A 112,037-nucleotide genomic window follows, 5' to 3' on the forward strand; every position below is an offset into this window, starting at 1 on the left:
CAGCGCGCTCGCCCTGTCCGGTTGCGCGCAATCCCAGCGCGACGCAGGCAGCGGCGGCAAGGAAGGCGGGACGCTGACCTTCGGCGCCGCCGGCGCGCCGAAGCTCTTCGACCCGTTCTACGCGACTGACGGCGAGACCTTCCGGGTCTCCCGCCAGATCTTCGAGGGCCTGGTCGGCTTCAAGCCGGGTACCGCCGAGGTGGAGCCCGCGCTCGCCACGAAGTACGAGCCCTCCGCGGACGGCAAGACGTGGACCTTCACCCTCAAGGAGGGCGTGAAGTTCCACGACGACACCGACTTCAACGCCGAGGCCGTCTGCTTCAACTTCAACCGCTGGTACAACCAGAAGGGCGCCGGCCAGTCCGACGCCGTCTCCCAGTACTGGCTGGACAACTTCGGCGGGTTCGCGACCACGCCGGACAAGCCCTCGCTGTACAAGTCCTGCACGGCCAAGGACGCCAAGACCGCGGTCATCGAGCTGAACGAGGTCACCTCGCAGTTCCCGTCGGTCCTCGGCTTCACGTCGTTCTCGATCTCCAGCCCCGACGCGCTGAAGAAGTACGACGCGGACAACGTCCAGGCCGCCGGTGACGCGTTCACCTACCCGGCCTACGCGAACGAGCACCCGACCGGCACGGGCCCGTTCAAGTTCGGCAAGTACGACAAGGCCAACAACACCGTGGAGCTCGTGAAGAACGACGCCTACCACGGCACCAAGGCCAAGCTGGACAAGATCGTCTTCAAGATCATCCCGGACGAGACCGCCCGCAAGCAGGCGCTCAAGGCCGGCGACATCGACGGCTACGACCTGCCGAACGCGGCGGACTGGGCCGGTCTGAAGACCGACGGCTTCAACGTCGCGATCCGTCCCGCCTTCAACGTGTTCTACCTGGGCATCAACCAGAAGAACAACCCGAAGCTCGCCGACCTCAAGGTCCGCCAGGCGATCCAGTACGCGATCAACCGCGAGCAGCTGGTCAAGTCGCAGCTGCCCGAGGGCGCCAAGGTCGCGACGCAGTTCATGCCGGACACCGTCAACGGCTACAACAAGGACGTCAAGGCCGTCGGCTACGACGTCGCCAAGGCGAAGTCCCTGCTGGCCGAGGCCGGTGCCACCGACCTGACGCTGAAGTTCTACTGGCCGTCCGAGGTCACGCGTCCGTACATGCCGTCCCCGAAGGACCTGTTCGGCGCGATCTCCGGTGACCTGCAGGCCGCCGGCATCAAGCTCGAGGTCGTCACGAAGCCGTGGAACGGCGGCTACCTGACCGACGTCGACAACGGCATCTCGGACCTGTTCCTGCTCGGCTGGACCGGTGACAACGGCACGGCGCACAACTGGGTCGGCACGTTCTTCGGCCGCACCGACAACCGCTTCAACACCGGTGCGTCGGCGTGGGGCGCCACCCTTGCGGCGGACCTGGCCAAGGCCAACTCCGAGCCGAACGAGGCCAACCGCACCAAGCTGTACGAAGAGATCAACAAGAAGATCATGGACGAGTACCTGCCCGCGATCCCGATCTCGCACTCCCCGCCCGCTCTGGTGTTGAAGTCGGACATCAAGGGTGTTGTCCCGAGCCCGTTGACCGACGAGAAGTTCGGCCCGGCCTCGAAGGGCTGAGCGAACTAGCTCCCACCACAAGAGAACAACGGGGTAGCTCAAGTGCTCCGCTACACCATTCGACGGCTGGTTCAGCTGGTCGGCGTGGTGCTGGTGCTCTCGATGTTGCTCTTCGCGTGGTTGCGACTTCTCCCAGGAGGGCCGGTTTCGGCCCTCCTGGGAGAACGCGCTACGCCGGAGTCGCGCGAAGCCCTCACCAAGCAGCTCGGCCTCGACCAGCCGATCTTCGTCCAGTACTTCAAGTTCCTCGGTCGCGCGGCGACCGGTGACTTCGGCGTCTCCACCGGTGTCCAGCCCGGTGACTCGGCGCTCGAGATCTTCCTCCAGCGGTTCCCCGCGACGATCGAGCTCAGCTTCTTCGCGATCCTGATCGCGATCGCGGTCGGCGTCCCGCTCGGGTACCTCGCCGCGAAGCGTCGCGGCGGCTGGTTCGACAACCTCAGCGTCATCGGTTCGCTGATCGGTGTCGCCGTGCCGGTGTTCTTCCTGGCCTACCTGCTCAAGGACGTGGCGTCGTCGGCGCTCGGCCTGCCCTCGCAGGGCCGTCAGGACGCCATCGACGCCACGCGCGTCACCGGCTTCTTCACCCTCGACGGCCTGATCACCGGTGAGATCGACGCGACGCTGAACGCGTTGGAACACCTGATCCTGCCGGCGATCGCGCTCGCGACGATCCCGTTCGCGGTGATCTTCCGGATCACCCGCGCGGCCGTGCTCGACGTGCTCGACGAGGACTTCGTGCGCACCGCCGAGTCCAAGGGCCTCACCGCACCGGTGATCCGCCGCCGGCACGTGCTGCGCAACGCGATGCTCCCGGTCGTCACGACGATCGGTCTGCAGACCGGCGCCCTGCTGTCCGGAGCCGTGCTGACCGAGAAGGTGTTCTCGTTCGCCGGTGTCGGTCAGGCACTCGCCATCGGGTTCGAACGGCGTGACTACCCGGTGCTGCTGCTGTTGATCATCATGGCCACGATCGTCTACGTCGTGGTCAACCTGCTGGTCGACCTCTCGTACGCGCTCATCGACCCGCGCATCAGGACGAGGTGAGCGCAGTGGCACTCGGAGTCTCCAAGAAGGAAAAGATCGACGGCCTCGCCGAGACCGCGGGCGTCTCGCTCGCGGCGAGCGCGTGGAAGCGGCTGAAGCGCAGCCCGGTGTTCCTCATCGGCGCGACGATCATCGGCATCTTCGTGGTGCTGTCGATCCTGTCGCCGTGGCTCGCGCCGCAGGACCCGTCCGTCCCCATGCTGATCGACCAGGTCGTCAAGGCGCGCAACGAGATCCCGCCGCCCCAGCCCGGTCACCTGCTCGGTGGCGACCTGCAGGGCCGCGACTTCTTCTCGCGCCTGCTCGTCGGGTCGCAGCAGACGCTGATCGTCGGTGTCGGCGCCACGATCATCGGCCTCACCGGCGGACTGATCCTCGGCACGCTCGCGGGCGCGCTCGGCGGATGGGTCGACTCGGTCGTCATGCGCATCGTCGACGTCATGCTCTCGCTGCCGTCGCTGCTGCTGGCGTTCTCGATCGCCGCGATGTTCGCGCGTCCCAGCCAGTTCACGGTGATCCTCGCGGTCTCGATCGTGCAGATCCCCGTGTTCGCCCGGTTGTTGCGGGGCTCGATGCTCGCGCAACGGCACAGCGACCACGTGCTGGCGGCGACGGCGCTCGGCGTGAAGAAGGGCGCGATCGTGTTCCGGCACATGCTGCCGAACTCGCTCAGCCCGGTGATCGTGCAGTCGACGCTCGTGCTGGCCACCGCGATCATCGAGGCGGCCGCGCTGTCGTTCCTCGGCCTCGGCAACCCGGACGACCGGCTGCCGGAGTGGGGGCAGATGCTCGGCGACGTGCAGAACGTCTTCGACACGCACCCGCACCTCGCCGCGTGGCCCGCGATCTGCATCATCATCGTCGCGCTCGGCTTCACCCTCATGGGCGAGACGCTGCGCGAAGCCCTCGACCCGAAGAACAGGCGGTGAGTCGTCGTGGCACTGCTCGAAGTACGTGACCTCTCCGTCGTGTTCCAGCGCAAGGGCGAGGCGCCGTTCCACGCGGTCGACGGCGTCAGCTTCGACGTCGAACCCGGCCAGACGGTCGGGCTCGTCGGCGAGTCGGGCTGCGGCAAGTCCGTGACGTCGCTCGCGATCATGGGCCTGTTGCCCAAGCGCGGCGCCAAGGTCACCGGCAGCGTGACCTACGACGGCACGGACCTGCTGAAGCTGTCCGACAAGCAGATGCGCGACAAGCGCGGCAGCGAGCTCGGCATGGTCTTCCAGGACCCGCTGTCCTCGCTCAACCCCGTCGTCCCGATCGGCCTGCAGGTCACCGAGGTGCTCGAACGGCACCGCGGCCTGGCCCGCAAGGAAGCCATGATCGAGGCGAAGGACCTGCTCGACAAGGTCGGCATCCCGGACCCGAACCGCCGGCTCAAGGAGTACCCGCACCAGCTCTCCGGCGGCATGCGGCAGCGCGCGCTCATCGCGATCGCGCTGGCGTGCCGGCCGAAGCTGCTGATCGCGGACGAGCCGACGACGGCGCTGGACGTCACCATCCAGGCCCAGATCCTGTCGCTGATGAAGGAACTGGTGCAGGACCTCGGCACCGCGCTCGTGATGATCACCCACGACCTGGGTGTCGTCGCCGGCCTGTGCGACGAGGTCAACGTGCTGTACGGCGGCAAGGTGGTCGAGAAGGCCATGCGGCACAGGCTCTTCGCCGAGCCGCGCCACCCGTACACGCACGGCCTGCTCGCGTCCATCCCGCGGCTCGACGCCCCGCGCGGCGAGAAGCTCACGCCCATCAAGGGTTCCGTTGCGGACAACATCCCGTGGACGAGCGCTTGCGCGTTCGCCCCGAGGTGCCCGAACGCCCTGGACGTGTGCCGCAGCGTGACGCCCGCCGAAGAAGACCAGCTGGGTCGCCTGCTCCGCTGCCACAACCCGGTCGTGCCGGGAACTCCCGCCGCCGAGGAGGTGCCGGTATGAGCGAGACCCTGGTCTCCGTGCAGGACATGAAGGTGCACTTCCCGATCAAGCGGGGCGTGTTCTTCGACCGGACCGTCGGTCACGTGTACGCGGTCGACGGCGTCGACCTCGAGATCAAGCGCGGCGAGACGTACGGCCTCGTCGGCGAGTCGGGTTGCGGCAAGTCCACCCTCGGGCGGGCGATGCTGCGGCTCAACGAGCCGACCGACGGCAAGATGATCTTCGACGGGCAGGACTTCTCGACCCTGAAGGGCGAGGAGCTGCGCAAGATGCGGCGCCGGATCCAGATGGTGTTCCAGGACCCGCTGTCCTCGCTCGACCCGCGTCAGTCCGTGGAGTCGATCCTGGTCGAGGGCCTGCGGGCGCACGACCTGGACGAGGGCAAGGAGTCCACGGCGAAGCGGCTCCGCGAGCTGCTCACGGCCGTGGGCCTGCCGACGTCCGCGCTGCGCAAGTACCCGCACGAGTTCTCGGGTGGTCAGCGGCAGCGCATCGGCATCGCGCGGGCACTGGCGCTCAACCCGGACCTGATCGTCGCCGACGAGCCGGTGTCCGCGCTGGACGTGTCGGTGCAGGCCCAGGTCGTGAACCTGCTGGAGGAGCTCCAGGAGAAGTTCGGCCTGACCTACCTGGTGATCGCGCACGACCTCGCGGTCGTGAAGCACATCTCCGACCGCGTCGGCGTGATGTACCTCGGCGGCCTGGTCGAGGAGGCCACCTCCGAGGACCTCTACGAGGAGCCGCTGCACCCGTACACGCGGGCGCTGCTGTCGGCGATCCCGGTGCCCGACCCCGAGGTCGAGGACCGGCGCGAACGGATCCTGCTCGCGGGTGACCTCCCGTCGCCGGCGAATCCGCCGACCGGCTGCCGGTTCCACACCCGGTGCCCGTGGCGGCAGGCGACGAAGTGCGACACCGAACGTCCGGCGCTGCGCGAGCTCAAGCCGGGTCACAAGGTGGCGTGCCACTACGCCGAGCAGATCCGCTCCGGCGAGATCCAGCCGCACGAGGTGAAGCCGATCCTGGTGGAGGAGGGCGACGGCCTGTCGCCCGACGTGCCGCTCGTGGGACCGGCGTCCGTCACCGAGGCGCTGAACCCGTAACAGACTGCTCTTCCGGGCGGGGCCACCTCGATCTTCGAGGTGGCCCCGTTCGTTTCTCCAGGGGCGTGCGCTGTCCTCGGTGGATGGACAGTCGTGGCTCGATCCTGTTGAGGGCCGCCGAGATCGCCTCGGTCGACGGCCTGGAGGGCGTCACCATCGGGCGGCTCGCGATCGAGCTCGGCATGAGCAAGAGCGGGGTGTTCTCGCACTTCGGCGCCAAGGAAGAACTGCAGATCTCGACCGTGCACACGGCCGCGGAGATCTTCGCCCACGAGGTGGTGATGGCGGGAGGCTCGGTGCTGGACGTGGCCGAGCGCTGGCTCGACTACTCGAAGCGCCGCGTGTTCCCGGGCGGCTGCTTCTTCGTGGTGACGCGAAGCGAGTTCGCGGCTCGCCCCGGCCGCGTGCGCGACGCGTTGATGCTCTTCAACCTGCGCTGGATCTCACTGCTGGAACGGCTGTGCGGCAACGCCCAGATGGCGTTCGAGGTGGACGCCCTGCTGACGGCCGCGGACCGGTTCGCGGTGCTCTACGACGACGCCTCGGCGTACGAGAGAGTGCGGTTGGCGTTACGCGCACGGATGGCCATGCCGACCGGGATGGAGAGGAGCGTCGCCACGCCGAACGACAACAGCATGGCGAGCCACGCCTCGTCGACCAGCTGGCCACCGATGTAGCCCACGGTGGCGGGGTAGAGGCTCCACAGCGCCGACCCGATCGCCGCAACGGGCACGAACCGCCGGAACGGCCACTTCAACGCCCCCGTCAGCAGCGCGCCGACGATGCCCCCGGCGGGCAGGAACCGCGCCGCGATGAGGATCGTCTCGCCCTTGGTCGCGAGCTGGTCGGCCGTCCACACGACCATCGCCCGCGCCTTCGCGTTCTTGTTGACCTTGTCGAGGGCCCGCATCCCCATCCGCCGCCCCGCGGTAAAGTTGATCATGTCGCTGAGCAGGCACCCGGCCGCGGCGACGAGCACCACCAGGTAGAGCGGGACCTCACCGGACGCGGCCAGGACGCCGGCGCCGATCAGCACTGCCTCCGTGGGCGCCAACGGCACCACGGCGACCAGGAACAGCACTACGAGGCTGGCTGCGGTGCTCATGATCGGTGAACGTACGTGACCTAGGTGAACAATCCCGGTCAGGGTGTTTCTTCAGCGCGTCCACAGGTACCCCGCGCGACTCGGCCGAACGGACGTGGTCGCTGTCCGAAAGGGCATGGCCGCGCGTGACGTTCAGCGCTCGTGCGCGCCACCTGTCACGTCACCTGCCAGGTGTGATCCAGGCCATTCGTGTCGCGACACCCGCGACCTGGGTTCTGCGCTGCGCTCTCGGCGTTGACCTGCCTGTTCGGCCGTAGTTAACGTCCGAACTCAATTGGAAAGCTTGTTAACCAATCCTTCGAACCGCCGCCCTTTGCCCAGGAGGAACGAAGTGATCACAAAGCACACCAGAGCTGGTGTCGCCATAGCCCTGTTCGCGCTGGTGGTCCCCCAGATCGCGGCGTCGGGCACGGCCAACGCGGCTGATTCCCTGCTGTCCGCCAACAAGCCCACCACCACCTCGTCCGTCGAGGCCGAGACCTTCGGGGGCGCCAACGCCGTCGACGGCGACCCGGCCACGCGGTGGGCGAGCCTCGAGGGCGTTGATCCGCAGTGGATCGCCGTCGACCTCGGGGCCACGGCCACGATCACCAAGGTCAGGATCAACTGGGAGGCGGCTCACGCCTCCGAGTACAAGATCCAGACGTCGGCCGACGGGTCGTCGTGGAGCACCAAGAAGACCCTCACCGGTCAGAACGGTGGCATCGACGAGACGAGCCTGAGCGCGTCCGGCCGTTTCGTGCGGATCTACGGCACCAAGCGCGGCACGGCCTACGGCTACTCGCTCTTCGACCTCGAGGTCTGGGGCAGCAACCCCGGCGGCGGTGACACCTCGGCGCCGACCGCGCCCGCCGGTCTCACCTCGACCGGCACCACGTCGAACTCGGTCAGCCTGCAGTGGACGGCCGCGAGCGACGACGTCGGCGTGACCGGCTACGACGTCCTGCGCAACGGCAGCGTCGTCGGCACCCCGGCCGGCACGACGTTCACCGACACGGGCCTCGCGTCGGGCACGCAGTTCACCTACACCGTCAAGGCGCGTGACGCGGCCGGCAACCTCGGTCCCGCCAGCAACTCGGTGCAGGCGACCACCAAGCCGGCGGCGCCCGGCGACACCATCACGGTCGTCGCGGCGGGCGACATCGCGTCGCTGACGAACAGCGAGCACTACGAGACGGCGAAGCTGATCGACCAGATCAAGCCGAACCACATCCTCACCGTCGGCGACAACCAGTACGACAGCGGCACGCTCGCGGAGTTCAAGGCCCACTACGACAAGTCGTGGGGCAAGTACAAGAGCATCACCCACCCCGCGACGGGCAACCACGAGTGGGAGGACGGCCTCAACGGCTACAAGTCGTACTTCGGGGCTCAGGCCTTCCCGAACGGCAAGCCGTACTACAGCTGGGACGCCGGTGAGTTCCACTTCGTGTCGTTCGACTCGCAGAAGCTCTACGACACCTCCAGCGACTCGACGCAGCTCAACTGGCTGAAGGCCGACCTGGCCGCGAACACCAAGGCGTGCGTCGTCGGTTACTGGCACCACCCGCGGTTCAACTCGGGCGAGTACGGCGACAAGTCCGTCATGGCCCCGCTGTGGAACGCGTTCGCGGACGCCAAGGCCGACCTGGTGCTCAGCGGTCACGACCACCACTACGAGCGGTTGAAGCCGCTGAACAAGAGCGGTGCGGTCGACGAGGCCAACGGCCTGCGCGCCGCGATCATCGGCATCGGCGGCGACTACCTCTACTCCAACGTCAAACCTCGTGCGGGCGTGGAGAAGTGGTTCGCGGACTCGCACGGCGTCGTGAAGTTCACCCTGTCCGGCCGCTCCTACTCGTGGGAGGTCATCGACACGGCGGGCAAGGTGCGCGACAAGGCCGGTCCTTACAACTGCCGCTAGCCGGTTCTGGCTGTTGATCGGAGGCCGTCGTGTACATCGCAACCGCCAGACAAGCCCCGGCTTCGGGCGGCACCGGCAGGATCGCGGGGAACGTCCTCGCGCTGGGCGCGGTGTCCCTGCTCACGGACGTCTCGTCCGAGATGGTCACCGCCGTCCTGCCGCTCTACCTCGTGCTGGGGCTGGGGTTCTCCCCGCTGCAGTTCGGTGTGCTCGACGGCATCTACACCGGTGTGACGGCGCTGGTCCGCGTCGTCGGCGGGCACGCGGCGGACCGCTGGCAGCGGCGCAAGTTCGTGGCAGGTCTCGGGTACGGGATCTCGGCGCTGGGCAAGCTCGGCCTGCTCGCCGCCGGGACCTCGGCCACCGCGATGGGCCTCGTGCTCGCCGGGGACCGGACCGGCAAGGGCCTGCGCACCGCGCCGAGGGACGCGCTGATCACGTTGAGCAGCGAGCCCTCGGCGCTCGGACGGGCCTTCGGCGTCCACCGCGCCATGGACACCGTGGGCGCGTTCCTCGGGCCACTGCTGGCGTTCTGTCTGTTGTGGACGCTGCCGGCGCGCTACGACGTGGTGTTCGTGGTGAGCTTCTGCTTCGCCGCTCTCGGGTTCCTCGTGCTCGTGCTCTTCGTCCGCGACCACCGCGACGTGCTGCCACGCGTGGCGGTGTCGCTGAAGGCGGCCTTCGGGCTGTTGCGCTCCAGGCCGTTCCGGCGGGTCTGCCTGGTCGCGTGCGGGCTCGGGTTCCTGACGCTGGGCGACGGGTTCATCTACCTGTTGCTGCAGAAGCAGCTCGACATCGAGCTCGCCTACATCGCACTGCTGCCCCTCGGCACGGCCGGCGTGTACCTGCTCGCCGCCGTGCCGCTGGGGTCGCTGGCCGATCGCGTGGGGCGGTGGAGGATCTTCCTCGTCGGCCACCTGGCGTTGCTCGGCGCGTACGTGCTCCTGGCCGGTGTCAGCGGAATCTCGTTGCTGGTCGGCGTTCTGGTGCTGCACGGGCTGTTCTACGCGTGCACGGACGGCGTGCTGATGGCCGTGGCCGGGCCGATGGTCCCCGACGAGCTGCGCACGTCCGGTCTGGCCTTGCTCCAGACCGGGCAGGTGCTCGCCCGCGCCACCTCCTCCGTTCTCTTCGGTGCTCTTTGGACGTGGTTCGCTTGGTGAGGGTCCTGATCGTCATCGCTGCCGTGATCGCGCTGGGGGCGGGCGCCACCGCGTACGCCCTGCGCGCTCCGGACGAGCCGTCGGTCGCCGTCGAGGCCGGGCCGGTCGAGCTGTCGTCCGGGCGGCTGCTGTTCGTGGACGACGTGAGCGGCAAGGTGGCCTCGGTGCCGCTGGCCGACCCCTCCGGCCCGCGCAGGGTGAGTTCGTTGTCCTGCAAGCGCTTCTACACCGCAGCGGGGCAGGGCCTGTGCCTCGCGGACGCCTCCGGCCCGCTGCCCGGTGCCACGGCGGTGTGGGTCGACAGGGGACTGGCCGAACGCCGTCGCGTGGAGGTCGACGGCGTGCCGAACCGCGCCAAGCTGTCGGCCGACGGGCGGATGGCGTCGTGGACGACGTTCGTCACCGGCGACTCGTACGCGCAGGCGGGCACGTTCTCCACCCGCACGGCGATCTTCGACCAGCAGACCGAGGTCTACTCCAGCAACGTCGAGGGCACGCGGGTCGCCGGCGTGAAGACGACCAACGACATGAACTGGTGGGGCGTCACGTTCGCCCCGGACGACCGCACGTACTACGCGACGATGAGCACCGCCGGGAAGACGTACCTGGTCCGGGGCGACGCGGCGGACGAGTCGGCGACACCGTTGCGGGAGAACGCCGAATGCCCGTCGCTCTCACCGGACGGCAAGCGCGTGGCGTTCAAGAAGCGCGTGCCCGGCGACGGCGCGCGACCGTGGCGGCAGCACGTGCTGGACCTGACCACGATGGTGGAGACACCCCTGGCCGAGACGCGTGGGATCGACGACCAGGTCGTGTGGCTCGACGACGACACCATCGCCTACGGCCTGCCGGGTGAGGGCATCTGGGCCGTGCAGGCGGACGGGGAGGGCGCGCCGCGGCAACTGGTGCCGCACGCGTCCTCCCCGTCCGTCGTCCTCGGCTAGTTCGCGATCAACGCTGCGCGCGGTTGATCGCCGACACGATCGCGCGGAACGAGGCCGCGACCGTCGAGGAGTCGATGCCGACGCCCCACAGCACGCGGTCGCCCACGGCGCACTCGACGTAGGCGGCCGCGCGGGCGTCGTCACCGGCGGACAGCGCGTGCTCGGCGTAGTCCAGCACCCGCACGTCGTAGCCCACCGACGCGAGCGCGTCGACGAACGCCGCGATCGGGCCGTTGCCCGAGCCCGTGATCTCCTGCTGGTCGCCGTCGATCAGCAGGGTCGCGGTGATCTCCTCGCGCCCGCTGCCGTCCGACGAGGCCTTGTGCTTGAGCAGGTACAGCGGCACCCGGCCGTGCAGGTACTCCTCGGCGAAGGCGTCCCACATCTCCTTCGGGCCGATCTCGCCGCCCTGCGTGTCGGTGACCTCCTGGATCACCTTCGAGAACTCGATCTGCAGGCGCCGCGGCAGGTCCAGGTGGTGCTCCTGCTTCATCAGGTACGCCACGCCGCCCTTGCCGGACTGCGAGTTGACCCGGATGACGGCCTCGTAGTTGCGGCCGACGTCCTTCGGGTCGATCGGCAGGTACGGGACCTCCCACTGGAAGTCGTCGACGTGCTGACCGGCGTCCTTGGCGTCGGCCTCCAGGGCCTCGAAGCCCTTCTTGATCGCGTCCTGGTGCGAGCCGGAGAACGCGGTGAAGACCAGGTCGCCGCCGTACGGGTGGCGCTCGGGCACCGGCAGCTGGTTGCAGTACTCGACCGTGCGCCGCACCTCGTCGATGTCGCTGAAGTCGATCTGCGGGTCGATGCCCTGGCTGAACATGTTCATCGCCAGCGTGACCAGGCAGACGTTGCCGGTGCGCTCGCCGTTGCCGAACAGGCAGCCCTCGATGCGGTCCGCGCCGGCCAGGTAACCGAGTTCCGCCGCCGCCACGCCGGTGCCGCGGTCGTTGTGCGGGTGCAGGCTCAGGATGATCGCCTCGCGGTTGGCGAGGTTGCGGCTCATCCACTCGATGGAGTCGGCGTAGACGTTCGGCGTCGCCATCTCGACCGTGGCCGGCAGGTTGATGATCAGCGGCTTCTCGGGCGTCGGCTGGATGACGTCCTGGACGGCGTTGCAGACCTCGAGGGCGTAGGACAGCTCGGTGCCCGTGTAGGACTCGGGGGAGTACTCGTAGCGGAAGTCGGTCTCCGGGTAGTGCTGTTCTTGCTGCTTGGCGAACTTCGCCGCCTCGACCGCGATCTTCTTGATGCCGTCCCTGTCGCTGCGGAACACCACGCGGCGCTGCAGGATCGACGTCGAGTTGTAGAAGTGGACGATCGCCTTGCCGGCGCCCCTGAGCGACTCGAAGGTGCGCGCGATCAGCTCCTCGCGGCACTGCGTCAGGACCTGGATCGTGACGTCGTCCGGGACCGCGCCGTCCTCGATGATCTCGCGGACGAAGTCGAAGTCCGTCTGGGACGCGGCCGGGAAGCCGACCTCGATCTCCTTGAAGCCCATGCGGACCAGCAGGTCGAACATCTTGCGCTTGCGCGCAGGCGACATCGGGTCGATCAGGGCCTGGTTGCCGTCGCGCAGGTCGACCGCGCACCACAGGGGGGCCGTTTCGATCTTCTTGGTCGGCCAGGTGCGGTCCGGTACGTCCACTGCCTCCACCAGCTCGTGGAACGGGCGGTAGCGGTGGAACGGCATGCTGCTGCCCAGTTGGCGGTTCCAGGACTGCTGGGTGTCCGGCGCGGGGCGGCTCGGCTTGCGGATGCGGCTGGTGCCCGACGAGTAGGCGTCTGCCGAGTTGGTGGTGGTGAAGGCCTCGTTGGAGGTCATGGTCCCTGTGCTCCTGCGGGTCGTCTCGAACGAACGACCGGCGGCAACGCTGAGTCCCGCGACGGGGGGCCGGTCTGATCAGACCCCGTCACGGCAGCGAAGCAGGAGGGAACGCCACACGCTGGACAGAGTAGTCACAGATCTGGTGGGGATGGAAATGTTCGACCGGATCGTGGGATGCGGTGGGGGTGCGTGGGCTTGTGAGTGCGGGTGCGGGTGCGCCTGTGCCGCGGTGGTTGGGTTGCGTGCGGCGTGTTGCGCTGCGTGCTTCCCCTGGGGCTCTGCCCCAGACCCCGGCAATCTGAGATGGGGGCCAGCGCCGCTCGTGGGTTGATGGCACGCCTGTTGCGTTGGGCGGCTGCCTGTTGCGTTGTTTGTTGCGTTGGCGGTGGGGTCCCATCACAAGTCACACCAAGAGCGGGCCACATGTGAGTAGGGGTGTCAAGCGGGCGAAGAGCGTGCCCGCTTGACACCCCTACTCACATGCAGCAAGTGCTGTGGTGCGACTCGTGATGGGACCCCACCGCCCAAGCCGTTTGCTAAGGACGGCTCGCCTTCGGCATCGCGTGGGAGGGTGGCGGCTTGCCTACGGTGTTGCGTGAGCTGGGGGTTGTTCGTGCTTTTGGGCTAATCGAATCCGACGTTCTGGTGCATGGAAAATAACGACTCGGGATGCTGGTCACGTTGCAAGTTTTGCCGCGCGCGTACCCGGGAATCGTTCATGTATGTCCAGATTACGTACCTCCAGTGGCCGCGGCACGGCTTCCCGCGTGATCAGCGGCATCGGCGCCCTCTTCGCTTTCATCGAGGTCCTCTACATCCTGATGATCGTGCTTGGCGCTAACACCGCCAACGCGTTCTTCCGGTTCATCCAGTCCCTCGCCGAGCCTCTCGCGTTGTTCTTCCCGGGTCTGTTCAACACCGGGAACTACAACCTCGACATTTTCCTGAATTACGGTCTCGCAGCCGTGTTCTGGCTGGTCGTGACCGGTCTCATCGCACGTGCGGTGTCGCGCTACTGAGGAGTAGATTCCTGACCTATGCGAACGCGCGCGGTCGGGATCGCCACAGGAGTCGTCAGCTGGGTCGGACTCGCGCTGGCGGTGGTGCTCGTCGTTCACGTCGTGCTCACCGTCGGCGGGGCCAACCCCGGCAACCCCATCACCAGCACTGTGAAGGACGTCGCCGAGCCGGTGGCTCTGGCGTTCAAGGACCTGTTCAGCCCCGACGACGCGAAGCTGCGGACGATCGTCAACTTCGGTTTGGCCGCTTTGTTCTGGCTGGCCGTTCGAGCGATCGTCCTCAAGCTCGTCAGGCGCTTGAACTAGGTTCTTGCTATGGCGCGCGACGACTTCTGCAACAACTGCGGCACTCAGTACGCAGACACGTCCACGTATCCCCGCAAGTGCGGCAACTGCTCCGTCATGGTGTGGGCGAACCCGTCCCCGGTCGTGGTGGTGCTCGTGCCGGTGAAGGACGGGGCGCGCACCGGGTTGCTCACGGTTCGCAGGGCCATTCCTCCCGTGGGGGAGCTGGCGTTCGTCAGCGGGTTCATGGAACGCGGAGAGTCCTGGCAGGAAAGTGCTGTGCGGGAGCTCGAAGAAGAAGCGAACGTGCGCATCGCGCCTGAAGACCTGCGGCCGTTGCACTTCGTGTCGACGCCGGACGGCGGGACGGTGCTGATGTTCGCCGCCGCGTCCCCGATCAACGCCGAGGACCTGCCGCCCTTCGTGCCCAACGACGAGGCTTCGGAGCGCAAGGTCATCTTCGAGCGCGTGCCCCTGGCGTTCCCGTTGCACGACGAGGTCGCGGAGAAGTACTTCTCAGCCGAGCAGTGACCGGCCCCAGGTGCCGGTGAACACGGTCTCGCTCAACGGCAGGCGCTTGCGTTCGCGCTGTTCGCGGGCCTGCAGGTCCTCGGGGAGGTCCGACAGCGAGCCTTCGCGGCCCAGTGCCATGGCCACCAGCGGGCGGACGTGGTCCGGCATCGCGAAGGCGGAGTGGGCGGCCTCCTTGTCGAAGCCGCCCATCATGTGCGAGATCAGGCCCAGGTCGGTGGCCTGCAGCGCCATGTTCTCCATCGCGAGGCCCAGGCCGAACTCGACGTTCGGGATGTCGCCGCGGTCGTCCGAGGTGATCACGCAGCCGATGAGCAGGACCGAGGCGCGCACCGCCCAGGTCTTGTTGCCGCGGCTCAGGACCTCGAAGATCGCGTCGAACGCCGGGGTGCCGCGCACTCCCACCAGGAAGCGGGCCGGCTGGCTGTTGCCGTGGGACGGGGCCCAGCGGCCGGCCTCCAGCACGGTGCGCAGTTCGGGGTCGGAGATCGTTGCGTCAGCGGAGAAGGCGCGAGGGCTCCAGCGCTTCGAGATCAGCTCGTTCATCAGATCGCATACTGCCAAACGGCGAGGGAGTAGGCGCCGAACCACGCGCTGAACAGCGTCGCCATGCCCAGGACGGTCAGGACAGTGGACGGGCGGCGGCGGGCCAGCACGAGCGCCAGCGGGAGCAGCAGTGTGAAGGCCGGGACCAGCAGGCGTGCCTTGGAGTTCATCAGGCCGTTCGAGCCGAGGTCCATGACGAGGACGCCGATGCCGTAGGTGATCAACGGCCACTCCAGGCGGCGCTGGAAGGCGTAGAAGACCAGGACGACGGCGAGCGCCAGGAGCCAGACGGTGCCGGTCTCGAGGAGCGACCGCGGGTTGCCGAGGTGCTCCCAGGCGAACTCCACCGTGGCCGCGCCACCGTCGAACTTCGAGCCCCAGCCGCGTTGCTGCACGCCGAACCACCCCATGAGGTCGCCGGTGCGCACGGCCACCCAGCCCAGGTAGCCGAGCAGGCCGAGCGGGGCGAGGAGGCCACCGGCCCAGGCCCGCCAGTCCTGCCGGTCGGCGATCACCGCGATCAGCGCGGCCGCGCCGACGGCCACGATCAGTGCCGCCGCGGTCGGGCGGACCAGTCCCGCCGCCGCGCAGCAGACACCGGCGAGGATCCAGCGCTTCTTGACCACGCCGACCAGCGCCCAGACGGCGAACGCGCAGAACGTGGCCTCGGAGTAGGTCATCGACAGCACGACGGCCATCGGGGACGCGGCGAAGAGCGTCACGAAGATCAGGCCGGCGCGGTTCGAGCCGTCGCGGACCACGCGGCCGAGGACGAACAGGCCGTAGGCGCAGAAGATGCCGCTGATCAGGCTCACCGCGAACGCCGCGCCGACCACGTCCACACCCGGCAGGCCGTCGACCCACCGGATGAGCGCGGGGTAGCCGGGGAAGAACGCGAGCGGGGTCTCGCCGGTGCGGCGGCCGAACGCGTCGTACGGCGGTGACGGGACCCCGTCGTAACCGCCGGCGGCGATGCCGAGGAACCAGTCGCCGTCCCACGACCGCAGGTTGTCGACCGACGTGTCGGCCTTGCCGGTGAGCGTGTTCTGGTACCCGACGACGAGCTGCAGCACGAACAGACCGACCTGGCGGACGATCAGGTAGATGAGCGCGGGAGCGGTCCAGAGGGCGGCCGGATGTCTGAGCGCCTCGGCCATCCGCGAGCGCGCACTGCTCTCATGCACGGCTGCTGGGGCCTCCACGACATCGGCGCTAGACGACACCCGGACAGAGTAGTCACGCGCATCACGGCTCCAATGTCTCACCAGGTGGTCCGGGTAGGCTGCCTTCGACGTGGGGTTTTGGTCGCGCGAAGGAGGTCAGGTCGGTGGCGCTCGTCGTCCAGAAGTACGGCGGTTCATCGGTGGGAAGCGCCGAGCGGATCAAACGCGTGGCCGAGCGCATCGTCGCGACCAAGAAAGCGGGCAACGACGTAGCGGTCGTCGTGTCCGCCATGGGCGACACGACCGATGAGCTGCTCGACCTCGCCCGCCAGGTCTCGCCGGTGCCGCCCGCCCGCGAGCTCGACATGCTCCTCACCTCCGGTGAGCGCATCTCGATGTCGCTGCTCGCGATGGCGATCAACTCGCTCGGGGCCGAGGCGCGCTCCTACACGGGCTCGCAGGCCGGCGTGATCACGACTTCCGCGCACGGCAAGGCGCGGATCATCGACGTGACGCCGAGCCGGATCCAGGACGCGATGGCCGAGGGGGCCATCGTGATCGTCGCGGGCTTCCAGGGCGTCTCCCAGGACTCGAAGGAGATCACCACGCTCGGCCGCGGCGGCAGCGACACCACCGCGGTGGCGCTCGCGGCGGCGACGAAGGCCGACGTGTGCGAGATCTACACCGACGTGGACGGCGTCTACACCGCCGACCCGCGCATCGTGCCGAACGCGAAGAAGCTCGACACGATCACCTACGAGGAAATGCTCGAGATGGCGGCCTGTGGCGCCAAGGTGCTGATGCTCCGCTGCGTGGAGTACGCCCGGCGCTACAACGTCCCCGTGCACGTCCGCTCTTCGTTCAGCAACAAGACCGGGACCATCGTGTCCGGTTCAGTGGAGGACCTTCCCGTGGAACAGGCGATGATCACCGGCGTCGCGCACGACCGGTCCGAGGCCAAAATCACCGTGACGGCAGTTCCCGACCACCCCGGCATCGCGGCCAAGATCTTCCGCGTCGTCGCGCAGGCGGAGCTCGACATCGACATGGTCGTGCAGAACGTGTCCCAGGCGGCGTCCGGCCGCACGGACATCACGTTCACGCTGTCCAAGGACGACGGCCCGCGCGCGGTGGCCGCCCTGGAGAAGGCCCGCGGCGAGATCGGGTTCGACCAGGTCCTCTACGACGAGCACGTCGGCAAGGTGTCGCTGATCGGCGCGGGCATGCGCTCGCACCCCGGCGTCACGGCGACGTTCTGCGAGGCGCTGGCCACGGCCGGCGTCAACATCGACATCATCTCCACCTCGGAGATCCGCATCTCGGTCATCTGCCGCGACACCCAGCTCGACGACGCCGTCCGTGCCCTGCACGACGCGTTCGACCTGGGCACCGACGAAGAGGCCGTCGTTTACGCAGGGACTGGACGATGACTGGGCCTGTACTCGCGCTGGTGGGCGCGACCGGTGCCGTGGGCACCGTGATGATCGACATCATGAACACCCGCTCCTCCGTGCCGTGGGGCGAGATCCGGCTGATCGCGTCGGCGCGGTCGGCGGGCAAGAAGATCAACGTGCGGGGCCAGGACCTCACGGTCGTCGCGCTGTCGCCCGAGGCGTTCGACGGCGTGGACATCGCGATGTTCGACGTGCCGGACGAGGTCTCGGCCGAGTGGGCGCCGATCGCCGTCGAGCGCGGCGCGGTCGCGATCGACAACTCCGGCGCGTTCCGGATGGACGCCGACGTGCCGCTGGTCGTGCCCGAGGTGAACGCGGACCAGATCAACGAGCGCCCGCGCGGGATCATCTCGAACCCGAACTGCACGACGCTGTCGATGATGGCGTCGCTCGGCGCGCTGCACCGCGAGTTCGAGCTCAAGGAACTCGTCGTGGCCTCGTACCAGGCCGCTTCCGGTGCAGGCCAGTCCGGCATCGACCGCCTCTACGCCGAGATCGCGGCGCTGGCGGGCAAGGAGGCCGGTGTGTCGGCCGGCGACGTGGCCGAGGCGCTGGCAGCGGCCGGTCTGTCCGCCGAGGACTCGCCGTTCCCGGCCCCTCTGGTGCTGAACGTGGTGCCGTGGGCCGGTTCGCTCAAGGACGGCGGCTGGTCGTCCGAGGAGCTGAAGGTCCGCAACGAGGCCCGCAAGATCCTCGGCATCCCGGACCTGAAGGTCTCCGCGACCTGCGTCCGCGTCCCGGTCGTCACGACCCACTCGCTGTCCGTCCACGCGACGTTCGCCCGCGAGATCACGGTCGAGGCCGCGCACAAGATCTTCGAGTCGCAGCCGACGATCGTGCTGGTCGACGACCCGGCCGCGCAGAAGTTCCCGACGCCCGCGGACACCGTGGGCGAGGACCCGACGTACGTCGGCCGCGTGCGCCAGGCGCTCGACTTCCCGAACACGCTGGACTTCTTCGTGTGCGGTGACAACCTGCGCAAGGGTGCGGCGCTGAACACCTACGAGGTCGCGGAAGAGCTCGCGAAGCGCCTCTGACCGAGTTGTGCTCGAAGGCCCCTGCCGCACGCGGCAGGGGCCTTTTGCCTCGCCCGGTAGGGTCTGGCGGCGATGGGGGACGTTGAGTGGATCAGGCCGCCCCGGCTCGACGAGGTCGTGGCCGCCTACCAGGGTTTCGCTTTCGGCGCGGGTGTCCGGACAGGACTCGTCGGCCAGCTGGTCGCGTGTTCGGCGGAGGACCCGGCCGCGGCTTTGGCCGAGTGGGCCGCGGATCCGGGCGTCCAGCCCGACCTGGTGTCCCGGCAGAGCGCTCGTGACCGGGGCGTCGCTGTCCGCTCGCAGGGGCCCGGCGCCTTGATCTGGGCGTTGCCCGGGGCCGTCCAGCGGCTCGACGAGGACCGGATCCGCGAACTGGTCGCGCTCACCCACGGGCAGGACTCCCCGGCCGCCGACGCCGTGATCGCGCTGGCCTCGCACCTCTTCACGTCCTCGGAGCTCGTCCCGCCGGACGCCGACCCGTTCACCGCCGCGGGCGCGCTGGCGCAGGCCGTTCGCGGTGAGGGCCGCGGTGTCGCGCGGGCCGTCGCGGGTGCGTTGGAGGGCGGTCCCGAGCACGAGGTCCGGCACGTCGCCGAAGAGCTGTACCGGAGGACGTGGTGATCGCGCTGACGCCGGTGGAGCAGCTGCTGCACGAGCACGAGGACGACGTGATCGGCTTCGGGCAGAACGCCGCGCACGGTGAGCTGCTCCTGCCGGGCGAGGCGCTGATGGGCGAGCGCGAGGTCCTCGAGGTCTACACGGACGAGTCGCGGCTGCCGGCCGGCGTCGAGCAGTGGATCCGGCTGCCGCTGCACACCATCCTCAGCAGGCTCGTGGCCAGCAAACCGAAGCTGCACGTGAACGCCGGGCAGCCGTTCGAGGCCGGGTTCGACTTCGTGGAACTGGCCGGCGCCGCCGCGGAGCACATGCGGACCTGCGGCTGCGGCGAACGACCGACCGCCACCCATGAGGCCGCCCGGTGGCTCGACGGCGACGGCCGCCGGTTCTTCCCGGTGTCGCACAAGGACAACTCGCGCCTGCGCGGATGCCTGCTCGGTGGCGCGATCGGGGACGCGCTGGGGGCGGACACCGAGAACCTGCCGATGGAGGTCGTCCGCGAACGCCACGGGCCGGACGGCATCACCGACCTGCCCGAGAAGCCGGACGTCACCGACGACACGCAGATGACGCTGTTCACCTTCGAGGCGGTCATCAGGGCGCACGTGCGGGAGCGGCTCACCGGCGAACGCGACATCACCGCCGTCACCCAGAACGCCTACCAGCGTTGGCTGCACACGCAGAAAACGCCGTGGGAGAAGGCACGTGGCGTTCACTCCACTGTGGACGAACCGGACGGCTGGCTGATCTCCCACCGCGACCTCTTCCGGATGCGGGCGCCCGGCCTCACGTGCACGAGCGCGTTGCAGGAGTACGCCCGCACCGGCGAGCAGGCCACGATCTCCCAGCCCGTCAACAACTCCAAGGGCTGCGGCGGCGTCATGCGGGTCGCCCCAATCGCTCTCGCCGACGAGGACCCGGCCGTCGTGTTCGCGCTGGCGGCGGCCAACGCGGTGCTGACGCACGGCCACCCGAGCGGGTACCTGTCCGCGGGCGTGTTCGCCGTGCTGGTGCACCAGTTGTTGCGCGGCAAGGGCTTGCTGGAGGCGCTGGACGTCGCCGTCGGCGAGCTGGTCCGCCGCGAGGGCCACGAGGAGGTCGTGGCGGGCGTCGAGCACGCCGTCGAGCTCGCCGCGCTGGGCAACCCGAGCGTGGAGCGCGTCGAGGAACTGGGCCGCGGCGGCGTCGGTGACACGGCGCTCGCGATCGCGTTGTACTCGACGCTCGTCACCGACGACCCGAACGAGGCGTTGCTGGTCTCGGTCAACCACGGCGGCGACAACGACTCGACGGCGTCGATGTGCGGCAACCTCGCGGGCGCGCTGCACGGCGTCGGCAAGATCCGCCCGGACTGGGTGCGGCGAGTCCAGTTCCGCGACGTCGCCGACCGGATGGTGGCGGACTGGGAACTGGAGACCAGCCGGGCCGCTCCGGTGGGACAGGAGTGGTTCGTCCGGTATCCGCCGTCGTAGGGTGACGTTCATGGTCGTTCTCGCGGTGGACCTCGGCACGACGGCGACCAAGGTCGTCGCGGTGGACGCGCAGGCTCGTGTCGTCGCCTCGACGGAACGCGCCTATCCGATGCGCACCAGTGGTCTCGAAGCCACGCACGACCCGAAGCAGGTGCTCGCCGCGGTGTTCGACGCACTGCGCGAGCTGGCTTCCGAGGACGTCCGGGCGATCTCGCTGACGGGTGCCATGCACACGATCATGGGCCTGGACGCGTCGCTGCAGCCCGTCACGGACGCCCTGAGCTGGGCCGACAACCGCGCGGTCGTGCAGACCGAACGCCTGCGGGGCACGGCTGAGGGCAGCGCGCTGCACCAGGCGACCGGCACGCCGATCCACTCGTTCACACCGCTGATGAAGCTCGCCTGGTTCCACGAGAACGGCGTCCGCGCCGCGAAGTGGTGCGAGATCAAGGACTACGTGCACCTGCACCTCACCGGCGAACTGCTCAACGAGCACTCGTCCGGCTCCGGCACGGGCCTGATGAACATCCACACCCTGCAGTGGCACGAGCCGTCGCTGGAGTTCGCCGGCGTCACCGCGGACCAGCTCCCGCCGCTCGTCGAGCCCACCCACTCGACGCCGCTCACAGCCGCGATCCCCGGCCTGCGGCCCGGCATCCCCGTGGTCATCGGCGGTGGCGACGGACCGCTCGGCAACCTCGGCGTCGGCGCGGCCACCCCCGGAGCGGGCGCGGTGTCGCTCGGCACCTCGGGCGCGCTGCGCGTGGCGCAGCAGGGGCCCGGCGTCGACGAGGAGGGCCGCACGTTCAGCTACGCGATCGGCGAGGGCCTCTGGGTCCGCGGCGGCGCGATCAGCAACGGTGGTGTGGTCGCGCAGTGGGCCGCGGAGACGTTCGGCATCCCGGTCGGTGAGCTGCTCACCCAGGCCGCCGGCGTCGACTCCGACGGGCTCGTCGCGCTGCCGTACCTGCTGGGCGAGCGGGCGCCGTGGTGGGACTCGACCGCGCACGCGGCGTTGCTCGGCCTCAGGCGCGAACACACCCCTCAGCAGATCACCAAGGCACTGGTCGAGGGTGTGTGTCAGCAGCTGGCGCTCGTGCTGGACGCAGTGCCGAACGTCGAGTCGCTGCGGATCACCGGCGGTGCGTTCCGCGCCCCGATCTGGGCCCAGACGCTGGCGAACACGCTCGGCATGCCGTTGCACCTCACCGAGGACACCGGCGGTTCGGCCGTGGGCGCGGCGCTGCTGGCGTACCGGGCGTTGGGCGAGATCGAGTCGCTGACGGTCGACCTCGTGACGCCCATCCAGACGATCACACCGGACGAGAAGCTCGTCGAGAGGTATGCCGGCGCACGGCCGTTCGTCGTCAAGGCCTACCGGGCGCTCGAAGACCTGTACGGCGAATCACATCTTTAGCAAAGAAAACCTTTTGCCATCCGCGTGAGGATGGCTGTGTGGACCTCGCCCCCTTCAAACACGTCCTGATGCTGCCCGGAGTCCGTCCGTACGCGCTGTTGATGTTCTTCGCGAGGATGCCCCCGGCGGCGACCGGCGTGATCCTGACCCTGCACGTCGCGGTCACGCTGGACCGGGGTTACGGCGCCGCGGGCCTGGTGGGGGCGGCGGGCACGATCGGCATGGGGATCGGCGCCCCGCTGATGGGCAAGCTGATCGACGCGCGCGGTCTGCGGTCGATGCTGGCCGTGAGCGTCACGGCCTCGGCGGCGTTCTGGCTCACCGCGCCGCTGATGGACTACTGGACGCTGCTGGTCACGGCCTTCCTGGTCGGGCTGCTCGGCGTGCCGATGATGTCGGTCGGACGGCAGGTCATCACCGCGCTCGTGCCGGAGAGCCGGCGGCGGGTCGCGTTGTCGGTCGACTCGATCTCCGTCGAGCTGTCGTTCATGGGCGGGCCCGCGCTGGGCGTGCTGGTCGCGACGAAGTTCTCCACGAACACCGCGTTGCTGTTCATCGGCGCCTCGATCCTGGTCGCCGGAGTGCTCCTGTACTGGGCGAACCCGCCGATGGTGCACGAGGACGAGGTCGTCGGCGGGCCGCAGCCGAAGGTGTTCGAATGGATGCGCGGGCGGATCTTCGGCGTGCTGGTCGTGTGCGTCGGTGCGACCGTGTGCCTGGGCGGCATGGAGGTCTCCGCGATCGCGTCGCTGGAGCACATCGGCAAGCAGAGCTGGCTCGGTGCGGTGTTCTTCGCGATGTGCGCCGCGTCGATCGTGGGTGGCTTGGTCTACGGCGGTGTGAAACGGGTGCCCAGCGTGCTGGTGCTGCTGGTCCTCATGGCCGCGCTGGAGATTCCGGTGGGTCTGGGCGATGGCAACGTGCTGCTGCTGTGCCTGCTCCTCGTGCCGATGAACCTCATGTGCGCACCGTTGATCGCGGCGTCCGGCGAGACCATCAGCAAGCTCGCGCCGCCCACCGCCCGCGGGCTGGCGCTCGGGTTGCAGGGGTCGGCGTTCACCGTGGGCAACGCGATCGGTCAGCCGTTGGCGGGCGTCGCGGTCGACCGCGGGGGAGCACCGGCCGGGTTCGCGATCGTCGGCGTGATCGGACTGGTGGTCGCGGGAGTCGCGTGGCTGCTCGCCCGGCAGAGCAAACCTGTTGCCAGTCGGGTGACGATGTCCTCGTGAACCTCGCCCCGTTCAGATCGGTCCTGGCGCTGCCGGGGGTCCGTCCCCTGATGCTGCTGATGCTGTTCGCCAGGATCCCTCCGACGGCGGCGGGCGTCACCGTGACGCTGCACGTCGTGACCACGCTCGACAAGGGTTACGCGGCGGCCGGCACGGTCGGGTTCGCGACGATGGTCGGCCTCGGGCTCGGGTCGCCGTTGATGGGCAAGCTCGTCGACAGCAAAGGTCTGCGGTTCGTGCTGGCGCTGAGCCTGCTCGAAGGCGCGTTCTGGGTGACGGCACCGCTGATGGACTACTACGTCCTGCTCGTGCTGGCGTTCGCGAACGGGCTCGTGGCGGTGCCGGTGATGTCGATCGGACGGCAGGCGCTCACCGCCATCGTGCCGGAACCGCAGCGCAGGCCCGCGTTCTCGCTGGACTCGATCTCCGTCGAGCTGTCGTTCATGGTCGGGCCCGCGGCGGGCGTGCTGATCGCGACGAAGTTCTCGACCGGCACGGCCCTGGTCGTGATCGGCCTGGCGATCCTGACCGCGAGCGCCGTGCTGTTCGCCGTGAACCCCGTGCTGCTGCACGAGGACGACGTCGTCGAAGGCCCGCCGCCGCCGTTGCGGCAGTGGCTGCGCGGGCCGATGATCGCCGCGCTGATCATCCCGTTCGGCGCCACGATGACGTTGTCGGGCATGGAGATCTCGGCGATCGCCTCGCTCGAGCGCTCGGGGCAGCAGAGCTGGCTCGGGCTGATCTTCTTCGTGATGTGCGCGGCGTCGGCGGTCGGCGGGCTCTTCTACGGCAGCCTGCGCCGTGTGCCGAGCGGGGTGTTCCTGCTGGCCTGCATGGCGTTGCTGGAGATACCGGTCGGCCTCGGTGACGGCCACGTGTGGCTGCTGGCGCTCGCGTTGATCCCGATGAACCTCGCGTGCGCGCCGACGATCACGGCCTCGTCCGAGCTGATCGCGAAGAGCGCGCCGCCGACGGCCCGGGGACTGGCGCTCGGGCTGCAGGGCTCCGCGTTCACGTTCGGCGTCGCCGCCGGCCAGCCGCTCGCGGGGGTCGCCGTGGACCACAGCGGACCCCCGCTCGGCTTCGTCGTCGCGGGCGTCGCCGGACTGCTGGTCGCCGGTGTCGGCTGGGTGCTGTCGCGGCAGCGTCAGGCGGTCTCCGCCACGTCCTGATCGGAGTTGGCCAGCGCGAAGCCGGTCCGCAGCGCGCCCACGGCCTCGGACACGGCCTCGCGGAAGATCCCGCCGATGCCCAGGACGTTCGCGAAGCCGTGGAACAGGCCCTCGTGGCGGCGCAGCACCACCGGCACGCCCTCGGCGGCCAGCCGCTGCGCGAAGGCCTCGCCCTCGTCGCGCAACGGGTCGTAGCCCGCCGTCGCGATGTAGGTCGGGGGCATCTTCGAGAGGTCCTCGGCCAGCATGATCGACAAGCGCGGGTCGTGGCGGTCCTCGCCGCCGGACGCGTACTGGTCGAGGAACCAGTCCATCTTCTCGTCGGTGAGGAAGAAGCCGTTGCCGAAGATCTCGCGCGAGCGGCGGCGCACCGACGCGTCCACGCCGGGGTAGAAGAGCAGCAGGAACGCCAGGTCGATCTCGGCGGCGTGCGCCGTGACCGCGGCCAGGTTGCCGCCCGCGCTGTCCCCGCCGAGCGCGATCCGCTTCGGGTCGACGCCCAGGTCCTCCGCCTTCGCGACGGCGTAGCGCAGCACCTCGGCGGCGTCGTCGGCCGCGGCGGGGAACGGGGCCTCCGGGGCGAGCCGGTAGTCGGCCGCGAGCACCCGGACACCGGCCTCCTTCGCGAGGAACCGGCAGAGCTGGTCGTGGCTGTCGAGGCTTCCGGTCACCCAGCCGCCACCGTGGTAGAAGATCAGCAATGGGGAGCCGGTGGCGAGGCCCAGCGGTGTGTAGAGACGGCCCGCGAACTCCCCGATCGTGAGGTCGCGCGCACCCACCCCGGTGATCTTCGGACCGGAGACGAGCCTCGAACTCAACTCCAGGTCCAGCCGGCTCTCGGAAGCTGACCTCGTGCGCCACTCCGTCCCGGACAGCTGCTGGAGCTTCAGCAACAGCTGCGCCTCGGGGTGCAGGTCCTGACCGTCCAGGCGGATGGGCCTGCCGGCGATGAGCCGGCGCACGGGGCCGGGAAGACCGAACGCGAAGCGCAGAGCACCGGCCAGCACGGCCGCCTGGAAGTTCGACATGTGGTGCAGGTTACTCGCGAGTAGCGCTGGATCTCCAGTTATCTGGAGGTGGAAGGATCGTGGTCATGACGGTGACGGTGGTGGGCATCGGCGGCTCGATCAGGCCCGACTCGCAGTCCGAGCGGGCGCTGCGGGTGGCCCTCGAGGGTGCTCGCGAGCTCGGTGCGGAGACGATCCAGTACAGCGGCCCCGACCTGGTGCTCCCGTTCTACGACCCGTCGGTGCCCGAACGCACGGACGTGGCCCGCAGGATGGTCGAGGACCTGCGCAGGTGCGACGGCGTGATCGTCGTCTCGCCCGGCTACCACGGCACGGTGTCCGGCCTGGTCAAGAACGCCCTCGACTACATCGAGGACCTGCGCGCCGACGAGCGCCCGTACCTCGACGGCCGCGCCGTGGGCACCATCACCGCCGCGTACGGCTGGCAGGCCGCGGTCAACACGCTGGCGGCCGTCCGCTCGATCGTGCACGCGCTGCGCGGCTGGCCCACGCCGTTGGGTGCCGCGATCAACTCCGCGCAGGTCAAGTTCGACGGCGACGGCGCCTGCTCGGACTCCGACGTCGACCGGAACCTGCGGGTCATCGGCCGTCAGGTCGCCGAGTTCGCGCTGCGCCGCCCGATGTCGGACGTGAACTGAGTCACCATTGGGCATTTAAGTCGTGCACGATGCGTTCTCCCTGAGTGAAAGGCTTTAGTCACTGACTCAAGGGAGAGCGGAATGGAAGCGCTGTACACGGCTGAGGCGACTGCTTACGGCGAAGGCCGCAACGGCGAGGTTCGTTCATCCGATGGTGTGATCGACGAGGTGCTGTCGGTCCCCAAGGAGATGGGCGGCCCCGGCGGCGAGGCCACCAACCCGGAGCAGCTCTTCGCGGCCGGGTACTCGGCGTGCTTCAACTCCGCCATCGCAGCCGTCGCTCGCGCGGGGAAGATTCAAGTTGCGTCTTCCGAGGTAACCGCCAAGGTGGGCATCGGATCCAACGGCGCGGGCGGCTTCCAGCTGGCCGTCGAACTCGCGGTGAAGATCCCCGGACTCGACCAGGCGGTCGCGGAGAAGCTCGTCGAGCAGGCCCACCAGGTCTGCCCGTACTCCAACGCGACGCGCGGCAACATCGAGGTGGCGCTCACCGTCACCGTCTGAGGAGGCGCGTTTCACCATGGCCAAGAACCCGATCACCAGCCCTCTCGCTGACGCCGACCGCGATGCCGTCGGCGCCATCCTGCAGGCGACGCTGGTCGACCTGGTCGACCTCTCCCTGATCGGGAAGCAGGCGCACTGGAACGTGATCGGCAAGAACTTCCGCAGCGTCCACCTTCAGCTCGACGAACTGGTCGTCATCGCGCGCAACGCCGCGGACCAGGTCGCCGAGCGAGCGGCCGCTCTCGGTGTCACGCCGAACGGCACGGCGAAGACCATCGCCGCGTCGTCCGGCGTGGCGGAGATCGAGACCGGCTGGCTGAAGGAGGAGCAGGTCGTCACGTCGATCACGACTTCACTGGGGTCGTTGATCGCTCGCATGCGCACGCGCATCGAGGAGTCCGACAAGCACGACCTCGTCAGCCAGGACCTGCTGATCGGCATCACGCAGGATCTGGAGCAGGCGCACTGGATGTGGCAGGCCCAGTCGGCCTGACGCTCTCGAAAGACGGATGGCCCGCTCCTCACAGGAGCGGGCCTCGTCCTTTTCCGGACCTACTTCGCCAGGTGCCGCAGGGCGAAGTCCACCTCGGCCGCCGTCTGCCGGATCGTCTCCGCGACCACCAGCGAGCCGTGGCCCGCGTCGTAGCGGTACATCTCGTAGGCGTGGCCGCGAGCCGCGAGGGCGTCGAGGTAGTTGTCGATCTGCCGGATCGGGCAGCGCGGGTCGTTCTCGCCCGCGAGGATCAGCACCGGCGCGGTGACCCGGTCGACGTACGTGAGCGGCGAGCACTCCTGGTAGAGCTCCGGCAGCTCCTCCGGGGAGCCCCCGAAGAGCGCGCGGTCGAAGGCGCGCAGCGGTTCCATCTCGTCCTCGTACGCGGCGAGGTAATCGGCGACCGGCACGCCCGCGACGCCGACGGCCCAGCGCTCGGGCTGCGTGCCGAGGCCCAGCAGGGTCAGGTAGCCGCCCCACGAGGCGCCGTTCAGCACCGAGCGCGCGGGGTCGGTGAGACCCGACTCGACCGCCCAGTCGTGCACGGCGGCGATGTCCTCGAGTTCGGTGATGCCCGGCCTGCCCTCGATGGCGTCGCGCCACTTCGAGCCGTAGCCGCTGGAGCCGCGGTAGTTCACGTGCACCGTGGCGAACCCGGCGTCGAGCCAGACCGCGCGGTAGGCGGAGAAGCGGTCCTCGTCGGACGAGTGCGGGCCGCCGTGGATCAGGAAGGCGGTCGGGAACGGGCCCTCGCCGTCGGGCTTCGAGACCAGCGCGTGCACGTCGCCGACGAACACGTCCTCGAGCTTGAACGACGTGGCGGGCTTGGCACCGGCGGGCTCGACCAGCACGCTCTCGGTGCCGTCGGTGGCCAGCGCGCGGATGACCGTGGACCTCTCGGCGGAGGACCACGAGTACTCGATCGTGCCGTCCGGGCGCACACCTGCGGACCCGACGACGCCGGGCGCGGTGTCCAGAGTGGACAGCTCGCCGGTCGTGAGGTCGTAGCGGTGCACGGTGTTGCGGGCGTGGTGGGTGTGCACGATCAGCAGCGCGGAGGCATCCGGGTACCAGTCGGCGGAGACCTCGCCCGGCAGGTCGACGACGATCTCCCGCTCGGTGCCGGCGGCGACGTCCCAGATCAGCAGCTCCTCGCGGCCGCGGCGCTCGTGCAGCACGAGCAGGCGCTGGTCGCCGCGGACGGGGCTGAACGAGATGGCGTCGAGGCCCTTGCCCTTGCCGTCCCACTTCTCGCCGACCGTCTCGCCGGTCTCGGCGTTGAGCGCGCGCAGGGCCATGTGCCGGTTGTCGCCGTGCTCGGAGTGCGCGATCACGACGAGCGACTCGTCCTTGGACAGCGCGGTGACACCGGCGTCGTTGACGTGCTGGTAGATCACCTCGCTCTTGCCGCCCCGCGTCAGCCAGACCGTGGTGCCGTCGTCGGTCGACGCGGCCACCGCGGTGACGGTGCGGCCGATCTCCAGACCGGCCGGGTAGCCGGGCGTCACGTCCGCGACGGCCGGTTCCGCCTTGCTGCCGTCGGCCTTGAACGGCTCGCGCACCCAGACGCCGAACTCGTCGCCGTCGTGGTCGTCGAACCACCAGATCTCGGTGCCGTCGGGGTTCAGCGTGGCGTGCGACGTGCCGTTCGGGCGGTCGGTGACCTTGCGGTGCTCGTCCGTCGCGCGGTCCCAGGAGTAGATCTCCCACACGCCGCTCGCGTTGGAGACGTACAGGGTGCGGTCCGGAGCGTCGTCGGCCCAGCCGGGCAGGCTCATCCGGGGAGCGGTGAACCGCTCGCGCCACCGGGTCTCGGCGGCCGGGTCGGAGAAGAGCTGGTCCGGAATGGCGGGAGAAGGGTGCGTGGTCACGCTTCAACACTAGAGTCCGCGCCGGGTTCCGGGGGCTCCCGGACGACACGACCACGCCGTCGGCGATTTTTCTCGAAGCACCGGCGATTCCTGTTGCGCGGTCACGCGTATTCCACGCCAATTAGTTGATCGAATCAGAAATCTAGGTGCGCGGCCCGCCGCGAGTTAACGTGGACACATGTCCGAAACGATGGAGCGCCTTGCCGGGGCCGACACGTTGGAGGAAGTGCAACGGATCGTGCGCACCACGGCCAGGTCCTCGCTGGCCGCACACGGTGCGACGTTGGTGCTGCTCGACGGCGACCTCTGCTACTACGCGGACGAGGATTCGATGAGTCCGCTGTGGAAGGGCCAGCGCTTCCCGGCCGTGAACTGCATCAGCGGCTGGGCGATGATAAATCGTCAGACCGTCGCCATCAGGGACATCCGCTTCGATTCGAGGATTCCCCAGGAAGCCTATCGGCCGACCTTCGTGCGCAGCCTCGTGATGGCCCCGATCCTGCGCCCGGAACCGCTCGGCGCCATCGGCTGCTACTGGGCGGTCCCGCACACCGCGACCCCGGCCGAGACCGAGACGCTGCAGTCGCTCGCCCACGCCGCCGGCGAGGCCCTGGAACGCTTCCCGGAGGGCCTGCCCGCACGGGGCTTCCTCAGCTGACGTGGCGGAAGTGCCGCAGGGTCAACGGCCGCTGCAGGTACTCGTCCTCGTCGGGGAAGGTCACCGGATCGGTGCGCCACCCGGCGCCCGCGTAGTTCTCGAGCGCCCGCTCGTCACGCCACCGGCTCACGTACCGCACGCGCAGCGGGTCGTCGAGGTCGACGAGCACCTCGTGCCCCACGAGCCCGTCGTAGGTCTCGGGGAACGTGCTCACCAGCTCCCGCACCCTCGCGACGAACTCCTGCTCCCGGCCCGGCTTCACCAGAGCCTCGGACACCCGCGTCAGCACGACGCGACCCTACCGCCGGTCGAGCTCTTCCTCGAAGATCCGGTCGACCTGCCGCGAAGCACGCGACAACGTCCTGACCGCGAAGTAGACCACCGCGAATCCGGCGGCGGCCGCGACCGTCACCCAGGCCGACGTGAGCATGTAAACGATCCCCAGGGACTGCAACACCACAATTGTCTTGGCCGCTATGACGATCCACGACCTGTGAGACGGATTGGCGGCGGAGGCGGAGTCCATCACGAAAGTCTCCCGAAATATTCAACGAGGGCTGAACCACTGCCTACGTCGTTTGGATCTAGTTGGCCGTTACGCAACGTGAGTTGAACCGTCAACCTTCACTCTTAAGGGTTAACGCTACGTGTTCGTTCCGCATAGTTTGGCGCAGAACGATGTCCCTCTGTCCTGCAAATACGGTGGCCTCTGCGGCTGCTCGTGTCGAGACGCGTCACTCGATCGGGTGGTCTGTCGGGATCGTTGATGTCCTTTTCGGCGACCAGAAGGGACCTTCGACTCTGTGTGCCGAAGAGCCTTCCGATCGACATGTCGACGGACAAAAGATGAGACAAATTCATAAGCGATTCGATTCTTCGCCTCGTGGGAGATGATCTGACGCATGAGCTGGTCCCGAGCCGACACGTGGCTCCGATCCCACACGCCCGAGCTGCACGCCAAGTTCCTGCCTCCCGCCACGCCCGCCGACCTGGCCGCGGCGGAGGAGGTGGTCGGCGCCCCGCTGCCGGCCGGCCTGACGGCGTGGTGGGCCGAGTGCGGCGGCCTGGCGAACGTGAACTACACCCCGATCATCCCGGAGTTCTACAGCCCGCTCGGCGTCGGCCAGGCGCTGGAGGTCCGCAAGATGATGATGGAGATCCGCCGCGACGTCGCGGTCGCCCCGGAGATCGCGGACGTCGACGCCCACGAGGCGAGCAAGCTCGCCGAACCCGCCGGGTCGCCCATCGGGGACCTGTGGCTGCCGCTGTTCGTCCCGGTCGCGGTGGACGCGTCCGGCACCTACCTGTTCGCCGACCTCCGCGAGGGACCGCTGCGCGGGTGCGTGACGCAGTTCGACGAGGTCGAGGGCGCGGACGAGGAACCCCTGTGGGAGAGCGTCGACGCGATGCTCCAGGCGGTGGTGGAGTGGCTGGAGGGCGATTTCCGCACGGAATGGCCGATTGCTCGCTGAGACGGCAAAACAAATCAGGCCCTGCCGCATTTCTGCGAGCAGGACCTGATTTGTTTTATTCAGTCGGGGTGACAGGATTTGAACCTGCGACCTCTTCGTCCCGAACGAAGCGCGCTACCAAGCTGCGCCACACCCCGGCTGGGAACATGTAGAACTCTACATCATGTCCGCGCCAGCTCCGAATCGGACCCCCTCATTTCGCCCCTGACCAGGCGTAACGGGTCGCGGAACCAGAGTCAGCAGGGAAGCCTCGGGAGGGCAGCAGAAGCGCACCGGAGCGTAGGGCGAAGTGCCCATGCCGGCGGACACGTTCATCCACATGTGCGAGCCCCAACGGGAAACGCCGCGGGCGCGGCCGCGGTCCAGTTCGCAGTTCGTCACCACTGCGCCGTAGAACGGGATGCGCAGTTGGCCGCCGTGGGTGTGGCCGGCCATCACGAAGTCGTAGCCGTCGGCGGCGAACGGGTCGAGCACGCGCGGTTCGGGGGAGTGCGTGACGCCCAGGCGCAGGGCGGCCGACGGGTCGGGGGTGCCCGCGATGTCGGCGTAGCGGTCGCGCTTGAGGTGCGGGTCGTCGAGGCCCGCGCAGAAGATCTCCTGGTCGCCGACCTTGATGGTCTTGCGGAGGTGGGTGAGGTCCTCCCAGCCGCGTTCGATCATGCCGGCGCGGAGGTCTCGCCACGGGAGCGTGACGCCGTGGATGCGCTTGGTCTTCGAGGACGGCAGGAGGTAGCGCACCGGGTTCTTGAGCCTCGGGGCGTAGTAGTCGTTGCTGCCGAAGACGAACACGCCCGGCTTGTCGAGCAACGGGCCGAGCGCGCGCAGGGTGCCGGGGACGGCGTCCTTGTGCGCGAGGTTGTCGCCCGTGTTCACCACGAAGTCCGGGTTCAGGTCGGCCAGGGCGGCGACCCAGCGCTGCTTCGACACCTGGTTCGGCGTCATGTGCAGGTCCGAGATGTGCAGCACGCGGATCGGCTTGGCGCCGGGGGACAGCACCGGCACCGTCGCTGTGCGCAGCGTCCAGTGCCTCCTCTCGATTCCCGCCGCGTACGCGATGGTCGCGGCGCCGACTGCGGTCGTGGCGAGGAGGGCTCGGCCGAGCTTGTTCACGCGTCAAGGGTACGGAAGGCCGGTAACTCGATCGGCGCGGCATCCGGCGGGCGGTACCGTTCTGCCTCATGGCGGAGTTGAAGACGCGGCTGAAGAACGACCTGACCGTGGCGATGAAGGCCCGAGAGACGGTCACGGCCGGTGCGCTGCGGATGGCGCTCACGGCTGTCACGAACGAAGAGGTTTCCGGCAAGCAGGCCCGTGAGCTGTCCGACGACGAGGTCGTGAAGGTGCTCGCGCGCGAAGCCAAGAAGCGCAAGGAGGCCGCGGAGGCCTTCGACGGCGCCGGCCGGGCTGAGAAGGCCGAGCTGGAGCGCCAGGAGCTCGCCGTGCTGGAGATCTACCTGCCCAAGCAGCTCGACGACGCCGAGCTGGCGTCCATTGTGGACAAGGCGTACGACGCCGTCGCCGCGCAGCTCGGCGAGGCGCCGGGGCCCAAGCAGATGGGCCAGGTCATGAAGGCGGTCAACGCCGAGGTCGCCGGGCGCGCAGACGGTGGCCGGGTGGCCGCCGCGGTGAAGTCCAAGCTCACCAGCTGAGAGAAGTGGCGCAGCGGCGAAATCCGCTGCGGCACCCCGATTTCCTAGAACGCCTTGTCGACGGCGTCCGCGAACTCGCCCATCGACCCGAACTCCAGGTCGTAGCTGAAGTCGCCGGACGGCTCGGGCGTCGCGCCCCAGCCCGGCCTGTCGTGCCGCCGGTTGATCCACGCCGACCGCAGCCCCTCGCGCTTGGCCGGAACGTGGTCGTGGAACAGGCTCTGCGCCACGTGCAGCAGTTCCGAACGCTCCACCCCCACCGTGTCGAGCGTGGTGTCCAGCGCCCGGAAGTGGTTCTCCGCGGGCTTGTACGCGCCGACGTCCTCCGCGGTGATGATCGCCGCGAAGTCCCCGTGCAGCCGCCGGTTGCTGCCGGCGAACCCGTCGCGGTGCACATTGGACACGATGATCAATTTGTAGTGGGAAGCCAAACGCGCCAACGCGTCCGCGGAGTCGGGGAACGCGGGCCAGTCCGGAACGGACGACCCCAGTCGCCGGGCCTGCTCGTCGCTCACCCCGCGGCCCAGGGCGGCGCCGGTGCGGCGGAACGCCTCGGCCAGCACCTCCGGGTACAGCCTGAACGGCTTTTCCGCCGCCACGACCGCTTCCTCCCGGCCGTACGCGAGCAGCAGTTGCTCGTCCGGCAGCGAGAGCCCTTCGGAACGGGCCCACGGCGACAGCACGGCGGCGATGCCGGTCTCCCAGTCGATGAGCGTGCCGTAGCAGTCGAAGCTGAGCGCCTTGAACTGAGTCAGGTCCATGACGACAAACTGTAGTACAGTTCAACTGTAGGGCAACTGGTTAAACTGGCCGCATGTCAGCCCTCGACGGCCTCGAAGTGCGGCGCACCACCACGGCCCAGCAGCTGGCCGATGGCCTCTCCGAACGGATCATGGCCGGCGCCTTCGGCCCTGGTGACAGGCTCAGGGAGAGCGCGATCGCGGCTGAGCTGGGCGTCGCGCGCAACACCATCCGCGAGGCCGTCCGGATCCTCGAGCTGACCGGGCTGGTGCGCTACGAGGTCAACCGCGGCGCCGTCGTCATCGCGCCGACGCCGGAGAAGATCGACGCCCTCTACACCGCCCGCGAACGCCTCGAAACGGCGGCGGCGAGCCGCACCCCGCGCCCGGAGCAGCTGGAAGCGATCACGCGAGCGTTCGACGACCTCGTAGACGCCACCAAGTCGGGGGACGTCCAGGACGTCGTCGACCGCGACCTAGCGTTCCACCAGGCCATCGTGGCGGTGCTCGACAGCACGAGGCTCGACGAGTTCTTCGCCTCGCTCACCAAGGAGTTGCGCTTCTACCTCACCGTGCTCTCCCGGCAGGAGACGCCGGACGAGGTCGTGGCGCAGCACCGGGTCATCTTCGACGCCATCCGGCTCGGCGACCGCGAGAGGGCGGTCGCCGAGCTCCGGGCGCACGTCGACGTGAGCGTGGAGCAGCTCAAGCAGCTGCTCCACTAGCGACTACCGGGGTTCCGGTTCGGTCGGCAGCGTGATCGGTGGTGGCTCGTTCGGGTTGCCGGGATTGGGCGGCGGCTGCGCGGGAGGTTCGGTGGCGACCGGCGGCGGCACGTAGCCCGAGCTGACCGACAGGTTGATCACCGTGCCGCGCAACGCGTTGCCGCGCGGCGACTGGCTGACGACCGTGCCCTTCGACCTCTCGGAGTTCACCGACTGCTGGCTCACCTTGTAGCCGGCCTGCTCGAGGGTCCGGGTGGCGTCGTTGATCTGCTTGCCCACCACGTCGGGCACCTGGATCTCGCGGCCGCCCTTGAGGTACCGCGGCTCCACCTGGGGCAACGGCGACACGGCGGCGGTGCCGTGCACCTTCGTCATGGTCTCGAACCACGTCTTGGCCGGGATCGTGCCGCCGAAGATGTTGCCGCTGCCGCACAACCGGGGTTGCGCGCCGAGGCAGATCGGGCGGGGCGAGGTGCCGTCGTTGAACGTCTGCACGGCGCCCGCGAAGTCCGGGGTCGCGCCGATGAACGCCGCCGACTTGTACTCCTCGGTGGTGCCCGTCTTCGCGATCATCGGGCGGGTCCACTTGGCGTTGCGGGCCGCCTGGGCCGCGGTGCCGTTGCCGACGTCGTCCTTGCTCATGCCGACCGCGAGGCCGTTCGCAAGGCCCTCGGAGACGACCTGCTCGCACTGCGCCTCGTTCACCTGGACGGCCTTGCCGTTGCGGTCCAGCACCTTCGCGATCGGCGTGGGCGGGCACCACTTGCCGCCGCTCACGATGGTCGCGGCGACGTTCGCGAGCTCCAGGGTGGACACCGGCGCCGGGGAGAGCGTGAACGACGCGTTGCCGCCGTTCTGCTTGTAGAACTCCGTCTGCGAGATGCGGTTCTGCTTGTCCTTGGCCTTCGGGTCCGGCCGCGTGCCCTGCAGGTTCGTCGCCATCGTCTCGCGCATGCCCAGTCGCGAGGCCATGTCGACGACCGCGTCCATGCCGGTCTGCTCCTCGAGAATCACGAAGCCGGTGTTCGGCGACGTGGCGAGGGCCTGCTGCAGCGTCATCGACGACGGGTAGCTCGAGTCGAAGTTCGACAGGCAGTACCAGCGGGTGCCGGGCTCACCGGTGCTCGGGCAGCGCTGGGCGCCACCCTTGAAGACCCGCGAGGTGTGCGAGGTCGGAGTCGGGATGACGTTCTCGATGCCGAGGCCCTTCTCCAGCGCCGCCGCCGCCGTGAAGACCTTGTAGATGGAGCCGGCGCCGAACTTGTTCTCGACACCGCTCGGCAGGTCGTACGTCGTCTGGCGCAGGTCGGACTTCAGGCCGTAGTCGCGGTTCGCGACCAGCGCCAGCACCTCGTGGCGCTCCTTGCCGGGCTTGACGATCGCCATCGTGTTCGCGATGCCGTCGGTGGTCTTGGCGACCCCCGCCTCGGCCGCAGCCTTCGCCTGCGAGGTGGCCGCGCGGTCCAAAGTGGTCTGGATGGTGTAGCCGCCGGTGCGCAGCTGCTCGTCGCTGAAGCCCGCGCGCTGCAGGTAGTTCACGACGTACGAGCAGAAGAAGCCGTTCTCCGGGCCGGCGCCGACACAGCCGTTCGGCGGAGTGCGGACCGGGGTCGCGAGACCGAGGCCTTCCTTCTTCGCCGCCTCACCCGCGTCGCGCGACAGCTTGTCGTTCTCGACCATCCTGTCGATCACTTTGTTGCGCCGGTCCAAGGCTTTGTCCGGATACGCTTCGGGGTCGAGTGCTGACGGACTGTTCACCATTCCCGCGAGCACCGCGGCCTGGGGAACCGTCAACTTGTCCGGAGTCGTGTTGAAGTAAGCCTGCGCGGCCGCCGCGATGCCGTAAATGGTCGAACCGAATGGAACGACGTTGAGGTACCGGGCGAGGATCTCCTCCTTGCCGAGCTTGCGCTCGAGCTGCAGCGAGATCCGGGCCTCGCGCATCTTGCGCGCGATGGTCTGCTCCTGCGCCTTGGCCTGCTCCACCTTGTTGTTCCGCGCCACGACGTGGACCAGGTAGTTCTTCACGTACTGCTGGGTCAGCGTCGAGGCGCCCTGCGACACCGAGCCGCTGACCTGGTTCGTCAGACCGGCGCGGATCGTGCCCTTCCAGTCGACGCCCTGGTGCTCGTAGAAGCGCCGGTCCTCGACGGAGATCAGCGCCGCCTTCATGGTCGGCGAGATCTTCTCGGGCGGTGTCAGCACTCTGTACTGGTCGAACAGGTACGCGATGGGCGCCCCGTCCTTGTCGGTGACCGTCGTGATCAACGGAGGATCCGTCGTCACGAGGTCGGCGGAGATGCTGTCCACGGTGTCGCTGGCCCTGTTCGAGACGAGACCTGTCGCGCCCACGACTGGGAACAGCATGCCGGCGAGGAGAACCCCAGCCAGCAGGCACAGGCCGAGCATCTTGAGCACGCCATTCCTGACTCGCACGCGGGCCAGCGTACGCCGTACACGAACGGGTGAAGGTGATCAGTAAGTGCCGTTACTCAGCATGAGTAGACATACGCAAGACAGGTAACAGTCGGGTGACCCAGGCTTGGACAGGGAACCGAACGGCACTACAGTCCGTCAACGTCCAAGGAATGCAGCCGTAGCTCGAACGCTACGGCATCCGTGGCAGGGGTGTGGCGGATTTCCACATTTGGACAGCACTGAGGAGTGGGGGATATGAACCAGGGGGATTGGCGTATCAACGCTTCGTGCCGTGACGAAGAGCCGGATCAGCTCTTCGTCCGAGGTGCGGAGCAGCGCAAGGCGAAGCTGGTGTGCCTGGGATGCCCGGTGCGCATGGAATGCCTGGCCGAAGCGCTCGACAACAAGATCGAGTTCGGGGTCTGGGGAGGCATGACCGAGCGCGAACGCCGTGCTCTGCTGCGCCGCCGTCCGGACGTCGAGTCGTGGTTCGAGCTTCTCGACAACGCACGTCAGGACCACGTCGAGGACACCCGAGTCGGCTGATCACTCCCCGGCGAGCCGGCGGCCCATCTCTCGAAGGCCGTCGAGGTCGTGCACGTCAGCAGGCAATGCGGGCACGCCGACCATCGCGACGCCGGGGTGAGCACGCGTGAACCGGGCCAGCAGCCGCTTCTCACGATCGGCCACTGCCACCCGGTCCGCGTGCAGCCGGAGCACTGCCGCGGCGAGCGGCGCGTCACCGGAGCGGTCGAGGTCGTCCGCTGCGGCCAGCGCCTTCGCCGCGGGCAGTTCCGCCGCGAGCACGGGATGCGTCCTGTTCGCGACGAGCCCGCACAACGGCATGTTCTCGGCGCTGAGCCGCTCCACGAAATAGCTCGCTTCGCGCAACGCGTCGGGTTCCGCGGCCGCCACCACCACGAAACCGGTTCCGGGTGAGCGGAGAAGTTCGTACGTGCGCTGCGCGCGCTCGCGGAATCCTCCGAACATGCTGTCGAAAGCCTGAACAAAAGTTGAAGCGTCCTGCAACAGCTGGCCACCGACGATCGTCGACACGGCGCGCGTGAAAAGGCTGAAACCGGTTCCAACGATCTTGAGCAACCCTCGGCCGGAAGCACGCGCGGGTGCCGACAGCATCCTGATGAACCGGCCGTCGAGCACCGTCGAGAGCCGCTGCGGCGCGTCCAGGAAGTCGAGCGCCGACCGCGACGGCGGGGTGTCGACGATGATCAGGTCCCACTCGTCCTGCGCCACCAGCTGGCCCAGCTTCTCCATCGCCATGTACTCCTGCGTGCCGGAGAACGACGAGGAAATGGTCTGGTAGAAGGGGTTCGACAGGATCTGGTCGGCCCTGTCGCGGCCCGCGTGGGTCAGCACCATGTCGTCGAACGTGCGACGCATGTCGAGCATCATCGCGAACAGCTCGCCCTTGGGCTCGAAGCCGTCCACGACGACCTCGCGCGGGTGGTTGTCCAGCTCCCGCAGGCCGAGCGACTGCGCCAGCCTGCGCGCCGGGTCGATCGTCAGCACCACGACGCGCCTGCCGCGTTCGGCCGCGCGCAACGCCAGCGCCGCCGCCGTCGTCGTCTTGCCGACACCGCCGGACCCGCAGCACACCAGCACGCGGGTGTTCAGGTCGTCGAGCAGGGGGTCGAACTCGAGCTTGTTCATCGAACCCCCGCCGCCACCAGCACCTCGGCCAGCTCGTACAACGCGGCCACGTCCACCCCGTCCGTCAGGTCGGGCAGCTCCAGCGTCGGCAGGTCCGACTCGCCGAGCAGCTCCTTGGCCTCCTGCTGCGACTGCACCCGGATGGCGTGCTCCACCGTCTCGTCCACCAGGCCCTCGAGCGTGAACTCGTCGAGGTCGAGCCCGGCGGTCGCGAGCCCCGCGCGCACCCGCGACTCGTCGAGCCTGCCCTCCGCGGCGACCGGCAGCGACCGGGCGGGCAGCCGCGTGGGCTGGACCCGGTTGACCAGCACCGCGCCCGGACGTAGATCGGCGCCGTCCAGTTCGGTGACCGCGTCCAGGGTCTCGCGCACCGGCATCTCCTCCAGCAGCGCGACCAGGTGCACCGCCGTGTCACCGGAGTGCAGCAGCCGCACGACGCCCTCGCTCTGCCCCTTGATCGGCCCGACCTTGGCGAGGTCGGCCATGGCCTTGGTGACGTCGAGGAACTTGACCACGCGCCCGGTGGGCGGCGCGTCCAGCACGACCGCGTCGTAGAGGTGGCGGCCGTCCGGCCCGGTGCGGTTCACGCACTCCTTGACCTTGCCGGTCAGCAGGACGTCGCGCAGGCCGGGCGCGAGCGTGGTCGCGAACTCGATCGCGCCCATCTTGCGCAGCGTGCGGCCCGCGAAGCCGAGGTTGTAGAACATCGCCAGGTACTCGAGGAGCGCGGCTTCGGCGTCGACCGCCAGTGCGTGCACCTCACCGCCGCCCGGCGCGGACGCGATCCGTTCCTCGGAGTAGGGCAGCGGGGCCCGGTCGAAGAGCTGGGCGATGCCCTGCCGGCCCTCGACCTCCACCAGCAGCACGCGGCGGCCACCGGTGGCGAGCGCGAGCGCCAGGGCGGCCGCGACCGTCGTCTTGCCCGTGCCGCCTTTGCCGGAGACCACGTGCAGACGGGCTCGGGTCAGCTCCTCGGTCCACGACGTCACACGTCCAGACTATGTGTGAAATCGGTCGAACGTGGGCTGGCCGGTCAATCCACCATGGTGAGGAAGAGAACGGCCATGGCGGTGGCGGCGACCAAGGCCCAGGCCACGACCGACGGCAGCCACAGCGCGATGCTCGCCGTGAGAACGACCACCACGACGAGTCCGATCAACCCGGCCTGCACGACCTGCACCCGCTGGCTGTGCTTGCGGTCGCGCACCTGCGCCATGGCGACCAGCACCATCACCAGCCCACCCACCGCGAACAGGGCGGTGGCGATGATCCGCCAGGTCTCCATGTGATCAAGGTAGCCGTCCGTGCGAGAACCACGCAGGCATCGATCGGGTGGCAAGTTAGGCTCCGCGCATGACGAAGTGGGAGTACGCGACCGTGCCGTTGTTGATCCACGCAACGAAGCAGATCCTCGACCAGTGGGGCGAGGACGGCTGGGAACTGGTCACCGTGCTGACCAACCCGACCGGCGAGCAGCACGTCGCGTACCTGAAGAGGGTGAAGGCGTGAGCACCTGGACGAATCGCCTGAAGGAGCTCGGCATCGAGCTTCCCGGCGTCGCCGCGCCGCTCGCCGCGTACGTGCCCGCCACGCAGAGCGGTCCGTGGGTGTTCACGTCCGGCCAGCTGCCGTTCGTGGACGGCAAGCTCCCCGCCACCGGCAAGGTCGGCGCCGAGGTCTCCCCGGAGGAGGCCAAGCAGTACGCCGCGACGTGCATCCTCAACGCTCTCGCGGCCGTGCACGCGCTCGTGGGGATTGACTCGATCAAGCGAGTCGTGAAAGTTGTCGGGTTCGTGGCCTCCGCTGAGGGCTTCACGGGCCAGCCCGGCGTCATCAACGGCGCCTCGGAGCTGCTCGGTGAGATCTTCGGCGACGAGGGCAAGCACGCCCGGTCCGCCGTGGGCGTGGCCGAGCTGCCGATCGGCGCTCCGGTGGAGATCGAACTGATCGTCGAGGTGTGACATGTCGGACACGTGCCACGAACTGCTGCTGAGGCTGGCCGGGCGCATCCCGGACGACCTGCTGTGGCGGTACCGGGACTGGGCGGCTTCGGACGCGTACGCGGTGCTCGCGCGGTCGTTGCCGCGCACCCTGCTGCACGGACGCATCCCTCTGACGGATCACGAGCTGCGCCTTTTGCAGGACGCGCTGGTGCCCTACGGGGCGGATCCCGGTTCGCTCAGTTCGGTCAAAGGACTGGACGAACTGCCTGCCACCGACTACACCTTTTCCCCAGAATCACCCGATCGGGTGCCGATGGGGGATTCCGCGACCGTCGTTCTCGGTGCCACGCTGCGTGGCCGGATCGGGGTCGGTGAGGTTCGCTCCTGCTGGCGCATCGGTCCCGAAGGGATCAACCGCGTCTTACTGGTGGCGGCCAGCACCGGCCACGCCCGGCTGACCGGTGAGTTGCAGCGCGTTCTTCGGGCGTTGGGCGAGCACGACCCGTGCGTCGAGGTCATGTCGTCCGGCATGGACCTGCCGCCCTACCACCGGGCGGCTCTGGCGGCATCGGAGCTGGTGTGCGCCGGCGCCGAGTCCGATCAGCACCTCGTGCTGAGCTAAGGAGAGTTGACGTGACGAACGACGGTGTCGGCCTGCCGGTCCGTCTCCACGATCTCCTGTTGTCGATGGCCGGGCGCGTGGACGACGCCGCTCTGTCGCAGGCCCGCGAGTTCCTCGCGGTCGGAGAACTGGACCGCTCGATCGAACTGCTCGTGGGCACGCTCCTCGCGGGCACCATCCCGGTGCTGCCCGACGAGCGGGCGGCCATCACGTGGATCCTCCACGAGGTCCGCTCGGACGCGTCGCTGACCGACCGCCTGCCGGTGGTCGAGATGCTGCCGTTCGTCCGGCACCGCTTCACCTCCGAGACCGACCCGGCCTCGGACATCGCCGCGGACCTGAGCCGCGCCGTGTCGGTGCTGCCGGACATCCGCTCGGTGCGGTGCGTCTGGCGGTCCTCGCCGACGGGCTCCACGCCGGGGCCGCTGCCCCAGCGCGTGGTGCTGGTCGACATCGGTCCGCAGGGCTTCGCGCCCGCGACGGCCTACCGGGTCGACTCGGTGCTGCGCAAGGCGGGCGTCCGCGCCGCCGTCGAGGTCCTGACGACCGGTGTGCAGATCAGCGAGTACCACGCCGCCGCGGTGACGTCGTCGCGCACGGTGCCGATCTCGGGAGCCCCGGCTCCGCTGATCGAGCACGTCTCCCAGCAGCAGCAGGCCTGGTTCGACCAGCCAGCAGAGGAGCTTCCCGCTCCGGCGCCGGTGGCCGAGCCGACACCGGCGCCGGAGCAACAGGAAGAGACCGGCTCACGACGCACGCGTTCCACACCGGCGCTGGAGGGCTCGCAGCCGTTCCCGCCCAAGCCCGTGAAGCGCATCCCGATGGCCGCGGCGGAGCCCGAGGTCGAGGTGCTGCCCGAACCCGTCCCGATCAACAGGGCCGAGGTGACCACCGAGCTGAAGGCCGACGAGCTGGCGGCTTTGCAGGCGGCGTTGGCCGAGCCCGCGGAGCCGTCCTCGGTGGACGCCAACCTCAGCGAGCGCGAACGGGCCCTGCTGCAGCAGCTGCACGAGGAGCTGGCGCAGCGGGAGCAGACCGGGGCGCCGGCGACCGACAGCGGCCGCTGGCAGATCGACCGGTCGTCGTCGCGTCAGTCGGCCTTCGGGACCTCGAACAACGGCCACCAGCCTCAGTAACCGGTCCGCAGGTACTCCAGCTGGGCCCGCACCGACCACTCGGCGGCGGGCCACAGCACCCTGTCCACGTCCGCGTAGACGATCTCGACGACCTGGCGCGGGGTCGGTGAGCCGCCCAGCGCCTCGACCGCCCCGCGGACCTGCTCCAGCCGCTGCGTTCGGTGGGCCAGGTACGCGCGAGCGGCCTCACCCGCGTCGTGCAGCTCAGGACCGTGGCCGGGCAGCACCGCGGTGTTCTCCGGCAGCTCCGCCAGCAGCTTGAGCGACTCGAAGTAGTCGCCCAGCCTGCCGTCCGGGTGCGCCACGATCGTCGTGCCGCGACCCAGGACCGTGTCGCCGGTCAGCACGGCCTCGCCCTCGATCACGAAGCACAGCGAGTCGCTGGTGTGGCCGGGCGTGCCCAGGACGCGCAGCTCCAGTCCGGCGCTGGTGATCACGTCTCCGTCGGCGAGGCCTTCGGCGCCGTGGGTGAACGTCGGGTCGAGCGCGCGCACCGGAGCGTTGACCAGCTCGCCGAACGCACGGGCGCCGTCGGAGTGGTCGGGGTGGCCGTGCGTCAGCAGCACCTCGGCGATCGGGCCGACCTCCGCGATGCGCTTGAGGTGGTCCTCGTCGAGCGGACCGGGGTCGACGACGACGTACGACGTCGCGTCCGGGGCCTTGAGCAGCCACGTGTTGGTGCCGTCGAGCGTCATCGGGGACGGGTTGGCGGCCAGCAGCACGGCGGCGTGCGGGGTGATCTGGCGGAGCTCACCGTAGAGGGGGTGCGCGGCGCGGGCGCCGATCAGCGGGGAGCCGCTCACTGGAACACCACCCGGATGACGTCGCCGTCGCGGATCAGCTTGGGGATGATCTTCTCGACGCTGCGCTGCTCGGCCATGACCTTCTCGACGCTGCCGAGAGCGCCCACCTCGTCGAGGGTGCGCCAGGTGGGCGGCATGAGCATGCGACGGCCCTCCTGGGCGTCGAGGACCGCCTCGGCCGGGGTCTGCCAGGCCGCGTCGGACGCCTCGGTCGTCTCGCCGTCCGCCTTCTGGCCCGACGGCAGCGCGGCGACGAAGAAGCGGGTGTCGTAGCGGCGGGGCTCCTCGAGCGGGGTCACCCAGTTCGCCCACGGCCGCAGGAGGTCCGCGCGCAGCACCAGGCCCTCGGAGGCGAGGAACTGGGCGAGGGAGATCTCGCGGTCGACGAGCTGCTGGCGGGCCTTCGCGTACTGCGCCGTGTCGGCCACGACCGACGTGGCGTCGGGACCCGCGAGCAGGACGCCGGACTCCTCGAACATCTCGCGCACGGCGGCGCACACGAACGCGCGGGCCGTTCCCTCGTCGACGTTGAAGACCTCGGCCCACCACCGCGGCTGCGGGCCCGTCCACGCGACGGACGTGTCGGCGTCCCGCCGGTCGACGCCGCCACCGGGGAAAACGGTCATGCCGCCCGCGAACGCCATGCCCTTCACGCGGCGCAGGAGGAAGGCCTCGAGGCCCTCGGCGCCGTCGCGGAGCAGGACCACGGTGACGGCGTCCCGCGCCTGCGCCGGTTGGGAAACGGGCTTCGCGGGTACCAGGTTCCCCGGCAAGGTCATGTCGTCGGGCATCCTCCGAGCGTACGACCGCGCTTACCCGAGGATGGTGTGATGGCGACGAACGTCTCCGGTTGTCTGGTGAAGGTCCTGCTGTTCGTGCTGGGGGCGGTGATGGGCACAGGTCTGACCGCCGTCGCGGGCGTGGTGATGTTCGTGCCCGACAGCACGACCGTCAGCAGCGTCGAACCGACAGCCGAGTCACCCGGCGTGTACGTGAAGAAGGTCGAACGGGTCGTCGGCGGCTCGCACTACGAGATCTGGCTCGGCCCCTCGCCGGACCGCGGCCACGTGGTGACGGTGCCGACCGGCTGGAGCCACGAACCGCAGCGGGAGTCCTCCAGCGACGGCCTGCGCCTGAAGTTCGACAACGGGGGAGAGATCTTCGTCCCCAAGGCCAGTTACTCCTGAGGCAGGATGGGCGAGTGGACGAACAGCTGCGCGTAGGACTTGTCGGCGCCGGACCGTGGGCCGAGATGATCCACGCCCCCGGTATCGCGAACCACCCCGGAACCACGCTCACCGGCGTGTGGGCCCGCCGCCCGGAGGCGGCCCGGGAGCTCGCCGGCTCCTTCGGCGCGGAACCGTTCGAGGACTACGCGGCCATGCTGTCCACTGTGGACGCCGTCGCGTTCTGCGTGCCGCCGGGCGTGCAGGGCCCGATGGCGATCGAGGCCGCCCGAGCCGGCAAGCACGTGGTGCTGGAGAAGCCGATCGCGGAGACCGCCGAGATCGCCGCCGAGCTGGCCTCCGCCGTGCAGGAGGCCGGCGTGGCGTCCCTGGTCGTCCTGACCCGCCGCTACGCCCCGGAGACCAAGGAGATGCTGGCCCAGCTGCACCGCACCGGTGGCTGGACCGGAGCCGACAGCCGCTGGATCTCCGGCGCCCTGCTCGACGGCCCGTTCTCGAACTCCCCGTGGCGCCACGACAAGGGCGCCCTGGACGACGTGGGCCCGCACGCGTTCGACCTCCTGGACGCGGCCCTGGGCGAGATCACCGACGTGCTGGCGGCGAACGTCACCGACACGGGCCTGTGGCAGCTGATCCTGCAGCACGCGAGCGGTGCCACCAGCACCGTCTCGCTGTGCCTCTCGCTGCCGGTGCAACCGGCGTTCGCCGACTTCACCGTATTCGGCGAACACGGCCACCGCACGCTGACCAACCGGGACACGCCCGCTCCGGAGTGCTTCACGAACCTGCTCGACGACTTCGTGGCGATGGTGCACAGCGGCACCACCACGCACGAGTGCGACGTGCGGCGCGGGCTGCACCTGCAGCGGATCATCGATCTGGCGCGCAGCAAGGCCGGTGCCTGAGGCCTCACGGGAAGTAGGTGCGGAGCTTCGCGCACAGGTCGGCGGCGTCGCCTCTCGGCGCTCCGGCCCACTCCACCTCCGTCCACGCCAGTTCGTCCGGCGTTCCCCGATGCCGGACGAACACGTGCTGGTGGAAGTGCGGGACGGACCGTCCCGCGATCGCCGAGAACACGAACTCGGGGTCCAGTTCCGCACGCAACCCCACCGCCGCCAGCCGAGCCGCCCTGGCCGCTGCCTCGGCTTCGGGCTCGGTGAGCGCGTCCAGGGCGGCGACGTGCCGGCGAGTTTCCACGAACAGGTACCCCAGCACCTCGCCCGGCCGGTGTGACACGACGACCAGGTCGTCGGCGAAGACGAAGGGTCCGGTCAAGGGCCCCTCGCCGCGGTGTTTGGCGCAGATCAGGCACTCGTCCACGTAGGAGTTCCGTTCAGCCGGTCCGGAGCGTCCCGGAATTGTCAGGGGTGCCCGCTAGCGTCGGGAACCATGGACCTCACCGCCACGACAGCCGAGCTCGCCGGTGCCGCCGCCGAGGTGGCGCGGCTGCTGCCGACCAGGGTGCTCGACCCGGTGCTGGCCGGGCTGCGGCTCCGGGCGGGCACCGACGTCGAGATCGCGGGCAGCGACCAGGAGCACGGCGTGCGCCTGAGCATCGGCGCGACGGTCCACACCGAGGGCGAGGTGCTCGTGCCGGCGAAGCCGCTGGCGGCGACCCTCCAGGCCCTCGACGACCCGCAGGTGCGCCTCAAGGTCGAAGGGCAGCGCCTCGCCGTCCGCACGCCCACGTCGAGGTTCGCGCTGCCGCTCCTCGACCTCGCCCACCACCCCGGCATCCCGGCGTTGCCGCCGCTGCAGGGCCGCATCGACGCGGCGAGGCTCAGCGCCATCGCGGCGGTGGCGGGCGCGGCGAGCAAGGACGACGCGCTGCCGATCTTCACCGGCATCCGCATCCAGTCGGACGAGCACAGGCTGCACGTCATGGCGACGGATCGCTACCGCATGGCGCACGCCACGTTTCCGTGGGAACAACTAGGTCAACTAGACCTGTTGGTACCTGCGAAGGCCCTCGTCGAGGCAGCCCGGCAGGCCCACGGCCAAGTCGCCCTGCACGCGAACGAGGACCGCATCGGTCTCGCCTGGGGCAACAACTCGATCTCCACCGCACTCCTCGCCGCTCCGTTCCCGGACGACAGGGCGCGCCGACTCCTGGAGGCAGTCATCGACAGCACGGTGCTCGTGGACGCGGACGCGCTGGCCCGCGCCGTCCGCAGAGCCACGCCCTACGGCGGCCCGCACCAGGCCGTGACCATCCAGGTCGAGGACTCGGAGATCCGGGTCAAGGGCAGCGACCCGCAGCAGGGCGAGTCGGAGGAGTTCGTGAAGGCCACGGTCGACGGCGACCGCCTGACCAAGACGTTCCAGGCCCGCTACCTCGCGGACGCGCTGAAGGCGTTCGCGGGCCGCCGCATCGAGCTGAAGATCCAGGACGGCCTGCGCTCCACGGTGCTGACCTCCACACCGGGTGAGGACGGCGTCGAGCTCACCTACCTCGTGGTGCCGATGCGCTCGGTGGCCTGAGCCGGGACAACCCAGAGGGCCGGCCCTCGAGCAGGGCCGGGCTTCTGTCGTCAGCGCAAGGCGAGTTCCCTTTCCGATCGCGCCGGCATCCCGGAACCCGGACAACGCAAAAGGCCGGCCCAATCAGGGTCGGACTTTTGTTGTCAGCGCGGCGGCGAGTTCCGTTCCGGAACGCGCGGGCACCTCAGCAAGCGCATCGCGGCGCCGAACTCACCTACCTCGTCGTGCCGATGCGCTCGGTGGCCTGACCCCGGACAACGCAAAAGGCCGGCCCTCAAGCAGGGCCGGCCTTCCGCAGTCCATCAACGCGAAGCGAGTTCCATCTCCGAACGCGCCGGCACCTCGGCAGGCACCCCGCGCTCCACCGTCCCGTGCAGCAGCCACACGGCCAGCGCGATCAACAGCCCGGCCACACCGGCCGCGACGAACGCCGGCCGCGTGCCGAAGTGCTCGATCAGCTGGCCGGACAGGCCCTGGCCGATGGCGAGGCCGACGGTCACCGAGGTGATCACCCAGCCGAACGCCTCCGCGGCCATGCCGTTCGGCGTGACCTGCTCGATCGCCGCGGAGTGCGCGGTCGACTGCGGTGTGATCAGCGTGCCTACCAGGAACAGCGCGACGCCCAGGCCGACCAGCGTGGCCGGGACGGCCAGCAGGAACGACAGCAGTGCGAAGCCGCCCAGCAGCACCGGCAGGCGCAGGTGCATCGGGCGCGGCCACGGGCGCATGCCGTAGAGGACGCCGAAGATCACCGAGCTGATCGACCACAGCGAGAGCATCAGGCCGCCCATCGAGGCGTGGCCCGCGGCCTTCGCGAACGCCGGCACGGCCACCTCGACGAAGCCGATCGTCACACCGAAGCCCAGTGCGGCCAGCGCCACCGTGCGCATGCCGGGGTAGGCGAACGCGCCGAGCAGCGGGCGCGGGGCCTGTTCGACCGGGCCCCAGGCGCGCACGACGGGGTTGAACGCGAACCAGAGCGCGCCGACGACCATCAGCACGGCGCCGACGACGACACCGGTGCCCGCCCACGGCGCGGCCAGCAGCAGGCCGGCGAGGCCCGGTCCGAGGATGAAGAAGACCTCCATGCTGATCGCCTCGTAGGCGTAGCCCGCCATCCGCGTCGGGCCGGCCGGCACCATCCGCTCCCACAGCGCACGCGAGGCCGAGCCCACCATCGGCTCGGTCGCGCCGACGCCGAGGGCCAGCGGGACGAGGGCGAACACCGGGGCGCCCGCCTCGACGGCGATCACGGAGGCGGTGACGAAGAGGGCGAACAGCCCGGTCACGAAGAGCAGGGGCCGGGTGGGGCCGAAGCGGTCCATGAGTCGGCCCTGGACCACCGAGCCGAGTGCCACGCCCACCAGTGCCGCCGCCGAGACCATGCCGGCCACCGCGAACGATCCCGTCTCGCGCTCCACGTAGAGCAGCAACGAGAGCCCGACCATCGCGATGGGCAGGCGGGCGAGCAGAGACGCGACCACGGGGCCGCGCATGCCGGGGGTCGTCAGGGCAGCACGGTAGTCGGACAGACGAGCGGAGTGGGACATGTGTACCAGTATGCCAAAGTTGGTACGGAGGTACCAGATCGGGTGCGCGGAGTCACGATGGTTGCGATCGGGTCACGAGAATGCGATGACCGGGTGAAACATGCAACGAATCGGCAACACCCGAGGTCCTTGAGGGTGAAAGGGCTTGAGCGGTCGGGGTGCCGACGTGCGAAAGTTGACTCGTCGATCGAGACCAACCTCTGGCCTGAGGGTCGGGGCCTGCGCGCCGGAGGGATGGGAAGCACGGTTCGTCGGGGGATGGGCCGTGCAGCACAAAGGACCGGTGCGCCACGTCGGGGGTGGCGCCCGGTCCTTTGTGTTCGAAGTGCTTAGCGGGCGCGGCGCGCGAGGCGCTCCGGGTCCAGGATCAGCACGCTCTTGCCTTCCAGCCGCAGCCAGCCGCGGTGCGCGAAGTCGGCGAGAGCCTTGTTCACGGTCTCGCGGGACGCGCCGACGAACTGGGCGATCTCCTCCTGCGTCAGGTCGTGCGTGACGCGGAGCAGGCCGGCCTCCTGCGAGCCGAAGCGCTGTGCGAGCTGCAGCAACGCCTTGGCGACGCGGCCGGGCACGTCCGTGAAGATCAGGTCGGCCAGCATCGAGTTCGTCCGGCGCAGCCTGCGGGCCAGGGCCCTCAGCAGCTGCTCGGCGATCTCGGGCCGGTTGGTGATCCACTGCCGGAGCGCGGGGCGGTCCATGGACACCGCGCGCACCTCGGTCACCGTCGTCGCGGTCGACGTACGGGGGCCGGGATCGAAAATGGACAGTTCGCCGAACATGTCGGAGGGCCCGAAGATCCCCAACAGGTTCTCGCGGCCGTCCGGCGACTTGCGGCCGATCTTCACCTTGCCGGACTGGATGATGTACAGGCGATCGCCCGGCTCACCCTCCGCGAAGATCACGTGGCCACGCGGGAACTCCACCGTCTCCAGGGTCGTCGCCAGCGCCTCTGCGGCCGCCGGGTCCACCCCCTGGAAGATGCCCGCTCGCGCCAGGGTCTCGTCCACCTCGTCCCTCCTAATCGACGCGACGGCACGCCTACCACCATCTTTGGTGGAGTCAGCGCCGTGCCGCCGATCACTGCGTTGCAGTCTAAGGGCTCTCTTGTGGATCGCCGCTCGGCTCGCCGTCTTACTAGGCAGAACAAGACTGACTCGATCCAGAGCCCAACGAACCAGTCTACGCCATTCGGGTGTCTGTCAGCGCGGGGCCATCACCGGACGCGCTTGCGCGCACCACCGCGGCCACGACGACGGAGGCGGAACATGTCGAGTGCGCGACCGATGCCGTGTCCGTAGAGCGCCTTGACCTCTTCAGGCCTGGCGGACTCCAGGAACTCCTCGACCTCGTTCTCCTGCACGGCAACGTGCCGGAGCTTCGCTTCGACGCGCTCCATGAAGAGCGCGAAGAACATGATCACGATCGGAACGACGATCACAAGCCAGGCAGTCATGATGCTCCGAAGTGTGGCGCATGAGGGATTCGAGTGCGGATCTAGGGGTCGGTTCCGGCGTGTTGACTACTCTGGATCAGTGCCCGCAACCAAGAAACCGGAAACCAAGCTCGGCCTGACCCGAAGGGCCCGCCGGATGGTCCGCGTGCTGGCCGAGGGATACCCCGACGCGCACTGCGAGCTGGACTTCACCACGCCGCTCGAGCTCGTCGTGGCGGTGGTGCTGTCCGCGCAGTGCACCGACAAGAAGGTCAACGAGGTCACCCCCGCCCTCTTCGCCAAGTACCCGACGGCCGCCGACTACGCCGGTGCCGACAGGACCGAGCTCGAGGAGATGATCCGCCCGACCGGCTTCTACCGGAACAAGGCGACCTCCCTGCTGGGACTCGGCGCTGCCCTTGTGGAGCAGTACGACGGTGTCGTCCCCGGCACTCTCGAAGAGCTGGTCAAGCTCCCCGGTGTAGGACGCAAGACGGCCAACGTGGTTCTCGGCAACGCGTTCGATGTGCCCGGCATCACAGTCGACACCCACTTCGGCCGGCTCGTCCGCCGCTGGGGGTGGACCGAGCTGGAGGACGCGGTCAAGGTCGAGCACGCCATCGGCGAGCTGATCGAGAAGCGCGACTGGACCATGGCCTCGCACTGGATCATCTTCCACGGCCGGCGCGTCTGCCACGCCAAAACCCCTGCGTGCGGTGCCTGCCTGCTGATGAACGACTGCCCGTCGTACGGCCTGGGCCCCGAGGACCCGGTCAAGGCGGCCAAGCTCGTCAAGGGCGAGGAGAAGCCCCACCTGATCGAGCTCGCCGAGCGAGTGCGGGCCGGTGAGAAGCTAGGAGCGTGAACAACCGCACGCGCTGGCTCGTCGTGGTGCTCGTCCTCGGCGTGGCGGGTGTCGTGGCGCTGTGGCCCCGTGACGAAGCACCGGCGCCACCGCCCACGCCGTCCCGCCCGACGCAGGACGTGGCCGCGTTGCGCGCGCAGGCCCAGCTCCGGCCGTGCGTGCAGGGAGCGCAAGACGGCGTTGGTGTGACGTGCCTCGGTGACGGCACCCGGACGGCCCTCGCGCTGAAGGGACCGCTCCTGATCAACTTCTGGGCGACCTGGTGCCAGCCGTGCCAGGAGGAGCTGCCCGTGCTGGATTCCTACGCGAAGCAACCAGGCGCCGTGCCGGTCGTCCCAGTTCTTGTGGAGAGCAGGGAGGCGGACGGCCTGGAGCTGCTCGCCCGGCTCGGGGTGCGGCTGCCGTCCGTCCACGACGGGGCCGACGAACTCCGCAAGCGGGTGAAGGCGCCGATGACGCTCCCCGCCACGTATTACGTATCAGCGGACGGTCAGGTCCGGCAGATCACCGATCCGCCGTACTTCACCACTCCGGAACAGGTGGAGAAGGCGGTTCGATGACGGAGGCGGCAGAGCCACCCGACTGGATGCTGCGCCTGGCGAAGGCCACCGAGGAGATCGACGGGCGAACGTTCATGCGGGACCCGCGCACTCCGACGAGGGCCTACCGCAAGGCCGCCGTGCTCATGCTCTTCGGCGAGTCCGAGGAGCACGGGCCGGACGTCCTGTTGCTGCGCCGTTCGGACACGCTCGGCTCGCATCCGGGGCAGGTCGCGTTTCCCGGCGGCGCACAGGACGAAACGGACGACGGGCCGGTGGGGACCGCATTACGCGAGGCTTACGAGGAGACCGGTGTACTTGAGGCAGGAGTGAGACCACTTGCGACGCTGCCGGAGCTCTACGTGCCGGTGTCGGGGTTCGTGGTCACGCCCGTGCTCGCCTACTGGGAACAGCCGAGCCCCGTCGCACCTGTCGACCCGGCGGAGACCGCCGCCGTCGCGCGGGTGCCCGTGGCGCACCTCGCGGATCCGGCGAACAGGTTCCGCGTGCGTCACCCCGCGGGCTACGTCGGAGCGGCCTTCTCCGCGCCGGGCATGCTGGTGTGGGGCTTCACCGCGGGGTTGATCAACGGCCTGATCGCACTCGGCGGCTGGGAACAGCCGTGGGATGCGACCGATGTGCGTGACCTTGAACTAGCGTTGCGCGCTACACAGTGAGGCGGAGGTTTTCGGGTTGAACTGGGTTGACCTGCTCGTGCTGGGCCTTGCCGCGATCGCCGCGGTCTCCGGGGCCAGGCAAGGCATGGTCGTCGCGCTGCCCGCTTTCGTCGGTGTGCTCGTCGGCCTGGTCCTGGGCACGCAGATCGCACCGCTGCTGGTGTCCCAGTTCGAGAACGTCGTCACCAAGGTCGTGTTCGCGGTCGGCATCGTCGTGCTGCTCGTGGCGCTCGGCGAGACCATCGGCGTCTACATCGGCCGCACGATCAAGGCGAGGGTCAACGCGTCGCCGTTGCGGGGCGCGGACAACGCACTCGGCGCGATCGTGCAGGGCTTCGTCGTCTTCATCGTGGCGTGGATGATCGCGCTGCCGCTGACCTCGGTCGTCGGCCTGCCCGACCTCACCTCGTCGCTCAAGCAGTCGGTGATCCTCGGCAAGGTCGACCAGACCATGCCGCAGGCCGCCCGCGTGCTGTCCGGCGACCTGCAGAAGCTCTTCGACGTCTCGGGCTTCCCGCAGGCGATGGACCCGTTCAACCGCACCCCGCTCAAGGACGTCGAGCCGCCGAACACCCAGCTCGCGGACTCCCCGGTCGCGAAACGGCTCCAGGCGAGCGTGCTCAAGGTCCGCGGCCGCGCGCCGTCGTGCTCGCGTGCGCTGGAGGGCACCGGGTTCGTCATCGCGCCCGAGCGGGTCATGACCAACGCGCACGTCGTCGCCGGCACGAACGAGGTGACGGTCGAGGTCGGCCGCGGCCAGTTCGACGCGACGGTCGTCTCCTACGACCCGCGCACGGACATCGCCGTGCTCGCGGTGCCGGACCTGGAGGCCACGCCGCTGCAGTTCCGCAGCGACGAGGTGCAGCCAGGTGAGGACGGCATCGTCCTGGGCTACCCGCTCGACGGTCCGTACAAGTCCTCGCCGGCCCGTGTGCGCGAGCGGATCCCGCTCCTGCGCGGCCCGGACATCTACGACGCCCAGACGGTCACGCGCGACGTCTACACCGTCCGCGCCGAGGTCCGCTCCGGCAACTCCGGCGGCCCGCTGGTCGACCCGAACGGCCGGGTGATGGGCGTGGTCTTCGGCGCCGCGGTCGACGACCCGGAGACGGGCTTCGTGCTCACGGCCCAGCAGGTGCAGTCGATGGTGCAGAAGGCGCCGACGCTGACCCGCCGGGCGTCCACGCAGGGTTGTGCCTCGTAGCGATCCCGTTGAGGACGTAGGTCAGGCCGGTGTCGAACCACGCCGCGGCGTTCGTGTGCTCGGCGTCGAACATGACCCTCGCGAGCCTCGGGAACCGCCCGGTGGCGAGCATCCGCCGCATGTACGGCCCGGACGCGGCCTGCCACTGCTCCTCGGTCAGGCCGCTGGCCTGCTCCTCGCGAGCCTCGGCGACCTCGTTGCGCACCGCGCCGTGGACGAACGCCATCACCGTGCTGACCGCGCCGAGCACGTCGTCGATGGTCGGGAACTCCTGCCTGCCGTCGAGCGTGGCCAAGGTCGCCTCGATGTGCGTCAGCGAGTTCGGGCCCCGGTGCGGCCTGCCGCCGAGCAGGTCGACGAACCACGGGTGCCGCTTGGCCGCCGCGCGCATGCCGTGGGCGATCCGCGTCAGGGCCTCCCGCCAGTCGGCGCCGGGCTCGGGCAGCGTGATCTCGCCGTAGACCTCGTCGACCATCAGGTCGAGCAGCTCGTCCTTGGTCTCGACGTAGCCGTAGAGGCGCATCGGACCGGCCCCCAGTGCGGCGGCGACCTTGCGGAACGACACCTCGTCGAGCCCGCCCCCGTCGGCGAGCCTGATCGCGGCCCCGACGATCAGGTCCCTGTTCAGCGGGGTCGGTGACGGCTTGCTGGGCGGCTCTGGGCGGTCCCACACGGTTTCGTTCGACATCGGTCTGGACAGTACAGCGTCCAACTGCGATACAGTGTATTGAACGATACGGTGTATTGGGAGGTTGGGATGAAGACTTCGGTGCTGGTGGTCGGAGGAGGGCTGGCGGGGACGTCGGCGGCGTTGTTCCTCGCGTGGCGCGGGGTGGACGTGACGTTGGTGGAGAAGCATCCGGGCAGCTCACCGCACCCGCGGGCGATCGGCTTCACGGCGCGGACCGGCGAGATGCTGCGGGCGGTGGGGCTCGAGGCCGGGTTGCCGGCGAGCCGGATGGCGAAGGGCTTCGGCATCCGGCGGGTGCGCTGCGCGAGCCTGGTCGGGGAGCGGTTCGAGGAGACCTTCTGGTCGCCGCCGGGTGAGGTGTCCGAGATCGAGTACTCGCCGTCCACGGGCGTCGGGGTGGCCCAGGACCGGATGGAGCCGCTGCTGCGGGACAAGGCCCGTGAGCTCGGCGCGGACATCCGCATGAGCACCCGGATGCTGGAGTTCGCGCAGGACGACGACGGCGTCACGGCGATCGTCCAGGGCGACGGCGAGCCGTACGAGATCCGCGCCGGCTACCTGGTCGCGGCCGACGGTCACCGCAGCCCGGTCCGCGAACACCTCGGCATCACCCGCAGCGGCCGCGGGTACATGCACACCTCCCGCAGCGTGCTGTTCCGCGCGCCGCTGGACGAGTACCTCAAGGACGGCATCGGTCAGTTCATCGTGGACGGTGTCGGGTTCCTGACGACCTACGGCGACGGCCGCTGGGTCCTCATGCTCGACGACCGCGAGTACGACGAGCCCGAACTGCGGCAGAAGATCCTCCAGGCCATCGGCCGCGACGACCTCCCCGTCGAGATCGTCACGACGGGCCGCTGGACGATCAGCGCCGCGGTGGCCGACCGGTTCTCGCAGGGCCGGGTCTTCCTCGCGGGCGACGCCGCGCACACGTTGCCGCCGAGCCGCGGCGGGTTCGGGGCGAACGTCGGCATCGAGGACGCGCACAACCTCGCCTGGAAGCTCGCCGCCGTGCTGAACGGCGAGTCACGACCGTCCTTGCTGGACACCTACGACGCGGAGCGGCGTCCGGTCGCGACCCTCTGCCACCAGCAGATCTTCGCGCGCAACGACGGCCACAACCGCGACGGCGAGCCGGAGGACGTGCCGCTGATCGACAACAACGCGATGCACTACGGCGTGCTCTACCGCTCGGACGCGGTGCTGGGAGCAGGCCCCGAACTGCCGCCGGCGCAGCTCCCCGAGCAGTGGAACGGCCAGCCGGGCACGCGGGCGCCGCACGTGTGGATCGAGCCCGGCAAGTCCACCTTGGACCTGTTCCAACGCGGCTGGGTGCTCGTTGCCGACCACCCGCAGTGGGAGGAGGCGGCGCAGCAGGCGGGTGTCCGGTACGAACGGATCGAGCGGCTCGACGTCTTCGGGCTGTCCGCCAAGGGCGCGTCGCTGGTGCGGCCCGACGGGTACGTCGCGTGGCGCTCGGCCGACCTGCCGGACGACCCGGCGGCGGCGCTGGAGACCGCCTTCAGCTCGTCTTCTGCAGGAACTCGGTGATCAGCCTGCTCGTGGTGTGGGACGCCTCCTGGTTCGGGAAGTGCCCCACCTCGGGCAGGTAGCGGAACTCCGACTCGGGCCCGAGCCACGGCAGCGAGTCGCGCGCCGCCGACTCCAGCACGATCGGGTCCAGCGAGCCGTGGATCTGCAGCACCGGCACCTGCATCGGCTTGTCGACGGCCTCGGCGAACCGGCGGCCGTCGCTGCGGATCTGCGAGCGCACCGCCCAGCGGTAGTACTCGAGCGAGCTGTGGGCGACGCCCGGCACGGTCATCGCCTGCCGGCAGCGGCGGATGACCTCGTCGAACTCCGGCGCCGACCGCCACTTCGGGCCCGACCACGCGGACAGCAGCTTGGCGACCTGCAGGCCGTTCTCGCCGGTCAGCCAGCGTTCGGGGTGGATCGGCAGCTGGAAGCGCAGCACGTGCGAGTTCGTCCGCGGGTGCCTTCGGAACGCCCGGCGCGTCATCAGGGGGTGCGGTGCGGACAGCACCGAGATCGACGAGACCACGCGAGGGTGCAGGGCGCCGACCGTCCACGCGATGGAGCCGCCCCACGCATGACCCACCAGGTGCGCGCGCTGGGCGCCGAGCGCCTTGACCAGTCCGGCGATGTCACCCGCGAGGGTGAAGCCGTCGTAGCCGCGCGGGGGTTTGTCCGAGTCGCCGTAGCCGCGCAGGTCGACCGCCACCGCGCGGTAGCCGGCCTCGGCCAGCGCGGTCAGCTGGTGCCGCCACGACCACCAGAACTCGGGGAACCCGTGCAGGAGCAGCACGAGAGGGCCCTCGCCGAGCTCGGCGACGTGCAGGCGGATGCCGTTGGCCGAGACGTCGCGGTGAGTCCAGGGACCCGCGACCCGCACCACCGACGGGTCGGGTTTGCGGCTCAGTTGTCGTCGCCCCTGCGCTGGGAGTCGCGGTGGGTGAGGGCCGCGACCGTGTCCTTCGCGGCCGCGATCGACTTCTCGGGCGCCCTGATCTTCTTGACCTTGCGGTAGCCGAGGAAGGCGAACGCGACGGCGGTCAGCAGCATCACGGCGAAGACGAGCCCGAAGCCCGCCCAGTAGCCCCAGCCGAACCACTCGGCGAAGCCGAACCCGAGGGCCATGAACAGGAAGAACAGGCTGAAGCACAGCACGGTCAGCGCGACGATGAAGAAGACGCTGCCCTTGACGCCCTTCTTGATCTCCTTGGTGATCTCGCCCTTGGCGAGCTCGACCTCTGCTCTGACGAGGGTCGACACGTGCGCGGTCGCGTCGCGGACGAGGCCGCCGATCGAGGCCTCGGCGGTGGGGTCGTCTGCGGTCAGCGGAATCGACGCGATGTGCTCCCTGGTGGTCACCCGGACATCGTGCCATGCGCCCGGCCGCGACGAATGAGCAACACCGCGGCGAGCAGCGACGCGATCATCGAGGCGAACAACACAGCGGCCTTCGCGGTCTCCGGGGTTTCGAGTGACAGGTCGGCGATCAGCAGGCTGACGGTGAACCCGACCCCGCCCAGCGTCGCCACCGCCACGATGTCGCGCGGTCCCGCCCCGGAGGGCCACACGGCGGCCTTCATCCACACGGCGAGTGCCGAGGCGCCCACGATCCCGATCACCTTGCCGACGACCAGACCCACCATCACGCCGATCGCGATCTTGTCCGAGAAGAGCTTCCCGAACGCCTCCGCGCCCACCGGCACACCCGCCGCGAACAGCGCGAACATCGGCACCGCCACCCCGGCCGACCACGGCTGCAACCGGTGTTCCAGCCGCACCGCCGGGGCGTCGGCCTCGTACGGGTCGCGCTTCACCCGCGTCAGCAACGCCAGCGCGACGCCCGCGATCGTGGCGTGGACACCCGATTCGTGCATGAACCACCAGGTGGCGAGCGCGATCGGCACGTAGATCCACGGACTGGTGACGCGCTTGTGCTGCAGGAACCAGTACAACGCCAGCAACAACACAACCGCACCCGCCGCGAGCAGGTTGAACTTCGCCGTGAACAGGACCGCGATCACGACGATCGCCCCCAGGTCGTCCACGACGGCCAGCGACAGCAGGAACACCCGCAGGCTCGACGGCAGTCCGGACGCCGTCAGCGCCAGCACCCCCAGCGCGAACGCGATGTCCGTCGCGACGGGGATCGCCCAAGCCTTCTCGATGCCGGGCTGGCCCCAGCCGATCCCGAGCGCGATCAGCGCGGGAACGATCATCCCGCCGATCGCAGCGACGATCGGCAGCACCGCGGCCTTGAAGTTCGACAGCTCACCGACGACGAGTTCGCGCTTGAGCTCGAGGCCGGCGACGAAGAAGAAGACCGCGAGGAGGCCGTCCTTGGCCCAGTCGCCGACGCTCAACGGTCCGAGGTGCAGGTCCCGCAGCCCGAAGTAGGCGGGGGAGAGCGGGGAGTTGGCCCACAGCAACGCGACGGCCGTGGCGCCGAGCAGCACTGTGCCGCCCACGGTTTCCGTGCGCAGATAACGGGCGAAGTCGGCGATCTTGCGAGGCAAAGCGGCTCCGGGGCGGTCGTCGGGTACACGAATACTCGTGCCGACCAGACTTCCCGGCTCACCTGGATGGAATCTTAACGCGAACGGGCGCCCTCAGGTGAGGACGCCCGTCACGTTCGAAGCCAGATCAGTCCTCGGACTTGCCCGACTGCAGACCCGCCGAGATCAGGTCCATGACCGACGAGTCGGCCAGCGTCGTCACGTCGCCGACCGTGCGGTTCTCGGCGACGTCGCGCAGCAGGCGGCGCATGATCTTGCCCGAGCGCGTCTTCGGCAGCTCCGGCACGACCATGATCTGCCGCGGCTTCGCGATCGGGCCGATCTCCTTGGCCACGTGGTCGCGCAGCGCCTTGATCGCCTCCGCGCCACCGGCGTCGGCACCCGCGCCACCGCGCAGGATCACGAACGCCACGATGCCCTGGCCGGTCGTCTCGTCGGACGCGCCGACGACGGCGGCCTCGGCCACGGTCGGGTGCGACACGAGCGCCGACTCGACCTCGGTGGTCGAGATGCGGTGACCGGACACGTTCATCACGTCGTCGACGCGGCCGAGCAGCCAGATGTCGCCGTCGTTGTCGTACTTCGCACCGTCACCGGCGAAGTAGAAGCCCTGGTCCTTGAAGCGCGACCAGTACGTGTCGCGGTAGCGCTCCTCGTCGCCCCAGATGCCGCGCAGCATCGACGGCCACGGCTCGTCGAGCACCAGGTAGCCACCGCCGCCGTGCGGGACCTCGACGCCCTCGTCGTTGACGACCTTCGCGCCGATGCCGGGCAGCGGCCGCTGCGCCGAACCGGGCTTGGTCGAGACGACGCCGGGCAGCGGGGAGATCATGATCGCGCCGGTCTCGGTCTGCCACCACGTGTCGACGATCGGGGCCTTGCCGCCGCCGATGTTCTCGCGGTACCAGATCCACGCCTCGGGGTTGATCGGCTCGCCGACCGAACCCAGCACGCGCAGCGACGACAGGTCGTGCTTGGCCGGGATGTCCGCGCCCCACTTCATGAAGGTGCGGATCAGCGTGGGCGCCGTGTAGTAGATCGAGACGCCGTACTTCTCGACGATGTCCCAGTGCCGGCCCTCGTTCGGGGTGTTCGGCGTGCCTTCGTAGACGACCTGCGTCACGCGGTTCGACAGCGGGCCGTAGACGATGTAGCTGTGGCCGGTGACCCAGCCGATGTCCGCGGTGCACCAGTACACGTCGGTGTCCGGCTTGAGGTCGAACACGTAGTTGTGCGTGTACGACGCCTGCGTGAGGTAGCCGCCGGACGTGTGCAGGATGCCCTTCGGCTTCCCCGTGGTGCCCGAGGTGTAGAGGATGAAGAGCGGGTGCTCCGAGTCGAACGCCTCGGGGGTGTGCTGGTCGGACTGCGAGTCCACCAGCTCGTGCCACCACACGTCCTTGTCGGTCCACGCGACCTCTGTGTCGGTGCGCTTGACGACGATGACCTTCTCCACCGACGGCGCGCCGGCGACGGCCTCGTCGACGGCGGGCTTGAGCGGCGCCGGGTTGCCGCGGCGGTACTGGCCGTCGGTCGTGATCACGAGCCGGGCCTCGGAGTCCTGGATGCGCGTGCGCAGCGCCTCGGCGGAGAAGCCGCCGAACACGACGTTGTGCAACGCGCCGACGCGGGCGCAGGCCAGCATCGCGAAGATCGCCTCGGGGACCATCGGCATGTAGATCGCGACGCGGTCCTCCGCGCCGATCCCCAGCGACGTCAACGCGTTCGCGGCCTTGGAGACCTCGCGCTGCAGCTCGGCGTAGGTGATGGCGCGGCTGTCGCCGGGCTCGCCCTCCCAGTGGATGGCGACCTGCTCGCCGTGGCCCGACTCGACGTGGCGGTCCACGCAGTTGTAGGCCACGTTGAGCTTGCCGCCGACGAACCACTTGGCGAACGGCGCGCCGGACCAGTCGAGCACCTGGTCCCACTTGGTTTCCCAGTGCAGCCGTTCCGCCTGCTTCGCCCAGAACGCCTCGCGGTCGGCCTTCGCCTCCTCGTACAGCGCGGGCTGTGCGTTCGCCTGTGCCGCGAACTCGTCGGAAGGCGGGAACGTCCTGCTCTCCGTGAGCAGGTTGTCCAGAGCGTTGCCCTGGCCTGGCGACTGCGTCATGGTGCGAGACCTCCTGGAAAGTCCAGACCTGTCGTGGATGCGGGTACTGACCGTAGTGCGAGCCAGTTCACTTCCAACAGGTTCCTCCCCAAAAAGGTTCAGACCAATTTGGGGCGGGCGGTTACACGGCTGTCACTGTGTAACCCGTTTTGTCTGGTCCAGGCACGTGTGGCGCGTTGAACGGGCACGGTTGCGCGCTCAACGGTCCGGCCAGTGAGCTGGGTCACGGGTTTCACCTGGTCAGGTACTCTGCGCGACCGTGACCGATCCTCTCGCTCCGCTGCTTTCCTTGCCCGGCGTGGCAGACGCCGCGAACGCCGCCAAGGACGCCGTCTTCCAGGTGCACCGCCATCGGGTGAACCTGCGCGGGTGGGCCACGACGGCGGCGGAAGCGTCCGTGCGCGCGGCCCGCGCGTCGGCCGCTCTGGAGGGCGGTCCGACCGACATCCCGGAGTCCGGCGAGGTCTCGGATCCCGTGCTGGCGGGGTCTTTGCGGATCGCGGAGGCGCTGGGCGGACTCGTCGCCACGTGGCAGCGCGCGCCGTTGCAGGCCCTCGCGCGGTTGCACGTTCTCGCCGCCGCGGACCTGACTTCCGACGTCGGACGGCCGCGCGTCTCTGAGGACGTGTCGCAGCGGCTCGACATGCTCGGCTCGCTGGTGACCGGCGGGACGTCCGTGCCGGCGCCGATCGTCGTCGCGGTGGTGCACGGCGAACTGCTCGGGCTGGCGCCGTTCGACGTCGCCAACGGTGTGGTCGCGCGGGCGGCCGCGCGGATGACGTCGATCTCCACCGGGCTCGACCCGAAGGGCCTCGGTGTGCCGGAAGTGGCGTGCCTGCGCCGTTCGGCGGAGTACGAGGCCGCGTCGGTGGCGTTCGCGTCGGGGACGCTGGAAGGCCTGGCCCAGTGGATCCTGTTCGTGTGCTCGTCGCTGGAGGCGGGCGCCCGCGAGGCCAAGAGCATCGCGGACGCCGCATCCGCTAGTTGACGATCTCCGCCAGCACTTCGGCGGCCTTGATCGCGTCCTGGTCGGTGACGTAGAGCGGGGCGAACCCGAACCGCAGGACGTCCGGCGGCCGGTGGTCGCCGATGACCCCGCGCGCGATCAGCTCGTCCATGACGGCCCTGGCATCGGGGCAGCGCACCGAGATCTGGTTGCCGCGGTTCTCCGGGGTGATCACTTCCAGGCTCGTGAGCTTCTCGACGTGCTCGCGGAACAACGCGGTCAGCGCGAGGCCGCGCTCGCGCAGTTCGGCGAGGTCGACCTCGTCCCAGACGTCCAGCGCCGCGTCGAGTGCCAGCATCGACAGGATGTCCGGCGTGCCGACCCGTGCGCGCGCGATGCCGGGATCCGGTTCGTAGGACGACTTCATGCCGAACGGCTCGCGGTGCCCGTTCCAGCCCGAGAGCGGGTTCTCGAAGCTCGCCTGCCTGTGCTTCGGCACGTAGATGAACGCCGGCGAGCCCGGTCCGCCGTTGAGGAACTTGTAGGTGCAGCCGATCGCGAAGTCGACCTGGAGCGCGTCCAGCTCGATGGGCAGCACGCCCGCGCTGTGGCAGAGGTCCCAGACCACCTGCGCGCCAACGGCATGCGCCTGCTCGGTGAGCGCCTTCATGTCGTGCAGCTGCCCGGTCCGGTAGTCGACCTGGTTGAGCAGCACGACCGCGGTGTCCCCGGTCAGGTCCAAAGAGGACGGATGCGCGGCGCGGATCTTCATGCCCGTCAACGAGGCCACGGACTGCGCGATGTAACCGTCGGTCGGGAACGTCGACTCGTCGCACACGATCTCGGTGCGGTCGGTGCCCTTCACGGCGCCCATCAACGCCTTGAAGACGTTGACCGACGTCGAGTCACCGACGACGACCTGACCTTCCGCGGCGCCGATCAGCCGGCCGACGCGGTCGCCGACCCGTTGCGGCGCCTCCCACCAGCCCTCGGACCACGACCGGATCAGCCGCGTTCCCCACTGGTGCGCAACGACTTCCTGCATGCGGGCGGCGACGTGCCTCGGTGGTGCGCCGAGGGAGTTGCCGTCGAGGTAGATGACACCTTCGGGAATGTCGAACAGCTCACGCCTCACACGTAGCTCCTCGCGGTCCACAGCTCGGGGAACACCGCTCGTTGGGTGCGCTTCTCCAGCCATGCAACACCAGCGGAGCCGCCCGTGCCGACCTTCGAGCCCATCGACCGCCGGGTCGCGAGCAGGTGGTCGTAGCGCCAGCGCGCGAACTCCTCGGCGATGTCGGTCAGCGCCTCGCCCAGCTCCAGCAGGTCGCGGTCGTCGCCGCGGTAGATCGCCGCCCACACCTGCTCGACCTCGGCCGACGGCTCGTAGGCCTGGGTCAGGTCGCGGTCGAGCACGGTCTGGGGGATGTCGAAACCCCTGCGCCGCAACGCGGCCAGCACGTCGTCGTAGAGCGACGGCTCACCGAGCGACTTCTCCAGCTGGTCGTGCATCGCCGGCACGGCCCGGTGCGGCACGAGCATCGACCGGGACTTCTCGCCGAGCAGGAACTCCATCTCGCGGTACATGCCGCTCTGGAACCCGGAGCCCTCGCCGAGCGCGTCGCGGAACGAGTTGAACTCGGTCGGCGTCATCCGCGCGATCGGCCGCCACGCCGCGGACAGCGCCTGGAGGTGCAGGTCGGAACGGCGGAGGGTGCGGACGGCGGCGCGGAGGTCGTCGGCGCGCAGCTCGGTCTGCGCCTGGCGCCACTCGAAGCAGAGCAGGCCGAAGTACAGCTCCATCACCTGCGTGATGACCAGGAACGACATCTCGCGCGGATCTTTGGACCACTGCTGTTGAAGGGTGTGCAGCACCGACGCGTGCACGTAGTCCTCGTACGGCGTGGTGCCGCCGAAATCCAGCTTGGGGGACACGGGGCAGCTCATGGGTAAATCGTCGCTCGAACGGCCCGTCACCTGAATGGGCGACGAAAGGCGTTCGCGCCGAACTTCTTGCGAACGCAAAACGAATCGCCGAGTAGCTTTGCGTTCATGTTGGACGAGGTGGACAAGGCCCTGTTGGAGGCGCTCCAAGAGGATGCGCGGCTGTCGTACAACGAGCTGGCGCGCCGGGTCCACGTCTCGCCGCCGACGGTCGCCCAGCGGGTCCGCCGGCTGGAGAACATGGGCGCGATCACCGGCTATCGCGCCGTGGTCGACCCCACCGTCGTCGGACGGCCGGTCGTCGCGTTGGTGCGCATGAAGTGCTACGGCCCTCGTTGCATCACGGTGCATCCCGAGCTGCTCGACGACCTCCCCGAGGTGGTCGAGGTCGTGCGGCTGACGGGGGACATCTGCTCGGTTGTGAAGGTCGTCACGACGTCCATCATCGAGTTGGAACGGCTGCTGGTCCGGCTGGCGGCGCACGGGGAGACGTCCAGCGCAATGGTGCTGTCGACGCCGATCCCGTGGCGCCCGGTGTTGCCCGGATAACATGCATCTGAGATTCCAATTAAGCTAACCTCGATCTTGTGAGGCTGACCAAGAGCACCGACATCGCACTTCGGATCGTGATGCGCCTGGCCGTCGCCGGCTCGGCGAACCCGACCACGCGCGAGGTCGCCGCGGTCATGGACGTGCAGTACACCCACGCGGCCAAGGTCGTCGCCCAGCTCCAGCACCTCGGAGTGGTCGAGGCCCGGCGCGGCCGGGGCGGTGGGCTCACGCTCACCGACGCGGGCCGGGCGGGATCGATCGGCCACCTGGTGCGCCGGTTGGAAGGTGTCGGCGACGTCGTGGACTGCGAAGGCGACGTGCCGTGCCCGTTGGCCGGTGCCTGCCGGCTGCGGCGCGCGCTGCGCCAGGCCCAGGAAGCTTTCTACGCCTCGCTCGATCCACTGAGCGTCGAGGACCTCGTCGCTGATCCCACCGGTCCCGTTCTGCTCTCCCTGGGGCAGAAGTGAGGAGCACGTCGATGTTGTCCCCGAAGTCGGCCGAACTGGTCGAAGCCACCCTGCCCGCGGTCGGCGCCGCGATCGGCGAGATCAGCGCGTTGTTCTACGAGCGCATGTTCGAAGAGCACCCGATGTTGCTGCGCGACATGTTCAACCGCGGCAACCAGGCCAACGGCACGCAGTCCCAGGCGCTGGCGCGCTCGATCGCCGCCTTCGCGGCCGGTCTCATCGCCGGTCAGACGCCTGACGACATGATGCGCCGCATCTCCCACAAGCACGTCTCGGTCGGCGTCACGCCCGGTCAGTACGCGGTCGTGCACAAGCACCTGCTCGGCGCCGTCGCCGAGGTCCTCGACGTGAACGCCGAGGTGGCCGCGGCCTGGAGCGAGGTCTACTGGCTGATGGCCGACGCGCTGATCGGCCTGGAGCGGTTCCTGCCGCAGGGGCAGCAGGAGCACCGCGTCATCGCCCGGTTCCAGGAGACCGAGGACGTGGTGACGTTCGTGGTCAGGCCGCTCGACGGCCAGGTGCACGCGGGCGAGCCGGGGCAGTACGTGTCGGTGCAGGTCCCGCTCGCGGACGGCGCCCGGCAGATCCGCCAGTACAGCCTGTCCGGACGGTCCGACGACGCCCTGCAGTTCTCGGTCAAGCGCGACGGCGAGGTGTCGAACCACCTGCACGACAACGTGCCCGTGGGCAGCACCGTGCTGGTCAGCCAGCCGGCCGGGGACCTGACGCTGCAGCCGGGCGACGGCCCGGTGCTGCTCGCGTCGGCGGGCATCGGCTGCACGCCGATGATCTCCATGCTCGCCGAGCTGGCCTTCACCGACTCGCCCCGCCGGGTGGTCGCGGTGCACGGCGACCGCGACCAGCTCACGCACCCGTTCCGCGCCGAGCTCGCCCAGCTCGTCGCCAAGCTGGAGGACGCGCGGGCGCACGTCTTCTACGAGCGGCCCATCGGCGACTGGCCGGCGGAGCGGAGCGGGTACGTCGACCTCAGCGGCGTCGAGGTCCCGGAGAACACCACCGCCTACCTGTGCGGACCGGTGCCGTTCCTGCGCGCGATGCGGGCCCAGTTGCTCGAAGCGGGTGTCACCGACATCCACTACGAGGTCTTCGGCCCGGACCTGGTCTCAGCCGGCTAGCCGGTCCAGCGCGTTGCGGACGTGGCCCTTCGTGTCCTCCAGGGCAGCGGCCGCACGTTCGGTCGGCGCACCCGACAGCAGGTGCACCAGCGCCACCTTGAGGTCGCCGGACGCGTCCGCCAGCGCCTGCTCGCAGGCAGCCTCGGGCTCACCGGTGGCCTCGTGCAGGATCCGGATCGTCCGGCCGCGCAGCTTCGCGTTCGTCGCGCGCATGCTGACCATCAGGTTCGAGTAGGTGCGGCCGAGCCTGACCATCACCGCCGTGGAGAACGAGGTCAGGACCAGCTTCTGGGCCGATCCCGCCTTCATCCGCGTGGAGCCCGCGATGGCCTCGGGGCCGGTGTTCAGCGCGACGAGGACGTCCGGTGCGAACGGCACCGAGGCGTTGTTCGAGACCAGCACGGTGTGGGCGCCAAGCGCTTGCGCCTCCTGCAGCGCACCGATCACGAACGGCGTGCGCCCGGATGCCGTCACGCCCACGACCAGGTCCTTCGCGGTCGCGTGGCGGCGGATCTGGGCGGCGCCGGAGTGGTCCTCGACCTCTTCGACGGCGCGGACGAGGGCCTCCGGTCCGCCGGCGTGGTGGGCCACGAACCAGTCGGCCGGGACGTTGAACGTCGGCACGAGCTCAGCGGCGTCCAGCGTCGCGAGGCGGCCGGAGGTGCCCGCACCGACGTAGTGCACGCGGCCGCCGGACATGATCGCCTCGACGCCGAGGTCGACCGCGCGGGCCAGCTCGGGCAGCGCTTCCGCCACCGCGGCCGGGACCGTGCGGTCCTCCTCGTTGATCATGCGGAGCACGTCGGTCGTGGAGACCCGGTCGATGTCCGCGGTGCGGGGGTTCCGCCCCTCGGTCGGAGATTCCACGTGCACCACCACACCGTCCCGGGGCGAGGTCATTTAGACGTCTCCCGCGGCCGCCTCCGGCCGTCTGGTCTCGCGCCGAGCCGGTGGCCCGACACGGCCTCGTACGTCGCCTCCAGCGCCGTCTTCGCCGTGTCGACGTGGTGCTGGGCGACTCCGATGAACAAGCAGTCGATCACCGTGAGCTGGGCGATGCGGCTCGCCATCGCGCCGGAGCGGAACGTCGTCTCGCGCGCGGCCGTGGTCAGCACGTGGTCGGAGACCTCGGTGATCGGCGAGCGCGGGAAGTTCGTCAGCGCGACGGTGGTGGCGCCGGTCTCGCGGGCGACGCGCAGGGCCTCGACGGTCTCCGCGGTCGAGCCGGTGTGCGAGATGCCGACGGCGACGTCCGCGCCGGTCAGCACGGCGGCGGACGTCAGCGCGATGTGCGTGTCGTTCCACGCGAAGCAGGTGAGCCCTATGCGGTGCAGCTTCTGCTGCAGGTCGAACGCGACGAACGCGGAAGCGCCGAAGCCGTAGACGTCGACCCGGCGGGCGCCCGCGACCGCCTGGACGACCTTGTCGAGCGACTCGACGTCGAGCTGCTCCGCGGTCTCCTCGACGGCGCGGGCGTCGGCGAACGCGACCTTGCCGACGACCTGACGCAGGTCGTCGCCCGGTCCGATGTCGCCGCCCATGTCGTGGTTGGCCCTGGCCTGGCTGCGGGCCGTGTCGGCCGCGAGCGCGATGCGCAGCTCCGGGTACCCGCCGACGCCGATGGCCTTGCAGAACCGCGTCACCGTCGTCTCGCTCGTGCCCGCCTGCTCGGCGACCTCGGTGATGCTGCGGTGCGCGACAGTTCCCGGGTTCTCCAGCACCACCTTCGCGACGCGCTGCTCGGCGCGCGCGAGACCCGGCAGCAACGACCGGATCTTCACCAGCGGACTGGACTCGGCACTGCTCTCAGAGGACACGTGGGAAACTTACTAACCGCCACTCCAACGGTCAACGGAGTGTGTCCGAAAGTCACCCTGTCGGCAGGAGAGGTCAGCGGACGTCGGGCTTCTTCCGCGTCGAGACCGCGATCCGGTTCCACGAGTTGATGGTGAAGATCAACGCGATGAGCTGCGCGAGCTCCTCCTCGCCAAAATGCTTCGCGGCCTGCTCGTAGACGTCGTCGCTGACGTACTCGTGGCTGCTCAGGACGGTGATGGCCTCGGTCAGCCGCAGCGCCGCCCGCTCCTTCTCGGTGTAGACGTCGCCGGCCTCCTCCCACGCGTTGAGCAGGTAGATGCGGGCCTCGGACTCGCCGCCCTTGCGGGCGTCGACCGTGTGCATGTTGAGGCAGTAGGCGCAGTGGTTGAGCTGCGACGCGCGGATGCGGACGAGCTCGGCGAGCTGCTCGTCGAGCCCCTCGCGGGCGGCGGCGTCGAGGGCGATCATGGCGCGGTAGACCTTCGGGGCCTTCTTGGCGAGGTCGATGCGGTTCGTCATGTCTGCAAAGTTAGGCCGCTGATTGGCCCTGGGCATGGTGCAATCTGGTCGTGGAATCGTGGGCCAATCTCGACTTCCACCTGGACCTGTCCGGTCCGGGTGGTCTGCGGCAGCGGTTGACGGCGTCCCTGCGCGACGCGGTCCGGTCGGCGCGGCTGCCGCCCGGCACCCGGCTGCCAGCCTCGCGCTCGCTCGCGCTCGACCTCGGGATCGCGCGGAACACCGTGGCCGAGGCGTACGCGGAGCTCGTCGCGGAGGGGTGGCTGACCGCGCGTCAGGGTTCGGGAACCGTTGTGGCGCAACGGGTCTCGCCACCTCCCCCGGTGACGCGCCGGGCCGCCGGTCCGGACGTCCGGTTCGACCTGACCGTGTCGACGCCGGACGTCACCGAGTTCCCGCGCGCGGAGTGGGTCCGGTCGACGCGGCGGGCGCTGATGGCGGCGCCCTCGGAGGCGTTCGGGCCAGGGGATCCGCAGGGGCGGATCGAGCTGCGGACGGCGTTGGCCGAGTACCTGGCGCGGGCACGGGGCGTGCGCGCCGATCCCGAGCGGATCGTGCTGTGCTCGGGGTTCGGGGGCGCCGTGCAGATGTTCGACAGGCTGCTGGACGGGCCGGTCGTCGTCGAGGAGTACGGGCTGGGGTTCCACCGGTCGTTGTGGACCTCGACGGTGCCGTTGGCGGTGGACGACCACGGGGCGAACACCGAGCAGTTACCCGACGACCGGCGTGCGTGCGTGTTGACGCCGGCGCACCAGTTCCCGTTGGGCGGTCCGTTGCACCCACGGCGACGCGCTGCTGCTGTGGAGTGGGCACGGCGCGTGGGCGGCGTTGTGCTGGAGGACGACTACGACGGGGAGTTCCGCTACGACCGGCAACCCGTCGGGGCGGTGCAGGGGCTGGATCCCGAGCACGTCGTGTACCTGGGGACGTCGAGCAAGGCGTTGTCGCCCGCGTTGCGGATCGCGTGGATGGTGCTGCCCGACCGGTACGTGGACCCGGTCCTCGAGTTGAAGACCGATCGTGAGCAGCACATCAGCATGCTCGACCAACTGACGTTGGCCGACTTCCTGTCGTGCGGTGCCTACGACAGCCATGTGCGACGGATGCGGCTCAAGTACCAACGCCGTCGCGATCGTCTCGTGGAGGCTGTCTCGCCGTACGTGTCGGTGTCCGGCATCGCGGCCGGGATGCACGCCGTGCTGGAGACGCCCCATGAAGCAGAGGTCGTGCAGGCCGCGTGGGAACGGGGGATCGAGGTCAGCCCTCTCTCGTGGTTCCGGCACGAGCTGAGCGACGACGACCGGACCGGTGTGGTGGTGAGCTTCGGAGCGCCCGCGTTCCCACGGGCGCTCCAAGGCTTCGCCGAAGCGCTAGCGGCGTGCTGCTGACCAGCCCTCGGCCGTGACATCACCGCGTGCGTGGACGTACACACCGCGGCCGTTGTACAGGCCTGCCTTGGTGTAGACGAACCTGGTCCTCACGGGTTCCGTCGGCACCCAACGACGTTCGGTCGTGGTGATGGTGTGGGCGTCCTGCCAGGCGGTGCCGTCCCAGTGCTGGATCGTGAGTTCGTCGCCCTTGTCGACGTCGACGAAGAACTCGACCGGGCGGTCCACGGTGAGGGTGCCGCCGGACGTCGTTGCGCGCCACTGCTTTCCGCCGGCCTTGACGGCGAGCGCGTTGGCGAGTCCGTCGGCCACCACGCGGCGGGCGGGGTTGACGCTGCCCCAGTCGCGGCTCGGGTGCACGCGGTTGCTCAGCAGGATCGCGATCGAGCGCGAGGCCTTGTCGATCACGAACGACGTGCCCGTGTACCCCGTGTGGCCCGCGGTTCCCGGGCCGCTCAACGCACCCATGTACCAGCGCTGGTCGAGCTCGAAGCCGAGGCCGTGGGCGTTGTCGGGGAACTGCTGGTTGAAGTTCGTGAGCATCAGCTCGACGGAGTGCTCGGACAGGATCCTGCGGCCGTTGTACGTGCCGCCGTTGAGGATCGTCTGGCCGAGGACGGCGAGATCTTTGGCCGTGCCGAACACACCGGCGTGCCCGGCCACTCCTCCGAGGGACCACGCGTTCTCGTCGTGCACCTCGCCGCGGACGATGCCGCGTGGTGGTGCCACCTGGAACTCCGTTGCGGCCGTGCGGTCCTTGGCCTTCGGGTTGTAGCCGGTGTCCCTCATGTCGAGCGGCCTGGTGATGCCGTCCTTCACCGCCTGGTCGAGGCGTTTCCCGCTCACCTTGAAGACCAGTTCGCCGAGCGTGATCAGGTTCAGGTCCGAGTAGACGTACGTGGTGCCGGGTGTGGACTTCGGCTTCACGTCCATCACGGCTTTGATGCGTGACGGGATGTCCGGATACTTCTGCCACAACGGGATGAACGGTTCGAGGCCGCTCGTGTGTGTGAGGAGCTGCTTGACGGTGATGTTCTCTTTGCCGTTCACGCCGAACTCGGGCAGGTAGGCGGCGACGCGTTCGTCGATGCTGACGCGTCCCTGCTCGACCTGCTGGATGACCGCGATCGACGTGAACAGCTTGGAGATGGAGGCGAAGTCGAAGATCGTGTCCTTGCGCATGGGGACGCGTTCTTCTTCTGGTAGCTGGGTTTGCTGGTCCTTGTAGAGCACCGCGTAGCCCGTGCGGTCGTGCGTGACGATCTTGCCGTTGTGCACGTACATCGTGACGGCGCCGGCGAACATCGGTTTGCCGTTGGCCTGGGGCTTCTGGAACTCGCGGAGCTGGCCCAGGGCCGCGTTGATCGGCTCGGGGTCGAGGCCGGCCGACTGCGGGCTCGCTTCGCGCAGCGTCGTCCAGCGGTTCGCGAAGCCGTCCTGGGGCTGGTCGAAGTGGCCGGGGACCGCCGTCGTCACGAGTGCGACGGCGAGTGCGGGGATGAGCATGGCGTCCTCACCGGTAGCGCAGGTAGGGCTGGCGGGTGCGGCGGAACTGCTGGAGCTCCTGCTGCCACGCGCCGACGACCTCGTCCGGGGGAGCCTGGGCGTCGATCATCAGGCGCAGCCGGTCGGAGCCGCTGAGCTTGTCGATCCAGTTGTCGGGCCGCCACGCGAACACGTTCGGGTACAACGACTTCGCGGTGATCAGCATGGCGATCGCGGCCTTGACGGCTTCGAACTCGTGCGGGTCGGTGACGTGCAGGGTGACACCGCCGCAGGTCTTGCCCTGGAACTTGTTGAACGTCGGCGAGAAGTAGGTCTCGCGGAACCGGATCCCCTTGAGCCCCGAAGCGTTCAGCGCCTCGGCCCAGCGCCAGTCGATGCCGGGCGCGCCGACCGTTTCGAACGGGCGGGTGGTGCCGCGGCCCTCCGACAGCACCGTGCCCTCGAACAGGCACGTGCCGGGGTAGACCAGCGCGGTGTCCTGGGTGGGCATGTTCGGGCTCGGGGGAACCCACGGCAGACCGGTGTCGAGCTGGTCGCGGCGCCAGTTCCGGACGTTGACCACTTCGAGATCGGTCTTCAGGCCGAACTCGCCCTTGAAGTAGCGGGCGAGCTCACCGACCGTCATGCCGTGCTGCTGGACGATCGGCTTCAGCCCGACGAACGTGGCGTAGGCCGGGTCGAGCTGCGGGCCGTACGCCTTGCCGCCGATCGGGTTCGGGCGGTCGAGGACGATGAAGTCCAGGTCCGCCGCGGCCTCCATCGCCTGGTACAGCGACCAGATGTAGGTGTAGAAGCGCGCGCCCACGTCCGCGATGTCGAACACCACCGTGTCGATGCCGGCCTTGGTGAACATCGCCTGGATCTTCGCGGGCGTGGCCTGGTACGTGTCGTACACCGGGATGCCGGTGCGCGGGTCGGCGTAGTCGCCTTCGGAACCGCCCGCCTGCGCCGTGCCGCGGAAGCCGTGTTCGGGGCCGAACACGGCGGTCGGCTTGGCGCCGTGGGCGACCATCGAGTCGACGACGTGCGTCTGGTCCTTGAGGATGCCCGTGGGGTTCGTGAGCACGCCGACCTTGCGGCCCTTGAGCTTGCGCCAGCCGTCCTGCGCCAGTTGCTCGGAGGCCGTGGCGAGCTTCGGGGTGGCGTTCGCCGTGCTCGCGCCGACGAGGGGAACGGACAGGGCGCCCGCCGCGAGGAAGCTCCGCCGCCTCACCACGTCACCCCGTGCCCGAACGGGTAGGGCGTCGGGCCGGGGACGTCGACCGGGAGCTTGCCCTGCGGCTTCGCCTCACCGAGCAGGACCCTGGCCAGCGCCTCGATGGAGACCGTCGTGGTCGAGTAGGTGGCGAGCCACGTCTTGGCGTTGCTGTGGGCGACGTCGTACGGGTTGGCGGTGGCGGCCGCGACGACCGGCTTGCCGGTGGCGACGAGCTGGTTGACCAGGTCGACCTGGGCGGGCCTGGTGCTCGCGTTGTTGGTCAGCACGACGATCTTGTCCGCCTTGGCCGCCGCGGCCACCGCCTGCTGGATCTGGGCGGCCGTCGGGCTCGTCGCCGTGACGACCTTGGTGCCCTTGAGCCTGGTGGCGAGGGCGCTGACCTGGGCGTCGCTGGTGCCGACGACCAGGGGAGCGGTGGCGTTGAGAGGGAGCGCCTGGCCGTCGTTGCGCACGACCGTGATGGTGCGGTCGGCGATGGCCTGGGCCTTCTCGGTGTTGGACCCGACGATCTGCTCGGCCTTGTTCACGTCGACCTCGGCGGTGAGCATGACGCCGCGCAGCAGCTTCATCTTGAGGATCCGCAGCACGCTCTGGTCGATGCGCTGCTCGGTGATCTCACCGCTGCGGACGGCCTTGAGGACGCTGTCGATCGCGACGCCGAGGTTCGGCGGCATCAGCAGCTGGTCGACACCCGCCTTGACGGCCAGCACCGGGATCTCGGCGTCGGAGTGGAGCTTGCGGACACCCGCCATCTCCAGCGAGTCGGTGACCACGACGCCGTCGTACTTCAGCTCGTCGCGCAGCAGGCCGGTGATGATCTTCGGGCTGAGCGTGGCCGGGTTGCCCGACGGGTCGATCTGCGGCACCTGGATGTGCGCGGTCATGATCGAGTCGATCTTGGCGGCGATGGCGGCCTTGAACGGCGGCGCGTCGATCTGACGCCACTGCTCCAGGCTGCGGTTCGAGACCGGCAGGGCGGTGTGGCTGTCCTCGGACGTGTCTCCGTGGCCGGGGAAGTGCTTGGCCGTCGAGGTCACCGAGCTCATGTCGAACCAGCGGCGGGCCTCGTAGCCCTGGACCTGGGCGGCCACCATGTCGGCGGCGAGCTTCGGGTCGCTCGAGAAGCTGCGCACGCCGATGATCGGGTTCGCCGGGTTCGAGTTGACGTCGGCGTCCGGCGCGAAGTTCTGGTTGATGCCCATCGCGCGGAGCTCCTGGCCGGTGATGCGCGCGGCCTCCTCGGCGTCCTTGACGTTGCGGCCCGCGCCGAGGGCCATGTTGCCCGGCAGCTGCGTGGCCGGCGGGCCGATGCGCGTGACGACACCCATCTCCTGGTCGGTCGAGATGAGCAGCGGGATGCGGCTGGCCTGCTGCAGACCGTTGGAGAGCTGCGCGATCTGCTTGGGAGTGTCGATGTTGTCGCGGCTGGTGTTGTTGAAGTAGATGACGCCGCCGGGCTGGTACTTGCGCACCATCTCCGAGGCCGTCGCCACTCCGAAGTCCGTCTGGTTCTTGGGGTGCGGGACGTCGGCGGCCTGCCCGTTGACGTAGGTGACGAAGAGCTGGCCGACCTTCTGCTCCAGCGACATCCCGCGGAGTGTGGTCACCGCGGCGTCCGCTCTCGCCACCGGCGTGAGGGCGACCATGGCAGTGACCAGCGTCAACGCGGCGATTTTCCGCACTTGGAAGAGCCTCCCGGTGATGTTCCCACAGATAACTGGCGCATTTCGCAAGTTACCCACGACCGTGGGGTGGGTCAACGGGTGGCCATTGTGCCGTTCGGTGGCACTTTTTGACGGAACAGCAAACAGGGCACCCCCGAAGGGGTGCCCTGTCGACAGCGCGGGCTAACGAGTTACCAAGCGTGCAACTCCAGTCGTACAACCCTGGCCTCGGCGTCCGGCGTCCCGGTCCGCAGGCCCTAGACGACAAGCCTCCCGCGGCGTGCTGCGCGTGGGTGTCTCGAAGTCCGCGCACGGAGCTCTGCCGGGGTGGAGTCTGGCTTCTCTTCGCCAGGTCCCTGGCCGACCGGAGGTCCGCACCACCCATTTAAGTGCGTGGGCCCGGTCACAGCAAGGGCTCGGACGGGTGCACCGTTCAAGCCACGTTCAGTAGTGAAAGTACTGGCGTTTCTGGATTTGTGAGCTCGTGTTCGCGTTCGGGTACCGCTGGGAGGGCGGTGCCGTGCACCCACGCGGGCACCACGTGCGCGGCGCGTTGCCGCTACTCGCCGGTACCCGTCCCTGATCGGTGCTTCGTGGCCGCGGGGGCTTGACTTCAGGCGCCGCCGCGCTTGCGGCGCAGGCCGTACCAGGCCGCGCCGGCCGCCGCGACGGCGCCGAGGCTGATGGCCGTGACCGCGACCGCCTTGCCCGAAGGGGTGGGGAAGCGGCCGCGCAGGCTCACCGGGTCGACGAACTGCTGCACCGGCCAGTCCTTCTCGAGGGCGATGCGGCGCAGGCCCCTGTCCGGGTTCACGACCGTCGGGTGGCCCACGGCCTCGAGCATCGGGAGGTCCGTGACGCTGTCCGAGTAGGCGTAGCTCTTCGCCAGGTCGTAACCGCGCTCGGCGGCGAGCTGCTTGATCATGACCGCCTTGTTGTCGGCGGCGCAGTAGAAGTCGACGTCACCGGTGTAGCGGCCGTCCTGGATCACCATCTTCGTGCCGACGCTGTAATCGGCCCCGATCATCTCGGCGATGGGGGCGACGAGTTCGGCTCCGGACGCGCTGATGATGACGACGTCGTGGCCTTCCGCCTTGTGATCGGCGATCAACTGCGTCGCTTCTTTGTAAACGAGCGGATCGACGATGTCGTGCAGCGTTTCGCTGACGATGCTGCGGATCTGCTCGACGTCCCAGCCGGCGGCCAGCGCGGTGATGTGCGCGCGCATGCGGTCCATCTGGTCCGCGTCCGCGCCGGCGAGCATGAAGACGAACTGCGCATATGCGCTCTTCAGGACCGCGCGGCGGTTGATCAGGCCCTCCTGGAAGAAGGGCCGGCTGAACGCCAGCGTGCTCGACTTCGCGATCACGGTCTTGTCGAGGTCGAAGAAGGCGGCGATCCGGCTCATGTCGCTCAGCTTAGGTGTACTCGTCAGTAGGCCGTTCGGGCGGCATTTCGTTCGTGTACGAAACCATTGCCCTGCGCGGTTACCGAAACTTGCCCCGCGGCTGTCGTGGAAGTTGCGCGCGGCACTGGCGCATGGGGATACAGTAGGAGAGTCCGGTTCGACGGACAGGTTCAGTCCGACCCCCCGGGACTGAACCATTGACGACCCCCGTCCCTCCCCCCTGACGGGGGTCGTCCCATATCCGGACCCCCTTTCCCCACGGGTTCGAATGGACCTCTGCCGTCCATTGGCCGCATACGGGTGGGCAACCCCCCAGCGTCCCACGAGGCACCGACAGTCCTGGCGCCCCAAGGCCTCCAAGATCGCGACTTGTCCACAACCGCCGATCTGTCCACATGTGGATCTACACCCGTTGTGTCGTTCATCACGACTGACCACCGTTGATCCCATGACCCACCCCATCGCCCTGCTCACGGACCAGGACCTCCTCGACGAGGTCCTCCGCGTCGCCGCCGCGGCCGACTGCCCGCTCTCCTGCGCCCCGGACGTCACCTCGCTGCGCTCCCAGTGGCACACCGCACCCCTGGTCCTGCTCGACCCCGCCGCGGTCTCCGCGTGCCTCGACGCGGGCTTCCCCCGCCGCACCGGCGTCCTGGTGGTCCACGGAGGCGACCCGCCCTGGGCCCCGGCCGTGGCCCTGGGAGCGGACGGCGTCCTCGAACTCCCGGTGGAAGGCCGCTCCCTGGTGACGGCCCTGACCGACCTGGGCGAGGGCCCACCGTCCGACCGAGGCCGCGTCGTGTCGTTCATCGGCGGCCGAGGCGGAGCCGGCGCCTCCACCCTGGCCATAGCCTGCGGCCGCGAAGCCGTGGTCCAGGGCGGCGAAGCGATGCTCGTCGACTGCGACCCCCTCGGCGGCGGCATAGACCTGGCCCTGGGCACCGAGTCCGACCAGGGCGCCCGCTGGCCGGGCGTGCACGCCACCGGCGGCAGGGTCCCGATGTCGGCCCTGCGAGCCGCCCTCCCCACCTCGGGCAACCTGAGCGTCCTGGCCTGCGACCGAGCAGCCCCCGACCCAGAACCGGCAGCCGTGGCAGCAGTCCTCGACACAGGCCGCCGAGCCGGCTGCACGGTCCTCTGCGACCTCCCGCGCTTCCCCACGGCCTCCGCCTCAGCCGCCCTGGACCGCACAGACCTGACGGTCCTGGTCGTCCCAGCAGAGGTCCGAGCCACAGCAGCCGCCGCCCGAGTCGCCTCCCGCCTCCTGACGAACGGCCGCAACCTCCGCCTGGTGGTCCGAGGCCCGTCCCCCGGCAACCTCAAACCGGCCGAAATGGCCGAGGTGATCGGCGTCCCCCTCCTCACCTCCATGCGAGCCGAACCGGGCCTCGCCGAGGTCCTGGAACGCGGCCGCTTCCCCCGCAACCCGAAGGGCCCTCTGGCCACAGCGGCCCGAGCGGTGCTGAAGGAGCTACGCCCATGACCCGCCCACCACCCGACACCCGGCCTCTGCCCGCAGACCTCGCTGTGGCAGCCGACGAGGCCGAGCACCTCGCGTCCTTCTTGGACGACAACGACTTCACTCCACCCACCGGTCTCGGGTGCGGTTGCGTCCCTGCCTTCCGCGAGGAGCCACCGAAAGCGCCACAGCCCACCGTTCCGAACCACCTCTTTACCGCAGAAAGGGTTCCGCGCCAACGGATCGCGCCGTCAGGCGACGCCGCGGTCAGGTGACCCTCCTGCCGCCGCGACCTCCCGCCGCAGGGCCCCCTGCTGTGTGCCCTTTCCGTACCGGCACTCCGCTACCGGGCACCCCGCCCCTGGCACCCGTCACGTAGGCACGCACCACCGCCCTCAGTGCCGGGACCTCCACCCCTTGCCCTTGAATTCCTTGCCCGCCAAGCGACTTCTCGCTGCCCGTGACTTCCCACTGCCGCGGCCACCCGCCACGGCTGCGATCTCCCACCGCTGCAACCGCCTGCCGCCACAACGTCCTGCTGCGCGATCTCCCGTCACCGCGCCCCGGCCACCGCCCCACCGCCCACCGCCGGAATCTCATCCCCTTGTCACCGAGATCTCCTCTCTCCCATACGACCCCTGCCCGTGACCTCCCCTCGTTCCCACCCGCGACCTGCCCCGCGCCAGCCCGCGACTCCTTCCCGCGACCCTCCGCCGCCCGCGACCTCCCCCACTCCCATCCGCGCCCTGCACCTGCCCGCGACTTCCGCTGCTCGCGACCCCCTGCCTGCGACCCCCGCTGCCCGCGCGTCCTGCCCCTACCCGCGGTCCCTCCGCCGCCGCGATCTCCCTCCCGCCGCCCTCCCACCCCGAGATCCCTTCCCCCAAAAGGAACTCACCCATGACCCGCCTCCACCTCCTGGCCCGAATCGCGTGCCGGATGGTGCGCAACCTCGCCGTCTACGGCCGCATCTACCCACCCCGCTTCCTCTTCAAGAAGGAGCCGAAGTGAACCGCTTCCTCATCTGGTGCCAGGAAACCTGGCTCCGCCTCACCGGCCGTGAGATCACCTACGGCCGCCACGCCCGCCGCCCCGAGGCCGCGACGTGACCGCCGCCCTGATCGACCGGGTCCGCCACCGCCTCGCCGGTGCCGACATGGAGATGACCGCGGCCGTCGTGGCGCACGCGGTCCGCACCGAGGCCGGTGGTGTGCTGGCCGACTCCGACGTCCTCGAAGCCCTTCAGGTGCTCCGTCAGGAGTTCAGCGGCACCGGGCCGCTCGACCCGTTGCTGGCCGATCCCGGCACCACCGACGTCCTGGTCACCGCACCCGACCAGGTCTGGGTCGACGGCACGACGGGCCTGCGGCGAACCGGCGTCACCTTCCCCGACGAGGACGCGGTCCGGCGTCTCGCGCAGCGGCTGGCGGTGCTGGCGGGCAGGCGGCTCGACGACGCCTCGCCGTGCGTCGACGGGTGGTTGCCGGGGAGCGGGGTCAGGTTGCACGCGGTGTTGCCGCCAATCGCGGACAGCACCTGTCTGTCGCTTCGCGTTCTGAGGCCGGCGACGCACGACCTGCGGGCGTTGCAGGAGCTCGGGACGTTCGACGGCGAGATCGCGCAGGTGTTGCGCACGATCGTGCGCCGGCGCATGGCGTTCCTGGTGGTCGGTGGTACGGGGTCGGGCAAGACTTCGTTGCTGTCGGCGTTGCTGGGGTGTGTGCCGCCGGATGAACGCATCGTGTGCGTGGAGGACGCGGGGGAGCTGAATCCCGACCACCCGCAGTTCGTGCGGCTCACGGCGCGGCCGCCGAACGTCGAGGGTGCGGGCGAGGTGACCACCCGAGAGTTGGTGCGGGAGGCCCTGCGGATGCGGCCCGACCGGATCGTCGTCGGTGAGGTGCGCGGGGCCGAGGTGCGGGAGTTGCTCACCTCGTTGAACACCGGGCACGAAGGGGGTGCCGGGACGATGCACGCCAACTCGCCGGCCGAGGTGCCTGCGCGGTTGGAGGCGCTGGGGGCGTTGGGCGGGCTGGAGCCGCGGGCGTTGCACAGCCAGGTCGCGGCGGCGGTGCGGATCGTGCTGCACATGCGGCGGGACGTCACCACCAGGTACCTCAGCGAGATCGGGGTGTTCGAGAAGGGCGACGGGCTGACGGTCCGTCCGGTCTGGACGCGCGAGCATGGGTGGTGCGGGGAGGAGTCGCTGTGGTGAGCCTGGTGTTGCTGGCGGCGGCGCTGGTCGTGTGGCCGCAGCTCGAACCCGTCCGGCGGCTCAGACCGCGCGGCAGAAGGGAAATCGCTGTGCCGCCGTACGTCTGGGTGGTGAGCGCGGCGGTGGTCACCTACTTCGTGGCCGGCGTCGGCGGGCTGGTCGCCGCGGCGGTGCTGGCGGTGACGGGCAGGCGAATCGTCAAGCAGCACAAGCGGAACAAGGCACTCCGCCAGGCGACCGAAGCTTTGAGCAACGGGCTGGGCGGTGTGGTCGATGAGTTGCGGGCCGGTGCCCACCCCGCCCAGGCGGCCGAGGGGGCGGCGGAGGACACGCCGGCTCCGGCGAAGGAGGTGCTCAGAGCGGTGGCGGCCACGTCGAGGCTCGGCGGTGACGTCGAACGGACTTTGCGCGAGCTGCGGCAACCGTTGCTGACCAAGGCGGTGGACCAGCTGGCCAGGGCGTGGCGCGTGTCGGCGAAGCACGGTGTGGCGCTGGCGGACGTCCTGGACGCCACGAGACGTGACCTCGACCAGCGGGCGGCGTTCGCGCGGCAGGTGCACGCGCGGATGGCCGGTCCGCGGGCCAGTGCGGCCGTGCTGGCCGGTCTGCCGCCGGTGGGTGTGCTGCTGGGCGAGTTCAGCGGTGCGCGGCCGGTCCACGTGCTCACGGGCACTGCGGCAGGGCAGTTCCTGCTGGCGCTCGGGGCGGTGTTCCTGGCGGCAGGGGTGTGGTGGACGCAGCGGATCACGGAGGTGGAGCCGTGACGTTCCTGCTCCTCGCACTGGCGGTGCTCGTGGCGCCGGCGCCACGACGAGCGGTTGACCGGCTCAGGCCGAGTGCTCACGACCCGCCCCGGAAAGAGGTGAGGCCGGACGGCCCGTTCGAAAGGGCCGCGGCCTGGGACCTGCTGGCCGCGTGCCTCAGGGCCGGGCTGCCGGTGCCCACCGCGATCCAGGCGGTGGAGATACGTGAACTGAGCCAGGTCGCCGACCTGCTCAGGCTGGGCGCCGACCCCGTCACGGCGTGGGCGTCCGCGCTCGAGCGGCCCGAGACGGCGCTGCTGGCCAGGGCGGCCAGGCGGACCGCGCGGTCCGGGGCCGCATTGGCCCGGCAGACCGCCGAGCTCGCGGGAAGGACCAGGTCCGAGGCGAGCGACGAGGCGGAGGCGAAGGCGCAGAAGGCCGCGGTGGCGGTGGCTGCGCCGCTCGCACTGTGTTTTCTCCCGGCGTTCCTGTGCCTCGGCGTCGCGCCGGTGGTGCTGGGCCTGGCCGGTCAACTTCTCAACTAGGAGATGCGGATGGAACTGCTCGACGACGACAGCGGCATGAGCACTGTGGAGTACGCGATAGGGACGTTGGCCGCGGCCGCGTTCGCCGGTCTGCTCTACGTGATCCTCACCAGCGACTTCCTGCAGAACCAGGTGCGGGAGCTGATACAGCGTGCGCTGTCTTCGGTCTGACGACCGGGGCATGGTCACGGTTGAGGCGGCGATCGCGGTCTGCGCGCTGCTGGTGGCGACGTGGCTGGCGGCGAACGGGCTGACGGCGGTCACCGAGCAGATGCGGTGCGCCGACGCGGCGAGAGAGGCGGCACGGCTCGCGGCACGCGGAGAACAGCAGCGTGGTGAAGAGGCGGCCGGGCTGATCGTGGGTGGTGCCAACGTCGTGATCGTCGTTCAAGCCGACGCGATCGAGGTCGTCGTCAGCAAGAGCGGGCCGCTGGGCGTGCCGCTCAGCGCGCGGGCGTTCGCCGTGCCGGAGCCGCGATGAACGGCGAACGGCTCGGTTGCGAGCGGGGTTCGGCTGCGGTGAGCGGTGTGGTGGCCGTGTTGTCGCTGATCATCGTCGCGGTGGGCGGTGCGCAGATCGGTTCGGCGGTCGTCGCGCGGCACCGGGTGACCGGTGCCGCGGATCTGGCGGCGCTCGCCGCTGCCGCTCGTCTCACCGAAGGCGACGAAGATGCTTGTGAGCAGGCAAAACGCGTGGCGTCGGAGCACCGGGCCGAGCTGAGCGGTTGCACGGTGAACGGATGGGAGGTGGTTGTCGAGGTCTCGGCGACTACGCCGTTCGGCCCGGTGAGCGCCTGGGCGAGGGCAGGTCCGGCCGAAGATCGAAGCGTTTGGAGCACGACGAGCGGTCGGCTGACAGCGGTGAGCGGACTCACACTGCCGCCGGGACATGCTGAACGGTGATCGAACCAAACGCGCGGAGTTCAGTTGCCCGTTCTGGCAAAGGACGTTCGCCGTCCCGTAGCTACCAGTTGTCGAGCGGGGGTTACGGAGCCCGGCGCCGGTGTCGTTAGTTGTAGAGGCGGCACCGACGCGGTGTCCTACGAACACCGGCACCACGTAGATGTCGAGTCAGAGCCTGGGAAGAAGGCGACGGAAGATGGATTGGTCGGACAGCTGGCGCGGGGCCTTCCGCATCGAACTGCGTGCTGAGGCGATCAGCCTCGCGTTCCGCGGTTGGCCCGTACTGCCCGGCACGTTCCCGGCCGGTTCTGAGGACGGCGTGACGAAGTGGGCGGGCCGCAGCGGCCTCGAGCTCCACGGCCCGATCCCGGTGCACCGCGACTGGGTCGACCGGATCGGGACCCGTCCCGAGCAGGTCGCCACGTGGTGGGCCGGCGCGTCCTACAGCCTCCTCGTCGCCACCGGTCACGTGGTGGACGCGATCGAGGTCGGCACCGACCTCGGCCGCCGCGCGGCCGTCGCACTGCGGCAGATCGGTGTTCCCGTGCCGATCGCCGCGACCCCGTCCGGCCGCTGGATGTTCCTGGTGAAGTCCGGCTCGACGCTCAACACCGAGCTGGCCTCCAACCCGGACGTGCACCTCTACGGCAAGGGGGAGTACATCCCGCTGCCGCCCACCACCATGGCGCACGGTGTCGTGCACTGGCGGGTCAAGCCGCAGGTCTGCGGCTGGAACCTGCCGGACGCGCACGTCGTGCAGGACGCGCTCGTCGAGGCCGTGCACGCCCCGGCGCGCTTCCAGCTCGAAACCGTCTGACTCACAACTGAATCCAAGCCCGGCCGTGTTGGGTGTCGTCGTGGACTCTCCCCGACAACCCCGAAGGCGATGCCCTGCACGGCCGTTCCACCAAGCCCGGTCCGATGATCGGCCTCCGCACCCCGCACGTCGGGGACCGGCAGAGGAACGGGCGAAAAGCCGAACACGCACCCCGAAGGACAGCCTCCCGCACCAGTGACCGGACCGAGGACGTTAGTGGCAGAGCCCCCGCTCTGCCGCGGTCGGTGAAGCCGGCTCCTCCCCGGAGTTCGTCAGAGGACAGTCGACACCGTCGCCTCCCGCGTGTCCTGTCAAGACAGACGAACGAACCAGATTCCACCGATGTTCCAAGGGATCCGGTCACGAAGCGGTAGCAGGCGGGAAAACAGTGTTCGGCACGTGGAGAGCGCGCGCCGCAGGTACCCGTGAGCCTGCGGCGCGCGCCCACGAAAAGTGGTAGACCTAGAGCCGAAGCCCTTCCGCGTAGGAAGCGAAGGCGAAGGTCTCCGCCATGGATCCGGGCCGTGGAACCGCATCGGCGTCCCAGCCGAGGTTCCGGTCCTGCAGGACCTGCTCGATCAGCGGGTGCCACCGCTGATCGAGCATTTTCTTCGCCCACACCAGGGCGCCGCGCTTGGACTCCACCGCTCCCGTGTGGATGGTGTAGAGCGTGCGGCAGTAGGCCGAGACGATGTAGCGCTGCGTCCAGGCGTTGTCCTTCGGCGCCCACCCCAGGACGCCTTCGAGCACGTGCGGCAGCTCGGCGCGCATCGACGAGCGCAGAACGGACGCGGGCACCTCATCGACCAGCGAGGTGATCGGCGGGCCGTCCAGCACGATGCCGTGGTGGCGCAGGATCCAGCGGGCGTGCGGGCTGTTGCAGTGCGTGTCCCAGACCAGCGTGCGGTGGCCGTGGTCGTTGAACAGCCACGGAACCCCAAGGCCCGCCACCGAGCGCAGCGACTCGACGTCGGCGTACGAACCCTCGATCTCCGTCGACCAGTGGCCTGGACGGGTGGGGATCTCGTCGTGCAGCCGCCGCAACCCGTCGAGCGCGGTGCCGGACGGCAGTTCGGTGCAGGCGACGATGAAGTCGCAGTCGCTGTGGAGATCACCGGCACCCAGGGCGAACGAGCCCTGGATGTACGCGCCGACGTAAGTGGGGCCGAGGATCTCGCGCACGGACGAGACGAGGTCGGCTAGCAGAGCGTTGAGATCGGAAAAAGGCGTGAACAAGGCAACTCCTGAAGGACCCGTGGCCGATGAGGGGACGGGCGCGGCGGAGCACCGACCCTCGCGCGCAGGCGCCTCAGGTCGTCGAGCGGGCCGCGCCTAGGGGCGACGGGTCCGATCGGTGGCGTTGCAGCTGCAGGCGTTCACGCCGACACCGTAACCGGGCGAGCCGGCTCCGGTCAGGTGATTTTGCCCAGCACCACGTCCAGCACCAGCACGGCACCGGCCTTGTCCAGCGGGTCGTTGCCGTTGCCGCACTTCGGCGACTGCACGCACGACGGACAGCCCATCGGGCACGAGCAGGCTTCGATCGCCGCGCGCGTCGCCGAGAGCCACGCCCGCAACGCCGAGTGGCCCCGGTCGGCGAAGCCCGCGCCGCCCGGATGGCCGTCGTGCACGAAGACCGTCGGCATCCCCGTGTCCGGGTGCACGGCCGTCGACACGCCACCTATGTCCCACCTGTCGCACGTCGCGAACAGCGGCAACAGGCCGATGGCCGCGTGCTCGGCGGCGTGCAGGGCGCCGGGGACGCGTTTCGCCTCCACGCCGGCGTCGAACAGCAGCGACTCGTCGACCGTGTACCAGACGGCACGGGTCTGCAGCGTCTGCTCGGGCAGGTCGAGCGGGATCTGGTCGAGCACGACGCCCGACGGCAGGCGACGTAAGTAGCCGACGACCTGCGTCGTCACCTCCACCTCGCCCAGGCACACGGACACCCCGCCGAAATCGGTGCGTTCGACCTCGCGCACCACGGTGATGTCGACGCAGTCACGCGGCTGCGTCGTCCACTCCGGGTCTTCGCGGTGCACCATCGCGAGCCCGCTGTCGAGGTCGAGCTCGTCGACGACGTACGCCCGCCCCTGGTGCAGGTACACGGCACCGGGATGGACCTGCCAGCAGGCGGATCCGGGGTCGACCGTGCCGAGCATCCGGCCGGAGTCCGCCTCCACGACGGCCACCTGCTCGCCGCCGGAGCCACGGATGTCCACCCCGGCGTGCGGCCTGTCGTGCGACGCCCAGTACCACCCGGCAGGCCGCTTGCGCAGCAGCTTCTCCGCCACCAGCTCGGCCAGGACGGCTTCGGCCAGAGGGCCGCCGAAGTCGGCGAGGCAGGCCGGTGTCAGCGGCATCTCCGACGCCGCGCACGCCAGCTGCGGGCCCAGCACGTACGGGTTCAGCGGGTCCAGCACCGTCGCCTCGACCGGTCTGTCGAGCACCGCGGCCGGGTTGTGCACCAGGTACGTGTCCAACGGGTCGTCGCGCGCCACGAACACCACGAGCGCGCTGTCCCCCGACCGGCCAGCACGGCCAGCCTGCTGCCAGAACGAGGCCAGCGTGCCGGGGAAACCGGCCACCACCACGGCGTCGAGCCCGGCGATGTCGACGCCGAGCTCCAGCGCGTTCGTCGTCGCGACGCCGAGCAGGTCGCCCGTGGACAGCGCCTTCTCCAGCGCCCGCCGCTCCTCCGGCAGGAATCCGCCCCGGTAGGCGGCCACCCGAGGAGGCAGCTCACCGTCCACTTCGGACAGGATCCGCTGGGTGCCCAGCGCCGTCAGCTCCGCGCCGCGACGGGAGCGCACGAAGGCGAGCGATCGTGCGCCCTCGACGACTAGGTCGGCGAGGATCCGCGACGTCTCCGCGCCGGCCGAGCGCCGGACGGGCGCGCCGTTCTCACCCTCCAGAGAGGTCAGTGGGGGTTCCCACAACGCGACCGTGCGCGACGCACGCGGCGAAAAGTCGTCCACGACAGCGGAAACGGGGACGCCGAGCAATCGCTGAGCCGAACCAGAAGGATCAGCCACAGTGGCCGATGCCAAAACGAAGATCGGATCCGCGCCGTATTTCCGCGCGACCCTTCGCAGCCGCCGCATCAACAACGCCACGTGCGAACCGAAAACGCCACGATAGGAATGGCACTCGTCGATCACCACGTACTTCAGCCTGCGGAAGAAACGCAGCCATTTGGGGTGCTGCGGCAGGATTCCGCGGTGGAGCATGTCCGGGTTGGTGAAGACCCAGTTGGCGTGCGCCTTGACCCAGTCGCGTTCGGCCATCGGGGTGTCGCCGTCGTAGGCCGACGCGCGCACCCCCTTGATCCCCAGCTCGTCGAGCGAGCGGAGCTGGTCCGCGCCAAGGGCTTTGGTGGGGGACAGGTACAGCGCGGTGGCCTTCGTGTCCGCCAAAAGAGTGGAAAGCACGGGCAACTGGTAGGCAAGTGACTTGCCCGACGCCGTGCCCGTCGCGAGGACCACGTGCTGCCCGGAATGAGCCAGCGACGCGGCCTGCGCCTGGTGCCGCCACGGCTCGCGCACCCCGATCTCCACGAACGCCTCGACGACCTCGGGGGCCGTCCACGCAGGCCAGTCCACGTGATCTGCCTGCCGCAACGGCAGATCACGCGCGTGCGTGAGGGGCGACTCCCCGGCGGGCACCCCCGCCAGCACGCGGTCCAGCAACCGGCGTCCCTGATCCACCACGGTTCCGAGCTTCGCATACACCACCGACAGTCCCGGCCGGGCAGTGCTCGACTTCCTGCGCAGATAACGGTGTGTGCACGGAACGGGACGTTTCGTTGCCTCCTTGCAACAAGCCCCTAGACTCCCCGCTCATCGCATCCAATGAGGGATGCGTCACGTCGCGCTGGGCGGCTGGTCTGCCTTGGCGCTGCACATGGCAACTCACCAGGAGGACGGATGTCCCGGCATTTCCTCGCGGAGGGCCTCGAGCTCTCCGGGGGTGATCGCGGCGTCGTAGCCGTGGTCGCCGTGGTCGCCCTGGCTGCTCTCGCCGTCGGGTACGTGCTGCTCAAGGAGGTTCTGGCCGCAGGCCAGGGCACCCCGAAGATGCAGGACATCGCCAAGGCGGTTCAGGAGGGCGCAGCGGCCTACCTCAACCGGCAGTTCCGCACGCTCGGCATTTTTGTCGTGATCGTGTTCGTTCTGCTGTTCGCGCTTCCGGCAGATGATTTGGCCGAACGGATCGGCCGTTCTTTGTTCTTCATCGTCGGTGCCGCGTTCTCGGCGACTATCGGCTACCTGGGCATGTGGTTGTCCACGCGCGCCAACGTGCGTGTCGCCGCCGCCGCGAACGAAGAAGGCGGTCGCGAAAAGGCGACGCGCATCGCGTTCCGCACCGGCGGTGTGGTCGGCATGACCACCGTCGGTCTCGGTCTGTTCGGTGCGGCGCTCGTCGTGCTCGTCTACGCGGGTCAGGCCCCGAAGGTCCTGGAGGGCTTCGGTTTCGGCGCCGCGCTGCTCGCGATGTTCATGCGCGTCGGTGGCGGCATCTTCACCAAGGCCGCCGACGTCGGCGCCGACCTCGTCGGCAAGGTCGAGCAGGGCATCCCGGAGGACGACCCCCGCAACGCCGCCACCATCGCGGACAACGTGGGCGACAACGTCGGTGACTGCGCCGGCATGGCCGCCGACCTCTTCGAGTCCTACGCCGTCACGCTCGTCGCGTCGCTGATCCTCGGCACCGCGGCGTTCGGTGTGCAGGGCCTGCTGTTCCCGCTGATCGTTCCCGCGATCGGCGTGCTCACCGCGGTCATCGGCGTCTACACGACGAAGGCGAAGGCGGGCGAGAACGGCCTCGCGGCCATCAACCGCGCCTTCTACATCTCCGCGCTCATCTCGGCGGTGCTGTGCACCATCGCGGCGTTCACGTACCTGCCGAGCTCCTTCGCGGACCTCAACGGCATCAGCGACGCGGTCAAGTCCACCAGCGGCAACCCGGCGCTGATCGCGTCCGTCGCGGTGATCATCGGCATCGTGCTCGCCGGCATCATCCTCTGGCTGACCGGCTACTACACCGGCACCGACCACAAGCCGGTCCAGGAGGTCGGAGAGACCTCGCGGACCGGTGCCGCCACGGTGATCCTCTCGGGCATCTCGGTCGGTTTCGAGTCGGCCGTCTACACCGCGCTCGTCATCGGTGCCGCCGTGTACGGCGCGTTCCTGCTCTCCGGCTCGACCGTGGTCGCGCTGTTCGCGATCGCGCTGGCCGGTTGTGGTCTGCTCACCACCGTCGGTGTCATCGTCGCGATGGACACCTTCGGCCCGGTCTCGGACAACGCGCAGGGCATCGCCGAGATGTCCGGTGACGTGCACGGCGAGGGCGCGCAGATCCTCACCGAGCTCGACGCGGTCGGCAACACGACCAAGGCCATCACCAAGGGCATCGCGATCGCCACGGCCGTGCTCGCCGCCACGGCGCTGTTCGGCTCCTACCAGGACGCGATCACGCAGGCCATCGCCAAGGTCGGCAACATCGGCGGCGAGCTCCCCGCGTCGTTCAGCAACCTGGTGTTCAGCCCGAACGTACTGGTCGGCGTCGTGATCGGTGCGGCCGTCGTCTTCATGTTCTCGGGCCTCGCGGTCAACGCCGTGACGCGCGCCGCCGGTGCCATCGTGTTCGAGGTGCGCCGTCAGTTCCGCGAGAACCCGGGCATCATGGACTACTCGGTGAAGCCGGAGTACGGGCGCGTCGTCGACATCTGCACCAGGGACTCGCTGCGCGAGCTGGCGACCCCCGGTCTGATGGCCGTGCTCGCCCCGGTCGCCGTCGGCTTCGGCCTCGGCGTCGGCCCGCTCGCGGGCTACCTCGGCGGCGCGATCGCGACCGGCACGCTCATGGCGGTGTTCCTGGCCAACTCCGGTGGCGCCTGGGACAACGCCAAGAAGCTGGTCGAGGACGGCCACCACGGCGGCAAGGGCTCCGACGCCCACGCCGCGACGGTCATCGGCGACACCGTCGGCGACCCGTTCAAGGACACCGCCGGCCCGGCGATCAACCCGTTGATCAAGGTCATGAACCTGGTCTCGGTGCTGATCGCGCCCGCCATCGTCACCTTCTCCATCGGTGACAGCGCGTCCGACCCGATCCGCATCGCGATCGCCGTCGTCGCGGCACTGATCATCGTCGGTGCGGTGGTCGTGTCCAAGCGGCGCGGCACGTCGATCACGGACACCCCCGCGGAGGCCGTGAGCAACGGCGCCGCTTAGTTCCCACGCCTCCGGTCGGGGTACGTTCGGGTTTCCCCCGACGTACCCCGACCGAGGAGTTCCGACATGAGGCGCAGCCTCGTCGCCACTGCCGCTGTTGCCGCCCTCGCGCTGGCAGGGTGCACCACCGGCGGCAACTCCGGCAGCTCACCGACGCCCACCAGCGGCGCGGACAACACCCAGGCCGTCGCGTACATGGACAAGGTGTGCGGCGCAGCCTCGGAGTTCGCCAAGATCGAGAAGACGGCCCCCAAGCTCGACGCGGGCGACTCCGCCAAGCTCAAGGCCGAGATGGCCGCCTACATGGGCCAGCTCGCCGACGCCTTCACCAAGTCCGCGGAAGGCCTCAAGAACGTCGGCCCGTCGCCCGTGCAGGGCGGTGAGGAGGCCGTCACCAGGATGTCCGAGACGTTCACCTCGCTCGGCACCGTGTTCACCGAGGCCAAGACCAAGGTCGAGCAGGCGGACGCCAACAACGCCACCGGAGGCCTCCAGGCCGCGGGAGAGGCGATCGCCAAGCTCTCCGAGCTCGCGGACCCGCTGCGCGACCTCAAGGACGTCCCCGAGCTGCAGACGGCCACGCAGAGCGCGCCGAAGTGCCAGGAGATGCAGCGCCTCAACGTCACGCCGACGAGCTGAGCGAGGCCGTCCGGAGTAGCTTCCGGCCCATGCGCCGCACAGTCATCGCAGTCGTGACGAGCTGTCTGCTCGCGGTCTCCGCGTGCAGCAGCGGAGGTTCCCCCACAGCCACGCCCACGGCCAGTGAGGCCGACGTGGTGGCGTGGATGGACAAGGTCTGCGGCGCCGTCGACGGCACCGTGAAAGCCATGTCCGACGAGCCTCCGATCGACATGAACGACCCCTCGAAGCTCAAGACGGGCATCTCGGACTGGCTCGGCACCAAGGTCACCGCGGTCGACAAGTCGATCGCGGACCTCAAGGCGCTCGAGGACGGCCCGCACCCGAAGTCGAAGGAGCTGGCCACCGCCGCGCAGGACGGCATGGGCCAGATCAGGACCCTGCTCGCGGACACCAAGTCGAAGCTGGACTCGTCGAACGACGTGAACCAGGTCGTCGCCGCCTTCACCGAGATGGTCGGCAGGGCGAGCGAACTGGAGAAGGCGGGCGCCGACGTGCAGAAGAAGTTCGACGAGACGGGCCTCGCCGGAGCCGCGCAGAAGGCGAACAACTGCAAGGGCCTGCAGGCGCCTCCGCAGACCCCCTGACAAGCGGAAACCGCGTGACCGGGTCACCCGATCGTGTACTTGTTCGGGTGACCCGGCCGCACAGTTCGCGGGGCTGGTGGACCGCGCCACGTGGGGCAGGGACCGGCCCGAGCAAAATGGGACGGGTGAAGACGCGTCTGCTCGTCGCCCTGCTGACCGGTGCCGCCGCGCTGACCGCCTGCGGTTCGGACGCGGACAAGCCGATCACCGACGCCCAGCAGCAGTGGGTCGACGCGTTCTGCGGCGGAGTCGCTCCGGGTGCCGAAGCAGGCGCTGAGCTGCGCAAACAAGACCCGGCCGACCCTGCGGCGGTCAAGACCGCCTACGTCGCGCTCGTCACCTCCAACGCCACCGCGTTCGCGGAGGCCGAGAAGAAGCTGAAGGAGCTCGGCGCGCCTGAGGACGACCTCGAGGGCGTGCACGAGCGACTGGTCAAGTTCGTCACGGAGTCCGCGAAGTCGTACAAGGACGCGCAGGCTCCCGTGCAGGCGTTGGAACCGAACGCGCAGTTCTGGGAGAGCGCCGAGAAGGTACTGGCCGACACCAACGTGGTGACGACGCCAGAGGACCTCCGGGCGACCTTCCAGGAACTGCAGAAACGGCCGAAGTACTCCGGCGCGCTGGGCCGGTCGCGCACGTGCGACGGGCTCCGGGGCGCGAGCCTGTAACAACTGTCCCACTGGTCACAGTCGAACGTCTGTTCTACCCTGTGGGCCGTGGTGGGGCAGCTGTCCTTCTTCTCGGCCGAGGCGAGAACCCCGGCCAAGGCGGACCTCGCCGGCTTCCTCTGCGGGCCGGGCCAGGCCGTCAGCTTCGCGCGCGGTACGGCCGCCCGCGTCTACGTCGAGCTACGCGACGAGTGGCGTCACCGGCCGCTCAAGCAGGCCTGCACCGAACGCGGCGTGACGACTGAGCTGTGCGTCAACGAGGCGGGCACGCACTTCGTGCGCACGCCGTTCCGCACCGATCTCACCCCTCTGGCCGCCCGCTGGCTGGACGGTTCCGAGAAGAAGGTGCCTGCGGACTTCGAACTGAACGGAGCAGTGCTCCGCGTCTGGGCGCTGGCCGCGGGCAGCTGGATGGAGTCCGCCTACCTGCTCGGTTTGGACCCCAACGCACCGCAGACGCACCTTCCGTTGCAAAATGCCCTGCTCGCATCCGGACTTCCGTGCACCCTGGTAGGGGCTCCGGCGTTGCGGGTGACCGGCCGGCGGCGGCTGGCGCGGCTCGCTGAGCTGGTCGGAAGCCCTCCTCAGGGAGTGGCGATGAGCACCTGGCCGGCGGCCTGAGCGGGCGGTCGGGCATGGTTGTGTCACCCTGTCTCGTCGTACGGGCGTTGCCGGGACATGACGGATGGGTGTGCTTTTCGGTCGGCGCTGGGCAACACTGGCGGGCCTGGGAACCGGGTTTGGAAGAGAGCGGGACGGCGTGGCTGGATCGACACGAACGAGAAAGAGCAGCGGAGGAGAGGGCGGCGACATCCGGCGACTTGTGATCGTCGAGTCGCCCACGAAGGCGCGCAAGATCGCCTCCTACCTCGGCAGCAACTTCGTCGTGGAGTCCTCCAGGGGACACATCCGTGACCTGCCGCGCGGCGCAGCGGACGTGCCCGTGAAGTTCAAGGGCCAGGCGTGGGCGAGGCTCGGCGTGGACGTCGACCACGACTTCGAGCCGCTCTACGTGGTCTCCGCCGACAAGAAGTCGCTGGTCACCGAGCTCAAGGAAGCCCTCAAGGACGTCGACGAGCTCTACCTCGCGACAGACGGTGACCGCGAGGGTGAAGCCATCGCGTGGCACCTGCTCGAGACGCTCAAGCCCAAGGTCCCGGTCCGCCGGATGGTCTTCCACGAGATCACCGAGTCCGCGATCCAGGCCGCCGCCGCGAACCCCCGCGACCTCGACCAGGATCTGGTCGACGCGCAGGAGACCCGCCGCATCCTCGACCGCCTCTACGGCTACGAGGTCAGCCCGGTGCTGTGGAAGAAGGTCATGCCGAAGCTCTCGGCAGGCCGCGTGCAGTCCGTGGCGACGCGTCTGGTCGTGGAGCGCGAACGCGAGCGGATGAAGTTCGTCTCCGCGAGCTACTGGGACATCTCCGCGCAGATGGACGCCGGTGCGGACGCCGCGCCGCGCCAGTTCGGCGCGCGTCTCGTGGCCGTCGACGGCACGCGTCTCGCGACGGGCCGCGACTTCGGCTCGGACGGCAAGCTCACCGGCAAGGCCGACGTGGTCGTGCTGGACGAGGCCCAGGCCCGCGCCATCGCGGCCGGCCTGGAGAACGCGCCGGTCAAGGTCTCCTCGGTCGAGGAGAAGCCGTACACGCGCAAGCCGTACCCGCCGTTCATGACCTCGACGCTGCAGCAGGAGGCGGGCCGCAAGCTGCGGTTCTCCGCCGACCGCACGATGCGCACGGCGCAGAAGCTGTACGAGAACGGTTACATCACCTACATGCGAACCGACAGCACCACGCTGTCGGAGACCGCGATCAACGCGGCACGCACCCAGGCCACGGACCTGTACGGCGCCCAGTACGTGTCGGACAAGCCCCGCCAGTACACGCGCAAGGTCAAGAACGCGCAGGAGGCCCACGAGGCGATCAGGCCGGCGGGAGAGGTCTTCCGCACGCCCGGTCAGGTGGCCGCCGAGCTCGACTCGGACGAGTTCAAGCTCTACGAGATGATCTGGCAGCGCACGATCGCGTCCCAGATGGCCGACGCGCGGGGCAACACGACCAGCATCCGCATCCAGGGCCGTGCGGGCACGGGCCAGGACGTCACGTTCGCCGCGTCCGGCCGCACGATCACGTTCGCCGGCTTCCTCAAGGCCTACGTCGAGACCGTCGACGCCGAGGCCGGCGGCGAGTCGGACGACGCGGAGTCGCGCCTGCCGCTGCTGGTCAAGGACCAGGACCTGACGATCGCGGAACTCTCCGCGGACGGCCACACCACCTCGCCGCCCTCGCGCTACACCGAGCCGTCGCTGATCAAGACGATGGAGGAGCTCGGCATCGGCCGTCCCTCCACGTACTCGTCGATCATCAGCACCATCCAGGACCGCGGCTACGTGTGGAAGAAGGGCGCCGCGCTGGTCCCGTCCTGGGTCGCGTTCGCCGTGGTCGGGCTGCTCGAGCAGCACTTCGGCCGCCTGGTCGACTACGACTTCACCGCCGCACTGGAAGACGAGCTGGACGGCATCGCCGCAGGTCGTCAGGGCCGCACGAACTGGCTGTCCGGGTTCTACTTCGGCGGCAGCGTCGGTCCCGACGGCTCGATCGGCCGTTCCGGTGGCCTGAAGAAGCTGGTCGGCACGGGTGTCGAGGACATCGACCCGCGCGCGGTGAACTCGATCCCGCTGTTCAGCGACGACGAGGGCCGCACGGTCGTCGTGCGCGTCGGCCGCTTCGGGCCGTACCTGGAGCGCGAGGTCGACGAGGCCGCGCAGCGCGCGAACCTGCCCGACGACCTGGCGCCCGACGAGCTGACCAGCGAGATCGCCGAGAAGCTGTTCTCGACGCCGCAGGAGGGCCGCTCCCTCGGCACCGACCCGGTCTCGGGCAACGAGATCGTGGCCAAGGAGGGCCGCTTCGGCCCGTACGTGACCGAGGTGCTGCCGGAGCCCGCCGAGAACGGCACGGCGAAGTCCAAGGCCAAGGCGCCGAAGCCGCGCACCGGCTCGCTGTTCAAGTCGATGGCCCTGGACACGATCACGATTGACGACGCGCTGAAGCTGCTCTCGCTGCCGCGCGTGGTCGGCAAGGACCCGGAGACGGGCGCCGAGATCACCGCGCAGAACGGCCGCTACGGCCCGTACCTGAAGAAGGGCACGGACTCGCGGTCGCTGACCGACGAGGCCCAGATCTTCACGGTCACGCTCGAAGAGGCGCTGAAGATCTACTCCGAGCCGAAGAAGCGCGGTCGCGCGGCCGCCGCACCGCCGTTGCGCGAGATGGGCAACGACCCGGTGTCCGGCAAGCCGATGGTGATCAAGGAGGGCCGCTTCGGCCCGTACGTCACCGACGGTGAGGCCAACGCGTCGCTGCGCAAGACCGACAGCGTCGAGTCGATCACCGACGAGCGCGCGGCCGAGCTGCTGGCCGAGAAGCGTGCGAAGGGGCCCGTCAAGAAGAAGGCCCCGGCCAAGAAGCCGGCGGCGGCGAAGAAGCCCGCTGCCAAGAAGGCCCCGGCCAAGACCAAGAGCTGAAGTCGAGGAGGTGGCGGTGCCGGCGAACGAGTTCGGACCCGACGGGACCCAGGCCCCGCCGCCTCCCAGGCTGTTCCCCGACCCCCTGGCGGGTCTGGTGACGGCTGACAGCTTCGTCTCTCCTCAGTGGACGTCACCCAGCTCACGTGTGGTGGTGCCGACACCTCCGGCTCCCACCGAGGAGATGCGTCAGGCGATCCACACGCAGATGCAGCGCGAACAGCGGCGGCGGCCGCGTGCCCAGGCGCAGCGACCGCCCCACCAGTACGATCCGCAACAGTTCGCTCCTGCCCATCGGTCGTTCGCTCAAATGCCTGCGCCGCAACAACAGCAGCAACTCCAGCAACCCGCGACGCAGACGAGCGGCGTGGCCGCGTTCATCGGCTGCCTGGTCGTCATCGCCTTCTTCGTGCTGGTTCTGGTCGGCGTTCTTGGAGCGATCTTCAGCTAGCCGTGTTGTGAGTCCCGCATCCTGACTCACCACATCCGGTTACGCTGACCGCACGGGAGTGGCGACTTAGGGGTGACGGAAAATTCAGGACGCGGACACACCGGCGACCGGGGCAGGCCAGGCAGGGCAGGCCCAGTCCAGCGTGTCCACGGTCCACCGGCTTCGATCGGTACTCGCCATTCGACCGTTCAGACGGCTCTGGCTCGTCACCTACCTGTGCAGCGTTGGTGACTGGCTGTCACTGCTCGCGTTGACCGGTCTGGTCTCCACGATGATGAAGAGCTACGAGTGGCAGTCGTTCGCGCTGCCTCTGGTCGTGCTCACCCAGCTGCTGCCGGGCATCCTTTTCGCGCCGATCGGCGGTGTGCTCGCCGACAAGTTCGACCGCCGCAAGGTGATGGTGGTCTGCGACGTGCTGCGCGGGTCGTTGTTCATCTCGATCGCGGTGGTCGGCTCCCCGATCTGGCTCTTCGTGGCGAACTTCCTGGTCGGCTGCTGCGCGATGCTGTGGATCCCGGCCAAGGAGTCGGCGGTCCCGAACCTGCTGCGCCGCCCGGACCAGGTGGAGTCGGCGAACCAGCTCGGCCTGGTGATGACCTACGGCATCTCCACGATCAGCGGTTTCGGCCTGTACTCGCTGATCTCGGGCATCCCGGGCTACCTGAACCTGCTGGGCGGGAACCTGGAGTTCACCGTCGCGACGATCGCGGTGGTGATCAACGGTCTGCTGTACTTCACCTCGGCGATCCTGGTCGCGACCCGCCTGCCGGAGCTCTCCGGCCGCGTCTCCTCGACCCGCAAGAAGGACGAGGACAGACCCGGCTTCGTCGCGATGTTCCGCGAGGGCCTGAAGTTCGCCGGCAAGACACCGCTGGTCCGCGGCCTGCTCATCGGCATGATCGGCGCGTTCGCCGCGGCCGGCGCCGTGATCGGCACGGCCAAGCTCTACGCGTTGTCGCTGCTGGGCGGCGCCTCGACGTTCGGCCTGCTGTTCGTGGCCGTGTTCCTCGGGCTCGCGGTCGGCATGGCGACGGCACCGCGGCTCGCCCAGCGCCTCGCCTACAACCGCCTGTTCGGCGTGACGATCGTGCTCGCCGGCATCTCGCTCGCGCTGGTCGCGTTCGCACCGCACCTGTGGATCGCGCTGCTGACGGTGGCGCTGGTCGGCGCGTGCGCCGGCGTGGCGTTCCTGACTGGCCTCACGATCGTGGGTTCGCAGGTCGAGGACGACATGCGCGGCCGCACGGTCGCGCTGATCCAGACGTTGCTGAAGGTCGTGCTGTTCGGGGCCTCGGCCGGTGCGCCGCTGCTGCTCACGTTGCTGCAGAAGCGGCAGATCAGCGTGTTCGGCCACCCGATGGAGGTCGACGCCAGCCGCCCGGTGATGCTCGGCGGCGCCGCGATCGCGATCGTGCTGGGCCTCGTCGCGTACCGGCAGATGGACGACCGCCGCGAGGAGCCGGTGCTGTCGTCGCTGTTCGCGGTCATCCGCGGTCGCAGGCACTCCAAGGGCATGCTGATCGCCGTCGAGGGCGACACCCGTGAGGACACGTCGGTGCAGGCCAGGCGCCTGGCCGCCACGTTGCGCGCCGAGGGCCTCGACGTGCTGCTGGCCGCCGACCCCGAACACGACGAACGCCGCCTGCGCACGATGCTGTCGTCCGCCGAACTGGCCGGTGTGCGAGCCCAGGCGCTGGTCGCCGCCGCCGTGCGCGCCGACGTGGTCGAACGGCAGGTGCGCCCCGCGTTGGACAGCGGCTCCGTCGTCGTGATGGAGCGCTACGTCGACTCACCGCTCGCCCACTTCACCGCCACGAGCACGCTGGAACACCAGGAGCTCGAAGGCCTGGTCGACTGGGCGACCGGCCGGCTGCGCCCCGACCTCACGATCCTGCTCGACCGCCCGGTGGTGGACGGCAAGCGCATCGGCCCGGAACACCACTGGCGCGTGCAGCGGCTGCTCAGCGAGATGGCCGCCGCCGACCCGGACCGCTACGTCGTGGTCGAGGCGGAAGGCGACGCCGACGAGGTGGCCGAACGGGTCCGCTCCGCCGTCGTCCCGCTGCTCGCGGGCCTCAAGCGCCCGGTCCCCCAAGCCGCTGTCTGACCCCGCTGGAAGACTGGACCCATGAGCGTGTGGGACGAGGTCGTCGGCCAGCCCGACGCCGTGGCGACCCTGTCGGCGTCCGCGGAGGCCGCGGCCACGATCGTCGCGGGCGGCACCCCGGCGCCTGGCGTGATGACCCACGCCTGGCTCTTCACCGGCCCGCCCGGCTCCGGCCGTTCGTCGACCGCCCGCGCCTTCGCCGGCGCGCTGCAGTGCGTCGTGACGGACGACAGGCCGGGGTGCGGTGCGTGCTCGGGCTGTCGCACGACGTTGCACGGCACCCACGCCGACGTCCGCGTCGTCGCGCCCGAGGGCCTGTCGATCTCCGTCGCCGAGATGCGTTCGCTCGTCCAGATCTCCGCTCGCCGCCCCACCTCGGGCCGGTGGCAGGTCGTGATCATCGAGGACGCGGACCGGCTCACTGAAGGTGCGGCCAACGCCCTGCTGAAAGCCGTCGAGGAGCCGCCGGCGCGCACGGTGTTCCTGCTGTGCGCCCCTTCCGACCACCCCGACGACGTGTCGGTGACCATCCGCTCGCGCTGCCGCCTGGTGTCGCTGGGCTCGCCGCGTCCCGCCGCCATCGCCTCGGCGCTGGAGGCCGTCGACGGGGTGTCGCCGGAGATGGCCCTGTGGGCCGCCTCCGTGTGCGGCGGGCACGTCGGCCGGGCTCGGCGACTGGCCGCCGACGAGCTGTCGCGCTCACGACGTGAGGCCGTGCTGCGGATCCCGCTGGCGCTGCGCAAGCCTGCCGACGTCTTCACCTGCGCCGACGAGCTGATCAAGGCCGCCGAGGACGACGCGTCCACCGCCAACGAGGCCCGCAACGAGGCCGAGCGCGAGGCGTTGGAGACCGCGATGGGCGCCGGTGGCACCGGCAAGGGCACCGCCACCGCCTCCCGCGGCGCCAAGGGCGCGTTGAAGGACCTGGAGAAGCGGCAGAAGTCCCGCGCCACCCGCACGCAGCGCGACTCGCTGGACATGGCCCTGGTCGACCTGGCCGGCTTCTACCGGGACGCGCTGGTGACCAAGACCGGGTCCGAGGCCGCGTTGATGCACCCCGATCGGGCCGGTGACTCCCGGACGGCCGCCGCCACCTGGTCCGCCGAGTCGATCCTGCGGCGGATCGAGGCCGTGCTGGCCTGCCGGGAGGCCATCGAGGTCAACGTGAAGCCGCGCATCGCGATCGAGGCGATGGTGACGACGCTGCACCGGGGGTGACGCCTTGGCCTTCGACGTGACCGTCACCGAGGAGACGGCGGCCCGGCTCCGGCCTGACCTGGAACGGCTGATCGCGGAGTTCCGCGCGATGGCGCACGCGTTGGTCGCCGCGCTGCCCGATCCGGATCTGGAGGACGACCTCCTCGAGGAGGTCGAGGTCGGCGGGCGGACTTGGTGGATCCACTGGCACGACCCGCACTACCGCTGCGAGAGCGATACCGGCGTGGTCGTGGAGGCGCAGATCTACTACCCGGACGACATCGACCCGGCCTTCCTGCTCGAGTACGCCCGGACCGCCGGTGGCCACGAGGCCGTGGTGTCGGCGTGCCCGCGCGGGTTCCACGACATTGCCCGCCTGCTCGACCTGCACCAGGCTTAGAGCCACGCTGACGCCTCGGTCATCTCGCCAGCCAGCCCCCGTCCACGACCAGGACGTGTCCGGTCACATAATCGGATGCGGCGGACGAGAGGAACACCGCCGGGCCCACGAGATCTTCCGGCGTGCCCCAGCGGCCGGCCGGGATCCGGGTGCGGATCGCGGCTTCGCGGTCGGGATCGGCCTTCAGCGGCGCGGTGTTGTTCGTCTCGATGTAGCCGGGAGCGATGGCGTTGACCTGCACGTTCGACTCCGCCCACTCGTTCGCGAGCAGCTTGGTCATGCCGACCAGCGCGTGCTTCGAGGCGGTGTACGCCGAGACGAGGACGCCGCCCTGGAAGGACAGCAGGGACGCGATGTTCACGACCTTGCCGCCGCCGCCGGCGATCATCTGACGGCCGCAGAGCTTCGAGATCTCGAACGCCGAGTCGAGGTTGACCGCCATGATCCGCTGCCAGTCGGACAGCGAGACGTCGACGGCGGCGCCCCGGTGGATGGTGCCGGCGTTGTTGACCAGGACGTCGACGCGGTGCTCGGCCAGGACCGGTGCCAGCGCGGGCTCGACGGACGCCGGGTCCGACAGGTCCACCGAGACCGTCGCCACGGCGGGCGCCACGTCCGACAGGTCGCCGCGGCCGACGAGGACCAACCGCGCGCCCGCGTTGTGCAGGCCGCGGGCGATGGCCCGGCCGATGCCCGTGCGGGCGCCGGTCACCAGAGCTGTCTTGCCCTCCAGGGAGAAGCTCATCGCAGCTCCGTCACGGCGACCTGGTCCATGTCGTCGTAGGCCTGGTTCTCGCCGCCCATGGCCCAGACGAACGTGTACGAGTGCGTACCGGCTCCACTGTGGACGGACCACGACGGGGAGATGCCAGCTTCCTCGTTGCGCACCAAGATGTTCCGCGTGTTCTGCGGTTCACCGCAGAGGTGGATCACGCGGTGCTCCTCGGGCAGGTCGAAGTAGAGGTAGCACTCGGTGCGGCGGTCGTGGGTGTGCGGCGGCATGGTGTTCCAGACGCTGCCCGGCGCCAGCGACGTCACGCCGAGCACCAGCTGCGACGAGCGGATGCCGTCGGCGTGCACGAACTTGCGGATCTCGCGACGGTTCGCGGTGCTCTGGTCGCCCGCGTTCATCACGTCGACCTCGTCGTAGCGGGCCACGGCGGTCGGGTGCGAGGCGTGAGAGGGCGTCGAGAAGAGGTAGAAGCGAGCGCCCTCTTCGCTGGTGTGGAACTCGACGTCCTGGGCGCCTTGACCGACGTAGAGGCAGTCGCGCGTGCCGAGTTCGAACTCGGTTCCGTCCACGGTGATCGTCCCGCTCCCGCGGATCGCCACCACAGCCAGCTCACGTCGTTCGAGGAAGTGCTGCGACCGCAACGGGGAAGCGCTTTCCAACTTGAGCGGTCCGCCCGGGTTCGGGGTCGCTCCGCCCAGGACGATGCGGTCCTCGTGCGTGTAGACGGTCCGGATCTCACCGGGCGCGAAGAGGTCGTCGACGAGGTAGTGCTGCCGCAACCCGTCCGTGTCGAAGCCCGGCAGCTGCGCCGGGTTGGTCGAATGCCTGATCTGCATCGGGGACATGCCTTCCGTATGGCGGCGGAGGACACGGTGTCCGCCGACCATGGAACTACGTTCCGCAGCGCGGAACAAGCCCTCCGGAAGCGAAGATCAGGAAGTCGGCCGCCCGGACGTCCGAGCCCGGCCGGCGGGCAGAGCGGCGACGAGCACGACCCCGGCCAGCAGCAACGCCGTGCCGGTCCAGAACAGCGGGATCGCGTTGTACGCGGCGTTGGTGTAGGCCAGCGGCGGCGCTCCCCTGGGCGGCGCGGCCGGTGCGCCGGGCTGCTGCGGCACGGTCGTCTGCGGGGGCTGCGACGTCCCGCAGACCACGCCGCCCTGCGGCGCCGCGGCCCGCACGATCTGCTCGCCCAGCGAGATCTGCGCGAGCGCCGAGGGCAGGTTCGGCAGCTTCAGCTTGTCCGTCGGCAACACCTGCACGTCGAGCATCCGCGCCGTCGCCCCGAGCTGGAACCCGCTGAACCCGTTGCCGGAGAAGACGTCCTTCTTCTCGGTGAGCCCCGCGACCTGCAGCTTGACCACGACCAGGTCCAGCAAGAGCGGGATGTCCAACGCCGGGTGCGCGGCGTCCAGCGTGCCGAGCTCCTTGCCGTTCTGACTGACCTTCAGCACCGGCGCGGTGTACGTGATCTTGGAGGTCTTCTCGTCCCCGGTGGCCGTAGCCGTGAGCGTGGGCGGGCTCGCCACGTCGATCCTGATGCCACCCGCCAACTCGATGCTCACCGCCCGCATCGTCGACGTCGACTCGACAGCCTTGTTCTTGCTGCCCGGCAGGTCGACGAGCTTGACGACCGAGCTCGCCTCGAACGTGTCCGGCACGCTGATCAGACTCGTCTTCACCGGCAACGGCACCTCGGCCGGCAGCGCGCTCAGCACCTCAAGCCCCGCCAACGAAGTCCGGGACGTCGCCAGCGGACTGACACACGGCCCGACCTTCTCGTCCCACCGAGCGTGCACGCTGCCGTTGAGCACCTTGAGCTTCGCCAGCGGCGTCTCCGGAATCGGCAGCCCACCGTTCGTCGGCTGCGGGTTGTCCGGAATCGCCGTCTGCACCAACGTCCCCGGCGACTGCGGCGACCGACCCGCCACCGCGAAGCCGAACGGGTTCGCCTGCGTCACCACCCGCTCCGTGGCGAGGAACGCCTCCGTGTTGACCTGCGCGCTGGCAAGCCCCACCCCGAACTCCGTCACCGACTGCTTGGGCAACTGCTCCCCGAACCCCGGCAGGATCGTGCTCGTGGGCACCCCCTGCGGCCCCAGCCGGATGACGCCCAACCCGGTCCCGGCATCCCCGACCGCGTGCGCGAGCGGCTGCGGCCCGTTCGGCGCCGACGCCGGCGGCTGGTTCGGATCACGGGGCCCCGGCACCGGCGTGGTCGGAGGCTGGGCGAGTGCGGGCGCCGCGAGGAGCGCGAGCAACATCCCGGCCAGCGGCACGGACAACGATCGGCGCATGGACCTCTCCCAGGCGGGTGTTGGTGACGTCGGTCACTGTCCGTACAACGAAGCCGACCCCCGTGAGTAACGCGGTTGCGGGTCGGTTATAGTTCTCTCGTCTCGCCGCCTTAGCTCAGTCGGCCAGAGCAGCTCACTCGTAATGAGCAGGTCATCGGTTCGATTCCGATAGGCGGCTCGGTGAGACGGAAGGGCCAGGTCACTCGTGACCTGGCCCTTCTGCTTTACCTAGGCTGGTGCCCATGGCTGTGATGCACGTGAGGAACGGCTCTTCGAAGTGGCTCGTCGTCTGGCTGGAGCCGCACGGTGAGGACCGCTGGCTCGAGCGCGGCGAGATGTTGTGCATCCGCACGGACAACAACGGCGTAAAACTCGCATTCGACGTCGAGTACCACGCGAACGACGAAGAGCGCGCCGACGGCATCGAGAACGTGACCGTCTACGCCGAGAACTGTTCGTATGACGTCGACGTCACCGACGAAGAGGGCAATCCCGTCGAATGCGGCCACAAGCGTCCGGAGGAGATCGACCGGAAGTGGGCCGCACGACGGGCAGCAGCGGAGGAAGAGCTCATCCGCACGTCGTGAGCGCCTGCTCCAGAGCCGACCGTTCCGCCCCCGCCACCGAAAGCCCGTAAGCCGCCTTGACGGTCACATAGATCCGCCCGTAAGAACACGCATACCCGGCATTGGGCGGCATCCACTCATCCGGCGTCTTGTCGCTCTTCGACTGGTTGACCTTCCCGGACACCGCCACGAGGTTGCGCAGGTCGTTGGCCGCGGCCAGGCGCTGCTCGGGAGTCCACGCGGCGGCGCCGCTGCGCCACATCTCGGCCAACGGCACCACGTGGTCGATCTGGATCTTCGACACGCCGGTGACCTGGGTGGCGGTGTAGGGGTCGTCCAGGGTGCCGGACTGGACGCCGCAGCGGCCCGGTTTGCGTTCGACGGCGGTGAGGTCGCGGGCCAGGACCTGGCTGCGCTGGTCGCAGCCGTCGCCGTCGGTGTCGAACCACGGCTGGCCGAAGACGCAGGCCTTGCCGTTCGAGCAGTCGCGGACGTAGCCGTCGAGACGGCCTGGTGTGGCCACGGGTAGTGCCGCGAGAGAGGTGCGCGCGGCAACGGCGTCGAGGGTGCCCGTCGGTACCCGGTCCACCTGTGGGGCGGAGGACAGGGGTATCGCGGAACAGCCGGTCAGCAGGATGATCAGCAGCAACCACCGCATGGTCAGGATGTACCCGCACGGGCACTGGTGATGGCCGCCCAACGGCGTAATTCGGGCGTCCTGGCGCCGCCACGAACGGCCTCACGCCGGTGCGACACTTGGTGTAGCAGGCTGTTCGCTCGCCCGACTCGAAGGTCGTCCACACGTGGATCTCAGCACCCTGATGAAGTCCGTTGCGGCCGTTGCCGTTCTGCTGGTCGCGGCGTGCTCCGGCGGGCCGGACCTGCCGCCGCGGGAGAAGCCGCCTGCCGGGGGACAGCTCGACTACCAGCTCGGTGGCGCCTACCAGCCCGACGTGCCGGTCAAGATCGTCGTGCGGGACCGGAGCAAGATCGTCGACGGCCGGCGGTACAACATCTGTTACCTCAACGCTTTGCAGACGCAGCCGGACAAGGCGCAGGGCGGGCTCGACTGGTGGCGCGCGCACCACGACGACCTGCTGGTGAAGAAGGCCGACGGTCAGGTGGCGATCGACCCGGAGTGGGAGGAGGGCATCCTCGACATCTCCACGGGGGAGAAGCGGGCGAGGATCCTCGAGATCCAGAAGCAGTGGATCAAGGACTGCAAGACGTCCATGTTCAAGGGCGTCGAGCCGGACAACCTGGACTCGTACACGCGGGCCGGAGGGGCGTTCGACCTCAACGCCACCAAGGAGTTCATGAAGGCGTTCGTCAGGTACGCGCACGAGCAGGGGCTTGCCGTGGCGCAGAAGAACGCCGCCGAGCTGGGTACCGCGGGCAAGAGGGAGATCGGCTTCGACTTCGCCATCACCGAGGACTGCGAGGCCCAGGACGAGTGCGGGTCCTACGCGGAGGCGTTCGGCAACGACTTCTTCCAGATCGAGTACACCGACGACGGGTTCCGCAAGTCCTGCGCCGATCGCGGCGGACGGGTGTCGGTGATCCGCCGCGACCGGAACGTCGTGCCGTACGGGCACGAGGACTACGTCTACGAGGTCTGCCCGCCGAACGTCTGAGTCAGGAACGCCTGCCACTTCTCGGTCTCGCCCGTCGCGTCGCCGAAGACGTGGTGCCCCACGGCGTTGGTGCCGTGGAACCGGTACAGGCCGTCGGGTCCGCGCACACCGAGGAAGTTGTGCAGGTCGTGGCGGACCACGTAGTCGACGACGCCGTGAATGCCGAACGGCTGGAGCGTCACCTCGTCACCGACCTCGGCGTCAAGAGGGACCCCCAGCGCAGAAAGGAGCACCGGCCAGTTGTCGGCGCCTTCCGGCTGTTCGGGCCACTGGGCGAACACGTACGCGCCGGGCCTGCCCGCGAAGTGCTTCACGTACTCGGCCAGCGTGAACAGGTACATGTCCCAGCCCTTCGACTGCTGGTCGACGAACTCGTCGCCCCAGCCGTCGGCGAGGATCCCGCTGTGCACGAACCGCAGCACGGTCGAGCCGTGCTCGCGGCCCTCGACCAGGTACTCCATCGCGTGGAACGTGCCGTCCTCGCCCTTGTCGCTCTCGTAGGCGAGGCGCTTGCCGGGTTCCCAGGCGGTGATCGTCGAGGACTCCTGGAAGAAGCCCAGGTCGAGCATCATGCGGCCGCCCAGGCGTCCGTCGACGGTGTGCGGGCCCATGAACCACGAGTCGATGCCCGGTCCCGTGGCGATGGCGTCCCAGACCTGCTCCGGGGTTCCGTCGACCTCGACTTTTTTGCTGATCTCGAACTCGTGGGTCACGACTCGTCCTCCTTCAACGCGTTCACGCTCGGGTGCAGGGCGACGACGACTCGGTGCGGACGCCCGCCCTCGGCCTGTTCGTCGTGGTACTTGGCGACCAGCTGCGTCATGAAGCCGGCGAGCTCCTCGGCGAAGGCCGCGCGGTCGGCGGCGTTCGCGAACCGGACCTCGCCGTCCAGCGCGAAGGTCGCGAGCCGCTTCTTCGCCTTGGTCGCGCCCGTGATCAACGTGCCGACGTCGCGCACCAGCCTCGCCGAGACCGCGAGCAGCCACCGCGCGGACAACCGGTCGGGTGCGCGCGCCGGGTCGGGCTGCACGGCCGCGAGCGCCGTCGGGGAGATGACGTAGGACGCGGCGGTCGCCTGCATCAGGCGCTCGTTCACGTTGCCCTTGCGCCGTTCCTCGACGAGCTCCACCAGGCCGTGCTGCTCCAGCGTGCGCAGGTGGTAGTTCACCTTCTGCCTGGGCAGCCCGACCTTCGCGGCGAGCATCGTCGCCGATCCGGGCTCCACCAGCTCCGCGAGCAGCCGCGCTCGCACCGGGTCCAGCGACACCTCGGCCGCGGAAGGATCTTCGATCACCGCCACTTCGAACATGGCGCAAGCGTCACACCGAAAACAAAATTAGTCAAGAACTGAGTTGCTGTCGGTGGCTTTGCTCCACCTGGGTGGCGTTGGAGCCGGTACCGTAAGCGATGTCTCGATTGGTCGTTGCACGTTCGCAACCCTTGAGGAGACAAACATGATCATGATGCTGGTGCTGACGCTGCTGGCGTTGCCGTTCGCCCTGATCGCGGCGAACGTCGGTAGACGCCGGTGGATCCGCAAGCGGGGCGTCGCCAGGGTGCGCGCCGAGCTCGACGGTTTCCACGCCGAGCTCGCACGAGCAGGTCTCAGTCACTTCTCCGGGAGCTGAACCTCTCCTGACGGCGAGATCCGCGTGACGACGTCGCCGTACCGGTCCAGCAGCGCGGCCGTGACGGTCTCGGGGGAGCCGAGGACGCAGAACGCGGCGAGCACCTCGTCCGTGATCAGCTCGCTCATCTCCGCCCACTGCTGCCGCCGCGACATGCGGTGCAGCTCCTCGTGCAGCGCACCCCAGCCGTGCAGTTCCAGCACAGGCTTGTACGCGGGCGTCGACCCGTAGAACGCGATCTGCCGCTTGACGTCGGCGACCTCCGCGTCGTTCGTCGCGGCGAACACAGGCCCGCTGATCTCGAAGCCCTCCAACGTCTTGCCGGCCTTCGCCCGGCCGCGCTCCAGGGCAGGCAGCGTCACCTCGCGCAGGTACCGCTCTGTCGTGAAGTTGTGGCACAGGAAGCCGTCCGCGACCTCGCCCGCCACCTCGGTCATCCGCTCGCCGACGCCCGCGAGGTAGATCGGCGCGGTGCCGTGCGGGTTCGGGCCCGGGTCGAAGAACGGCGTCATCAGCGTGTGCTTGTAGAACTCGCTGCGGAACGCCAGCCGCTCGCCGGTCTCCCACGCGTGCCAGATCGCGCGCACGGCCAGCACGAACTCGCGCATCCGCGCGGCGGGCCTGCTCCACGGCATGGCGAAGCGCTTGGTGATGTGGGCCTCGACCTGCGAGCCGAGCCCGAGGTTGAAGCGGCCGCCCGAGAACAGCTGGAGGTCGTTCGCCGTGGTCGCGACGGTCATGGGGTTGCGCGCGAACGCCACCGCGATCGCCGTGCCGAGCTCGATCCGCTCGGTCGCCGCGGCGGCGCCGGCCAGCGCGAGGAACGGGTCGTGCTTGGTCTCGGCGAGCCAGAACCCGTCGTAGCCCCGGTCCTCCGCCCGCTTCGCGATGGCCCCGGCCTCGCCGGGGGTGTAGTCGACGGCAGCGTTGTCCAGCTTCATGCCGCTGAGGCTATTGGGTCACCGGTAGCCGTACCGGGACTCGCAGGCGACGCCGTTGCGGTTGTCGTCGAGCTCGACGCGGTAGCCGGGCTGGCCCCAGAACAGCGGCGCCTTGCCGGCGCGGCGCACGTCGTCGCAGCTCGCGTAGAAGACGGGCTTCGGCGTGGTGGGCGTCGGCTTCGGCTTGGTGGTGGTGGCCTTCGTGGGCGGCGGTGGCGGGGGAGGAGGCGGAGCGGACGACGTCTCCAGGGTCTCCTTGCCGCCGCACGGCGCACCCCACAGGCCCATCGGAACGCGCTGGGCGGCGCCTTCGGCTTCCTTCTGCGCGGGCGTCGGGGTGCCCGCGGTGCGGCCGGCGCCGTTGCCCAGCGCGAGCAACGCGTAGTCGGTGCCGTCGGCGAGGCTGAGCGCGCCTGTCGTCCTGTCGTAGCGCACCTGCTGGTTGAGCAGCATCGCCTTGGCGAAGCCGCTCGCGGCCTCGGCCCAGCAGGGGCCTGGCTGGGCGAGGCCGCCGACCTCGGCCTTCGACCCGTCGGAGAGCATCACGGCGCGGCCGTCGACGATCGAGGCCACGCTGATGCCCAGCTGGGCGGGCGGAACCGTCGCCGACGCAGACGAGGTCACCGGCACGTCGCCGTCCGGTTTCTCGACGGCGACCGGCCTCGACTGCTGCACCTGCGCGGCACATCCCGCGGTGAGCAGGACCAGCACGACCCCGCCCACAGTTCTCCACCCCGACATAACCCCGAATGGTGCACGTGGGAGGCGGTGTGGCCAAGGTTACGTATTTGGATCGGATCGGTTCACCGCGATGTCGAACCGAAATACGGAGACGCCCAGTTCAGCGTGCGGGCTTCAACGTCCAGACGACGGTCATCTCGCCGGTGGTCACGCCCTCGGCGTTGGTGATCGTGATCGTCACCGGGAACTCGGGCCGCGTGCCCGACTCCAGTTCGGCCAGTACCTCGTCCGCGGAGCGTCCCAGCACGGCCTCCGCGCGCAGCACGCCCATCGCGATCTTCTTGTAGGAGATGTCCGCGCGGACCGCGAGCGGCGTGGCCTTGCCGAGGTGGGCGGAGAACGCGGCCATCACGACGGCGCCGGAAGCCGACTCGCCGAGTCCGAACATCACCGCGGCGTGCGGCCCGCCGATGTGGTTGTGCAGCGCGGGCTGGTCCGGCAGGGACACGACGACGCGACCTGCGGAGACCTCCTCGAACTCGATGCCGGTGGTCTTCACGTACGGGACCGCCTGCTTCATGGCGTCGGCGACGAACGACACGTCTTGGCTCATGGAACCGGATGCTACCGACGAGTAACCCGAACGGCTACCCGTCGGTAACCACTACCCCTCGCGTCCGTACCACTCCGCAGTGGAGTGAGACCTGAAACTCACTTGCAATCCGGTGGACCGGGATGGATGCTTGTACCGAGCAACTAGTTGGGTGATACAAGCAACGAGGTGTCAGATGGTCGATCCGGGCAGGTGCACAGGCTTCGCCGTCGACGTCGATCCCGAGCACGAGCTCGCGGACCGGGTCGGAATGGCGATGGTGCGGCTGAACAAGATGCACGCCCAGATGTCGCACCAGATGGCCAAGCAGGGCATGGACAAGTCCGCCTTCGTGCTCCTCGCGACGCTCTCCGGACTCGGGGAGTGCCGCTCGAGTGCGCTCGCGGAGGCGGTGCTCTCCGACCCCTCCACGGTCAGCAGGCAGGTAGCCGGGCTGGTCAAGGACGGGCTCGTGGAGAGGCACGCTGACCCGGCCGACGGTCGAGCCAGCGTTCTCGCGGTGACAGAGGCGGGACGCACGCTCATCAAGAACCGGCGCCGGCAGCGCAACGAGGCCATCGAGCGGATGTTCGCCGAGTGGCCGGAAGAGGACTACAAGGCTTTCGCGGAGCTCTTCGAGCGATTCGTGCAGGACTACGAGCGCACGGTTCCGGCTTACATGACCGAACGCGGGACGGGGACCCGCGCAGGAGGGGAAGACTAGAAATGTCAACAACAACCGATGCGACACCCACGCCAGGGGTTTCCCTGACGCATCGCCAGATCATGACGATCCTGTCCGGGCTGCTGCTGGGCATGTTCCTCGCGGCGCTGGACCAGATGATCGTCGCCAGCGCCATGAAGACCATCGCCGACCAGCTGCACGGGCAGACGCTGCAGGCGTGGGCGACCACCGCCTACCTGATCACCGCGACCATCACGACCCCGTTGTACGGCAAGCTGTCGGACATCTACGGGCGCAAGCCGATGTACCTCGCGGCGATCTCGCTGTTCCTCGTCGGCTCGCTGCTCTCGGGCATCGCGACGTCGATGTACGAGCTGGCCGCGTTCCGCGCGGTGCAGGGCCTGGGCGCCGGCGGTCTGATGTCGCTCGCCTTCGCGATCATGGCGGACATCATCTCGCCGCGTGAGCGCAGCAAGTACTCCGCCTACTTCATGGCCGTGTTCGGGTCGGCCAGCGTGCTCGGGCCGGTCATCGGCGGCGTGTTCGCCGGTCTCAGCTCGTTCCTCGGCGTCACCGGCTGGCGCTGGGTGTTCCTCGTGAACGTCCCGATCGCGCTGCTCGCCCTGTTCGTCGTGGCCCGCGTGCTGAACATCCCGCACCAGCGGGTGAACCACCGCATCGACTTCGGTGGCGCCATCGCGCTGACCGTCGGCCTGGTGCCGCTGCTGATCGTGGCCGAACAGGGCCGCGAGTGGGGCTGGGCGTCGGCCACCTCGATCGCGATGTACGTGATCGGCGTGCTGGGCCTGGTGGCGTTCGTGTGGGTCGAGAACCGCATGGGCGACGAGGCGATGCTGCCGATGCGCATGTTCCGCAACCACACGTTCTCGCTCGGCAACACGATCAACTTCGTGCTCGGCATCGGCATGTTCGGCGGCATGGTCTCCATCCCGCTGTACCTGCAGATCGTCAAGGGCGTCACGCCGACCACGGCCGGTCTGATGCTGCTGCCGATGACGTTCGGCATCATGTCCGCGACCGCCATCGCCGGCAAGGTCACGTCGTCGACCGGGCGCTACAAGATCTTCCCGATCATCGGCGCCGGACTCATGGCGACCGCGTTGTTCCTGCTCAGCACCATCGGCACGGACACGCCGAGCTGGCTGGTCATGGTCTACATGTTCGTCATGGGCGCGGGCCTCGGCCAGTGCATGCAGACGCTGCTGCTGGCGATCCAGAACGACGCCGAGCCGCGGGACATGGGCGTGGCGACCGCCTCGGCGACGTTCTTCCGCCAGATCGGTGGCACCGTCGGCACCGCGGTGTTCCTGTCGATCCTGTTCAGCACGGTCGGCGACAAGATCGCGAACGGCCTGCGGGCCGCGGCGCAGACCGACGCGTTCAAGGCGGCACTGGGCCAGAACCCGGAGTTCGCGAAGATGCTGCAGGGCGGGGGCGGCGTGGACATCAACAACACCGAGTTCCTCAACGGCCTCGACCCGGTGCTGGCGAAGCCGTTCCTCGACGGGTTCTCCAGCGCGATCGACACGGTCTTCATGACCGGTGGCATCGTGATGATCGCGGCGTTCGTCCTCGTGTGGTTCCTGCGCGAGAAGCCGCTGTCGACCAAGTCGGGCCTGGAGCGCGTCGCGGACGCGGAGGCCCTCGCGGTCTGAGGTCTCGAAAGCATGAAAAAGAGGGAGCTGCTCCGAGCAGCTCCCTCTTTTTCCGCGGGGCCTAGTGGAAGGTCTCGCCCCGGGCCTCGGCGTCCTTCAGGCGCTGGTAGGAGCGCTTGATCTCGGCCTCGGCCTCGGTGCGGCCCACCCAGGACGCGCCCTCGACGCTCTTGCCCGGCTCCAGGTCCTTGTAGACCTCGAAGAAGTGCTGGATCTCCAGGCGGTCGAACTCCGCCAGGTGGTGGATGTCGCGCAGGTGCTCGTGGCGCGGGTCGTTGGCCGGGACGCACAGAACCTTGTCGTCGCCGCCCTTCTCGTCCGTCATGCGGAACATGCCGATCGCACGAGCGGCGATCAGGCAGCCCGGGAACGTCGGTTCCTGGACGAGGACGAGGGCGTCCAGGGGGTCGCCGTCCTCACCCAGGGTGTTCTCGATGAACCCGTAGTCGGCCGGGTACTGCGTCGACGTGAACAACGTGCGGTCGAGGCGGATGCGGCCACTCTTGTGGTCCACCTCGTACTTGTTGCGCACGCCCTTGGGGATCTCGATCAGGACGTCGAATTCCACTGGTCCTCGCTCATGTAGCCCATTCGTGATGCCCACTAGTGTGGACCACGACGCCTTGTCAACCCTCATCGGAGCGGTGGTTGGTGGGTGTGAGATTGCCCGTACCGAACTGTCGGAGGCCGCTTTGCCGGACGACCCCCAGTGGCCCACCCAGGACGACGACATCGATTCAGATGCCGCCCGTTCCGAGCCGACTGTGCAGGTCAGCCGCCCGTCCGTGGACCAGCCGACGATGCGGTTCCCCCTGGCCGCCGTTCTGGCCGCACCGTCCACTCAGGAGCCGCTGCGGTCGTCGCCCGTCCGTTCCGCTCCGAACGGCTCCCAGTCCGGTCCGGGTGCCCCCGGTGGACCTTCGACCGCCTCCGGAGGGTCTTCCGGTGGTGGCGCCGGTGGGAAGTCTCACGGTCCGATTGGTCCGGATGTCGGCCAACCCCGGGCCCTCCCGGTGCGCGTCGAGCCGAAGGGCGACCAGCGGACGACGGAGCTCTCGGTCCCGAACGCCAAGACGGCGCGGGTCGACCAGCTGCCGAACTCCGAGGCGTCGTGGTTCGACCAGGCGGTCAGGCCGGAGCAGCAGGGCCGGCAGGCCCAGCGCCCGGAGCCGACCAAGCGCGTCGACCAGCTCCAGGGACAGGCGTCCCAGCGTCAGGAGCCGCCGCGTCAGGAGCCACAACGCCAGGAGCCGCAGCGTCAGGAGCCACAACGCCAGGAGCCGCAGCGCCAGGAGAGCCCGCGTCAGGAGGCTCCGCGTCCTGAGCAGCCCCGTCCCGTGCCGCCTCCCCGGCAGGAGCCCCGGGACCTCCCCGTCACGGGCTACGACGAGGAACCCGAGGACCGCCTCACCACCGACGAGCCGAAGAAGAGCCGCAAGCCGCTCGTCGTGGTCCTGAGCCTGCTGGTCGTCGCGGCCCTCGCCGGCGCCACCGTCTACGCGGTCAACGAGTTCGGCGGCACGAAGGCGATCGAGACCAGGCCCCCGGCCCCGCCGGCCGTCGTCCAGCCGCTGGTCAAGGCCGCGACCGCGGGTGGTCCCGCGCCGACGCCCGCGGGCGTGCAGCAGGCGCTCGCCGGGCCGTCGGGCAACGGCGCGCTGGGCACGCTCACCGGCAGCGTCATCGACCCGGCCAGCGGCGCCGCGCTGTGGCAGCGGGGCGACACCACGCCCGCGACCCCGGCGTCGAGCCTCAAGATCCTCACGGCCGCCGCGGCCCTGCTGAGCCTCGAGAAGACCGACCAGCTCAGCACCAAGGTCGTCCAGGGCGCGGAGCCCGGCACCGTGGTGATCGTCGGCGGTGGCGACCCGACGATCTCCGGCGCGCCCGGCAGGTCGGTCTACCCCGGCGCCGCGACGCTCGACGACCTGGCCGGCCAGGTCAAGGCCAAGGGGCCGGTCACGAAGGTCCAGTTCGACCTGAGCCGCTACACCGGCGAGGCGCTCGGGCCGCAGTGGGAGTCGGTCGACATCGCCGGCGGCTCGGTCGCGCCGATCGTGCCGTTCATGCTCGACGGCGGGCGGATCGACCAGACCAACGTCAACGGCGCGCGCACCGGCAGCCCGGCCCAGGCGGCGGCGGACGCGTTCGCGCAGCGCGTCGGCGCCTCTGCGGCCACGGCGGGTGCGGCCCCGCAGGGCGCCCAGGTGCTCGGCGAGATCAAGTCGGCGCCGATCGAGCAGCTCGTCGACAACATGATGCAGATCTCGGACAACGTCCTGACCGAGGCGATCGCGCGCGAGATCGCGATCAAGACGGGCAACGAGGCGTCGTTCGCGGGCGGTGTGAAGGCCGTGCGGGACGTGCTGACCAAGAACGGGTTCGACCTCACCTCGGCGACCTTCGTGGACGGCAGCGGCTTGTCCGCGACGAACAAGATCCCGGCCAAGCTGCTCACCGACGTGCTCACCGCGGCCGCCAAGCCCACGCTCGACGACCCGCGCACCGCGAAGCTGCGGCCGTTGCTGACGGCTCTGCCGGTCGCGGGCGGCAGCGGCACCCTGGCCGGTCGCTACACCGGCACCGCGGCGCCGGGCAAGGGCTGGGTGCGGGCCAAGACGGGCACGCTCACCGGCGTCAACGCGCTCGCCGGCGTGGTCGTCGACGTGGACGGGCGGGTGCTCGTGTTCTCGTTCATGTCGGCCAGCCCGCGCAACCCGGAGACCGAGGTGCGGCCCGCGCTGGACGTGATGGCCGCTGCGTTGCGGGGTTGTGGCTGTTCGTAGCGGGCCGTGCGCAGGTAGCGTCGGAACGGTGAACGGCGCGACGGAGGCAGAGCTCGGCCCGGTGGACTGGGAGCTGGCGGTTTCGACCGCCACGCGGCTCGTCCGGCCGGGCCCCGTGATCGGCAAGGACGAGGCGGACCACGTCGTCGGCAGACTTCGCGAACTGGCCCCGCAGGCCGAGGTGCACGTCCGCGAGCTGACCACGCTCGGTCAGGGGCTGCCGCTGCTGCCGGGTGAGGTCGTCGACCGCCCCGCGTGGGTCGCGGCCGCCGCACAGGGGCTCGCCGCGCTCACAGGGCCCGCGATGCCGCGCCAGACAGGTCCGATGGCGGGTCTTTTGGCGAGCACGGCCGGTGTGCAGGCGGGCGTCGTGATGGCGTTCCTGTCCTCGCGGGTGCTCGGCCAGTACGACCCGTTCAGCCCCAGCGACCAGCTCGCCGGGCGGTTGCTGCTGGTCGCGCCGAACATCGTTGGCGCGCAACAGGCCCTGGACGTGCCGGACGACGACTTCCGGATGTGGGTGTGCCTGCACGAGTGCACGCACCGCCTGCAGTTCACCGGCGTGCCGTGGCTGCGCAGGTACTTCTCCGACCAGGTCACCGCACTGCTGTCCTCAATGGACGAAGAGCGCGCGCCGCTGTCCGACGTGATCCGCGACTTCCGCAACAAGCTGCGCGCGGGCGACGGCCCGATGAGCCTGATCGACCTCATCCAGTCGCCCCCGCAGAAGGCGGTGCTGGACCGGCTGATCGCACTGTCCACTTTGCTCGAAGGCCACGCCGACCACGTCATGGACGCCGTCGGTCCCTCGGTCGTGCCGTCCGTCTCGACGATCCGCACCCGCTTCAGCGCGCGGCGCAAGGGCGGCGGCCTGCTCGACCGGATCCTGCGCACGGTGCTCGGCGTCGAGGCGAAGGTGCGCCAGTACGAGGAGGGCGCGGAGTTCACGTCGTACGTCGTGGAACGCGTCGGCATGGACGGCTTCAACGCGATCTGGACGTCCGCCGACAC

The 112,037-nt window shown here is 69.4% G+C and carries 114 protein-coding genes, 2 tRNA genes and 1 pseudogene (2 of these 117 running past the window's edge); 70 read left to right on the plus strand and 47 right to left on the minus strand.

All coding sequences use genetic code 11. The features are described from left to right. The 6 genes from IE307_RS28245 to IE307_RS28270 form a co-directional block, all read left to right on the plus strand. On the plus strand, positions 1 to 1,621 hold the 3' portion of the coding sequence (locus tag IE307_RS28245) for an ABC transporter substrate-binding protein (protein WP_191302396.1). The gene continues 59 nt to the left of window position 1, outside the view; only the last 1,621 of its 1,680 coding nucleotides appear in the window; its start codon lies off the left edge, out of view; its stop codon occupies positions 1,619 to 1,621. Positions 1,622 to 1,663: 42 nt separating this feature from the next. Continuing rightward, the gene (locus IE307_RS28250) at positions 1,664 to 2,668 is read left to right on the plus strand and encodes an ABC transporter permease (protein ID WP_191302397.1); all 1,005 of its coding nucleotides are present in this window, start codon (positions 1,664 to 1,666) and stop codon (positions 2,666 to 2,668) included. A 5-nt stretch (positions 2,669 to 2,673) separates the two neighbouring features. Then, entirely contained in the window at positions 2,674 to 3,597 is a 924-nt protein-coding gene (locus IE307_RS28255; protein ID WP_191302398.1) for an ABC transporter permease, read from the plus strand. A 6-nt stretch (positions 3,598 to 3,603) separates the two neighbouring features. Beyond that, a complete protein-coding gene (locus IE307_RS28260) occupies positions 3,604 to 4,602 on the plus strand; it encodes an ABC transporter ATP-binding protein (RefSeq protein WP_191302399.1) in 999 nt (332 codons plus the stop codon). Continuing rightward, a complete protein-coding gene (locus tag IE307_RS28265; RefSeq protein ID WP_191302400.1) occupies positions 4,599 to 5,705 on the plus strand; it encodes an ABC transporter ATP-binding protein in 1,107 nt (368 codons plus the stop codon). Before IE307_RS28260 ends, IE307_RS28265 begins: the two co-directional genes overlap by 4 nt. Positions 5,706 to 5,788: 83 nt before the next feature. Continuing rightward, a complete protein-coding gene (locus tag IE307_RS28270; protein WP_191302401.1) occupies positions 5,789 to 6,382 on the plus strand; it encodes a TetR/AcrR family transcriptional regulator in 594 nt (197 codons plus the stop codon). A gap of 56 nt (positions 6,383 to 6,438) precedes the next feature. Here the strand turns inward: IE307_RS28270 and IE307_RS28275 are convergent. Beyond that, a pseudogene (locus IE307_RS28275) lies at positions 6,439 to 6,810 on the minus strand (DedA family protein); the annotation flags it as partial. A 331-nt stretch (positions 6,811 to 7,141) separates the two neighbouring features. Here IE307_RS28275 and IE307_RS28280 point away from each other — a divergent pair. Genes IE307_RS28280 through IE307_RS28290 form a run of 3 tightly spaced genes read left to right on the plus strand, consistent with a single transcriptional unit; the run spans position 7,142 to position 10,820 of the window. Beyond that, positions 7,142 to 8,713, plus strand: a complete 1,572-nt coding sequence (locus tag IE307_RS28280; RefSeq protein ID WP_229905132.1) for a discoidin domain-containing protein — start codon at positions 7,142 to 7,144, stop codon at positions 8,711 to 8,713. A gap of 29 nt (positions 8,714 to 8,742) precedes the next feature. Further along, positions 8,743 to 9,876 (plus strand): MFS transporter, encoded by a 1,134-nt coding sequence (locus IE307_RS28285; protein ID WP_191302402.1) that lies wholly within the window; start codon positions 8,743 to 8,745, stop codon positions 9,874 to 9,876. After that, complete coding sequence (locus tag IE307_RS28290; protein ID WP_229905133.1) at positions 9,873 to 10,820, plus strand: TolB-like translocation protein; 948 nt, start codon at positions 9,873 to 9,875, stop codon at positions 10,818 to 10,820. The genes IE307_RS28285 and IE307_RS28290 overlap by 4 nt, the downstream gene beginning before the upstream one ends. Before the next feature lie 7 nt (positions 10,821 to 10,827). On the opposite strand, the gene leuA is transcribed toward IE307_RS28290, so the two are convergent. Next, positions 10,828 to 12,645, minus strand: coding sequence for a 2-isopropylmalate synthase (leuA, locus tag IE307_RS28295; protein ID WP_191302404.1), 1,818 nt, complete (start codon positions 12,643 to 12,645; stop codon positions 10,828 to 10,830). Positions 12,646 to 13,370: 725 nt separating this feature from the next. On the opposite strand from leuA, the gene IE307_RS28300 reads away from it, so the two are divergent. The 3 genes from IE307_RS28300 to IE307_RS28310 are packed head-to-tail and all read left to right on the plus strand — an operon-like array spanning position 13,371 to position 14,483. Further along, positions 13,371 to 13,667 carry a hypothetical protein gene (locus tag IE307_RS28300; RefSeq protein WP_191302405.1) on the plus strand — a complete coding sequence of 99 codons (297 nt, stop codon included), beginning with the start codon at positions 13,371 to 13,373 and terminating at the stop codon, positions 13,665 to 13,667. Between the two features lie 18 nt (positions 13,668 to 13,685). Continuing rightward, positions 13,686 to 13,973, plus strand: coding sequence for a hypothetical protein (locus tag IE307_RS28305; RefSeq protein ID WP_191302406.1), 288 nt, complete (start codon positions 13,686 to 13,688; stop codon positions 13,971 to 13,973). 9 nt (positions 13,974 to 13,982) lie between these two features. Continuing rightward, positions 13,983 to 14,483 (plus strand): NUDIX domain-containing protein, encoded by a 501-nt coding sequence (locus IE307_RS28310; protein WP_191302407.1) that lies wholly within the window; start codon positions 13,983 to 13,985, stop codon positions 14,481 to 14,483. Here the strand turns inward: IE307_RS28310 and IE307_RS28315 are convergent. Both IE307_RS28315 and IE307_RS28320 read right to left on the minus strand, forming a co-directional pair. Continuing rightward, entirely contained in the window at positions 14,469 to 15,029 is a 561-nt protein-coding gene (locus IE307_RS28315) for a nitroreductase family protein (protein WP_191302408.1), read from the minus strand. The genes IE307_RS28310 and IE307_RS28315 overlap by 15 nt on opposite strands. Continuing rightward, positions 15,029 to 16,252 (minus strand): glycosyltransferase family protein, encoded by a 1,224-nt coding sequence (locus IE307_RS28320; protein WP_229905134.1) that lies wholly within the window; start codon positions 16,250 to 16,252, stop codon positions 15,029 to 15,031. The genes IE307_RS28315 and IE307_RS28320 overlap by 1 nt, the downstream gene beginning before the upstream one ends. A 104-nt stretch (positions 16,253 to 16,356) precedes the next feature. Here IE307_RS28320 and IE307_RS28325 point away from each other — a divergent pair, with 104 nt between their 5' ends. From IE307_RS28325 to IE307_RS28355, 7 genes are all read left to right on the plus strand, one after another. After that, entirely contained in the window at positions 16,357 to 17,622 is a 1,266-nt protein-coding gene (locus IE307_RS28325) for an aspartate kinase (RefSeq protein WP_191302409.1), read from the plus strand. Beyond that, positions 17,619 to 18,683 (plus strand): aspartate-semialdehyde dehydrogenase, encoded by a 1,065-nt coding sequence (locus IE307_RS28330; protein ID WP_191302410.1) that lies wholly within the window; start codon positions 17,619 to 17,621, stop codon positions 18,681 to 18,683. Before IE307_RS28325 ends, IE307_RS28330 begins: the two co-directional genes overlap by 4 nt. 72 nt (positions 18,684 to 18,755) lie before the next feature. Continuing rightward, positions 18,756 to 19,304 (plus strand): hypothetical protein, encoded by a 549-nt coding sequence (locus IE307_RS28335; RefSeq protein ID WP_191302411.1) that lies wholly within the window; start codon positions 18,756 to 18,758, stop codon positions 19,302 to 19,304. Then, on the plus strand, positions 19,301 to 20,773 hold the full coding sequence (locus tag IE307_RS28340) for an ADP-ribosylglycohydrolase family protein (RefSeq protein WP_191302412.1): 1,473 nt from the start codon (positions 19,301 to 19,303) through the stop codon (positions 20,771 to 20,773). The genes IE307_RS28335 and IE307_RS28340 overlap by 4 nt, the downstream gene beginning before the upstream one ends. Before the next feature lie 10 nt (positions 20,774 to 20,783). Next, complete coding sequence (locus IE307_RS28345) at positions 20,784 to 22,190, plus strand: gluconokinase (protein ID WP_191302413.1); 1,407 nt, start codon at positions 20,784 to 20,786, stop codon at positions 22,188 to 22,190. Between the two features lie 38 nt (positions 22,191 to 22,228). Then, entirely contained in the window at positions 22,229 to 23,419 is a 1,191-nt protein-coding gene (locus IE307_RS28350) for an MFS transporter (RefSeq protein ID WP_191302414.1), read from the plus strand. After that, positions 23,416 to 24,591 carry an MFS transporter gene (locus IE307_RS28355; RefSeq protein WP_191302415.1) on the plus strand — a complete coding sequence of 392 codons (1,176 nt, stop codon included), beginning with the start codon at positions 23,416 to 23,418 and terminating at the stop codon, positions 24,589 to 24,591. Before IE307_RS28350 ends, IE307_RS28355 begins: the two co-directional genes overlap by 4 nt. Here the strand turns inward: IE307_RS28355 and IE307_RS28360 are convergent. Then, positions 24,567 to 25,619, minus strand: a complete 1,053-nt coding sequence (locus tag IE307_RS28360; RefSeq protein ID WP_191302416.1) for an alpha/beta hydrolase — start codon at positions 25,617 to 25,619, stop codon at positions 24,567 to 24,569. The genes IE307_RS28355 and IE307_RS28360 overlap by 25 nt on opposite strands. Positions 25,620 to 25,684: 65 nt before the next feature. Here IE307_RS28360 and IE307_RS28365 point away from each other — a divergent pair, with 65 nt between their 5' ends. From IE307_RS28365 to IE307_RS28375, 3 genes are all read left to right on the plus strand, one after another. Continuing rightward, entirely contained in the window at positions 25,685 to 26,257 is a 573-nt protein-coding gene (locus IE307_RS28365; protein ID WP_191302417.1) for an NADPH-dependent FMN reductase, read from the plus strand. Between the two features lie 81 nt (positions 26,258 to 26,338). Next, positions 26,339 to 26,761 carry an organic hydroperoxide resistance protein gene (locus IE307_RS28370; RefSeq protein WP_191302418.1) on the plus strand — a complete coding sequence of 141 codons (423 nt, stop codon included), beginning with the start codon at positions 26,339 to 26,341 and terminating at the stop codon, positions 26,759 to 26,761. 16 nt (positions 26,762 to 26,777) lie between these two features. Next, positions 26,778 to 27,254 carry a Dps family protein gene (locus IE307_RS28375; RefSeq protein WP_191302419.1) on the plus strand — a complete coding sequence of 159 codons (477 nt, stop codon included), beginning with the start codon at positions 26,778 to 26,780 and terminating at the stop codon, positions 27,252 to 27,254. Positions 27,255 to 27,313: 59 nt separating this feature from the next. Here IE307_RS28375 and IE307_RS28380 read toward each other — a convergent pair whose 3' ends face one another. Then, positions 27,314 to 29,125, minus strand: a complete 1,812-nt coding sequence (locus IE307_RS28380) for a prolyl oligopeptidase family serine peptidase (RefSeq protein ID WP_229905135.1) — start codon at positions 29,123 to 29,125, stop codon at positions 27,314 to 27,316. A gap of 178 nt (positions 29,126 to 29,303) precedes the next feature. Here IE307_RS28380 and IE307_RS28385 point away from each other — a divergent pair, with 178 nt between their 5' ends. Next, a complete protein-coding gene (locus IE307_RS28385) occupies positions 29,304 to 29,783 on the plus strand; it encodes a GAF domain-containing protein (RefSeq protein ID WP_191302420.1) in 480 nt (159 codons plus the stop codon). Here IE307_RS28385 and IE307_RS28390 read toward each other — a convergent pair. Next, on the minus strand, positions 29,776 to 30,072 hold the full coding sequence (locus tag IE307_RS28390) for an antibiotic biosynthesis monooxygenase family protein (RefSeq protein ID WP_191302421.1): 297 nt from the start codon (positions 30,070 to 30,072) through the stop codon (positions 29,776 to 29,778). The genes IE307_RS28385 and IE307_RS28390 overlap by 8 nt on opposite strands. Positions 30,073 to 30,081: 9 nt before the next feature. After that, entirely contained in the window at positions 30,082 to 30,213 is a 132-nt protein-coding gene (locus IE307_RS47340) for a hypothetical protein (RefSeq protein ID WP_268250414.1), read from the minus strand. A gap of 472 nt (positions 30,214 to 30,685) precedes the next feature. On the opposite strand from IE307_RS47340, the gene IE307_RS28395 reads away from it, so the two are divergent. Further along, the gene (locus tag IE307_RS28395; protein ID WP_191302422.1) at positions 30,686 to 31,255 is read left to right on the plus strand and encodes an SMI1/KNR4 family protein; all 570 of its coding nucleotides are present in this window, start codon (positions 30,686 to 30,688) and stop codon (positions 31,253 to 31,255) included. A gap of 63 nt (positions 31,256 to 31,318) precedes the next feature. Here IE307_RS28395 and IE307_RS28400 read toward each other — a convergent pair. Both IE307_RS28400 and IE307_RS28405 read right to left on the minus strand, forming a co-directional pair. After that, positions 31,319 to 31,392, minus strand: a tRNA-Pro gene (locus tag IE307_RS28400). Between the two features lie 19 nt (positions 31,393 to 31,411). Beyond that, the gene (locus IE307_RS28405; RefSeq protein WP_191302423.1) at positions 31,412 to 32,365 is read right to left on the minus strand and encodes a metallophosphoesterase; all 954 of its coding nucleotides are present in this window, start codon (positions 32,363 to 32,365) and stop codon (positions 31,412 to 31,414) included. Between the two features lie 68 nt (positions 32,366 to 32,433). On the opposite strand from IE307_RS28405, the gene IE307_RS28410 reads away from it, so the two are divergent. Beyond that, a complete protein-coding gene (locus IE307_RS28410) occupies positions 32,434 to 32,904 on the plus strand; it encodes a GatB/YqeY domain-containing protein (RefSeq protein WP_191302424.1) in 471 nt (156 codons plus the stop codon). A 44-nt stretch (positions 32,905 to 32,948) separates the two neighbouring features. Here IE307_RS28410 and IE307_RS28415 read toward each other — a convergent pair whose 3' ends face one another. Next, positions 32,949 to 33,665, minus strand: a complete 717-nt coding sequence (locus IE307_RS28415; RefSeq protein WP_191302425.1) for a haloacid dehalogenase type II — start codon at positions 33,663 to 33,665, stop codon at positions 32,949 to 32,951. Between the two features lie 53 nt (positions 33,666 to 33,718). On the opposite strand from IE307_RS28415, the gene IE307_RS28420 reads away from it, so the two are divergent. Further along, complete coding sequence (locus IE307_RS28420) at positions 33,719 to 34,369, plus strand: GntR family transcriptional regulator (RefSeq protein WP_191302426.1); 651 nt, start codon at positions 33,719 to 33,721, stop codon at positions 34,367 to 34,369. 3 nt (positions 34,370 to 34,372) lie between these two features. Here IE307_RS28420 and IE307_RS28425 read toward each other — a convergent pair whose 3' ends face one another. Then, positions 34,373 to 36,805, minus strand: coding sequence for a penicillin-binding protein (locus tag IE307_RS28425; RefSeq protein WP_191302427.1), 2,433 nt, complete (start codon positions 36,803 to 36,805; stop codon positions 34,373 to 34,375). A 237-nt stretch (positions 36,806 to 37,042) separates the two neighbouring features. Here IE307_RS28425 and IE307_RS28430 point away from each other — a divergent pair, with 237 nt between their 5' ends. Further along, positions 37,043 to 37,333, plus strand: a complete 291-nt coding sequence (locus IE307_RS28430) for a WhiB family transcriptional regulator (protein WP_191302428.1) — start codon at positions 37,043 to 37,045, stop codon at positions 37,331 to 37,333. Here IE307_RS28430 and bagB read toward each other — a convergent pair whose 3' ends face one another. From bagB to IE307_RS28445, 3 genes are read right to left on the minus strand one after another with little or no spacing between them, the layout of a single operon-like run. Next, entirely contained in the window at positions 37,334 to 38,458 is a 1,125-nt protein-coding gene (gene bagB / locus IE307_RS28435) for an ATPase BagB (protein ID WP_191302429.1), read from the minus strand. Next, positions 38,455 to 39,447: an ATPase BagA gene (gene bagA, locus IE307_RS28440; protein ID WP_191302430.1), complete on the minus strand. Its 993-nt coding sequence runs from the start codon at positions 39,445 to 39,447 to the stop codon at positions 38,455 to 38,457. The genes bagB and bagA overlap by 4 nt, the downstream gene beginning before the upstream one ends. 44 nt (positions 39,448 to 39,491) lie before the next feature. Next, complete coding sequence (locus IE307_RS28445; RefSeq protein ID WP_191302431.1) at positions 39,492 to 39,743, minus strand: hypothetical protein; 252 nt, start codon at positions 39,741 to 39,743, stop codon at positions 39,492 to 39,494. 68 nt (positions 39,744 to 39,811) lie between these two features. Here IE307_RS28445 and sp36 point away from each other — a divergent pair, with 68 nt between their 5' ends. Genes sp36 through IE307_RS28465 form a run of 4 tightly spaced genes read left to right on the plus strand, consistent with a single transcriptional unit; the run spans position 39,812 to position 42,159 of the window. After that, positions 39,812 to 39,967 carry a Sp36 family protein gene (gene sp36 / locus IE307_RS28450; protein ID WP_086668176.1) on the plus strand — a complete coding sequence of 52 codons (156 nt, stop codon included), beginning with the start codon at positions 39,812 to 39,814 and terminating at the stop codon, positions 39,965 to 39,967. Next, the gene (locus IE307_RS28455; RefSeq protein WP_191302432.1) at positions 39,964 to 40,419 is read left to right on the plus strand and encodes a RidA family protein; all 456 of its coding nucleotides are present in this window, start codon (positions 39,964 to 39,966) and stop codon (positions 40,417 to 40,419) included. The genes sp36 and IE307_RS28455 overlap by 4 nt, the downstream gene beginning before the upstream one ends. 1 nt (position 40,420) lies before the next feature. Continuing rightward, positions 40,421 to 41,023, plus strand: coding sequence for a hypothetical protein (locus IE307_RS28460; RefSeq protein ID WP_191302433.1), 603 nt, complete (start codon positions 40,421 to 40,423; stop codon positions 41,021 to 41,023). 11 nt (positions 41,024 to 41,034) lie between these two features. Then, on the plus strand, positions 41,035 to 42,159 hold the full coding sequence (locus tag IE307_RS28465) for a hypothetical protein (protein WP_191302434.1): 1,125 nt from the start codon (positions 41,035 to 41,037) through the stop codon (positions 42,157 to 42,159). On the opposite strand, the gene IE307_RS28470 is transcribed toward IE307_RS28465, so the two are convergent. Together IE307_RS28470 and IE307_RS28475 are read right to left on the minus strand one after the other, a co-directional pair. After that, positions 42,153 to 42,962: an MBL fold metallo-hydrolase gene (locus tag IE307_RS28470; protein ID WP_229905136.1), complete on the minus strand. Its 810-nt coding sequence runs from the start codon at positions 42,960 to 42,962 to the stop codon at positions 42,153 to 42,155. The genes IE307_RS28465 and IE307_RS28470 overlap by 7 nt on opposite strands. Next, entirely contained in the window at positions 42,959 to 43,753 is a 795-nt protein-coding gene (locus IE307_RS28475) for an NUDIX hydrolase (RefSeq protein WP_191302435.1), read from the minus strand. The genes IE307_RS28470 and IE307_RS28475 overlap by 4 nt, the downstream gene beginning before the upstream one ends. Before the next feature lie 39 nt (positions 43,754 to 43,792). Here IE307_RS28475 and IE307_RS28480 point away from each other — a divergent pair, with 39 nt between their 5' ends. Then, complete coding sequence (locus IE307_RS28480; protein ID WP_191302436.1) at positions 43,793 to 44,149, plus strand: hypothetical protein; 357 nt, start codon at positions 43,793 to 43,795, stop codon at positions 44,147 to 44,149. Between the two features lie 14 nt (positions 44,150 to 44,163). After that, a complete protein-coding gene (locus IE307_RS28485; RefSeq protein ID WP_191302437.1) occupies positions 44,164 to 45,054 on the plus strand; it encodes a Gfo/Idh/MocA family protein in 891 nt (296 codons plus the stop codon). A 4-nt stretch (positions 45,055 to 45,058) separates the two neighbouring features. Here the strand turns inward: IE307_RS28485 and IE307_RS28490 are convergent, their stop codons facing one another. Then, a complete protein-coding gene (locus tag IE307_RS28490) occupies positions 45,059 to 45,424 on the minus strand; it encodes an HIT domain-containing protein (RefSeq protein ID WP_191302438.1) in 366 nt (121 codons plus the stop codon). 114 nt (positions 45,425 to 45,538) lie between these two features. On the opposite strand from IE307_RS28490, the gene dnaN reads away from it, so the two are divergent. Further along, positions 45,539 to 46,630: a DNA polymerase III subunit beta gene (dnaN, locus tag IE307_RS28495; RefSeq protein ID WP_191302439.1), complete on the plus strand. Its 1,092-nt coding sequence runs from the start codon at positions 45,539 to 45,541 to the stop codon at positions 46,628 to 46,630. 302 nt (positions 46,631 to 46,932) lie between these two features. Here the strand turns inward: dnaN and IE307_RS28500 are convergent, their stop codons facing one another. From IE307_RS28500 to IE307_RS28510, 3 genes are all read right to left on the minus strand, one after another. Then, entirely contained in the window at positions 46,933 to 48,180 is a 1,248-nt protein-coding gene (locus tag IE307_RS28500) for an MFS transporter (protein WP_191302440.1), read from the minus strand. Positions 48,181 to 48,509: 329 nt separating this feature from the next. Beyond that, positions 48,510 to 49,184 (minus strand): Crp/Fnr family transcriptional regulator, encoded by a 675-nt coding sequence (locus tag IE307_RS28505; protein WP_030477589.1) that lies wholly within the window; start codon positions 49,182 to 49,184, stop codon positions 48,510 to 48,512. A gap of 206 nt (positions 49,185 to 49,390) precedes the next feature. Beyond that, positions 49,391 to 49,630 carry a hypothetical protein gene (locus IE307_RS28510; protein WP_030477588.1) on the minus strand — a complete coding sequence of 80 codons (240 nt, stop codon included), beginning with the start codon at positions 49,628 to 49,630 and terminating at the stop codon, positions 49,391 to 49,393. Positions 49,631 to 49,766: 136 nt separating this feature from the next. Here IE307_RS28510 and nth point away from each other — a divergent pair, with 136 nt between their 5' ends. Genes nth through IE307_RS28530 form a run of 4 tightly spaced genes read left to right on the plus strand, consistent with a single transcriptional unit; the run spans position 49,767 to position 52,894 of the window. Beyond that, positions 49,767 to 50,474 (plus strand): endonuclease III, encoded by a 708-nt coding sequence (gene nth / locus IE307_RS28515; protein ID WP_229905165.1) that lies wholly within the window; start codon positions 49,767 to 49,769, stop codon positions 50,472 to 50,474. Continuing rightward, the gene (locus IE307_RS28520) at positions 50,471 to 51,034 is read left to right on the plus strand and encodes a TlpA family protein disulfide reductase (protein ID WP_191302442.1); all 564 of its coding nucleotides are present in this window, start codon (positions 50,471 to 50,473) and stop codon (positions 51,032 to 51,034) included. The genes nth and IE307_RS28520 overlap by 4 nt, the downstream gene beginning before the upstream one ends. Further along, positions 51,031 to 51,690: an NUDIX hydrolase gene (locus IE307_RS28525; RefSeq protein ID WP_191302443.1), complete on the plus strand. Its 660-nt coding sequence runs from the start codon at positions 51,031 to 51,033 to the stop codon at positions 51,688 to 51,690. Before IE307_RS28520 ends, IE307_RS28525 begins: the two co-directional genes overlap by 4 nt. A gap of 16 nt (positions 51,691 to 51,706) precedes the next feature. Beyond that, on the plus strand, positions 51,707 to 52,894 hold the full coding sequence (locus IE307_RS28530; protein WP_191302444.1) for a MarP family serine protease: 1,188 nt from the start codon (positions 51,707 to 51,709) through the stop codon (positions 52,892 to 52,894). Here IE307_RS28530 and IE307_RS28535 read toward each other — a convergent pair. Further along, entirely contained in the window at positions 52,812 to 53,582 is a 771-nt protein-coding gene (locus IE307_RS28535; protein ID WP_191302445.1) for a TetR/AcrR family transcriptional regulator C-terminal domain-containing protein, read from the minus strand. The two genes, IE307_RS28530 and IE307_RS28535, sit on opposite strands and share 83 nt — an antisense overlap. Before the next feature lie 69 nt (positions 53,583 to 53,651). On the opposite strand from IE307_RS28535, the gene IE307_RS28540 reads away from it, so the two are divergent. Next, positions 53,652 to 55,136 (plus strand): FAD-dependent oxidoreductase, encoded by a 1,485-nt coding sequence (locus tag IE307_RS28540; protein WP_191302446.1) that lies wholly within the window; start codon positions 53,652 to 53,654, stop codon positions 55,134 to 55,136. Here IE307_RS28540 and IE307_RS28545 read toward each other — a convergent pair. The 4 genes from IE307_RS28545 to acs form a co-directional block, all read right to left on the minus strand. Next, positions 55,108 to 56,025 (minus strand): alpha/beta fold hydrolase, encoded by a 918-nt coding sequence (locus tag IE307_RS28545; protein ID WP_229905167.1) that lies wholly within the window; start codon positions 56,023 to 56,025, stop codon positions 55,108 to 55,110. The genes IE307_RS28540 and IE307_RS28545 overlap by 29 nt on opposite strands. Then, a complete protein-coding gene (locus IE307_RS46980; RefSeq protein ID WP_229905137.1) occupies positions 56,022 to 56,477 on the minus strand; it encodes a phage holin family protein in 456 nt (151 codons plus the stop codon). The genes IE307_RS28545 and IE307_RS46980 overlap by 4 nt, the downstream gene beginning before the upstream one ends. Beyond that, complete coding sequence (gene nhaA / locus IE307_RS28550; protein WP_191302448.1) at positions 56,474 to 57,631, minus strand: Na+/H+ antiporter NhaA; 1,158 nt, start codon at positions 57,629 to 57,631, stop codon at positions 56,474 to 56,476. The genes IE307_RS46980 and nhaA overlap by 4 nt, the downstream gene beginning before the upstream one ends. A 127-nt stretch (positions 57,632 to 57,758) precedes the next feature. Then, entirely contained in the window at positions 57,759 to 59,741 is a 1,983-nt protein-coding gene (gene acs, locus IE307_RS28555; protein ID WP_191302449.1) for an acetate--CoA ligase, read from the minus strand. 259 nt (positions 59,742 to 60,000) lie between these two features. On the opposite strand from acs, the gene IE307_RS28560 reads away from it, so the two are divergent. Next, positions 60,001 to 60,729 (plus strand): oxidoreductase, encoded by a 729-nt coding sequence (locus IE307_RS28560; RefSeq protein WP_191302450.1) that lies wholly within the window; start codon positions 60,001 to 60,003, stop codon positions 60,727 to 60,729. Here the strand turns inward: IE307_RS28560 and kynU are convergent. Further along, positions 60,722 to 61,822 (minus strand): kynureninase, encoded by a 1,101-nt coding sequence (gene kynU, locus IE307_RS28565; RefSeq protein WP_229905138.1) that lies wholly within the window; start codon positions 61,820 to 61,822, stop codon positions 60,722 to 60,724. The two genes, IE307_RS28560 and kynU, sit on opposite strands and share 8 nt — an antisense overlap. Further along, entirely contained in the window at positions 61,819 to 62,634 is an 816-nt protein-coding gene (locus IE307_RS28570; RefSeq protein WP_191302452.1) for a tryptophan 2,3-dioxygenase, read from the minus strand. The genes kynU and IE307_RS28570 overlap by 4 nt, the downstream gene beginning before the upstream one ends. 105 nt (positions 62,635 to 62,739) lie before the next feature. Here IE307_RS28570 and IE307_RS28575 point away from each other — a divergent pair, with 105 nt between their 5' ends. Genes IE307_RS28575 through IE307_RS28585 form a run of 3 tightly spaced genes read left to right on the plus strand, consistent with a single transcriptional unit; the run spans position 62,740 to position 64,786 of the window. Continuing rightward, the gene (locus tag IE307_RS28575) at positions 62,740 to 63,180 is read left to right on the plus strand and encodes an Lrp/AsnC family transcriptional regulator (protein ID WP_229905139.1); all 441 of its coding nucleotides are present in this window, start codon (positions 62,740 to 62,742) and stop codon (positions 63,178 to 63,180) included. A 38-nt stretch (positions 63,181 to 63,218) separates the two neighbouring features. Further along, positions 63,219 to 63,650, plus strand: coding sequence for an RrF2 family transcriptional regulator (locus IE307_RS28580; protein ID WP_191302453.1), 432 nt, complete (start codon positions 63,219 to 63,221; stop codon positions 63,648 to 63,650). An 11-nt stretch (positions 63,651 to 63,661) separates the two neighbouring features. Further along, positions 63,662 to 64,786, plus strand: a complete 1,125-nt coding sequence (locus tag IE307_RS28585) for a globin domain-containing protein (protein WP_191302454.1) — start codon at positions 63,662 to 63,664, stop codon at positions 64,784 to 64,786. Here the strand turns inward: IE307_RS28585 and IE307_RS28590 are convergent. The 3 genes from IE307_RS28590 to IE307_RS28600 all read right to left on the minus strand — a co-directional run bounded on the left by IE307_RS28590 (position 64,775) and on the right by IE307_RS28600 (position 67,123). Then, positions 64,775 to 65,686, minus strand: coding sequence for an N-acetylmuramic acid 6-phosphate etherase (locus IE307_RS28590; protein ID WP_191302455.1), 912 nt, complete (start codon positions 65,684 to 65,686; stop codon positions 64,775 to 64,777). The genes IE307_RS28585 and IE307_RS28590 overlap by 12 nt on opposite strands. After that, the gene (locus IE307_RS28595; protein ID WP_191302551.1) at positions 65,683 to 66,567 is read right to left on the minus strand and encodes a MurR/RpiR family transcriptional regulator; all 885 of its coding nucleotides are present in this window, start codon (positions 66,565 to 66,567) and stop codon (positions 65,683 to 65,685) included. Before IE307_RS28595 ends, IE307_RS28590 begins: the two co-directional genes overlap by 4 nt. A 109-nt stretch (positions 66,568 to 66,676) precedes the next feature. After that, on the minus strand, positions 66,677 to 67,123 hold the full coding sequence (locus IE307_RS28600; RefSeq protein ID WP_229905140.1) for a carboxymuconolactone decarboxylase family protein: 447 nt from the start codon (positions 67,121 to 67,123) through the stop codon (positions 66,677 to 66,679). Between the two features lie 50 nt (positions 67,124 to 67,173). Between IE307_RS28600 and pdxR the strand changes: the two genes are divergently transcribed. Further along, positions 67,174 to 68,511, plus strand: a complete 1,338-nt coding sequence (gene pdxR / locus IE307_RS28605) for a MocR-like pyridoxine biosynthesis transcription factor PdxR (protein ID WP_229905141.1) — start codon at positions 67,174 to 67,176, stop codon at positions 68,509 to 68,511. Here the strand turns inward: pdxR and IE307_RS28610 are convergent. The 4 genes from IE307_RS28610 to IE307_RS28625 all read right to left on the minus strand — a co-directional run bounded on the left by IE307_RS28610 (position 68,494) and on the right by IE307_RS28625 (position 74,308). Beyond that, complete coding sequence (locus IE307_RS28610; RefSeq protein ID WP_191302457.1) at positions 68,494 to 70,017, minus strand: serine hydrolase domain-containing protein; 1,524 nt, start codon at positions 70,015 to 70,017, stop codon at positions 68,494 to 68,496. The genes pdxR and IE307_RS28610 overlap by 18 nt on opposite strands. Positions 70,018 to 70,024: 7 nt before the next feature. Further along, positions 70,025 to 71,230 carry an exo-beta-N-acetylmuramidase NamZ family protein gene (locus IE307_RS28615; protein ID WP_191302458.1) on the minus strand — a complete coding sequence of 402 codons (1,206 nt, stop codon included), beginning with the start codon at positions 71,228 to 71,230 and terminating at the stop codon, positions 70,025 to 70,027. Then, a complete protein-coding gene (locus IE307_RS28620; RefSeq protein WP_191302553.1) occupies positions 71,227 to 72,882 on the minus strand; it encodes a glycoside hydrolase family 3 protein in 1,656 nt (551 codons plus the stop codon). Before IE307_RS28620 ends, IE307_RS28615 begins: the two co-directional genes overlap by 4 nt. Positions 72,883 to 73,513: 631 nt before the next feature. Next, a complete protein-coding gene (locus tag IE307_RS28625; protein WP_191302459.1) occupies positions 73,514 to 74,308 on the minus strand; it encodes an HAD-IB family hydrolase in 795 nt (264 codons plus the stop codon). 448 nt (positions 74,309 to 74,756) lie between these two features. On the opposite strand from IE307_RS28625, the gene ssd reads away from it, so the two are divergent. From ssd to IE307_RS28665, 8 genes are all read left to right on the plus strand, one after another. Beyond that, the gene (gene ssd / locus IE307_RS28630; protein ID WP_191302460.1) at positions 74,757 to 75,791 is read left to right on the plus strand and encodes a septum site-determining protein Ssd; all 1,035 of its coding nucleotides are present in this window, start codon (positions 74,757 to 74,759) and stop codon (positions 75,789 to 75,791) included. Positions 75,792 to 76,872: 1,081 nt separating this feature from the next. Then, positions 76,873 to 77,982 carry a TadA family conjugal transfer-associated ATPase gene (locus tag IE307_RS28635; protein ID WP_191302461.1) on the plus strand — a complete coding sequence of 370 codons (1,110 nt, stop codon included), beginning with the start codon at positions 76,873 to 76,875 and terminating at the stop codon, positions 77,980 to 77,982. Beyond that, complete coding sequence (locus tag IE307_RS28640; RefSeq protein WP_229905142.1) at positions 77,979 to 78,746, plus strand: type II secretion system F family protein; 768 nt, start codon at positions 77,979 to 77,981, stop codon at positions 78,744 to 78,746. The genes IE307_RS28635 and IE307_RS28640 overlap by 4 nt, the downstream gene beginning before the upstream one ends. After that, positions 78,743 to 79,270 (plus strand): type II secretion system F family protein, encoded by a 528-nt coding sequence (locus tag IE307_RS28645; RefSeq protein ID WP_191302463.1) that lies wholly within the window; start codon positions 78,743 to 78,745, stop codon positions 79,268 to 79,270. The genes IE307_RS28640 and IE307_RS28645 overlap by 4 nt, the downstream gene beginning before the upstream one ends. Before the next feature lie 9 nt (positions 79,271 to 79,279). Next, positions 79,280 to 79,441 (plus strand): DUF4244 domain-containing protein, encoded by a 162-nt coding sequence (locus IE307_RS28650; protein ID WP_229905143.1) that lies wholly within the window; start codon positions 79,280 to 79,282, stop codon positions 79,439 to 79,441. Positions 79,442 to 79,451: 10 nt separating this feature from the next. Beyond that, positions 79,452 to 79,751, plus strand: a complete 300-nt coding sequence (locus IE307_RS28655; RefSeq protein ID WP_191302465.1) for a TadE family type IV pilus minor pilin — start codon at positions 79,452 to 79,454, stop codon at positions 79,749 to 79,751. Next, complete coding sequence (locus IE307_RS28660) at positions 79,748 to 80,173, plus strand: Rv3654c family TadE-like protein (protein WP_191302466.1); 426 nt, start codon at positions 79,748 to 79,750, stop codon at positions 80,171 to 80,173. Before IE307_RS28655 ends, IE307_RS28660 begins: the two co-directional genes overlap by 4 nt. Before the next feature lie 196 nt (positions 80,174 to 80,369). Then, positions 80,370 to 80,990 carry a bifunctional DNA primase/polymerase gene (locus IE307_RS28665; RefSeq protein ID WP_191302467.1) on the plus strand — a complete coding sequence of 207 codons (621 nt, stop codon included), beginning with the start codon at positions 80,370 to 80,372 and terminating at the stop codon, positions 80,988 to 80,990. A gap of 462 nt (positions 80,991 to 81,452) precedes the next feature. On the opposite strand, the gene IE307_RS28670 is transcribed toward IE307_RS28665, so the two are convergent. Together IE307_RS28670 and sftH are read right to left on the minus strand one after the other, a co-directional pair. Further along, positions 81,453 to 82,226, minus strand: coding sequence for an aminoglycoside adenylyltransferase domain-containing protein (locus tag IE307_RS28670; protein WP_191302468.1), 774 nt, complete (start codon positions 82,224 to 82,226; stop codon positions 81,453 to 81,455). Positions 82,227 to 82,402: 176 nt separating this feature from the next. Further along, on the minus strand, positions 82,403 to 84,700 hold the full coding sequence (gene sftH / locus IE307_RS28675) for a DEAD/DEAH box helicase (protein ID WP_229905144.1): 2,298 nt from the start codon (positions 84,698 to 84,700) through the stop codon (positions 82,403 to 82,405). Positions 84,701 to 84,916: 216 nt separating this feature from the next. On the opposite strand from sftH, the gene IE307_RS28680 reads away from it, so the two are divergent. The 10 genes from IE307_RS28680 to IE307_RS28725 all read left to right on the plus strand — a co-directional run bounded on the left by IE307_RS28680 (position 84,917) and on the right by IE307_RS28725 (position 96,807). Next, on the plus strand, positions 84,917 to 87,226 hold the full coding sequence (locus tag IE307_RS28680) for a sodium-translocating pyrophosphatase (RefSeq protein WP_191302469.1): 2,310 nt from the start codon (positions 84,917 to 84,919) through the stop codon (positions 87,224 to 87,226). A 66-nt stretch (positions 87,227 to 87,292) separates the two neighbouring features. Next, on the plus strand, positions 87,293 to 87,865 hold the full coding sequence (locus IE307_RS28685; RefSeq protein WP_191302470.1) for a hypothetical protein: 573 nt from the start codon (positions 87,293 to 87,295) through the stop codon (positions 87,863 to 87,865). 29 nt (positions 87,866 to 87,894) lie between these two features. Beyond that, on the plus strand, positions 87,895 to 88,452 hold the full coding sequence (locus IE307_RS28690) for a hypothetical protein (RefSeq protein WP_191302471.1): 558 nt from the start codon (positions 87,895 to 87,897) through the stop codon (positions 88,450 to 88,452). A gap of 125 nt (positions 88,453 to 88,577) precedes the next feature. Further along, positions 88,578 to 89,120, plus strand: a complete 543-nt coding sequence (locus IE307_RS28695) for a hypothetical protein (RefSeq protein ID WP_191302472.1) — start codon at positions 88,578 to 88,580, stop codon at positions 89,118 to 89,120. A 48-nt stretch (positions 89,121 to 89,168) separates the two neighbouring features. Then, a complete protein-coding gene (locus IE307_RS28700) occupies positions 89,169 to 89,741 on the plus strand; it encodes a hypothetical protein (RefSeq protein ID WP_229905145.1) in 573 nt (190 codons plus the stop codon). 139 nt (positions 89,742 to 89,880) lie between these two features. Further along, positions 89,881 to 92,652: a type I DNA topoisomerase gene (gene topA / locus IE307_RS28705; protein WP_229905146.1), complete on the plus strand. Its 2,772-nt coding sequence runs from the start codon at positions 89,881 to 89,883 to the stop codon at positions 92,650 to 92,652. 16 nt (positions 92,653 to 92,668) lie between these two features. Next, a complete protein-coding gene (locus IE307_RS28710; RefSeq protein ID WP_191302474.1) occupies positions 92,669 to 93,103 on the plus strand; it encodes a hypothetical protein in 435 nt (144 codons plus the stop codon). A gap of 142 nt (positions 93,104 to 93,245) precedes the next feature. Continuing rightward, entirely contained in the window at positions 93,246 to 95,210 is a 1,965-nt protein-coding gene (locus IE307_RS28715) for a bifunctional MFS transporter/dTMP kinase (protein ID WP_229905147.1), read from the plus strand. A 21-nt stretch (positions 95,211 to 95,231) separates the two neighbouring features. Continuing rightward, on the plus strand, positions 95,232 to 96,428 hold the full coding sequence (locus tag IE307_RS28720) for a DNA polymerase III subunit delta' (protein ID WP_191302475.1): 1,197 nt from the start codon (positions 95,232 to 95,234) through the stop codon (positions 96,426 to 96,428). Between the two features lie 4 nt (positions 96,429 to 96,432). Beyond that, positions 96,433 to 96,807, plus strand: coding sequence for a hypothetical protein (locus IE307_RS28725; RefSeq protein WP_191302476.1), 375 nt, complete (start codon positions 96,433 to 96,435; stop codon positions 96,805 to 96,807). A 19-nt stretch (positions 96,808 to 96,826) separates the two neighbouring features. On the opposite strand, the gene IE307_RS28730 is transcribed toward IE307_RS28725, so the two are convergent. The 3 genes from IE307_RS28730 to IE307_RS28740 form a co-directional block, all read right to left on the minus strand. Then, positions 96,827 to 97,552, minus strand: coding sequence for an SDR family oxidoreductase (locus IE307_RS28730; RefSeq protein ID WP_191302477.1), 726 nt, complete (start codon positions 97,550 to 97,552; stop codon positions 96,827 to 96,829). After that, the gene (gene kduI / locus IE307_RS28735; protein WP_191302478.1) at positions 97,549 to 98,376 is read right to left on the minus strand and encodes a 5-dehydro-4-deoxy-D-glucuronate isomerase; all 828 of its coding nucleotides are present in this window, start codon (positions 98,374 to 98,376) and stop codon (positions 97,549 to 97,551) included. Before kduI ends, IE307_RS28730 begins: the two co-directional genes overlap by 4 nt. 96 nt (positions 98,377 to 98,472) lie before the next feature. Beyond that, positions 98,473 to 99,837, minus strand: coding sequence for a hypothetical protein (locus IE307_RS28740; RefSeq protein ID WP_191302479.1), 1,365 nt, complete (start codon positions 99,835 to 99,837; stop codon positions 98,473 to 98,475). A gap of 104 nt (positions 99,838 to 99,941) precedes the next feature. On the opposite strand from IE307_RS28740, the gene IE307_RS28745 reads away from it, so the two are divergent. Both IE307_RS28745 and IE307_RS28750 read left to right on the plus strand, forming a co-directional pair. After that, a tRNA-Thr gene (locus IE307_RS28745) sits at positions 99,942 to 100,015 on the plus strand. Positions 100,016 to 100,079: 64 nt separating this feature from the next. Then, the gene (locus IE307_RS28750) at positions 100,080 to 100,424 is read left to right on the plus strand and encodes a hypothetical protein (RefSeq protein ID WP_191302480.1); all 345 of its coding nucleotides are present in this window, start codon (positions 100,080 to 100,082) and stop codon (positions 100,422 to 100,424) included. On the opposite strand, the gene IE307_RS28755 is transcribed toward IE307_RS28750, so the two are convergent. Then, entirely contained in the window at positions 100,408 to 101,061 is a 654-nt protein-coding gene (locus IE307_RS28755; RefSeq protein ID WP_191302481.1) for an HNH endonuclease family protein, read from the minus strand. The two genes, IE307_RS28750 and IE307_RS28755, sit on opposite strands and share 17 nt — an antisense overlap. A 145-nt stretch (positions 101,062 to 101,206) precedes the next feature. Between IE307_RS28755 and IE307_RS28760 the strand changes: the two genes are divergently transcribed. After that, positions 101,207 to 102,037, plus strand: coding sequence for an endo alpha-1,4 polygalactosaminidase (locus IE307_RS28760; protein ID WP_191302482.1), 831 nt, complete (start codon positions 101,207 to 101,209; stop codon positions 102,035 to 102,037). Here the strand turns inward: IE307_RS28760 and IE307_RS28765 are convergent. Together IE307_RS28765 and IE307_RS28770 are read right to left on the minus strand one after the other, a co-directional pair. Continuing rightward, complete coding sequence (locus IE307_RS28765) at positions 102,010 to 102,750, minus strand: SRPBCC family protein (protein WP_191302483.1); 741 nt, start codon at positions 102,748 to 102,750, stop codon at positions 102,010 to 102,012. The genes IE307_RS28760 and IE307_RS28765 overlap by 28 nt on opposite strands. Next, positions 102,747 to 103,346: an ArsR/SmtB family transcription factor gene (locus IE307_RS28770; protein WP_191302484.1), complete on the minus strand. Its 600-nt coding sequence runs from the start codon at positions 103,344 to 103,346 to the stop codon at positions 102,747 to 102,749. The genes IE307_RS28765 and IE307_RS28770 overlap by 4 nt, the downstream gene beginning before the upstream one ends. Before the next feature lie 145 nt (positions 103,347 to 103,491). Between IE307_RS28770 and IE307_RS28775 the strand changes: the two genes are divergently transcribed. After that, positions 103,492 to 103,665, plus strand: a complete 174-nt coding sequence (locus tag IE307_RS28775; protein ID WP_191302485.1) for a hypothetical protein — start codon at positions 103,492 to 103,494, stop codon at positions 103,663 to 103,665. Here the strand turns inward: IE307_RS28775 and IE307_RS28780 are convergent. The 3 genes from IE307_RS28780 to IE307_RS28790 all read right to left on the minus strand — a co-directional run bounded on the left by IE307_RS28780 (position 103,647) and on the right by IE307_RS28790 (position 105,900). Beyond that, complete coding sequence (locus tag IE307_RS28780) at positions 103,647 to 104,606, minus strand: TIGR03617 family F420-dependent LLM class oxidoreductase (protein ID WP_191302486.1); 960 nt, start codon at positions 104,604 to 104,606, stop codon at positions 103,647 to 103,649. The genes IE307_RS28775 and IE307_RS28780 overlap by 19 nt on opposite strands. Before the next feature lie 18 nt (positions 104,607 to 104,624). Beyond that, positions 104,625 to 105,329 carry an excalibur calcium-binding domain-containing protein gene (locus IE307_RS28785; protein WP_229905148.1) on the minus strand — a complete coding sequence of 235 codons (705 nt, stop codon included), beginning with the start codon at positions 105,327 to 105,329 and terminating at the stop codon, positions 104,625 to 104,627. A 118-nt stretch (positions 105,330 to 105,447) separates the two neighbouring features. Continuing rightward, positions 105,448 to 105,900 (minus strand): DUF4442 domain-containing protein, encoded by a 453-nt coding sequence (locus IE307_RS28790; protein ID WP_191302488.1) that lies wholly within the window; start codon positions 105,898 to 105,900, stop codon positions 105,448 to 105,450. Between the two features lie 175 nt (positions 105,901 to 106,075). Between IE307_RS28790 and IE307_RS28795 the strand changes: the two genes are divergently transcribed. Together IE307_RS28795 and IE307_RS28800 are read left to right on the plus strand one after the other, a co-directional pair. Further along, entirely contained in the window at positions 106,076 to 106,603 is a 528-nt protein-coding gene (locus IE307_RS28795; RefSeq protein WP_191302489.1) for a MarR family winged helix-turn-helix transcriptional regulator, read from the plus strand. A 2-nt stretch (positions 106,604 to 106,605) separates the two neighbouring features. Then, on the plus strand, positions 106,606 to 108,240 hold the full coding sequence (locus IE307_RS28800) for an MDR family MFS transporter (protein ID WP_191302490.1): 1,635 nt from the start codon (positions 106,606 to 106,608) through the stop codon (positions 108,238 to 108,240). A 61-nt stretch (positions 108,241 to 108,301) separates the two neighbouring features. Here IE307_RS28800 and IE307_RS28805 read toward each other — a convergent pair whose 3' ends face one another. Continuing rightward, complete coding sequence (locus IE307_RS28805; RefSeq protein WP_089908272.1) at positions 108,302 to 108,808, minus strand: inorganic diphosphatase; 507 nt, start codon at positions 108,806 to 108,808, stop codon at positions 108,302 to 108,304. 445 nt (positions 108,809 to 109,253) lie between these two features. Here IE307_RS28805 and dacB point away from each other — a divergent pair, with 445 nt between their 5' ends. Next, entirely contained in the window at positions 109,254 to 111,026 is a 1,773-nt protein-coding gene (dacB, locus tag IE307_RS28810) for a D-alanyl-D-alanine carboxypeptidase/D-alanyl-D-alanine endopeptidase (RefSeq protein WP_191302491.1), read from the plus strand. A gap of 28 nt (positions 111,027 to 111,054) precedes the next feature. Further along, positions 111,055 to 112,037, plus strand: partial view of an Rv3626c family coenzyme F420 biosynthesis-associated protein gene (locus tag IE307_RS28815; protein ID WP_191302492.1) — the 5' portion only. 61 nt of this gene lie beyond the right edge of the window; the window shows 983 of its 1,044 coding nt (coding positions 1-983); it begins with the start codon at positions 111,055 to 111,057; the stop codon falls past the right edge of the window.

Source organism: Lentzea cavernae, assembly GCF_014653695.1.
In the GTDB taxonomy this organism is placed as follows: domain Bacteria; phylum Actinomycetota; class Actinomycetes; order Mycobacteriales; family Pseudonocardiaceae; genus Lentzea; species Lentzea cavernae.

What these genes read in the sequence shown, in the direction of transcription:
- IE307_RS28730 (WP_191302477.1), bottom strand. Translation starts at nt 97,552, where the DNA reads ATGAGCTTCTCCCTGGAGGGCAAGACAGCTCTGGTGACCGGCGCCCGC.
- nth (WP_229905165.1), top strand. Translation starts at nt 49,767, where the DNA reads ATGGTCCGCGTGCTGGCCGAGGGATACCCCGACGCGCACTGCGAGCTG.
- IE307_RS28510 (WP_030477588.1), bottom strand. Translation starts at nt 49,630, where the DNA reads ATGACTGCCTGGCTTGTGATCGTCGTTCCGATCGTGATCATGTTCTTC.
- IE307_RS28500 (WP_191302440.1), bottom strand. Translation starts at nt 48,180, where the DNA reads ATGTCCCACTCCGCTCGTCTGTCCGACTACCGTGCTGCCCTGACGACC.
- IE307_RS28265 (WP_191302400.1), top strand. Translation starts at nt 4,599, where the DNA reads ATGAGCGAGACCCTGGTCTCCGTGCAGGACATGAAGGTGCACTTCCCG.
- IE307_RS28680 (WP_191302469.1), top strand. Translation starts at nt 84,917, where the DNA reads ATGTCCCGGCATTTCCTCGCGGAGGGCCTCGAGCTCTCCGGGGGTGAT.
- IE307_RS28720 (WP_191302475.1), top strand. Translation starts at nt 95,232, where the DNA reads ATGAGCGTGTGGGACGAGGTCGTCGGCCAGCCCGACGCCGTGGCGACC.
- ssd (WP_191302460.1), top strand. Translation starts at nt 74,757, where the DNA reads ATGACCCACCCCATCGCCCTGCTCACGGACCAGGACCTCCTCGACGAG.
- IE307_RS28770 (WP_191302484.1), bottom strand. Translation starts at nt 103,346, where the DNA reads ATGTTCGAAGTGGCGGTGATCGAAGATCCTTCCGCGGCCGAGGTGTCG.
- IE307_RS28610 (WP_191302457.1), bottom strand. Translation starts at nt 70,017, where the DNA reads ATGCTCATCCCCGCACTCGCCGTCGCACTCGTGACGACGGCGGTCCCC.
- IE307_RS28790 (WP_191302488.1), bottom strand. Translation starts at nt 105,900, where the DNA reads ATGAGCCAAGACGTGTCGTTCGTCGCCGACGCCATGAAGCAGGCGGTC.
- IE307_RS28650 (WP_229905143.1), top strand. Translation starts at nt 79,280, where the DNA reads ATGGAACTGCTCGACGACGACAGCGGCATGAGCACTGTGGAGTACGCG.
- IE307_RS28395 (WP_191302422.1), top strand. Translation starts at nt 30,686, where the DNA reads ATGAGCTGGTCCCGAGCCGACACGTGGCTCCGATCCCACACGCCCGAG.
- IE307_RS28315 (WP_191302408.1), bottom strand. Translation starts at nt 15,029, where the DNA reads ATGAACGAGCTGATCTCGAAGCGCTGGAGCCCTCGCGCCTTCTCCGCT.
- IE307_RS28685 (WP_191302470.1), top strand. Translation starts at nt 87,293, where the DNA reads ATGAGGCGCAGCCTCGTCGCCACTGCCGCTGTTGCCGCCCTCGCGCTG.
- IE307_RS28690 (WP_191302471.1), top strand. Translation starts at nt 87,895, where the DNA reads ATGCGCCGCACAGTCATCGCAGTCGTGACGAGCTGTCTGCTCGCGGTC.
- IE307_RS28420 (WP_191302426.1), top strand. Translation starts at nt 33,719, where the DNA reads ATGTCAGCCCTCGACGGCCTCGAAGTGCGGCGCACCACCACGGCCCAG.
- IE307_RS28460 (WP_191302433.1), top strand. Translation starts at nt 40,421, where the DNA reads ATGTCGGACACGTGCCACGAACTGCTGCTGAGGCTGGCCGGGCGCATC.
- IE307_RS28535 (WP_191302445.1), bottom strand. Translation starts at nt 53,582, where the DNA reads ATGTCGAACGAAACCGTGTGGGACCGCCCAGAGCCGCCCAGCAAGCCG.
- IE307_RS28305 (WP_191302406.1), top strand. Translation starts at nt 13,686, where the DNA reads ATGCGAACGCGCGCGGTCGGGATCGCCACAGGAGTCGTCAGCTGGGTC.
- IE307_RS28365 (WP_191302417.1), top strand. Translation starts at nt 25,685, where the DNA reads ATGACGGTGACGGTGGTGGGCATCGGCGGCTCGATCAGGCCCGACTCG.
- IE307_RS28795 (WP_191302489.1), top strand. Translation starts at nt 106,076, where the DNA reads ATGGTCGATCCGGGCAGGTGCACAGGCTTCGCCGTCGACGTCGATCCC.
- IE307_RS28475 (WP_191302435.1), bottom strand. Translation starts at nt 43,753, where the DNA reads ATGCCCGACGACATGACCTTGCCGGGGAACCTGGTACCCGCGAAGCCC.
- IE307_RS28585 (WP_191302454.1), top strand. Translation starts at nt 63,662, where the DNA reads ATGTTGTCCCCGAAGTCGGCCGAACTGGTCGAAGCCACCCTGCCCGCG.
- IE307_RS28780 (WP_191302486.1), bottom strand. Translation starts at nt 104,606, where the DNA reads ATGAAGCTGGACAACGCTGCCGTCGACTACACCCCCGGCGAGGCCGGG.
- dnaN (WP_191302439.1), top strand. Translation starts at nt 45,539, where the DNA reads ATGGACCTCACCGCCACGACAGCCGAGCTCGCCGGTGCCGCCGCCGAG.
- kduI (WP_191302478.1), bottom strand. Translation starts at nt 98,376, where the DNA reads ATGCAGATCAGGCATTCGACCAACCCGGCGCAGCTGCCGGGCTTCGAC.
- IE307_RS28755 (WP_191302481.1), bottom strand. Translation starts at nt 101,061, where the DNA reads ATGCGGTGGTTGCTGCTGATCATCCTGCTGACCGGCTGTTCCGCGATA.
- IE307_RS28310 (WP_191302407.1), top strand. Translation starts at nt 13,983, where the DNA reads ATGGCGCGCGACGACTTCTGCAACAACTGCGGCACTCAGTACGCAGAC.
- IE307_RS28375 (WP_191302419.1), top strand. Translation starts at nt 26,778, where the DNA reads ATGGCCAAGAACCCGATCACCAGCCCTCTCGCTGACGCCGACCGCGAT.
- IE307_RS28335 (WP_191302411.1), top strand. Translation starts at nt 18,756, where the DNA reads ATGGGGGACGTTGAGTGGATCAGGCCGCCCCGGCTCGACGAGGTCGTG.
- IE307_RS28360 (WP_191302416.1), bottom strand. Translation starts at nt 25,619, where the DNA reads ATGTCGAACTTCCAGGCGGCCGTGCTGGCCGGTGCTCTGCGCTTCGCG.
- IE307_RS28410 (WP_191302424.1), top strand. Translation starts at nt 32,434, where the DNA reads ATGGCGGAGTTGAAGACGCGGCTGAAGAACGACCTGACCGTGGCGATG.
- IE307_RS47340 (WP_268250414.1), bottom strand. Translation starts at nt 30,213, where the DNA reads ATGCTCACGTCGGCCTGGGTGACGGTCGCGGCCGCCGCCGGATTCGCG.
- IE307_RS28625 (WP_191302459.1), bottom strand. Translation starts at nt 74,308, where the DNA reads ATGAGCCGGATCGCCGCCTTCTTCGACCTCGACAAGACCGTGATCGCG.
- IE307_RS28570 (WP_191302452.1), bottom strand. Translation starts at nt 62,634, where the DNA reads ATGAGCTGCCCCGTGTCCCCCAAGCTGGATTTCGGCGGCACCACGCCG.
- IE307_RS28575 (WP_229905139.1), top strand. Translation starts at nt 62,740, where the DNA reads ATGTTGGACGAGGTGGACAAGGCCCTGTTGGAGGCGCTCCAAGAGGAT.
- IE307_RS28330 (WP_191302410.1), top strand. Translation starts at nt 17,619, where the DNA reads ATGACTGGGCCTGTACTCGCGCTGGTGGGCGCGACCGGTGCCGTGGGC.
- IE307_RS28620 (WP_191302553.1), bottom strand. Translation starts at nt 72,882, where the DNA reads ATGGTCGCCCTCACGCCGGTGGCGAGAGCGGACGCCGCGGTGACCACA.
- IE307_RS28415 (WP_191302425.1), bottom strand. Translation starts at nt 33,665, where the DNA reads ATGGACCTGACTCAGTTCAAGGCGCTCAGCTTCGACTGCTACGGCACG.
- IE307_RS28270 (WP_191302401.1), top strand. Translation starts at nt 5,789, where the DNA reads ATGGACAGTCGTGGCTCGATCCTGTTGAGGGCCGCCGAGATCGCCTCG.
- IE307_RS28740 (WP_191302479.1), bottom strand. Translation starts at nt 99,837, where the DNA reads ATGCGCCGATCGTTGTCCGTGCCGCTGGCCGGGATGTTGCTCGCGCTC.
- IE307_RS28600 (WP_229905140.1), bottom strand. Translation starts at nt 67,123, where the DNA reads ATGACGAACCGCATCGACCTCGCCAAGAAGGCCCCGAAGGTCTACCGC.
- IE307_RS28525 (WP_191302443.1), top strand. Translation starts at nt 51,031, where the DNA reads ATGACGGAGGCGGCAGAGCCACCCGACTGGATGCTGCGCCTGGCGAAG.
- IE307_RS28800 (WP_191302490.1), top strand. Translation starts at nt 106,606, where the DNA reads ATGTCAACAACAACCGATGCGACACCCACGCCAGGGGTTTCCCTGACG.
- IE307_RS28775 (WP_191302485.1), top strand. Translation starts at nt 103,492, where the DNA reads ATGATCATGATGCTGGTGCTGACGCTGCTGGCGTTGCCGTTCGCCCTG.
- IE307_RS28385 (WP_191302420.1), top strand. Translation starts at nt 29,304, where the DNA reads ATGTCCGAAACGATGGAGCGCCTTGCCGGGGCCGACACGTTGGAGGAA.
- IE307_RS28750 (WP_191302480.1), top strand. Translation starts at nt 100,080, where the DNA reads ATGGCTGTGATGCACGTGAGGAACGGCTCTTCGAAGTGGCTCGTCGTC.
- IE307_RS28370 (WP_191302418.1), top strand. Translation starts at nt 26,339, where the DNA reads ATGGAAGCGCTGTACACGGCTGAGGCGACTGCTTACGGCGAAGGCCGC.
- IE307_RS28300 (WP_191302405.1), top strand. Translation starts at nt 13,371, where the DNA reads ATGTCCAGATTACGTACCTCCAGTGGCCGCGGCACGGCTTCCCGCGTG.
- leuA (WP_191302404.1), bottom strand. Translation starts at nt 12,645, where the DNA reads ATGACCTCCAACGAGGCCTTCACCACCACCAACTCGGCAGACGCCTAC.
- IE307_RS28590 (WP_191302455.1), bottom strand. Translation starts at nt 65,686, where the DNA reads ATGACCTCGCCCCGGGACGGTGTGGTGGTGCACGTGGAATCTCCGACC.
- IE307_RS28540 (WP_191302446.1), top strand. Translation starts at nt 53,652, where the DNA reads ATGAAGACTTCGGTGCTGGTGGTCGGAGGAGGGCTGGCGGGGACGTCG.
- bagB (WP_191302429.1), bottom strand. Translation starts at nt 38,458, where the DNA reads ATGAACAAGCTCGAGTTCGACCCCCTGCTCGACGACCTGAACACCCGC.
- acs (WP_191302449.1), bottom strand. Translation starts at nt 59,741, where the DNA reads ATGACGCAGTCGCCAGGCCAGGGCAACGCTCTGGACAACCTGCTCACG.
- IE307_RS28430 (WP_191302428.1), top strand. Translation starts at nt 37,043, where the DNA reads ATGAACCAGGGGGATTGGCGTATCAACGCTTCGTGCCGTGACGAAGAG.
- IE307_RS28480 (WP_191302436.1), top strand. Translation starts at nt 43,793, where the DNA reads ATGGCGACGAACGTCTCCGGTTGTCTGGTGAAGGTCCTGCTGTTCGTG.
- IE307_RS28665 (WP_191302467.1), top strand. Translation starts at nt 80,370, where the DNA reads ATGGATTGGTCGGACAGCTGGCGCGGGGCCTTCCGCATCGAACTGCGT.
- IE307_RS28445 (WP_191302431.1), bottom strand. Translation starts at nt 39,743, where the DNA reads ATGGAGACCTGGCGGATCATCGCCACCGCCCTGTTCGCGGTGGGTGGG.
- IE307_RS28345 (WP_191302413.1), top strand. Translation starts at nt 20,784, where the DNA reads ATGGTCGTTCTCGCGGTGGACCTCGGCACGACGGCGACCAAGGTCGTC.
- IE307_RS28655 (WP_191302465.1), top strand. Translation starts at nt 79,452, where the DNA reads ATGGTCACGGTTGAGGCGGCGATCGCGGTCTGCGCGCTGCTGGTGGCG.
- sp36 (WP_086668176.1), top strand. Translation starts at nt 39,812, where the DNA reads ATGACGAAGTGGGAGTACGCGACCGTGCCGTTGTTGATCCACGCAACG.
- IE307_RS28660 (WP_191302466.1), top strand. Translation starts at nt 79,748, where the DNA reads ATGAACGGCGAACGGCTCGGTTGCGAGCGGGGTTCGGCTGCGGTGAGC.